Source organism: Gardnerella sp. DNF00038 (assembly GCF_049262855.1).
Lineage (GTDB): Bacteria > Actinomycetota > Actinomycetes > Actinomycetales > Bifidobacteriaceae > Bifidobacterium > Bifidobacterium vaginale.
Map to the genome: position 1 here is coordinate 519,043 of NZ_CP058407.1, position 115,343 is coordinate 634,385.

Consider the following 115,343-nt stretch of genomic DNA (forward strand, 5'->3'; position numbering starts at 1 on the left):
CTGCTGCGACTATTGTTATCGATGCTGATAATGATGTTTTACGAGCTAGTTCTGATAGTTATACGCTTGGTGTTGTTGTTGATGATTCTATTGTTCAACCGCGAGTTCTGGATTCTGTAAATCGTGTGCGCGAGTCTGGCGGTTTTGAGAGTTTTGATTTAGTTACTTTTACTCCTGAGCGGTATATAACTATTGGTGAAGATTCTGATTTTAATAGTAATTTTTCTGGTGACAGTGCTGTGTTATTAAAATCAGCTACGGTTGCTGGCGACTTTTCCTCGAATAAAACTGATAAATCGTCTGATGCTTCTACAGTTTCTAGACCTAATTGGCTTAATGTTACTGTTGGAAGTGTTGGAGCAGGCAAGGTTGTTGTTATTTTAAATGATACGAGTGCTGCGCATCGTTTTGAGCAGACTAGAGATGATTTTATAAGTAATGTTTCTCAACAACTTATTAGCTCTACTCGAATGATTTCTAGTCTTATAGAACTTTTGCAGGATAATAATGTTACTCTTAATCGTGTTAAGGAAGTGTCTTTAAAAGCTCAGAGGTCTTCTAAACGCTTGGAACATATGTTGGAAGATCTTCTGCTTCTTATGAGTGCTCAGAAGCCTATAGATGTGTCTAAGGCGAGTGCTGTGAACGTCTTGAGTGTGTTAAAAGATGTTCAGAATCAGGTTTCATATCTTGCTTTGAGCCGAAATGTGCGTCTTTGCGTTAAGTCTGATTCTTCGCTTAGTGTTTTAGGCAGTTTTTCACAAATCAGCGCTGCCGTGCGTAAACTTGTTGAGAATGCTATTATCTATTCTTCAGCAAATAACAGTGTGGCGATTTCAGCGTTAAAGTCTGATGACTCTCAGTTTGCAGTGATTCGTGTTGTTGATTGTGGCTCTGGTATTGCGTTGCGTGATCAGCCTCGTATTTTCGAGCGTTTTTATCGTTCGGATAACCAGAATGACGGCAGTCAGGATGGTGTTGGTTTAGGTCTTGCTATTGCTAAGCACGTGGCTCTTACTCATCACGGTAGCATTACATTGTGGAGTAGACCAGGGAAAGGTACTACGGTTAATTTTGCGATTCCGCTTTCAAGATCGGATGCAAAATAGTTCGCTTAATCGTATTAAGCGTTTTACTTTCCTAGTCTTCTATAATCCCAACGGTCAAAGTGTTCCCAGATTAAAAGCAAAATACCTATTACGAATCCGCTAAGGCAAACTATAGCAAAAAACCATAGTAGAAAGTGCAAGATTGCGAGCACAACAGTGATTATTGATGCTATAAGCCATAGAACTGTTCCAACCATAAATGCTTTGCACAGGTCTACGCGCAATGGCTTTGGTGCCTCTTTGCGCGCATCTGGGTTAATAATCGGTGCTAGCTTCATATGATTAACCATACATCTAGTGATGTCTAATATCAATTTTTGGTTATATTTTTTGATGATATACGTTTATGATATACGTTTAAATTTTACTATTTTCTTTTTCGACACTATTTTTATCACATCCGCACCACGTTGTAATCTTGAGCTTTGTAGGTGCCGTTTTGACGTGATACTTTAACAATTCGGGAGTGGTTTTTTATGAGACATGGTGCACATGGTGCTAAGAAAGCAAAGGGGCGTTTCGTTTCGCCTTTTATGCTTTTTTCCTCTTCTCATATTTCCAGTGCTACTTCTGAGCGTTCTACCGAAGCGGTTTGTGCGAATAATGGTGCAGTTGTGGGCTTGAGCGAATCTGTGGCTCAGAGTTTGCAAATGTCTTCTGCTCCTCGTACTCGTCGCGAGATTCGTTTAGCTCGCGAATCTAGAGAACGTAAGAATTGTATTATTGTTTCTACGTCTTTAGTAGCTATAGTTGGTGCCGCATTGACGTCTATGGCTTTGAGTAAGACTGATAGTTTGGGTTCTTTTGCTTCAAAGCAATATGCTTCTGAGATTAATTTTTCCAATGATTCTAATGATCAAGCTGCTTCTCGTTCTAGTCAGCGTGAAAAGTTAGATCGTGCTGATAAATATTTGAAGTTCAGCAGTGCTGTTGCTGGTCTCGAAGCTGATTTAAACGCTTTCTCTACTAGATCGTCTCATGAGTCTAAGTGGGATTTAGGTTCTAATTCAGATTTTAAAGTTTCTGAAATGTCTAAGTCTTCTGCGAATAATCCGCAGGTTGCTATTTTAATGGATTCAGACGTTAATTCTTTGCCTGCTGGATTTAATCCAAATCATAGTTCTGGTGATTCTGGGAATGCATATGAGTTTAGCCAGTGCACTTGGTGGGTTTATATTCGTAGGCATCAGCTTGGTCTTCCTGTTGGTTCCAATATGGGAGACGGCTGGATGTGGGCTTTGACTGCTCGAAAACTTGGATATTGGGTAGATCGTACGCCTCGTCACGTTGGCGATATTATGGTGTTTGGTCGCGGTCAGGCTGGCGTTAATCGTACTTATGGTCATGTTGCTGTTGTTGAAAAAATTAATCCTGATGGTTCTATTGAAACATCTGAGTCTAGTGCGGAGCTTCACGGTAGGACCTTCTCTAGGGTTGTAAATCCGAATGAAACTTCGGCTTTTGAATTTATCCATTACTAGATTATTTGGAATTTTAATATTTTGACATTTTAATATTGATATCTGTTACTACGTTTTGCGGTTTTCTAGTCTATTTTGGCTGTTATGCGTGTAGGTGTGCATTGTTGTGCTGTAAATAGTGCGTGCAAATTTTGTTTGTGGTCTTAGTTTGTAGTATTAACATGCTAACATCGCTAATGATGATTAAGCGAGATAAGATTTTTTCTTCTGTATTTGCAGGTTTTGTATCTGCAGCGCTGGTTGCTGCTATGATCCCGCTTGCTTGTGCTTCCGCTTCTGCTGAAGAATCAGCAGTTACATCTACACGTTCTTTCCCTAAGATTACTGATGTTAAGCGTGATTTGTTTACAGAATCCACTTCTACCGATGTTGATGCTAATTCTCATTGGGGCAGTATTGAGTCTTTGGATGTTCCGCAGACTAAGAGTGCTGCTGAACTTGCACTTGAACAGGCTCGCCAGCAACAACAGGCACAGAATAATTCTGCTGATGGCTTCGACGCTACTGCAAGTCGTTCTAGAGCGCGTAATGGCGTTGGACCTATGACGTACTTTGTTGCTCCTCCAGATAATCAGTCTGTTTCGGCGATGCTTAATTTTGCGGCTCAGTTTTTAGGTAAAGTGCCTTATCGTTCTGGTGGTACAAGTCCTGCTGGCTGGGATTGCTCTGGTTTTGTGCAGTACGTTTTTGCCAATATGGGTATTTCTTTACCTAGAACTTCTGGAGCTCAGGCCACTGTAGGTACGGCTGTTCCGAGTTTAGCTCAGGCCCAGCCTGGTGACATAATTGCCAATGGTGCTCATGCATCTATTTATGTTGGTAATGGAATGGTTATTAATTCTCAGTACGCTGGAACTCAGTATGATCCTATTAGATACGTTTTTTCGGGATCTTATTCTATTCGTAGAATCTTCTGACAATTTGATTTTGAGTGGTATTCATGATTTTATGGATACCACTTTTAGTTTTGTTAGTAGTTTTGATACGTTTTTAGGTTATTTTTAATTAATTTTGCCATTAATCCTTAGGTTTGTTGTGTCGCGATAGACGCGACTACCTTAAACGCGCTATTCTAGTATTTAAAGTATTTAAGAAAATAAAAAATCGCGCGATGCTAGGAGGATCTAGATGGCACAAGGTGTTATTACACAAGAAAAAGCTGTTCTTGTAGGTGTTGATGGTTCTCATGCGAGCTATAAGGCTGTATGGTGGGCATCTAATTATGCTAAGCATGCTGGATTACAGCTTCAAATAGTTTGTGCATATTCTTTACCTAGTTATGCAGCTGTATCTTTTGATGCGACTTATACTGCGATTGGTGATGATAATGTTGCTCATCAAGACGCTCAGGAAATTCTTTCTAAAGCAAAAGCTGTAGCTTTAGAACAGGGTGTGGATGCAACAACGTTAATCGTTACTGGCGATCCTTCTTCTGTGTTTGTAGAGCTTTCTAGGAACTATCAGCTTATTGTTATTGGTAACCGAGGTAAAGGTGGATTGGCTGAGCGTTTGCTTGGCACGACAAGTTCTTCGCTTCCAGCCTACGCTTATTGCCCAATTGTTGTTGTTCCATATACAGATGATGATGGTCAACGAATCCACTTGAATAATAAGATTTCTAAGATTGCTGTTGGCTCCGACGAGTCTAAGTGGGGATTAAAAGCTCTTGAGATTGCTGCAGATTTGGCTGATAGTTGGAACGCACAATTAGATGTGATTTCTGCTGTTCCTAGCGTTCAGGGTGCAGAAGGTGACACTGCTGTTATGGGATCTTATATGGAAGATCTTGATGAGAGAGTAAAGCCTATTTTGCAGCGTTTGCCAAATCTAAAGATTCATCGTTCTGTAGTTCCAGGCTCTGCTGTAAACGCTTTGACTCAAGCGAGCTTAAACAATGATTTGGTTGTTGTGGGTTCACGAGGACGTGGTGGTTTTACAGGATTGCTTCTTGGTTCTATTAGCCAAGGTTTGTTGCAGCATTCTTCTAGACCGGTGTATGTGGTTCCACGTAAGTATGTGGAGTTAAGCGCTGCTCAAGTAGCACAGCAGTCTAAGGTAAGTAATGATACTAGTGCTATTGATTCTATAAGTGGCGTTCATACAGTTGATGTTCCAAAAGCTGGTGTGGAAGCTGCTAAAGAAATCGAGCAAACTATTGATCCGCTTCACTAGTAGTTTGTAGTAGAGAAGTAGCTTGTAGTAGAAAATAGCGTCCAAAGCACTAAAACAGTGTTTTGGACGCTATTTTGTTGCAAAGCTAGCCCAGGCATGTACTATGTGCTTTTTATTTGTTTAAGTTTGATTTTTACTTGTTTTTAAGTAAAAAGCGTGCGCGTCTTGCTTCGCGAGCAGCGCGTTTTTTAGCAAGTTCGTTATTGTTCATTTCAATAGCAAGTTTATAAATTTTAATTAGCTCTTGAGCTTGCTTTTTAAAGTCATTGTTCTTTGAGTATTCGAGAACATTTGCTTTTAGTTGTGCTTGCTCTTCTTCACTCATGTTAAGAACGTGACTAAACACTTGCTTAAAGTCTTCTTTAGAATCCCACTGATAACCATTTTTGCCACTAATAATCTGATTCTCATTAGGGATATCGTGCTTTACGAGAGCAAATAATCCAGATGCCATGGCTTCAAGCATAGAAAGTGAATGCATTTCCGATAGGGAAGCGGTAGTGTAGTAGTCCATAGCGTGCAAATACTTAGGGATCTGCGTGTGTTCAATAGGGCCAAGTAGGTAGATTCTATCTTCAAATCCTTTGTTAGCTACTTTCTCACGCAAGTCTTCTAAATCAGGTCCTCCGCCAATAACAACGAGTCTAGCTAATTCGCGTGGAAAATCGCAATACATAAAGTTGTCAATAAGCTCAGAGATATTCTTTTCTGCTCCGATTCTTCCAACAAAAACGAAGAGTTTCGTGGAATCAGCAATACCGTATTTTTTACGGAATTCTTTTCTAAAAGCAATTCGCTCTGGTGTAGGCAAGAACTTTTTATATTCAACTGCATTGCTAAGAACAACAACTTTTTTATCGACTTTTTGACGATCAATATAAGCTTGAGCCTTAGCGGACATACTAGTAATAATTGTTGCATTTTTAGAAAATCGCGTAAAATATTTTGCTGAAATATTCCTAGAAAACTCTGTAAAATGCTTTAGACCAATATAAAACAGGAACTTATCGTATTCTGTATGAAGAGTATAAATAACAGGAACATGTTCTTTTTTAGCAACTTCTAGACCTATTTCACCAATACCAAACTCATTTTGTATATGAATAACATCTGGTTTAAAGTTGATAGGGAATTTTTTGCGCATGTTTCCAATCGGAATTGCAACTCTATACTTGTATAGCTTTTTAAGAAGTATTCCTGGAACGTATACAACTCCGTCTACAAGCTTAGTTTTTCGCTGTTTTTCGGATCCAACCGTAACAACAAGAACCTCGTGTCCAAGTTCCTCGTACATTTTTTTAAGCATGTATGATTGCGTTGCTACGCCATTTATGTATGGTGGATATGTTTCTGTAAAAATCGCGATTTTCAAAGTTTCCTCCAGTTACATAAATAGCTCTAACAACGTTAAAAGTGTAGCATTGTGTAAGTTATTGCGCCACAAATTGTGATTTTTAGCGTTTTTAGTGTCTTACATTTACTGTTACACGCACTTGCGCACCGCGTTCAAGAGTGTGCTTAACTGTGCAACCCTTGTTGATATGTCTTTCCATGCGTTCTTTTAGTTCTTTTGCATTTTCATCGTTTAAAGCAGGTTTTGCGCTTGTAGCATCAACTGTTACATCCTCTTGGAATCTTAAGTAAGTTCCTTCTTCTGGATCATAAGTTCCATTTACAAGAACTCGAGCGCCTTTTCCTTCTCCGAGCGCATGTTCAACAGCGTATTGGCTGCTTAAAGCTGTGCAACCAGCTAGAGCTATTTGCATTAGTTCCACAGGTGAAAATTGTCCTTCTCCTTTACCAAATTTTAGTGTTGCACCATCATCACTTTGTGCTTGCCAAGACCCGTCTTCTAAACGTTCAACCCATATTCTTCTAGTCATTTTTGCTCCTTTGCATTTTTATACATTAACACATTGTGATTATGTTTGTGCTTATGTCTATTTGTTTTTAACTTTTATTTTTTAAGACAAACCTATTATAACTAGCATGCTTTGATTTCAGTTTGATTCTTGTTCTTATATTTCTTATATTTACTTTTGGTGGTGTTGAATTTAGCTAATGATAAAATAATCTCATGGCTTTAACTCAAGAAGAACTTGCGGATATCCGCTCTCGCGTACCACAGAAACCTACTTCCGATATTCCTACACCTTATGAGGATTTGGTTAGAAAAATACTTATGGAAGGTACTTTAAAATCGGATCGCACTGGTACAGGAACAATATCTCTTTTTGGTCAACAAATTCGATTTGACTTAAGCAAGAGTTTTCCGCTTATAACCACAAAAACAGTGTTCTTTAAGGGGCTTGCGTACGAGCTTCTTTGGTTCCTTAAAGGTTCTAGTAATGTTCGCTGGTTGCAAGAAAATGGAGTGCATATTTGGGATGAGTGGGCAGATGAAAATGGCGATTTAGGTCCTGTTTATGGCGTTCAGTGGCGTAGTTGGCCAGCGCCTACTCAAGAAAATCCTAATCGCACAATCGACCAGATTTCTAATGTTCTTAATCTTATGAAAAATCATCCAGATTCTCGTCGAATGATTGTCAGTGCTTGGAATCCTGCAGAAGTTGAAAACATGGCTTTGCCTCCTTGTCACTCGCTTTTCCAGTTCTATGTTGCAGACGGCAAGCTTTCTTGCCAGCTTTACCAGCGTTCTTGCGACATGTTCCTTGGCGTGCCATTCAACATTGCTTCTTACTCGCTTTTAACAATGATGATGGCTCAGCAAGCAGGATTGGAACCAGGAGAGTTCGTGTGGACAGGTGGCGATTGCCATATTTACGATAATCACGTAGAGCAAGTGCTTGAGCAGCTTTCGCGTGAGCCGTACCCGTATCCGCAGCTTGAGATTCGTAAAGCTGATTCAATTTTTAGCTACGACTATAGTGATTTTAAGGTTGTTGATTATAAGCATCATCCTACGATTAAAGCTCCTGTAGCTGTGTGATCTTATTTATTAGTTGCTTATTAGTTTGAGTTTTTGACTAGGAGTTTTATGGCAAACGATATTCCTGTGCGTTTAATTTGGGGGCAAGCATACGATTTGGAAGGCCGCGTAGGCGCAATGGGTGTAAATGGTGGTATGCCATGGAGACTTTCCCCAGATTTGCGCTATTTTAAAGCCATGACAATTTCTTGCCCAGTAATAATGGGTAGGGGAACTTGGGATTCTATGCCAGAAAAGTTCCGTCCTCTTCCTGGGCGAGAAAATATCGTTGTTTCTAGGAATCCAGATTTTAATTCAGATGGTGCAAAAAGTTTTACAAGCATTGAAGAAGCAATATGTTACGCAAAAAAATGGATTGAAGATAATCCTATTGAGCATGTAGATTCTTCAGATTTGCCTAAAGATGGTAGCGCAGTTTGGATTATTGGTGGCGGAGCAATTTTTAGAGAAGTGATTGAGTCGCAAATTGTTGACGCTGCCTATGTAACTCAAATTGACACTAGAGTAGAAGCTGATACGTTTGCTCCTAACATTCAGAGACTTGTAGATGATGGATTGTGGAAAGTTGCACGTGATGGCGATTGGCAAGAATCAGCTATAAAAGTTGGTGCAAAACAATTCGACGTAAAATACAAGTTTATGGTATATAAGCCAATTAAAGCTAAAAAATAAGCTAGATTAAGGATATGTATGGAATCTTTAAACAAAATTCACGTAGATGCTAAGCATCCGTATGTTGTTATGACGGTTTGTACAGGGAATATTTGCAGATCTCCAATGGCAGAAATCGTTTTGCGTAACGAGTTTAAGCTTAGAGGATTAAGCGATGTTGTTGCTGTAAAATCATGCGGCGTAAGCGACGAAGAATACGGGAATCCGATTGATAGGCGTGCGCAAAGAGAGCTTAAAAGTAGGGGTTATTCTTTGCCGTTAAGCCATTTTGCGCATAGGATTGAGCGAGACGAAATAGAGGAAACAAATCTTTTTCTTCCAATGACTGCTTCGCATATGCAATCTTTGCTCAGGATTATTCCAGCGCAAAAACGTGGTCTTGTTCACATGTATAGATCGTTTGATCCGTCTTTAGAAAAACCACAAGCTGGTCGCGAAGCTGTTTTAGATTTGGCTGACCCATGGTACGGAGGTCCTAAAGAGTTTGAGATTGCAATGGACCAAGTGGAGGAGTGCGCTCCTTACATTGTGGATTGGGTAGAGTCGCAGATAACGCGCGAATAATAATTGCGTAAAGTCATATAAAGTTATATAAAGTCGCTTAAAATATATTAAAACCAGACGAACCGATTGGAACGTCTGGTTTATTTTTATGCTTTTTATTTAAAACCTATGATTTATTTTCCTCTTAAAGCTTTGCGACTTACTCGAGGAGCATGAGTTGGGTCAATTCCTTTTGGAATACCGAACCCAGATTTGCCCTGTAGTGTACGCAAACGATCATTCAAAATTGCAAGCTCAGTTTTAGTGAGGAAGAAGCGACGATTAGGGTGAATCATCTTAAGCAAAGCAAACTTGTGATTTGTAGGCATTAAAGTTTTAGATTTTAAAACCTTACTTCTTAGATCCCTAAGTTTAACTTGATTTTCACCATTACCGACGCAAATGCGGTAAACAGGAATATTAGATCCTGCTGTAACACTTTTAATCGCGTGCTCTTGGCGATTCATAGCTTGGCTTAAACGCTCATAGTTACCTTCGCCAACAAGGAAGATTCCGTTAAAACCAGTTCCTCTCCAAATAGCATCTTTTGTGCGAGGATCAACCCACACAGGTTGTTGAGGGAAAGTAAATCCGCCTTTGTTAATAGCAGATACAATGCCAGCCGCAGCTCCAGGCTTTCCTTCTAGTCTTGCATAGCCAACCTTATCTGCGCGTTTAGTGAGAACAACAGTAAACAGTAAAAGACCCAGCATAAGTGCTGTTATTACCATCATAATCCAAGTCAAAATGGACCATCTAAGAATAACACCAGCTACAATGCACAGCACAACAGGAGCTACAAAAGCTAAGCCAAGCCAAAGTGGAAGCTGCTTATCGTCTGTATGCGTGTACTTGTAGATACGCATAATTTGTGAAATCATGCCTGGCTTCTTAATGCCTTTTGGTTTATCGTTTGCCATTTGCGTTTATCCCCTAATACATAATATTAGCGTTTTATTGCTTTGTATTTTGTTGCTTTATTGCTTAGTAATCATACCCTAAACACGCTTATGCTATAAATCATAGCTTTGTTAGTATACTAGCGATTTATTTAGGCCAATTACCGCGCTTTGGTGTACTTGGCTTTGGGAGTCTCCATCTGCGCATTTGTATTGCTCGACTGCAAGCATACATAGCAGATCTAGAGCTTTTGCCAACAGAAACTTCGCCGTATCGCTTAACAAGCTCTTTACGAAGCTTGCGCCACATTATTATAACGTCAATAATTGCAGCAAAAAGATATGCGTAAAGAACAATCGCAAGAGCAAAATATAGAGCAATATACTTAGTGGATAAGAAGTTTTGAGTTAAGAATATGCAGAGCATAATAACGATTGCAAACGGCACAAAAAATTCGCCAATATTGAAACGCGCATCTACATAATCTCTAATATAAACTCTCCATGGAAGCTGCTCTGACTTTGGCATATGAGCTAAGTCTCCATTTTTCATCGCATCGTATTGAGCATTTTCTTTTTCGCGCAATCTGGCTCGCGCAGCCTTTGCGCTTGCTTTTCTATCCGTTGGAACTAACGGTCTAAGATTCTGCGCTGTAGCTTCGCTTTGCTTCGGCGTTGGAGCGTTTTTTGTGCGAGTCTTTGCCTTATCTTCTATTTTATTTTCACTATTTTCATTAGTCGCTGATTGATTGCCATTTTGTGCACCATTATCAGCAGATTTTTTTACGAATGGATTCCATGTCATGTTTGCAGATTACCCAACAGACTAGACGCGTTATGAGCAATTTCGTTGGTTATGAATAGTCTGATAGTAGTAATTCAACTAATGTTTTTACTAATCTACTGTTTTTTGGAGGACTTATGGCTAGTTTAGAGGTTGCTGATGTGCGTTCGCGCGTGCAAAACGCTTGGGAAGACGTTATTAGCGTATTAAATAAGAAGATCTCTTTAGGAGCTGTTTCTGCTAAAGGCATTACTGGAGATCATATGCGTGCTTCGGCTGAGTATGTGGCTGAAGTTTTGCGCGAAGTGGGTGTAGATGCTCGCGTTGAGCAGTCTCAGAATCCGGATGGTACTCCTGGAGCTTTTGAAGTAGTTGGATCTCGTATTGTGGATCCTAGCGCTCCAACTGTTTTGCTTTACGCTCATCACGATGTTCAGCCTGTTCCAGATGCAAGCGAATGGAATACTGATCCTTTCAAAGGAACTGAAGTAGATGGTCGCTTGTATGGCCGCGGTAGTGCTGATGATGGCGGCGGAATTGCAATTCACTACGGTGCTTTGCGCGCTTTAAGCGAAGATTTAGGCGTAAATATTAAGGTATTTATTGAAGGTGAAGAGGAAATGGGCTCTCCAAGTTTCATTCCATTCATCGAAGCTCATAAAGATGAGTTTGAATCAGACGTTATTATTGTTGCCGACTCTGGAAATTGGTCTGCGGATGTTCCAAGTCTTACGACTAGTTTGCGCGGAAACACTACTGTAGACGTTAAAGTGAAAGTTCTTGGACATCAGGTTCATTCTGGACAGTTTGGCGGACCAATTTTAGACGCATACACGCTTGCTTCAATGCTTATTGCTTCTCTTTATAACAAGGAAGGTGATTTGGCCGTTCCTGGAATTGAATCGCAAGAGCCTGTTGGCGGTTTGCAACGTGATTTGGATGAGGCTCAAGTTCGCGCAGATTCTTCAGTAGTGGATTCTTACAAGCTTGCTGGTACTGGTTCCCTTGCTGCTCGTATGTGGACTAAGCCTAGCTTGACTGTTATTGGTATGGATGCTCATCCAGTAGAGGAAAGCTTTAATGTGATTGCTCACGAAACGCGTTTGCGACTTTCGCTTAGAACTGCGCCTTGCCAGCGTCCAGAAGAAGCGCAAAAAGCTTTGAGCGACTTTTTGGCCGCAAACGCCCCATTCGGTGCGCAAGTTACTGTAGAGCCAGTTGACAATGGTATGGGTTGGGCTATGGATCCTGATGCTGTAGCAACTAAGGACGCTTTAGCTTCTATGAAGGATGCTTTTGGCGTGGATCCTATTAACAAGGGCGAAGGTGGTTCGATTCCATTTATTCCAGAATTGCAACGAATTTTCCCTAAAGCTCAGGTTTTGGTGACTGGACCTGAAGATCCAAAGTCTAATGCGCATAGTCCTAACGAGTCGATTTCTCTTTCTGGCTTGAAATCGAATATCGTAACTGAAGCTTTGCTTTTAGATCGTCTAACTAAGTAAACTTAACAACTCGTATACAATCGCTATATAAAATTTTAGCGTTTGTATACGAGTCTACGCAATGACGTAAAATCTTAACACGACACGGGTGCTTTGCATTAATTTGTAAAGCTGAGAGAAACCGCTTGAACGTGAATCCAGGTAATGCTGGCGCACGGAGATCTGTTTTTCCCGTGCCTTAATGGTGACCTACGATTTAAGCCAACGCATAAGTCGTAGTGAAAGAACAGTAAAGCACATATCTATGTCGAAAGAAAATGTCTTATTGCAATGCAATCAGCGATGTAAATCACTGATATGACGTTTTGTTATTAGGATAAGTCAAAAACGTGTTTGTAATAAAGACATTTTAGGATTTTTAGGTCGTTAAAAAGTCCGTAGCAGATCTAAATGATTCTAAAAGAAAAAATTAAAAAATAGATAGAAAATAATTAAATAAAAATCATTGCCATAAAGGATTTTGCTATGCCCGATGCATTTGAAACGCCAGTTTTGAACAAAACTAATACGCAGGATGCCGAAACATTCCTTCCATCGGCTAGCTGCAATGCTCAGCTACGTTTTGATAATTGGGGTTATCGTCATGCTTCTCGCAAACATTTTGCTGTACGCGGGTTGAACCTAACAATTGAAGCAGGGCAAAGAGTTTTGTTGCTTGGTGCATCGGGCATAGGCAAATCCACAATTCTTGAAGGTGCTGCTGGGCTGATTGGTAGTGATATTGTTAAATCTAGCTCAAATAATTCAAAGCCTGATTCGAAGAAGAATGTTTTAGTAGAAGATGAAGATGGCGGTGTAAGCGAAGGCTCAGTATTCGTAGATGATTTACCAGTTCATAAAGCGCGTGGGCGAGTAGGATTAGTGTTACAAGATCCAGAGGCTCAAGCTATTTTTCAGCGTTTAGGGGATAACGTCGCCTTCGGTCCTGAAAATATGAATGTTCCTCGTAAAGAAATATGGGATCTTGTTAATAAAAGTCTTGAAGAAGTAGGTTTAGAAGGATTACAGTTACACCGTTCTACCGCCCATTTAAGTGGTGGTCAAATGCAGCGTCTGGCATTGGCTGGAGCATTGGCTATGAAGCCAAGTGTGCTTCTTTTAGATGAGCCTACTGCGAATCTAGATCCAGATGGTGTTAATCAGATTGTAAAAGCTGTTGGTAAAGTTTTAGACGATACCAATGCAACAATGGTTCTTGTAGAACATCATGCGCAGCCTTGGATTGATTTGATTGATAGAGTAGTGGTTCTTGGTCTTGATAATTCTGTGAACAATACTGAAGAGAATAATTATGTTCACGATGATGATATTGCGCGAGACGAGTTTGCGCAAACAGTTATTGTTGCAGATGGAACTCCAGACGAAGTGTTCAGTAGAAGCGATCTTGATTTTGAAAACCTTGGGATTTGGCTTCCTGACAAGTATAAAGATCCGCAAGATCGCAGAATTGGTAGGATTTATGTTGAATGTGAACCAGATTGCGATCCAGCAAAAGGTGATGGAAGAGTAGTTCTATCAACAGAAAACCTTGCGATTAGTCATACGAGTACTCCAATAGCAAAAAATATAAATTTGAAATTTAATTCTGGACAAATCACAGCATTAGTTGGAGCAAACGGTGCTGGAAAATCCACTTTATCTCTAACTTTGGCAGGATTAATTCCAGCTTTAGAAGGTCAGGTTGTAGCTAGTGAGGATCTTTGCGAAGGCGCTGGTGGCACCGATCCTATGAAATGGAAGTCTACTGATCTTGCTAAAAGAATTTCATACGTTTTCCAGAATCCAGAACATCAGTTTGCGTGTGGAACTGTTCTTGAAGAAGTTATGCTAGGTCCTATTAGAACTGGAATGAGTGAAGAAGACGCTAAAACTAAAGCAGAGTCTTTATTAGATAGATTCCGCCTATCTAGATATTCTAACGCAAACCCATACACTTTATCTGGAGGTGAAAAGCGTAGACTTACTGTTGCCGCATCTTTGGCTGCAGCTCCAAGAGTTTTAATTTTAGATGAACCGACTTTTGGACAGGATCGTAAAACTTGGTTACAAATTATAAAACTCATTGCAAGCCTTCGCGCAGATGGCGTTAGTGTTATTGTTGTTACTCATGATAGAGAGTTAGTAGATGCGCTTGGAGCGCGTTTAGTGGAACTTAAAACTAATGTGGATTCCACTAATAACGAATCTTATGAGTCTGAAAATGTAGATAATTCACAAGAATATTTAGCATTATCTTCGTCAACAGATGCAACGAATATATCTCGAATAGAAGTTAGCGATGTGAACCATCGTGATGAGGCAGCTCGCGCATCAAGTTATTCTCCATTCTTGGCATCTTTGAATCCTGTGTATAGGATGCTTGGAGCTTTCCTACTTTCGGTTCCGCTTTTGTTTACTCTCGACTGGCTTTCTGCAACAATAGCTTTGGTTTTGGAGTTTGTGATTCTTTGGGTTGTTAAAATGAACCCTCTGCGAGTTATTAAACTTTCTTGGCCTGTATGGGTTGGTGCTCCTGGATCTGCATTAGCAGTGTGGTTGTATGGTAAATCAGGTGGAGCAACATGGTTTGATTGGGGAATTATTCATGTAAGTGATCATTCCACAACTCTTGCAATTGCAACATTCATCAGAATTTTAGCTATCGGTGTTCCAGCTATTGTTACTGTTATTGGCATTGATGCAACTGATTTAGCTGATGCCTTTAGTCAAGTTATGAAATTGCCAGATAGGTTTGTTTACGGTGGATTAGCTGGTATGCGATTGTTTAGCGTCCTTCAAGATGATTGGGCTGCTCTCAGCGCATCTAGGCGTTCTCGCGGACTTGGCGATGATAGTAAGATTAAGGCTTTTATGCCTCAAGCTTTTGCTCTTTTGGTGCTGTCTATTCGAAGATCTACAACTTTGGCTACGGCTATGGAAGCTCGTGGATTTGGCGGAGAAAACCCAAGATCTCATGCACGTATAAGCCATGTGAATAAACGCGATTATGTGTTTATGATTGGGTGCTTAATTATTCCTGCTATCGCTTTAATCGCTGCTGTATATTACGGTACTTTTGCTCTTCTTGGAGGGAATTAATACTAACATACAATGTGGGCTTAATGGGATTCGAACCCACGACCTTCTGCTCCGGAGGCAGACGCTCTATCCACTGAGCTACAAGCCCGCAACTTGTGAAAGTATACACGTTGCTAGGGATTGAAAGTATACGCTATTAGCCAATCTTTGTGACTTTAATGCATACTTTAGCGAGTTATTACGCTTTTAAGATCGCTTGCTACTTTTTTAGGATTTTCAGCGCACATGAGAGCAGATACAGTGCATACTCCATCAATGCTTAGGTCTTTGATTGGAAAAACGGTGTTTTCGTGTATTCCACCAATCGCTAGAGTTTTTACACCCATGCTGTGTGCTACTTTTGCTACTTCATTTACGCCTTCAACTCCAAGAGGAGGAACATCATGCGCCTTAGTATTTGTGGCAAATGCAGCTCCGATTCCTATAACATCAGGAAGTGGAGTATCGTTCTCTTTGCACTCTTTATATGCTTTTTCCATTAGGTCTACTCTTGCGCAAGAAAGTCCAATCATCCATTCGGCTGGCATGGATTTACGTGCTGTAACGAAAGGCGTATCTTTTTGACCAATATGCAGGTTGAATCCCAGTTTTGCTGCGGTGTCAACGTGATCGTCTATGAAAATCGGTATATCTCCATGTTTTGCTTTTATAAGTGTTTTGCGTAACTTTATGGCTTTTTCTGATATTTCAGTATCGTTGGAGTATTTATCTCGCAATTGAACTACTGTCACTCCGCCATCTATGGATTCTACTGCAACTTGTTCTTCGCTACGGTTTCCCATTCGTGGATCTGTGACTAGGTAAAGCGTCCAATCTGTTGGTTCTATGCTAAATTCAATGTTTGTTAGTTCAAACATGTTGTTTACACTTAATGTTTGCAATGCGTCGATCCACAGTGTTTTGAATGTTCCTGGTGCGGTTGTTTGTCTTGCTGCAAACGTTCCAGCTGCTGCAGCGTGCACGTGTGCAGCCACTGTTGCTGCCACTGGGCGCTCTGGGTTTGCACCCACATATGCCGCCACTAATGATCCAAGAGCGCACCCAGTTCCTACAACTTTTGTCATAGCCTTGTGTCCGCCAGTTATTCGCACTAGGCATCCGTGACCGTATACCGCGTCTTTTTCTCCAGATATTGATATTACAGATCCGTATTCTTTTGCCAGTTTTTTGGCTGCTTCTAGCGCGGAGTTTACTGGATCTTGCGCATCTACGCCTTTCATCTGACTGTTTTGCCCAACTAAAGCTAATATTTCGCTTGCGTTCGCTCGTATTACTGTTGGGTTTCGTTTTACTATTTCTCTTACAAATTTTGTTCTAGTGGTTAATTCGTCTACTCCAACTCCAACTGGATCTAGTACCCAAGGAGTTTGTGTTTCTTCGCAAGTTTCTATTGCTTTGCGTATGGCTTTGCCTTTTATCTCTTCGAATGTTCCAACATTTACTAGAACGCCTGACGCTATTTTTGCAATGCCTGCTGCTTCATCTGGGTCGCATACCATTATTGGCGTAGCTCCTGCGGAAAGTAGTACATTTGCTGTTATTTCTTGAACAATATTGTTTGTTATGCAATGAGTTAGTGGCTTCTTTGCTCTCACTCTTTCTATGCATGATCTAACGTCATTTAGAAACATTCGTCTTCTTGCGCGAACGCTAAAACTTGTATCTATATTTGTATCTATATTTGCATTTGATTCGTTTAATTCTTCCATGATTTTCCCTTCGCTAGCACTACCTAGATCAGGTTTAACGGGTGTAATCTCAGCGTTTTTACGCACCCCGAACCGACTTTGACTATATCGTTTGTGTATGACGTTTGGCTATGTAATATTTTATTTCGCGCGTTTTGCGTTGTTTCGCTTGAAATTTCGGGGATGATTGAAGATTATTGTTTTGGATTTTATAAAATTTTTCCATTAATTTTTTATTTTTGTTTGCATTTGTACTTTTATAGTGTTAGCATCAAACACAACACAAACGGATATCGTAAATTTTACGATTTACGATTTTGGATTTGTGATTGACCACATTAAGCGTTTAGCTTTGCAGCTAAGTATTAAGGAGGCGGCTATCATGCGTAACATGAATGCTCAAGCTCGCGATACTTTTGATGCTGCTCGTATGTGGTGGTGGCAGACTTCTCTTTGGCGTAGTTTACTCTAAAGCTTTAGAAGCTGCTTGTTTAGGCTTGTAAAAGACCTCTAGGGTAAACCTGGAGGTCTTTTTTATATCTCCAGAAAGCCAAATCTATTTGGATTAATTTTACGTCTAAAACAAATCTATAAACATAAAAAACAATTAAAAAATTGTTTAAAACAATCAACATAAAAATCTACATAAAAGGAGAAAATCATGGCTCAGGAAATTAATGAAACTAAGCAGGAAACCTCATTTACTTCTGCTGAATCTAGTGTTAATCAGGCTTCGGATTTACTTAAAGGTGTAAATGTTAAAAAGCATGCTTTAGATATTACGTCTTTGGTGTTGGTGGCTGTTCTTTTTGCAGCAGGATGTATTCTTGACTTTACAGTTGCAAAAGCGCTTTCGATTGGAAATATTCAGCCAGAGTTTGTAATTGCATCGTTCTGCCTTGCGATTTTGTTGGTTCGTCCAAATGTTATTCAGGGTGCGATTATTGGTGCTTTGGCTGCGACTTTAATTCAATTTAACACTTCAATTCCTGGTCTTGAATACGCTTGCGATATTCCAGCAGCAATTATTATGACTTTGATGTTGATGGGTTATTTAAAGGCTTTTCCTAAGGATGCTGCTAGAAAGTTCAGTATTTTCCCATTAATTTCTTCCTTTATTGCAACTGTTATTTCTGGAATGATTTTTGCAACAATCGCATCTTTCTTTATTCTTCACTCTCCAAACACTGTTCTTGTTATGCTTCCAATCATTTTGGGTACTGCTGTGTTTAATGCTGTTGTTGTTGAAGTTCTTTACACTCCAATTCGACTCGTTCTACACAAGTAAATCAGAATTGAAAAATAATTAAACAAATTAATTTAAATCAATATAAATAAATATCAAAACATATATAAATAACAAAAGTCGATAATTAAAACTTGATTATCGCAACTTAAAGGAGAAGATTATGAATCAGGAAATTAACGAACATGAAGGTAATATGCTTAATGCTGTAAGTATTAAAAAGCACGCTTTAGATATTACGTCTTTAGTGTTGGTGGCTGTTCTTTTTGCAGCAGGATGCATTCTTGACTTTACAGTTGCAAAAGCGCTTTCAATTGGAAATATTAAACCAAACTTCTTAATCGCATCATTCTGCCTTGCGATTTTGTTGGTTCGTCCAAATGTTATTCAGGGTGCGATTATTGGTGCTTTGGCTGCAACTTTAATGCAATTTAACGCATCTATTCCTGGTCTTAATTATGTTTGCGATATTCCAGCAGCAATTGTTATGACTTTGATGATTATGGCTTATGTCCGCGTTTTCCCTAAGGATGCTGCTAGAAAGTTCAGTATTTTCCCACTTATAGCAACTTTTATAACCACAGTTGTTTCTGGTTTAATATTTGCATCTACTGCATCTTTCTTTGTTCTTCATTCTCCTAAGACGATTCTTGTTATGCTTCCAATCATTTTGGGAACTGCTGTGTTTAATGCTGTTGTTGTTGAAGTTCTTTACACTCCAATTCGACTCGTTCTACACAAGTAAGTATTTGAATTTATTTTAGATGATATTCAGTAAGTCATATAATCGTCAGAGAGTAATCAATAAGTAATGTTCATAGTATTGTTGGGTTTTTAAGAGTTAGGAATTGTTGTGTCTTTGCTTGAGCTTAGGGAAGTATCTTTTAAATATTTGAATCATAATAAGGATGATTCTTTAGACTCTGCAAAGGCACAAGATTCCACTTTTGCCTTGAACAATATAAGCCTTAGTATTGAAGCTGGCGAATTTGTTGGAATTATTGGACCATCTGGATCTGGTAAAACAACTCTTGCCTCTATTTTCTCTGGTGCTATTCCTCATCATTATTCTGGAGAACTTTCTGGAATCGTTAAGATTGCAGGTCAAGAAACTAAAAATCTTGCTTTAACTAATATAGCCTGCTTAATTGGATCAGTTATCCAAGATATTGATGCGCAAATGGTGGCTGCAAACGTAGAAGATGAGATTCTTTTTGGTCTAGAAAACTTTGGTGTTGCACACAATGAAATACCGAATCGAATCGATGAAGCTTTACAAATTGTTGGCATTAGTGATTTGCGCAACCGCGATTTAGACACTCTTTCTGGAGGTCAAAAGCAGAAAGTTGCGATTGCTGCTATTCTTGCGCTAAAACCTAAAGTTATGGTGTTAGATGAGCCTACGTGCGCTTTAGACCCTGTTTCTTCTAAAATGATTTTTTCGATTCTTAAAGATTTGAATAAGAATTTTGGAATAACGGTTGTTGTAATTGAGCAGAAAGTGGCGCTTTTAAGCGAGTATTGCAAGCGTTTGGTTGTGCTTTCTAATGGCACTTTATCACTGGATTTGCCTGTTGGACAAGCGCTAAAAAATATGGATTTGCTTTATTCTATTGGAATAAATTATCCGCGCACTACACATTTGGTTAATGATTTACAGCGTGAGAGTGTTTGCTCTAAAAGCGATTTGCCTGTGTCTGTAGAAGATACAGTAAATACTATTCTTAATACGATTAATAGTGGAAATTCTTTAGTTTCACATGATGATTCACATAGTGAATGCGATGAAGATAAATGTGCGGCTGCTTTCGACTTTTCCAATGCATCGCAAAACTTAGCACAAAATTCTTCACCATGTCTTTCTTTGCAAAATGTTAGTTTTTCATATCCGAGTGGTGTTAGTGCTTTAGAAAACGTGTCTTTTGACGCTTATCCTGGGGAGCTTGTAACTCTTGTTGGAAGAAATGGTGCTGGAAAAACAACTGTTACTAAGATAATAAACGGTTTGCTTAAGCCAAATAGTGGAAGTATTTTTATTGATGGCAAAAATACTAGCAACATGAAAATAAGCCAAATTGCCCACTATGTTTCGACTCTTTTCCAGAATCCAGATCGTCAGCTTTGTAAAGATACTATTTTAGAAGAAGTAGCGTTTAGTTGTATTCTTTTAGGTGAGTCTGTTAAAGAAGCTAATGATCATGCTATGCAAGTGATTGAAAAGCTTAATTTAGATCCTAATTCTAGCCCTTTTATGCTTTCTAGAGGTCAGCGTCAGATGGTTGCTTTGGCTGCAACTGTTGTAACTAAACCTAAGATTCTTGTGTTAGATGAGCCTACTTGCGGACTGGATTACATGGAATGCTTGAGAATTATGCAAGTTGTAGAAGACCTTAGAGACCATGGTTGTTGCGTAATAATGGTTTGTCACGATATGGAAGTGGTTCTTGATTTTGCAACGCGTTTAATCGTAGTAAATGATGGACATATTCTTGAAGACGGAAGCATAAGCCATGTGTTTGAGAATAAGAGTATTTGCGATGAAGCTGCTTTATGTGCTCCTCTTTTGTGCGCTGTATCTCAGGGCTTAGTTAAAAATGGTTTTGCTAAGTGTAAAGGATTGTATAAGAGAGATATGTTGGTTAATGCTCTTAAAAAGAGTTGCAATTTGTAAAACAAATGGGTGATTTTTATGCAAACTAAGATTCTTACTTATAATGCTGGTTCAACTTTCTTGCACAAGGCAAATCCTATTGCAAAACTTATATTAGCTATAAGCGTTGTTGTGTCTGCTTTTATAGCTCAACAATTTAGCGTTCTTGTAACTATTGCAGTATTGATTCTTGTTGCTATGGCTATGGCTGGGATTCTTAAAACTCTGTTTCCTCTTGTGCGCGCAATGCTTATTCTCGGCGTTGTAATGTTCTTTTTGCAAACGATTATTGCTCAGGGTGGAAATTATATGTTCTTGTGGTTTACATCAAGAGGAATTTCTGTTGCTGCAAGAGCATCTTTGAGACTATTCTGTTTTGCTTTGCCTCTTGTTAGCGTTCTTAGCATTACAAAATTGAACGATTTAGCTAATGCTGTTGTTCAATATCTACATGTTCCTTACTGTTATGTTTTTACTATTACTACAGCTGTGCGTTTTGTTCCTATTTTTGCGTACGAAATGTCTCAGATTACGGAAGCTCAAATGGCAAGAGGAGTTGAGTTCGATACTAAGAATCCTTTTAAAAAGATTAAGCTGATGATGCCTTTGATTGTGCCTCTTTTGGTTTTGTCTGTTCGTAAAGCCGATAGTTGTGCTTTGGCTGCGGAAGAACGTGGATTCTATTTGCGCACTCGTAAGTCATCTTATAAAAAGTACACTTTTGGATGGCGTGGGCTTGTTCTTATTGTAATATCTGCGATTATGATTGCTTTGCCTATAGTTGTGTCTATATTAGCTCCACAAATTATTTAAAATAGTTTAAACTAATCTAGAATAAGTTAAAAAATTCTAGAATCTAGGCGATTTTTGATGAATAATTTAAAGGTTTGGCTTAAAGGTGCAAGACTTTATACTCTTCCAATCGGAATAGTGCCAGTTATTATGGCGATTTCGATTTTTGCAAGATATTTATTCAGTGGTCAAATACTTGTAAAACCTTATAATATTGAAAATTTTGTTATTCAATCACTATTGTGTATAGGTGTTGCTGCTTTTATGCAGATTTCAGTGAACTATGCGAATGATTATTGTGATGGTTTGCGCGGATTAGATGATCAAAGATCTAATAGAGATTTAGGCGATAAAACATTGTGTGATGTGTCTTGGAGACTTGCAGACGCTGGTATTAAACCAAAATCAGTTTTGTATGCTGTTTGCATATCTGCCTTAGTATCATGCGTTTTTGGGTTAATCATTACTGTTAGAAGTGGAATTTGGATATTTATTCTTCTTGGACTAGTTTGTCTTATGGGAGCGTGGTTTTATGCGGGAGGATCGCATCCTTACGGTTACCGTGGTTGGGGAGAATTTAGTGCGTTTTTGTTCTTTGGACCTGTTGCTTTTCTAGGAACATTGTGTGCTCTTAGTTTTGGAAGTGGTTTTCCTAAAGAATCAATAACAACGGCAAGCGTTCCACAAATTGTGTTTTGTGTGTTATTGTCCATCATTCCAGGCGGGTTCTCTGCTTGTCTTATGATGATTAACAATTTAAGGGATATAGAAAGTGATACAAAACACGCAAAATTTACAGCAATGTCAATTGTTGGGGAGAATATAGGGCGAATTATATTCGTTTCTGTTGTAATTATGTTTACACTTCTGCAGTGTGTTTATGTTTTTCTTAATATATTTTTTGCTAAGTTTATGACAATAATTTGGAATGTAGCCAGATTGAATAAAAATGCTTTCAGAATAAATTGCTTCTTGTTTAATCAGGGTGTGTTTATTGTTTGCTGCATTTTGTTATTATTGCTTACCTACATGTTTATTAAAAAAGCGTATTCGCTAGCATATGCGGTTATATGTGGGAATTATGCTAATGCTTTTCCAATATGCGTATCTTTAGCAATGCTTGGTTCTTTGACTTTTGTATTGTCAATATTTGCATGCTAGCTTTACCGCATTAAAAAGCGGTTTATAATGTATTTTATACATGCGTACTAGTAAAATCGTATGGCAACGCGCACGGTGTGCTTTTAGTGTTTGTGCAATGAATATGCATGATGCTGGTTCACGCAATGACCGCAAAGCTGGCGTGTATTAGAGTGTGCAAAATGTGTGTTGGTGGAATACATAGCGCTGTTGCCTTGTGTTTTAGGGTAAGGAAATGAGGTTGTAAAATGTCTGCTGTAACCAGCGATGAAGAGATGGGGAAGTCGCCAGTTGTGCTTACCGATGATGAGTTGCGAGATGCGGCTGAGTTGTCTACTCCTAAAAAAGACGATGATAACAGTGAAAGCAAAAAAGAAAATGCTGAAAAAACTGTTGTAGTTGCAGAAGACGAGGCAGTGAACCGTATGGATCTTGTAGCAATGTTGGAAGATAATGGCTACAAGGTTGTAGGACAAGCAGCTAATGGAGAAGAAGCGGTTAATCTTACTCGTCAATTCCATCCAGATGTTGTTTGCATGGACGTTAAGATGCCAGTAGTAGATGGTATTCAAGCGGCTGCCACTATTTGTGACGAGAATATTGCTCCAGTTGTTATGCTCACTGCTTTTTCTCAATCTGATTTAGTTAAGAGAGCTACTGGCGCTGGTGCTATGGCTTATGTTACAAAGCCGTATGAGGAGTCAAAACTTTTACCTGCTCTAGAAGTAGCTATGGGTAGGTTTAGTGAAATTAACGATTTATTAGATAGTGTTGAGCGTACTGAAAATAAGCTACAGGATGCGCAAGATCAGCTTCGTAAAGCAGAAGAGAAGCTTAGGAAGGCTGAAGATACTCTTGAAGAGCGTAAGCTTGTAGACAGGGCAAAAGGTTTGCTTATGGACAAGGCTGGATTCTCGGAACAGGGTGCTTTCCGCTGGATTCAAAAAACTTCTATGGATCAGCGTATTCCAAAGAAGCGTCTTGCTTTGGCTATTATTGCTAAGTATGGTGAAGAAAAACCATCTGCAGAAGCGTAAACAGTATTTCAAAGCATTATTTAAAAACAATATTTTGTAGTTGTTACAATTAATGGTTGTGACAGCTATGGTAAATAATTTCATAAAAAATTTATTTTACGAGAACGCAGGTGGGTAGTTAAGTGAATGCCAGCATCGTTGCAAACGAGGATTCTTTGAATAATGAGGATGAAAATGGAACGTTGTTGGTGGTAGATGGCCACTCACTTGCGTTTCGTGCTTTTTACGCAATATCTGCGGATAATTTTTCAACAAAATCTGGTTTTGCAACCAATGCAATATGGGGTTTTTCAACAATGCTTTCTCAGGTTATTGAAAAAGAAAAACCAGATAAGCTTGCTGTTGCTTTTGATGTTAAAGGCGGAACTTTTAGGAATAAACTTTTGCCGCAATATAAAGGAACTCGAGAAGCTGCACCAGAAGAGCTTCTAGCTCAACTTCCTGTTATACAAGAATTGCTCAATGCATTAGGTGTTAAATATATTACAAAACAGGGTTATGAAGGCGACGATATTATTGCAACCTTAGCCACAATGGGCGCTAAAGCTAAATATAAGACTCTTGTTCTTTCTGGAGATCGTGATGCGTTCCAACTTATTGATGAATATATAAATGTTTTGTATCCAGGCAGGCATTTTAAAGATTTAAAACAAATGGATACTGATGCGATTATTGAAAAATATAATGTTACGCCTAAGCAATATTCAGATTTAGCAGCGCTTAGAGGAGAAACTTCCGATAATATTCCAGGTGTTCCTGGCGTAGGCGATGGTTATGCAGCAAAGTGGATTAATCAATTCGGTGGATTAGAAGGCATTATAGAACACGCGGATCAGGTGACTGGCAAAAAAGGTGAGTCTTTGCGAGAAAGCATAGATCAGATTCGTCTGAATAAGAAAGTAAATACTCTTGTTAAAGATTTAGATCTTGGTGTTAGTATTAATGATCTTGAATTTGGAAATGTTGATGCCACGTCAGTTGGCGAATTATTTGAAAGACTCGAATTTGGTACTCGCAGTAGAAGGAAGATTTTAAAAGAATTTACGCGTGGAAGCAAAGAGCTTTTAGAAGAGAACATTAAGATGATGATTTCTGCTGGAAGCACTCATGCTGGCAGTGATGTTAGTTCTACAGAGTCTGATAATTCAGATGATTTAGAGGATTTCAAAACTATAGTAGATAAAATAAATATTCATAAAATTTATTCAGAATCTGATTTAGATAATTGGATTAATCTCGTTTCACCATGTATTGAGAAAAGTGAGTCAAATGGATCGTCAGAATTAGTTAAAGAGAATACGGAATATAAATCTAAAGCAACCGTAGATTTGTTTGAATTACTTGAGTCTCAAGAAAAACCTTCTTTAAATCTTATAAGAAATGATTTAGAGTGTGCAAAAACTATTAAAGATCACAAAGAACTAGTTATATATGCATTGCAAAAACCAAATAATAGTAGTCAGTTTGGTATTTATGCAGATGTGCTAGTAATGCTATCGCAAAATAATGCTGCAATTGTGTATTCTGATGTTCTTAATGGGGATTCTAGCGAAGATTGTAATAAAATCTGCCACAAGCTAAAAGATTTCATAAAAATGTATGAATCTTCAATTGTTTTGCATGACTACAAAAAACATATAGCTCTTCTTAAATCGCTGAAAATTGTAGATAATAATTACTCTTTTAATCCATTACTTGACACTCGTTTAGCATCTTATTTGATAGAACCAGATTTTCGCAATGAAAATATTGAAGATATGGCGGAACATGTTCTAAATATTCATGTAGAAAATGAAAAATCTAATGAAGAGCCTGCACAAGGAGAGCTTGATTTTGTTTTAGAAGATAGTGATAATTCTGAAGAGTTAAATCAAGAAGAGGATAAGCGTAAAAAGCAAGAAAAGCGTATTTTGGAAACTGCTATAACAATAAGATTGTTGGCAAAGCAATATGCTATAAAACTAGATGAACGTAAACAAACAGGATTAATGGTCGATGTCGAAATGCCTGTTTCTAGGGTCTTAAGAGGCATGGAAGATGCAGGTGCTGCCGTAGATATGAACAGGCTCGTATCTATGAGAGATAATTTTGCGGCAGAAGCTCAATTTGCGCAAAAAATGGCTTTGGATGTAGCAAACAAGCCGATAAATTTGCAAAGTCCTAAGCAGCTTCAACAATTGCTATTTGAGGATATGGGTTTAAAGCCTACAAGAAGAACGAAAAGTGGATCTTATACTACTAATGCAGAAGCATTGCAAGAATTATATGCAAAAATTGATCCGGATGAAAAAGCTAGTCAATTCTTAGGGGCTTTGCTAAAACATCGTGAGACAAACAAGTTAAAGCAGATTGTACAGAGTCTTATTGATTCTGCAAGATATGAAGATGGCAGGATTCATACCACTTTTGAACAAACTATTGCAGCTACTGGGCGTTTAAGTTCTTCGGACCCAAATTTGCAAAATATACCGAATAGGAATGTGGTCGGTAGGGAAATTAGAGCTGCTTTTATTCCAGGAAATCAATACGATCAGCTTATGAGTTGTGATTATTCTCAAGTAGAGCTTAGAATTATGGCTCATGCTTCTGCAGATGAAACACTTATTAAAGCTTTTAAGTCTGGTGTTGATTTTCATAAGTTTGTAGCAAGCTTGGTTTATAAGATTCCAGTTGAACAAGTTAGCCCAGATCAGAGATCGCATGTTAAAGCAATGAGTTACGGATTGGCATATGGGCTTAGTACTTATGGTTTAGCAAAACAGCTTTCTATTAGTCCTGCTGCTGCAGAAGTTCTTAAAGAAAAGTATTTCGATACTTTTGGTGGCGTGCATGACTATTTGGAGTCTTTAGTAGATAAAGCTAGAAAGCTTGGATATACTCAAACGATGTTTGGTCGTAGAAGGTATTTTCCTAAGCTAAATTCCACGAATAGAGCATCTCGTGAATCTGCAGAGCGAGCAGCTTTAAATGCTCCTATTCAAGGAAGTGCTGCAGATATTATGAAGCTTGCAATGATTCAAGTAGATAAGGATTTGCGAGAAGCTAAAGTAAAAAGTCGTGTGATTTTGCAAATTCACGATGAACTTGTTCTCGAAATAGCACATGGCGAAGCAGATATTGTAGAAAATATTGTTAAAAACGCTATGGAACATACTGTTGAGCTAGACGTTCCGCTTAATGTGTCTACTGGATTGGGAGCTGACTGGCAGCTTGCTGCTCACTGATTTTATTTGTGAGAATTATTGTAAAGCCCGCTGTAGGTTTATTGTAGGTTTATTATAAAGGTGTAAAATATGGCAACTTTAGTTGATGTTGTTAATGTTTTAGAAGACTTGTATCCTCTAAATCTTGCTGAATCTTGGGATAATCCTGGACTAATTGTTGGAAATCCTATGGATAATGTGAATAAGATAGTTTGTTTATCTGATCCAACTTTAGAAGCTGTTGAAGAATCATGCAAAATGGGTGCTAATTTGATTGTTTCTCATCATCCTTTATTCTTTAGGTCAGTTCATGAAGTTTCTGGTTTTTCTGTTCGAGGAAAAATAGTTCAGACACTTATTGAAAATCATTGTGGCTTGTGGGTTGGTCACACTAATGCGGACGCGGCTTTTAGGGGAGTGGCAGATGCTGCAGCTAATGCTTTTGGTCTTAAAGATTTGCATCCTCTTGTTCCAGCAAGTAATAATGACCTTTCTCTTGGTCTTGGTAGAGTTGGAGTGCTTGAACAAAAAATCACGCTTAAAGAGTTTGCTATGCGCGTTTTTAACGCTTTGCCTACTACTAAGCTAGGTGTTCAAGTGTGTGGAGATATTAATGCTATGGTTAGTAAAATAGCTGTTCTTCCAGGTTCAGGTGATTCTTTATTTGATGAAGTTCGCGCTTGCGGAGCAGATGTGTATGTAACAAGTGATTTAAGGCATCATCCTGCAACGGACGCGTACGAGCAAGCTGTGTATGAAGCGAAATTAGAAAATTCTAATATTATTAAGCCCATGCTTATAAACACTCCTCATAGTGCCATTGAGTCGTTGTGGTTTAAGTATGCTGTGCAAGATGTTCATGATTCTATATACAAGAATTTTGGTGAATCGTTGGATGTTTCTTGGATTGGTAGAGCTTTTGACCCTTGGAATTATGTGATTAATTAGAGTGATTGATCAGCGCGATTAGCGGATATTATGAATATGAAAAACAGAAAAGTCTTGCTGATTTCTCAGCAAGACTTCATTCCGTGTCCGGAGCGGGACTTGAACCCGCACGCCTGTACAAATAGGCACTAGCACCTCAAGCTAGCGCGTCTACCATTCCGCCACCCGGACGGGTGTTTTAGACAACAGATAGAACTATAACATCTTTTTTAACTCTTTGCTTCGGCGTGTTGAAAATTAATCTATTTTTGTCATAATTTTGTTAATTTCATCCTTATTTTGATGATTAATAGGCTTGTTTGGGTCAAAATCGACAATTATTACTGGAATATTTTGTACTTCACCGCTTGAATCCACTATAGAATGTTGTGGATTTTGATTGTTATTACGTTTTGGATAGTCCAATCTTGTGAATGCTCCACGAGATTCATGTCTTGCAAGTGATGCTTGCAGAACCGATTTTGCAAGCGTAATCATGTTTTGTAATTCCCAAATAGCAATTAGCTCTTGATTAAAAACAAGATTTTGTGAATGTAAAATAAGAATTTTAGCTTGCGGAATAATAATCGTATCGATTTTTTGCAAAGCATCTTTAAGGGTATTTTCACTGCACCTAACCGCTGCAGCATTTTCCATAATATTTTCTAGTTTTTCTAGTAGATTATATGGGTTTGTTGTGTTGCTAGATGTACTTGTATTTTGAATAAGACCGATTATCTCTTGTACACGATTTTCTGATAATTTGTCTAGATTTTCAAAAGTATTAGGAGTGCTATCGTATACATTTTTTGATGTATCTGCTGTATGTTCCTCGTGTTTTTCCTGACTTTTCTCCTGACTTTGTTCTTTTAATTCTTTTGCAATAGACTTACCAGCTAGTTTTCCGAACAGGCATGCATCAAGAAGAGAGTTTCCACCAAGGCGATTGGCTCCATGTACTCCCGAGCATGCGCATTCTCCTGCGGCATATAATCCTATTATTCTCTGTTTTTTATTATTAACCAGTTTATAAACCTGTCCGTTAAGTGATATGGGTATTCCCCCCATCGTGTAATGCGCTGTAGGTCTAATAGGTATAAGATCTTTTGATGGATCAAGATGAGCGTATTTTTCAATAGTTTCTACAACCTGTGGAAGAGCGCTCAGCATATGTTGCTTTTCTATACGAGTCATATCTAGCCATACGCAATCTTTTCTATCAATGTTGCTAGTAGTATCTTCAACGCCTCTTAAAGCATCTATCTCTGATACAATCGACCTGCTTACTACATCTCTTGGAGCTAAATCCGCATGCGTATCATCGTAGTTTTTCATAAATGCTTCATTCTTGCAATTCCTAAGAACTCCGCCTTCTCCTCGAGCTGCTTCCGAAAGCAATATTCCAGTATGAGCTAGACCAGTCGGATGGAATTGTATGAACTCTATGTCTTCTAGTTGCAATCCTGCGTTTAGTGCTAAAGACATTCCGTCCCCAGTTAAATCCCAGGAATTAGATGTTGTTGAAAATAGTCTTCCAGCTCCACCAGTTGCTATAAGAACATTTCTTGCACATATTTTTTCTACTTTTCCACTTTTTTCGTTTAGCGCGATTATGCCCTCTACGCTATTAGATTTGTGGTTTATAGCAAGGTCTGTTACATAAATATCTTCTTCAATTTTAATATTTTCCTCTATGCATTTTTGCCATAGGCTGTATAGAATTTGGTGTCCAATTCTGTCTGCAGCGTACGCAGCTCGTCTAATTGGCTGCTGACCGAAGTCGGCAGTATGCCCACCAAAAAATCTTTGATTAATATGACCATCTTCTGTTCTAGAAAAGGCAACTCCAAAGTGTTCTAGTTCAATAACTGTATCTCTAGCTTCTTTTGCTAGCATTTTTGCTGCGTCTTGATCGCTTAACCAGTCTCCACCGTGAACGGTGTCGTAATAGTGCCATTGCCAGAAATCTTTTTCTATGTTTCCTAATGATGCTGCGATTCCACCTTCGGCAGAACCTGTATGAGACCTTAACGCTTGAAGCTTGCAAATCACTAATATTTTAGGCTGTTTTCCTTGAGATTTTAGCGTTTTATATTCTTCAGATTTCACTAATCCCAGTGCTGCAGAAAGTCCTGCTGCTCCTGCGCCGATAATCACAACATCGTATGATGATTGCTCTACTTGTATTTGCACAGTTTTTTCTTTAACTGTAGTAGTATTTTCTTTTTGCTGACTCAAGTTTGACTGCATAACATTTATTTTCTCATATTTTCTGCTTTTTATTTAAGATTTTTCCTATTTAAACTAAAAACACCATTTTGGTTTTTGACTATTCCATTTAATTCAAGAATTGCTATTTCTCCAGAAATCTTAGATATTGAAAAATCATTATTTGAGTTTGTATGAAGCATGATTGCGTGTATATTGTCAATGTTTGCGCATATTTTTTTGCTCTTACACTCTTGAATTGCTTTCAATACAATTTTTTGAAAATCATTACACGTATCTGGAATAATATTGTTATTGCTTAAAGAGTGTGGCAAATAATGGTGGGAATTAGGATAGATACTATCTATATCATTTTGTGAACATATCATCATAGCTTTTCCATCGTGAATAAGCATATTGCATCCAGCATTACTCGGTGATGTTACATCTCCTGGAACAGAATAAATCTCGCGATTTAAGCTATTCGCCCAGTTTGCTGTGTTTAAAGCTCCAGATCGTAATCGTGCTTGAGATACTATTACCTTGCTAGCAATAGCCGCAATAAGGCGATTTCTGAGTAAGAATCTACGTGCAACAGGAGTAGTGTCTGGACATAGTTCACTAATACATGCTCCGCCGCTAGAAAGAATCGCATCAAAAAGTTGAGCATTGCTTGAAGGTCCCATTTTGTTCAAACCTCCAGCAAAAACAACAATTGTTTTGCCAACAGGATTAACATTTGCTACATGAGAGTCTAAAGCATCCAAGGTTCCCCAATGAGCTGCAGCGTCAATACCATAAGCTCCGCCAGAAATAACTGTGTGCCCCTTTTTAGCGCACGATTTAGCGAATGTAAAGCTAAGCTCGTATCCGTAGTCATTGCAACCTCTAGAGCCAACAATCGCAAGTGGCTGATTACATTGAATAAGCGCGTTGGGATCTCCAATTCCCCACAAACACAATGGGGGAGCTACTTGGCATTGGGTTGCTAAATCTTGTAGCTGTTTTGGCCAATATTTACTGTTTGGTGAAATAATCCATTGCGTTCCGTTAGAACTAAACCATCTTTTAAGTTGATTTGAATCCCAAGAAGGCAATTGTTTTAGTCTTAAACACCATTTTTTAATGGATCTGTGTAATATATCAAAATTGTTAATAGCAATTTTATTGTCAGCATTATTGCTTCCCCATATTTTAAGACCTTTCAGAAAATATTCTTCTAAAACAGAAACTTTTGAGTGATTTTTTATAATGTTAAGAATTTTTCCATTATTTTCTAAATCATCTAAATTCGATTTAGTCTGGTTTTCTAAAGATCCGTCTATGTAAAAATCATCTTGACAGCAGCCATTTTGCAGATTTAATTCTAGCTGCTTGTTTTTTGTTTTACCAATAGATTCACTTATAGATTCGCAAATAAGGTGAAGTGCTTCCACAATACTGCCAGTGTTTACTGACCCTATTACAAGTGTGTACATTATTGCATCTGCGCCATCAATACAAAATGTGAGTATTGCGCGCGATAAAGTATCGTTATCTATTCTGTAAGTATTGTTGTTGCCATTTATGCTACTAATATTGTTCATATTCTGGTCCTTAAACTAATTGCCTGAGCCATGTCAGTTAAATCTGGAGAAGTGTGCCCATAAAGATCAGCTAAAGTCCATGCAAGCCTTAAAGCTCGATCTGCTCCGCGTAAACTCAACTTGTGGTTTTCAAGTGATTTATTAATCAACTCAATAGCGTATTTAGATGTGTATTTTCTAAGCCATGTTCCAGACGCTTGAGCGTTACAACTCCATCCGAGTTTTCTAAAACGATTTTGAGCAACCAGCCTTGCGTTTTTTACGTTTTCTCGCATCATTGCACTAGTTAGAATTTTTTCTGACATTTGACTAGATCCATGTTCTGATTGCGCTTTTGAAGTAATAATTTTTTCTACAGGTGGAACATCCATTTGAATATCAATCCTGTCTAGAATTGGTCCAGAAAGTCTAGAAAAATAACGTATTCGTTCCTTCTCTTTGCATGTGCATCGTTCGCCATTGCCATAGGCGTATCCGCATGGGCATGGATTTGCTGCGATAACAAGTTGGAATTTAGCAGGATATAATGTTGTTCCTTTAGATCTTGAAACAGCTATATGACCAGATTCCAATGGTTCTCTAAGAGTTTGCAAAACTCTTGGTGAGAATTCTGGAGCTTCATCCATAAACAAAACTCCACAATGTGCACGAGTTATTATTCCAGGCTTGGCTAGACCTGCGCCTCCTCCTATAAGAGATGCTGCAGAAGATGTATGATGAGGTGCCTCAAAAGGCGGAACATCTGTTATTCCATAGTATGGTAGTGTTCCGCAAAGTGACCTAATAGATGCCACTTCAAGCTGTTCTTGTTCGTTTAGTGGGCACATGATGCTTGGCATTCTAGATGCCAGCATAGTTTTACCAGATCCTGGAGGTCCAATCATCATAACGTGGTGTCCGCCAGCTGCAGCTACTTGCAATGCCCACTTTGTGTGTTCTTGCCCTAATACTTCCGACATATCACCGATTTCTCCTAGCGGATTGGCGCTTTTTATTGGATCAACATTATCCGTATTATTCATGTTTGAAGTCGTATTATCGTTAAGTGCTGATTTGGAATAGAGTCTTGTATTATCGATTTCTTTAATATGAAGATGATCATAAGGGTTAATTGCTTTTAATGCTCGTTCTCTGTTCTTTTCGGCAATCGGTCTAGCCTTGTTTTCTAATTTCCCGTTTAGTTCGTCTACCAAATCTAAAATGTGTTTAATCCCAATTACTTCAATTCCATTTATCAGCTTGGCTTCTGAAAGATTTTCGTAGGGAATAATCATTTTTGTAATATTTTTTTGCTTGGCATATAAACAAATTGGTAGCATGCCTTGAATTGGTAGAACTGACCCATCTAAGTTAAGTTCTCCTAAAATAATCGTATTTTCTAGCTCGTTAAGTGGAATAATTCCTCTAGCACTAAGTATGCTTGCTGCAATTGCAAGATCGTAAGATGCTCCACTTTTTGGCATAGACGCAGGTGAAAGATTCACTGTTAACCTTGTTTCTGGCCATTCGCAGCGTAAAGACGTATATGCTGATTTAACTCGTTCTCTCGCCTCGCTTAAAGAGGTGTCAGGAAGACCAATAATAGAGAATCCTGGCAATCCACTAGATATGAATGCCTGCAATTGTATTGTAAAGGCTTTCAAACCCAGTAATCCTACAGATAATGCGTTTCCAATAACCATTAGAATGCTCCTAAAATGTGACGTAGTTGAATATTTTTATCTTTTGAAATTAGTATTGATACAACGTCGAATCGTATTTTTCTGTGTTTAAAAAAGTTGTGCTCGTCTAACCACTTAAATCCAGCTTTATGTGTTTTTAAGCATTTTTCGTTTGTTACTGCTTCTAGTGGAGTTCCAAATCTTACGCTTCGTCTCGTTTTTACTTCTATGAATACAATTCTTCCAAACGGATCCATCATCACAACATCAAGCTCTCCAAAACGACTATGCCAATTTCTGTCTAATAGAATCCAATTTTTAAGAATTAGTTTTAGAGATGTGTATTCTTCTCCAAGATTTCCTATTGTTTTATTAGGGATTGAAAAATCGCATAGTTCTACTTCAATTTCTGCTATGCGATTTAAAATTTCTTCTTTTAATCCCACGCCATCCGTGCAATATTCGTTTTGCTTATATGTCATATTGCTATTTCATCAACACTAAAAACGAATTACCAGATTTTTCAATCAATGTGGTTAAAGGATGTTTTTGGCGTGTTGCGTTGGTTTTAAAGGGAAATTAGCACATAAATATAATTCATATTTTTTTTTATTATGCGTTAATTGTGATTATTTTTAAATCTTTTTCATCTTTTATAAAGAATCGCCTACGGTATTAATGAAAACTATATAAATATATGCAATACTTGAATTATGCAAATTAGACCAGGTTCTATGTATCCGCTTGGAGCTACCTACGACGGTGCAGGCGTGAACTTCGCATTGTTCTCTGAGGTGGCAAAGCATGTTGAGCTATGCTTGTTCGATGAGCAAGACAATGAGACTCGCATCGATATGACCGAGCAGAATTCTTACGTTTGGCATACTTACATATCTGGAATACAGCCAGGGCAGAGATACGGTTATCGTGTGCATGGACCGTATGATCCAAATCATGGATTATGGTGTAATCCAAACAAACTTCTTTTGGACCCTTATGCAAAGGCAATAGAAGGCAATATTGACGGTGACGAAAGCCTATTTTCGTATTGGTTTGCTAATCCAGATGATTTAGCCGCAATGAACACTTTGGATTCTGCAGATCACACTATGAAAGCAGCTGTTATTAACCCATATTTTGATTGGGGTAACGACCAGCATCCAATGATTCCGTACCACGATAGCGTGATTTACGAGGCTCATGTTAGAGGAATGACGAATTTAAATCGTAATGTTCCTCCAGAAATTCGTGGAACATACGCAGGTTTAGCTCATCCAAGTGTAATATCTTACTTAAAAAAGCTTGGTATTACTGCTATTGAACTTATGCCTATCCACCAGTTTGTAAATGATTCTTTCTTGCAAAATAAGGGATTAAGCAATTATTGGGGATATAATACCATTGGATTCTTTGCTCCTCAGAATTCGTACTCGAGTTCTGGACAACGCGGCGAGCAAGTTAACGAATTCAAGGCAATGGTTAAGGCGTACCATGCTGCAGGAATGGAAGTTATTCTAGACGTTGTTTATAATCATACCGCTGAAGGAAACGATAGAGGTCCAACCTTAAGCTTCCGCGGAATCGACAATCGCGCATACTATCGTCTTGTAGATAACGATCAGAGACATTACTTCGATACTACTGGTACTGGAAATTCGCTTCTTATGCGTTCTCCTAAAGCATTGCGACTAATCACAGACAGCTTGCGCTATTGGGTAACTGAAATGCACGTAGACGGATTCCGATTTGACTTGGCAGCAACGCTTGCTCGTCAATTCCAAGAAGTAGATAAGCTTTCTGCATTCTTTGACATTATTGAGCAGGATCCTATTATTTCTAGCGTAAAACTTATTGCAGAGCCTTGGGATATTGGCGTAGGAGGATATCAAGTTGGAGGATTCCCTCCAAGCTGGTCCGAGTGGAATGGTCGCTACCGCGATTGCGTACGCGATTTTTGGCGCTCGCAGCCTTCAACTTTGCCTGAATTTGCAAGCCGACTTATGGGAAGCTCGGATTTGTATGAGCAAAATGGACGTAAGCCTGTAGCTTCTGTGAACTTTATTACCGCTCACGATGGTTTTACTATGAACGATTTGGTGAGCTATAACGAAAAGCATAATGAAGCGAATAAAGAAGGCAATAACGACGGTGCTAACGATAATCGTTCGTGGAATTGTGGAGTAGAAGGTCCTACTAATATTCACGATGTTAACGAACTTCGTCAACGTCAAATGCGAAACCTGTTCTCAACTTTGTTGATGAGCCAGGGCATTCCTATGATTTGCGCTGGTGACGAGATTATGCGTACTCAAAATGGAAACAACAACGCATATTGCCAAGATAATACTATTTCTTGGATTAATTGGGATTTTAATTCCACACAAAAAGATATGTTTGATTTTGTTTCTAAGCTTATTCATTTAAGACTAGATCATCCTGTTCTTCACAGGCGTAGATTCTTTACTGGTCGAGAACCAGGGGATGATGTTTCAGAGATTCCACAAGTAGAATGGTTTGATCATACTGGTTCTGTTATGGATATGGAGGCATGGAGTAATACTCATGCTCTTTCGGTAATGATTTATTTGAATGGTTCAGATATTCCAGAAACCGATTGGTATGGAAGCAGAATGGTAGATAATGACTTCCTTCTTATTTTCAATGCGCATTATGAGCCTATAACATTTACTTTGCCAGATAAGAATTATGGTGAAAAGTGGACTCTTGTTGTGGACACTCATAATCCAAAAGGACCGCAATTGCATTATGAATCAGGATTCAATATTGTTGCTCAATCGCGAAGTTTCCTTCTGCTTATGAGCGAAAATCAAGAAGAAAATAATCTAGCATAAAAATATTCATATATAAAACTAATTGAGGCTTAGATTCTAAAAACTAGATTCTAAGCCTCAACTTTTTTATTGATTAATCTATATCATATTGAATATTGTTTTTAGAATGTTCATTTATTTTAATTTGCAAACGGTCGCTTTGCATTGCAGCGACCTGTCTTGAAAATACTATTATCCATCCTAAAAAGAGTAAACAAGATAATGCTTCTACATTAGTTAATGTGTTATGACCCTGCACCCATTGGTTTCCAACCCATGCGGTAAGGACTACTGCTAAATCTGAAGCTACGTAGAATGTTTTAGAAAGTCTAGGAGCAAGCCAAGGAAGGCAAATAAGCATAGTGCAAATAAGACCAGTAACACCTCTTGCACATAAATCATGTATAACTGGGTGAGGAGTGTATCTAAATGTTCCTATGCCAATAAACGCAATTCCCCCCAAAATTAGTAATGTAGCCATAATGGTGGTTCTAGTTTTAAAGTGTTTTGTAATATTAGTGTCTTTATGTTGCAAAATTTCTTTCTGAGTGGCAACGAACTCTGTTATAGCAAAGTAGCTTGTAATAATAATGCATATTCCAGATAAAATCAGCGTAGCATTAAACATGCTTGCAGCAAATGTTGTTTTATCTCCTAGTTGAGAGAAGTTATTGTTGTACCAATATGGGTCGTCGGATGTCAATCCAGCTGTTGCTGCACCAGAAATCACAAATAGTGGTAGCAGTGATGCAACGGTTTTCGCCTCTAAGAGTTCCGCTTGAACCAGAGTTGCGTATCCAACAATTCCACTTAAAGCACAACAAAGTACAGGAAGATAACTGTTTACTGCGCTTCTTCCAATAATGCTATTGATTATAGAAAGCAGAGCGAAAGACATAAGCAGCATTGTTGCGCCATAAATCGTAGATAATGCGATTATTTCAAAAGCATGTTTTGCAATTTGTAGCCAATTCTTTTTAAGTATTTCTTTGTGTGTTCTTAAATATCCGACTACAAAAGTACACATGCTGCAAATAGCCACTATTCCAGATGCTACCGTAAATAATCGTTGCGTAACTTGCCAAATCGCTGGCATAGTTTTCATGTATACAGACATTACGACTATGCTGAATATTGCACAAGCTAAAAAAGCTATTAATCCAGCCGCTTCTGCACGCTGAAAACGCCCCATGCTAACCTCTAAAATCTATCGCCTATTTTCAATGCTATTTATATTCTATCGCGCGTGTTGCAAATTTGCGTTTGTCTGCGATGTGCGCTATTGTAGTTGATTGTGCTTGGAGCTGGTAGTCAGCTTGGAAGCCTCGGGGTGTAGCGCAGTTTGGTAGCGCGCCTGCTTTGGGAGCAGGATGTCGCAGGTTCGAATCCTGTCACCCCGACTTTTTTGTATTCGCTTGTATTTGCTTGTTTTTGTGTAATTTTTAATCAAACTGTGTACGTAGTTGTGTACTTATATAAATGTGCTTATACAAAATTGCGTATTTGCATTTTCAACACTTACTATACAAAAAAGTACTCTATGTGTATTCTTGAAAAGGTGAGTTTTTGATGCATTATTTGCGTTGGATTCTTACATTGTGATTATAAATATTTGACTCGGGAGCCGTTTCTGGCTGAGAGGAAGCGAAAGCTTCGACCGATTGAACGTGTGCTAAGTAATGTTAGCAACGGATGTCGCTCTTTTCCCGTGCCCAAATCTTTCAATATTGAAGAAAGGCACTTATTATGACTAATGTTTCAATGGAACATTCTAATCGCTGGCGTATTCTTGATATCGTCATAGCTGCTATTATCGCTGTTGCATCTGGCGTATTATTCTGGGCTTGGGATATTGTGTGCGCAGCTCCTACTAATCTTTTTGCAAGCCTGTTGCCTGGTGCTGAAGGTTTATCTAATGGTTTTTGGCTTTTTGCTGGACCTTTAGCTGCAATAATCGTGCGTAAGCCTGGTGCTGCATTGTTTGCTGAAACTCTTGCTGCTTTTGTGGAACTTATGTTAGGAAATCAATGGGGTGTTGGCGGATCGTTAATCGTCGGCATTATTCAAGGTGTTGGCGCTGAACTTGCATTCATTTTCTTTATGTATAAAACATGGAATTTGCTTTCCACTGCAATATCTGGATCGTTAGCAGGCGTAGCTTGCTTTATTTATAATTGGGTTAGCGGCGGTCAAGGCTGGAGTACTCAGTATATTGTTGCAAATCTAATTACTTCTATTATTTCTGGTTTTATTGTTGCAGGCGTTGTAGTGTGGTTTGTTCAAAAGGCATTAGCTGCAACGGGCGTGCTTGATCGTTTTGAATCAGGCCGTCCTCAAGCATTAGTGTGAGTTATATCTAAATACTCATTGCAACTTGTAAACTATCGTGTTTTGTGTAAAGAGTACAAAACACGGTAGTTTACTCGTATGACGCTTATATTTTGTATTTGTTTTACTCTATATTTTTGAAATTGTGTTATGCAATTTTTATATTTTAGATTTTGCTATGCAATGAAAATTTTGCTATGCAATGAAAGTTTGTTTGTATGCAATTTGTGAATAAAACTGAATGGACTCCAGCTAGTGTAGTTGCTAAAGACTGGGGTTGGAGACACGCTACTCGCAAAGATTTTGTGTTGAGGAATGTAAATATTGATATTAAGCCTGGTGAACATGTGTTGCTTTTAGGTGCTTCTGGCGCTGGAAAAAGCACATTTATGGCTGGTTTAGCAGGTGTTTTAGGCGATGAAACAGAAGGCATGGAAGAAGGTAGCCTTCTAATCGGTGGTGTTCATGCTAGGGATGCTCGTGGAAAAGTTGGACTTGTTATGCAAGATCCAGATTCACAAATCATTCTTGAAAGAGTAGGCGACGATGTAGCTTTTGGAAGTGAGAATCTTGGAGTTGATAGCGAAGAGACTTGGAATCGCGTAAAGCTTTCGCTAAAAGCTGTTGGTTTAGACAATATTACTCAAGGAAGTCAGGGTCTTAGACGCTCAACACAATCTTTATCTGGAGGCCAAAGGCAACGTCTTGCTTTAGCAGGAGTGCTTGCAATGCATCCTGGATTGCTGCTTTTAGATGAGCCTACAGCTAATCTTGATCCTGAAGGTGTTCAGCAAGTGCATGATGCTGTAGCGAATATTCTTAAAAAAACAGGTTCTACAATGATTGTAGTTGAACATCATATTGATGTGTGGCTGGATTTGATTGATAGAGTTATTGTTATTGGAAAAAATGAAAATAATAATGATTCAAATGTAGGATGCGTTATTGCAGACGGCAAACCTGAGGATGTTTTTGAAAAATATGGCGATATGCTTGCAAAAGGTGGTGCTTGGGTTCCAGGAAGAACAGTTAAATCTTTTGCTCCTAAACATTGCGATGGCAGAATTAATGGCGAAATCGATGGCAAAATCAAAGATACGGAAGAATCTGTTGCGCTCTATACTAATGATTGCTCTTTTGGAAGAACTTTGCCACTAGCGGAACATGTTAATGTAGCTTTTCGTTTTGGTGAAGTAACTGCTTTAATGGGACCTAATGGTGCTGGTAAAACTACGCTAGCGTTAACGCTTGCAGGCTTGTTAAAACCAATTGCTGGCAGTGTGTGCATGATGGAAAAGTATGTGCCAAAACGACGTAAAAATAATCTTTTTACTTGGAAAAGTCAAGAATTATTAGGGCGAGTTGGCATGGTGTTTCAGGAGCCAGAACATCAATTCATAACATCTTCTGTAAGAGATGAAGTTGCTGTAGGGCCTAAAAAGCAAGGAAAAAGCGAAAAGGAATCTTACGATATTGCCGATAGCATGCTTGAACGTATGGATTTGAAGCGTTTTGCTCTTGCTAATCCTTACACATTATCTGGAGGAGAAAAACGTAGACTTTCTGTAGCTACGCTTTTAGCTGCTGCTCCGCGTGTTGTTATTATGGATGAGCCTACTTTTGGACAAGATTTTAAAACTTGGACAGCAATGGTAAAACTTATTGCGCAAATCCGCGATAGTGGCTCAGCGGTGATTATGGTTACTCACGATGATGAGCTTGTAAAGTCTTTAGAGGCAAGAGTAATAAGAGTTGAGTACGAAAAAATCGTAGAGTCCGCTCATAACTATAGCGAAGGGAATGAGTAGAAGTGAATAAAACTAGTAGTGCAGAAGAATCGTCTAGTATTAAAGTTAAAGACTTTGAAAGTTTATTAAAAGTTTCGCATATTGATGTAACAGCGTCTTCTAAACGTTTAGAAAGTGAACGACTAGTTTCGCCTTCTTGGTTTATTCGTAAGCTTAATCCAATAAGTCGTTTTATTGGAGCGTTATTACTTTGCTTGCCTATGTTTGTTACATTAGATATTGTTTCTGCTTCTATTGCATTTGGTTTAGATATACTGTTATTTGCAATTGCTGGAGTAACTCCTTGGTATGTTTTACGCCATACTTGGCCAGTTTGGATTGCTGCTTCTGGTAGCTTTATATCTGTGCTTTTATATGGCCAAAGTTCTGGAGATGATATATTTAAGTTTGGCTGGATGCATATAAGCCAAGGATCATTGTATTTGGCAATTTGTACGTTTGTTCGTGTTGCATCTGTAGCAGTTCCAGGCGTTATATTAGCCATTGGATTAGATCCAACTGATTTAGCAGATGGATTAGTGCAGATTTTGCATTTTTCTCCACGATTTGTGTACGGAGCATTAGCCGGATTGAGAATGTTTAGTCTATTGCAAAATGATTGGCGTGCTTTTGGTTTAGCTCGCAGGTCTCGTGGTATATCGGATGGTAAAGCGTTACAGCGCATGCTTTCGCAATCTTTTGGTTTGCTCGTGTTATCTATTCGCAGAGGTACGAAACTTGCTACAGCTATGGAAGCTAGGGCTTTTGGCAGTAGTATTAAACGCGCTCCAGCACGAAAATCGAAGTTAACAGCATACGATTGGATATTTTATGTAATTTGCATTGCTGTTCCTGCTATTGCTTTATATGCTTCAATACAAACAGGATATTGGCATAATGCGTTTATTCATATGTAAAGCATTGTGAAAATTACAATGCGTACATATTTATAGATAGTATTCATAATATGAGCGGAATAATGAATTCTTATAATCATGATGATGTTTGGCAAGCTCCATCCTGCAATATGCCTTTGAATGCAACAGTGAATATTCCTGGAAGCAAATCATTGTCTAATCGTTATTTGATTTTGGCAGCTCTCGGTAAAAAGCCAGTTGTTCTAAAAGGATTGTTGCGATCAAGAGATACAGAACTTATGATTAACGCGCTAAGCGTATTTGGAGTTAAATGCGATTCGCTAAGCTGCGATGGTACAACAATTTGCGTTATTCCGCCCAAAAATGGCGTTTTTAGTGTAGATGATTGTGCGGTTGTTAATTGCGGCTTAGCTGGAACGGTTATGCGTTTTGTAACGGCTTTAGCGCTGTTTGCGAATAATTGTGTGAAATTTGATGGAGATGAGCAAGCATATGCTCGTCCAATGAAGCCTGTTCTAGATGGATTGGAACAATTGGGCGCAAAAATCGTATATCACGGAAAAGTCGGATTCTTACCATTTAGCGTTATTCCGCCTAAAAATCTTGAATCATATGGTATAAATGACGCGCAAAATTCTTGCAATAATCGCGTTATTCGTATCGACTCTTCGTCATCGTCTCAATTTATATCTGCACTTCTGCTAATTGCATCTCGTGTTCCAGGAGGGCTACAAATCGAGCATATTGGAAGCAAATTGCCTAGTATGCCGCATATTCAAATGACAATGGAAGATGTGCGCAAAGCTGGCGGAGTGGTAGATATGCCAGAAAGTGGAGTATGGCGTGTTAAAGAGCATGATTTGACTTTGCCGCATGAAGTTGTTGTAGAGCCAGATCTTTCTAACGCGGCGCCTTTTATTGGAGCAGCGTTGATTGCTGGCGGATGCGTTAAAATCCCTAATTGGCCGCTTAAAACAACTCAGCCTGGGGGGTTGTTGCCTGGGATTCTTGAGCAAATGGGCGCAAAAATTGTTTTTGAGCATTCTAGATCAGATTCTTCAACATTGTGCGTAACTGGTAGCGGAAAAATTCGTGCTATTAAGTCGCTTGATTTGGCTGCTGCTGGCGAGGTTGCGCCAAGTATTGCTGCGATTCTTGCGTTTGCAGACAGTGTAAGCGAGTTACGCGGTATTGCGCATCTAAGAGGCCACGAAACAAACCGCTTGAGTGCAATAGTTACGGAACTAAATCGCGTTGGAATAGGCGCAGAAGAGCTAGATGATGGAATTCGTATTATTCCTAGCAAAAATATGCATGGGGAAGTGATGGAGACTTATGCGGATCATCGCATGGCAACTTTTGCGGCAATGTTAGGGCTTCGTATATCTAATATAAGCGTAAAAAATATTGCCACTACGCGCAAAACGCTTCCTGATTTTCCAACAATGTGGAATAACATGCTTAAAGAGTGAGCCTAAATAGTGAGCTTAAATAATATGCTTAAATAACAAATAATCCCGAGTTTTTTTAACCCGGGATTATTTATGTGTTACGTTTTTACGTTACGTTGTTTTATACTACGATTTAGCGTTCAAACTTGTTGCCGTAAGAATCGACTCCATCTTCTGCAATTTGTGCAGACTTTCGAGCGATTGCCAACTCTTCGTTAGTTGGGATTACAGCAATAATTACAGAGCTATCTGGAGTGGAAATAATGCGTGGCTCCTTAGAACGAACCAAGTTCTTCTCTTTATCGAGCTTAACGCCGAATGGAGCAAGCTTTTCGCACACAAGAGCGCGAACAATCTCGTCGTTTTCGCCAACGCCAGCGGTGAATGTGATTACGTCCACGCCGCCCATTTGAGCAGTGTAGTTGCCAATATAGCCAACAATGCGGTGAACGTACACGCCGAGAGCAAGCTTAGCGTCTTCGTCGCCTTCTGCAATTAGCTTGTGAATGTCTCGCAAATCGCCGTGGCCAGTCATACCCATCATGCCAGAACGCTTGTTGAAGAGCGTATCAAGCTCGTCTACGTTCATGTGAGCGTTGCGAATAAGGTGGAACACTACAGCTGGGTCAATATCTCCAGTGCGGCCGCCCATCATTAAACCTTCGAGAGGCGTTAAGCCCATAGAAGTTTCAACTGGCTTGCCAGAAATCTGAGCGGAAGCAGAAGCGCCATTACCAATGTGCAAAACAATCTGCTTTAAGCCTTCTGCAGGCTTTCCAACAACGCTTGGAACTACAGAGCCAATGTATTCGTGGGAAGTGCCGTGAGCGCCATAGCGACGAATGTGGTACTGGTTTGCAATATCTTTGTTTAATGCGTAAGTTGCAGCAACTTGTGGCAAATCGTGGAAGAACGAAGAATCGAACACCATAATTTGTGGAACATCTGGCAAAAGTTCAGTCATGACTTCAGCGCCAACAGCCTCAGGACCGTTGTGAAGTGGAGCCAAAACAGCCAAATCCTTCACCTTATTAATGGTCTTTTTGTTTACTAATGCAGGCTTAGGGAATGTTAAGCCACCCTGAACAACGCGGTGTCCAACAGCTACGATTCCAGACTTGGAAAGATTTGGACCATATTCCTCGAAGAAGCCGAGTACGCGCTTTAAGCCTTGCTCGTGATCATGCACTGGCTCGTCAAACTCATGCTTTTCGCCATTGAATACGTGCTTGTAGTGTCCGTCAACTGGCTCGCCAATTTTTTCTACAATACCAGATGCAATACCTTCGCCGCTTTCCAAATCGACGAGCTGGTATTTAATCGAACTAGAACCAGAATTGATAACAAGAACGGTTTTTGCCATGAGGGAATCCTCCATAAAGTGTTGATAAGGCTAGTAAATTGCCACGTTTAAGTGTACAGGTAAGTTCCTACAATGAGTAGGTTTTATTAGTCAGAATCTCTGCAGGAACTTACCTATTTATTAAATTTGTTATTTATTGTTAGAATTGTGCTTCCAATGCTGTAAGAGCAACAGTGTTAATAATATCTTGAACCAACGCTCCTCTAGACAAGTCGTTAACAGGCTTGTTTAATCCTTGTAGGATTGGTCCAACAGCTAAAGCGCCGCTAGAACGCTGAACAGCCTTATATCCAATGTTTCCAGCGCATAAATCTGGGAACACAAACACATTTACGTGACCTGCTACATCATTTCCTTTAGCTTTGGACGCAGCAACAGTTTCAGACCATGCAGCGTCAAATTGAATAGATCCAACAACTTTCAAATCTGGGTCTTTTTCTTTTACAAGCCTTGTAGCTTCCTCAACTAAATCAACGTCTGGGCCTTTTCCAGATCCAAGAGTGGAATAAGATAGCATTCCAACTTTAGGATCTAATCCGAAAGCTTTAGCGGTTTGTGCAGATTGAAGAGCAATGTCAGCCAATTGTTCAGCGTCTGGGTTCAGATTAATAGCACAATCAGCAAATACTGCTACATGATCCTTAAAGCACATAATGAATGCGCCAGAAACAAGCTTAGATCCAGGCTTAGTTTTAATAACTTGAAGAGCAGGGCGCACAGTGTTTGCTGTTGAGTTAACAGAGCCAGAAACAAGTCCGTCTGCTAATCCAAGTACTACTAGCATTGTGCCAAAGTAGCTTGCGTCTTTAAGCTGTTCTCTAGCTTGCTCTTCGGTCATGCCTTTCTTTGCGCGCAATTCGCAAAGCTTGCTAATCATTTTGCTAAGAACCTCTTCGTCGCTCATAGACTGGAAGCTTGCTTTGCTAAGAGACTTTAATCCAAGCTCTTGTCCTCTTGCAAGAATAGATTCGCGTTCTCCAACAATAATAAGGTTTACAATGTCTCGTTCTAGCAAATAGTCAGCTGCTTTTAGAATGCGGTCTTCTTCGCCTTCTGGAAGCACAATTGTTTTCTTATTTGCTTTAGCTTTTCCAAGCAAGCTGTATTGGAAGGCGTACGGGGTAGTAGGTGCATTAAATGGCTGTTTCAAAGCGCTAATAATCTCTTCATCTGCTACATAGTCGTTGAATTTATCTGATTCTGATTCGCTTATAGAAGGCAAAGTCCAAAGTGGAGTGCCATTATTGTTTTGAGCGTAGTTTTCTTTTACTTCTTTTGCTAAGTCTTCTTTGCAATCAGTTACAAATACGCCGAATACTTTTGTGTATTCTTTGCTAACGCTTGCACATTGTGCTTCGATTGTTTGCAAGATTTGCTTGCTATCTCTGCCTTCTGCGCAAATGCTTAGGAACACTGGAGAAGCTAAGTCGGCTGCCACACTTGCATCAAATCGGAATAAATCTGGATCAAATACAGAAGTAGAATCGCTTGCTACAATAACGCATCCTTGAGCGTTCGTCACGCTAATCAGCTCGTTGAAGTGAGCTACAATGTCTCCTCTTAGTGTGTCTTTGTTTTTACGAACTGCGCATGGGCATGCTGCGATCACTTGTTCTAGAGTCGGTTTTGTATTACTTGATGCTATTAATTCGCTTGTAAACGCGTCATCATGCTTTGCGGATGGTCTAAAAACAGTTGTTGGATAATGACTTGAAAGAGCTTTTGTAACTCCTAGTGCTACGACATTGCGACTTTGTGCGCAATCTGCGCTGATAATAGTTACGTTAACTAACGACACGACTTTTCTCCTTTGATGCGTCTGTGTTTATTCTATTTTGCATTGCATTTTCGTTTTACTATTCTTCGTATTTCAACGTTGAAAAATTTACATATCAAACGAAGAATCCTCTAGTTATTCTAGAGCTATTTGCGGAACAACAAGCTGATTTTTTAATTTTTTGCATATTTTTTATTAATTTTTTAGGGAGCCAACCTTTCGATTGACTCCCTAAAAATCAACTAAGCAATTTTAGCATTGATAGCTTAAAACTACTCGTTATCGCCAGCGGTTGCAGCAGTAGCGGTGACAGCGCCTGGCTTGTCGGTCTTAACGCCTGGCCATACCCAATCGGTGTAGTCTGGGTGATCAAGACCCTTGTCGACTGCATACTGGAAGGCTTCGAGGCGGAAGTCCTCGAGCTTCTTGATTTCGTCGGCATACTTAGCGGCGTCAACCATGCGCAATGCTTCAGCAGTAAGCTCGTAACGATCCATGTCGTTAACGCGAACCATATCGTATGGCGTGGTGGTGGAGCCCTGCTCCTTGTAGCCATGAACGTTGAAGTTGTCGTGGTTTGGACGATCGTAAATCAAGCCGCGAACGTCATGTGCGTAGGAGTGATAAGCGAAGAGGACTGGCTTGTCAGCAGTGAAGAGATCAGTGAACTCTTCGTCAGTCAAAGCTTCGTTGTTTTCCTTAGCGGACTGCAACTTGAGCAAGTCAACAACGTTAACAACCTTGAACTTAACGCCAAGCTTGTTCAACTTGTCGGCAGCTGCCATCAATTCCTGCTGTGGAACATCGCCAACACCAGCGAGAACAACCTGAACTTCGTCATTGTTCTTAGCGTTGGAAGCCCACTTCCACTCAGCAGCACCCTTCTCGAGCTCTTCGCGAGCTTCGTCGAGAGTCAACCAAGTAGCAGCTGGCTGCTTACCAGCGAAGATGGCGTTAATCATGTTGGTGGACTTGTAAGCCTTTTCAGCAACAGCAAGCAACATGTTGGAATCTACTGGGAAGTAGATTCCAATTACGTGATCGTTGTTGAAGGTCTTGTTCAAGAGCACGGAAGTTACGCCTGGATCCTGATGTGAGAAGCCGTTGTGATCCTGACGCCACACGTGAGAGGATACCAACAAGTTCACAGAGGAGATTGGCTTACGCCATGGAATCTCACGAACGGTAGCTTCAAGCCACTTTGCGTGCTGGTTCAACATGGAATCGATGACGTGTACGAAGGACTCATAAGAGCTCCAGATGCCGTGACGACCAGTGAGCAAGTAGCCCTCGAGGAAGCCTTCCATCTGGTGCTCGGAAAGCTGTTCGGTGACCTGGCCGGTAACAGCCATGTGCTCATCGACTAAGCCAGAAAGGTAGCCAGCATCCCACTGCTTGTTGGTTACTTCGTAAGCAGCCTGCAAACGGTTGGAAGCGGTCTCATCTGGGCCGAAGATACGGAAGGAATCTGGGTTGTTCTTGATGATGTCGCGAGTGTAAACGCCAAGACGACGGGTAGCTTCGAGCTGACCCCAGCCGTGACCGAATTCCTTAACTTCCTTGACTTCGTAATCCTCAAGCTTTGGAAGCTTCAAATCTTCACGAATACGACCACCGTTGGCGTTTGGATTTTCACCAATACGGAGTTCGCCCTTTGGCATGAAGGAAAGAACGTCTTCCTTAACAGCACCCTTTTCGTCGAAGAGCTCTTCAGGCTTGTAGGACTTCATCCAGTTCTTCAAAACCTCGAAGTGAGCTTCGGTATCGCGAGCAGATGCCAGTGGCACCTGGTGTGCACGCCAAGAGCCTTCGGTCTTCTTGCCGTCGATGAACTTCGGGCAGGTCCAACCCTTTGGAGTGCGGAAGATGATCATTGGGTAGTAAGGACGAGTTACATCGTTAGTCTGAGCTTCAGCCTTAATATCGCAAATCTCATCGAAGATGGTTTCGAACATGTCAGCGAAGCGACGGTGGATGGAAAGATGATCCTCATCGTCGAAGCCAGCAACGAACTCGTATGGTTCGTAACCCATGCCGTGGAAGAACTCATGAAGCTCTTCGTCAGAAATACGGGAAAGAATAGTTGGGTTAGCAATCTTATAACCGTTCAAGTGCAAGATTGGAAGCACGATACCGTCGGTACGTGGGTTCACAAGCTTGTTGGACTGCCAACCAGTGGCCAAAGGACCAGTTTCAGCTTCGCCATCGCCGACGATTGCTGGAACGAACAAGCTTGGGTTGTTCATAACAGCGCCGTAAGCGTGAGAAAGTGCATAACCAAGCTCACCACCTTCGTGGATGGAACCTGGTGTTTCAGGAGCGAAGTGAGAAGGAATACCGCCTGGGTAAGAGAACTGACGGAAGAACTTCTGTAAGCCAGCTTCGTCCTTAGTGATCTTTGGATAATATTCAGTGTATGTGCCGTCGAGGTAGGACTGAGCAGTACCAGCTGGGCCGCCGTGGCCTGGACCCATGATGATTACAGTATTCTGCTGGTGATCAGCGATAAAGCGGTTGATGTGTCCAATAAGGAAGTTAAGGCCTGGAGTAGTGCCCCAGTGACCTACCAGACGATGCTTAACATCTTCGCGAGTAAATGGCTCCTTCATTAGAGGGTTGCTGCGAAGATAAATCTGACCGATTGCGAGATAGTTTGCTACGCGCCAATACTTGTCTACGCCTTCGATGGCCGCCTCAGAAACTGGAGCATTTAGCTTCTTCCAAGGGGTGCCAATAACAGGACTCGTCATGTGTACTCCTGTACTCAAGCACTTTTCAGTGCAATTTTAATCATTACCATTTGGTTATAGAGGCTGAAAAACGAATGTATTAGCCTCTTTTTCCATCATTCTCAGTATAGTAACAGCTTTTGACTTTTGTGCGTTTGATTACTCACTACGTGCGATTTTGTTGAAAAAATGTGTTAAAGTGTTCGCAAAAATTTTCTTAAAATTATCATTTATGTTATGTTTTATGTTCACTTTATTGCTATATAAAGCTTGATTGGTTTTAAAACTAGATAAGTCACGGCGTTTCGAAGCGCTGCAACGTCGCAAAGCGCCATTAGTATAAAATGAATCAGCCTTAAATATCACCTTTAAAACATTTGCAAAAAATAAAGTGATAAATAAGGAATATATAAGAAGCGTGTAAATAAGGAGAATCATGGCAAAAGGTCCGGTACTTGTAGTTGACTTCGGTGCCCAATATGCCCAGCTAATCGCTAGAAGAGTGAGGGAAGCAAACGTTTATTCGGAGCTTGTTCCGCACTCTATGCCAGTAGAAGAAATGCTGGCAAAAGATCCAAAAGCCATAATTCTCTCTGGCGGGCCTGCTTCTGTTTATGAACCAGGAGCGCCAAAAATTGACACAAAGATTTTTGAAGCAGGAGTTCCAGTGCTCGGAATTTGCTACGGATTCCAAGTTATGGCTCACGAGCTTGGCGGAGTCGTAGACAAAGCTGCATTGGGTGAATATGGAAAAACGCATGCAACCATTGATGAAGCAGAAGGATTGCTTGCTAATTCTCCATTAGATCAAAATACTTGGATGAGTCACGGAGTGGCAGTTAAGAGCGCGCCAGAAGGATTCGAGGTGCTTGCTCACACTCAAGGCGCTCCAGTTGCAGCTATGCAAGACAAAAGTCGCAAGCTTTACGGAGTGCAATGGCATCCAGAAGTCAAGCATACGCCTTTAGGTCAAAAGCTGATTTCCACATTTTTGCACGAGTGTGCAGGATTGGAAAATGATTGGAATCCTTCGAATATTATAGAAGATCAGGTTGCAAAGATTCGCGCTGAAGTTGGAGATGCACAAGTTATTTGCGGACTTTCTGGAGGAGTCGATTCCGCAGTTGCAGCAGCACTGGTACATAAAGCAATCGGAGATCAGCTCACTTGCGTTTTTGTAGACCATGGCCTTCTCCGTAAAGGCGAAGTTGAGCAAGTGAAGCACGATTTTGTTGAGGCCACTGGAATCAAGCTTATTGCAGTGGATGCAGAAGATGACTTTTTAGATGCGCTTAAAGGCGTGAGCGAGCCAGAGCGCAAGCGCAAGATTATTGGCGAAAAGTTTATTCGCACATTTGAAAAAGCACAGCGCCAAGTTATTGAAGAAGCTGGAAAATCTGGAGCAGAAGTTAAGTTCCTTGTACAAGGCACACTTTACCCAGATGTTGTGGAATCTGGTGGCGGAGATGGTGCTGCAAACATTAAGTCGCATCACAATGTTGGCGGCTTGCCAAAGGACTTAAAGTTTAAGCTTATTGAGCCTTTACGCACTTTGTTTAAGGATGAGGTTCGCGCAATTGGTACGGAGCTTGGGCTTCCAGACGCTATTGTGTGGCGCCAGCCGTTCCCAGGCCCAGGATTGGGAATTCGCATTGTTGGCGAGATTACTCGCGAGCGTTTAGCTGTTCTTAGAGAAGCAGATGCGATTGCGCGCGAAGAGCTTTCGGCAGCTGGATTAGATCGCGATATTTGGCAATGCCCAGTTGTTCTTTTGGCAGATGTTCACTCTGTTGGAGTTCAAGGAGACGAGCGCACATATGGATCTCCAATTGTGCTTCGACCAGTAAGTTCTGAGGATGCTATGACTGCTGATTGGTCGCGAGTTCCTTACGATGTATTGGCAAAGATTTCTACTCGAATCACAAACGAATGTCGCCAGATTAATCGCGTTGTGCTTGATGTTACATCTAAGCCGCCTGCCACAATCGAGTGGGAATAGATGGTTCTAATATAGTGAGGTAGAATCTAGCTCTAAAAAGAATAAAGTAAGAACAAAGCAAAGCCGCAATTCTTGCAGGAAGGAACAATGATGATCCACGGCATAGAAGTATTTACGAGCTTCAATAAAAAGGCGCTTGTAAAGTTAAAGTTTGTGTTGGCAAGAGTTGCGGCTATAACATCTTGCGTCGCTATGATTTTGGCGGGAGCAGTAGTCGCAAGCAGCCCAGCGATTGCAGATGAGGGTGCAAAATCATCTCAAAAAACTACACAAAAAGGTGTAATCGTAACAGCGTTCCAACAAAATTGGAGAAGTATAGCTAAGGAATGCAAAAAAACGTACGGCCCAGAAGGCGTAAAGTACGTACAAGTATCACCTCCGCAAGATCATATTAAAGGTGACCAATGGTGGACAAGCTATCAACCTGTAAGCTATAAGCTAAATTCAAAACTTGGCACAGAAGACGAGTTTAAAAAGATGATTACAACGTGCAAAGCTTCAGGTATTGGAATTATTGCAGATGCGGTAATAAACCACACAACTGGTTTTGCAAACAAAGACACTGTTGGCGTTGGTGGAAGCAAGTATGATGCTGCAAATCAATCGTTCCCAGATGCTGGATATACAAAAGACGATTTTCATAAGTCAACAGAAAATATCAACACGTATCGAAAAGCAGAAATCGTTTGGACGCATCGACTTGTTGGACTATTGGATTTGGACACTTCTAATCCTCATGTGCAAAAAACTTTGGGAGAGTACTTTGCGCATATGCTAAAGCTTGGAGTTGATGGGTTTAGAGTTGATGCTGCAAAACACATGTCTCCGCAAGATGTAAAGGGCATAAAAGATGCAGCTGCAGAGGCTGCTGGAACAACGCCAGATAAGATTTGGTGGATGCAAGAAACAATAGGGTTTTCTGAGCAAGACCCTAGAATTCAGCCAGACCAATATTTGCAAACTGGTGAAGTGAATGAATTTGAGTACTCTTATAGGCTTAGAAACTATTTTTATGGGTCTATTGAGAATCTTAAACATATCACAGATAAGTTAATTCCAAGCAAAAAAGCTGCGATTTTCGTTACAAATTGGGATACTGAGCGAGATAATGCAAGCAGAGTTTTGACGTATAAAGATGGTAAAAAATACGAGCTTGCAAACACGTTTATGTTGGCGTATCCATATGGAACTCCAAATGTGTTTTCTGGTTATGAGTTTACAAAACGAGATGAGGGAGCACCTGGAGCTACGCAAACTTCAATTCCTGATGTGAGTTGTGCAAAGGATTCTAAGTGGCAATGCACGCAAAGGCTAACTTCGATTCGCGGAATGATTGGGTTCTACAACGCCGTTAGGGGCACTAAGGTTACTAATTGGCAAGATGATGACGATAATAACGTTGCATTTAGCCGAGGAAACAAGGGTTTTCTTGCGATTAATAATACGGAAGAGCCGCAAAAAGTGAGTTATAAGACTGACTTGCCAGATGGTGAATATTGCAATGTTTATGAGTCTAAAGATTGTACTAAAACTGTGAGCGTTAGTGGCGGAAAAGTAAAGACCACTGTTGATGCGGAATCTGCTGTTGCTCTTCATGTTAATGCTGTAAAAAGTCTTGGAAATGCTAGAGCTAGAAACGTTACAATATTTATTTGCGTGTTTGTTGCGTCAATTTGTACGTTTGTTGTTAATAGAAGATTTGTTGAAAAATCGAAGAAGCTTGCCAAAGGCAATAGTGATGGTGTTAAAACAGGTGAGACTAAAGGTAAGTGATTCTGGAATAAATCTTTAGGTGAGCTTTAGTTGAGCTTTAAGTGATTCTGAAATAAATCAATATTCTAAAACAGGTTGACTCTGTTAAAACGTTTATTTATAATGATTATTCTGGCTTTATGCCAGTATCTAATTGATAGTTTGATAAATCAAAAGGGGTCGATCGGTTTCGACGGTGATCTGTTCGCCGCGGGGAAGCGTGCCGAGAATGCGAAAGTCCACTCGTAAACGTCCTTTCGCAAAAGAATAAGTGCTAAATCTAATCGCACTGAGTTCGCTCTTGCTGCCTGAGCTTCGCGCCAGGATTAACCAGTGAGCAGCTGCTCCGTTTACCCACTCACGTCTTCGGAGTGGTGCTAAACGTCATTAGAAGACTTGCTTGAATTGCCGAGCTGCAGGGTAGTTCAGGGACTTTTACTGTAGATATGCTCGCCATGAATTGTCTGCGATAACATGGGGGCAGAAAAACTGCCGAATGGCCAGCAGGCTACGCACGTAGAAGACCGAGGGTACGGTTTCCGGACCGGGGTTCAATTCCCCGCGGCTCCACAAACGCAATAACGCCACTGCTCAAACAGTGGCGTTTTTTGTAGCAAATCCCAATGTTTTCAACGCCTTTAGCATAGAACAGTGGGCGTTGTTTACCGCTTGCACACAAGTATGTACGATATGTGATATAGCACATACAACAGACGGAAATAATCAGAGCAAAAGCTCTAGGTATAAGATCTAGAGCTTTTTGATTTTCCTATGCATACTTATTTGCGCCGTATGTTTTGACCTATACCACTTATTTATTTTTATTTTTATCATTAATATCATTGTTTATGTAGTCAACAAAATGTCGTGCTGTAATACGAACAATGTTTTCATCAAAATAAATTTTATTATTTTTAAGCCCATTCAATATGCTTAATTTTTCTCTTAAAATTTTTTCAGCCCGTCTTATTCTTCTAACTTTTTCATCTTGATTATATTGATTAAATTTTTCAATTTGTTCAGAAATTATATCTTGTATGTCTTTTTGTAGTTCTTCATCATCTTTTCTAAATTCTTTGCTTCGTGTTGTTCGTGAATTCGTATTAATTACTGGATGTTTTACGTAATAATCATGAATAATTTTCTTAGATATTTCTACTTCATTAGCCTTATTTGGTAATATCCCTCTGCGTGCATCAATCCATGGCATCTCACTGCGGGCGCGATTTTCTAGTTCTTCAATACTAAAATCAATTAAAGCGTCGCAAACGTTATAGATAGTGAGTAAATTAGAATAAGTAAGATGATTTTTAAGTTCATAAGGTCCTAGAACAATATCTTTACATTCTATAAAAACATCATTAATTCTGTGCATCTTAAATAAATCTAGGCATACTGGACCGTTGCGCCAAGCCTGAAAATTGTTATAGAACAAAGGAGAATTAGTGGATGCTAGGTTATAAGCTTGGCAATAGTAAGAAAGTAATTGTAAGCGATTAATATTCATTTTCCCATAACGTTTTAAAATCGCATATGCTACATGAGAAATAGTAATCATATCTATTCTCCATCGGTGCAGAAAAGACAACAAAATGATTAACGTAAAACCAAATAGAATCCTTTTATAAATCACGTTGAACGAATAATTTTAGTTGTAAAATGCACGAACACGTGTAAACAATAAAAATCATTCGGTTTTAAGTTAGCGAAAACGGTACCATATAAAATAAAACACATCAACAATAGCGCGTGTCGTCCTCAATGGGGATTGTAATACAGTGTGGTAATCAACTACTGCTTTGGTGTCGAAGCAAAATCTCCTACTACTTTTATTGACTTTTATGTATGTTTGATTGTGTAAATTTGTAGAAAAGATTCTTCTTTAAGGTTGATTTTAGTTCGTTTAATATGATTATTAGGAGCGCATTGTGTGCAAACCGCCGAAAGTGATTTCGATTGTAGGTCCAACAGCATCTGGCAAAACGAGTCTTGGTATTGCAATTGCAAAGAAATTTGCTGAACGTGGTGTAAAAGCGGAGATTATAAACGCAGACGCATATCAAATGTACCGTTATATGGATATTGGTACAGCAAAAGCCACTAAAGAAGAGCAAAGCGAGATTAAGCATCATTTAATAGATATTATTGATCCAGAAGAATCCATGAGCGTTGCAAAATTTCAAACGCTTGCTAGGCAATGCATACGCGATTTGCAAGAAAAAGGTATTCGCCCAATTCTTGTTGGAGGCTCTGGTCTATATGCACGTGCGGCTGTAGATGATATAACTTTTCCAGGTACAGATCCTAATATTCGCAAAGCTTTGGAAGATCGTGAAAAGTCGCAAGGAGCAATGGCTCTTTTTGAAGAGTTACAAAAACTGGACCCTGTGGCGGCTAAAAATATGGATCCAAGAAATTCGCGCAGAACAATTCGCGCTCTAGAAGTTATTGAGTTAACAGGAAAGCCGTATTCTGCTACTCTGCCAAAATACAAGTATTTGATTGATTGTGTGCAAATAGGATTGGACTTAAACAGAGAAGATTTGGATGCGCGAGTGGAGCTTCGCACAAAAATGATGCGCGAGCAGGGTTTTGTAAACGAAGTTAAAGAGATTCGCTCAAGGCTTGGTGTTACTGCGAGTAGAGCTTTGGGATACAAGCAAATAATGGACTATTTAGATGGCTTATGCAGCGAAGATGATGCTTTTTCTGATATTGCTCAGAAAACTAAACGTCTTGCTAGAAAACAAATGGGTTGGTTTGGAAGAGATTCGCGTATTCATTGGGTTAATGCTTTGCAGCCAGATGTGGTTGATGTCTCAATGAAGATAATTAATGCTGCTGATAATGGCGATTTTAAAGATGATTTGATTGCCGAATCAACTTCCCATCATCTCGGCGCGTTAATTGACGAATAGTAATAATAGAATAAGTTTTTAGATAATTAATCTTTAGATGTTTATGCGTGAACCCTAGCTTAGGCTGGGGTTCATTGCGTATAAGGCATATTGGGAATGATATTGAGAAACGATATCGAGATACTTATTTGTATGAACATAGGAGATTTGTGTGAATAATCATCATTTGTCAAACTCTTCCAGTGAAATCTTAGAGAAGAATGATTTAAGTACTTCTGGAACTAATGCCGCTTCTTTGCAAGATGCTATTAAAGCAAGTCATGCGCATCAGCATAAGCTAACTATCACTTTGGCTTTAACGTCTATTGTATTCTTGGCAGAAGTAATTGGATCTGTTTTAACAAATTCACTTTCTTTGTTAATTGACGCAGGACATATGTTAACAGATATTTCTGTTTTAGCTGCATCTACGGTTACTGCGATTTTGATGCGCAAAAGACCTAATGCAAAGCGCACTTGGGGTTGGGCTAGGCTAGAGGTAATTACTGCTGCTGCTGGTGCTCTTGTTCTACTTTTTGTTGGCATTTATGCGATTGTGGAATCTTGTATGCGTCTTTTTGGTGTAAATCATAATGGAATACATGATGTAAATCAGCTTCTTTTCTTTGGTATTCTTGGTTTGCTTGCAAATCTTGCTTCTCTTGTAATTCTTGTTTCTCAATCTAAAGACAACATGAATATGCGAGCAGCCTTTTTAGAAGTAATGAACGATGCTTTGGGATCTGTTGCTGTTGTAGTGTCTGCTGTAGTAATGATGAGTACTAGTTGGAATGGATTTGATGCTTTAGCTGGCGGGATTATTGCAATTTTGATGATTCCTAGAGCGTTACATTTGCTTAAAAATGCTGTAAAAGTTTTGCTTGAGCAAACGCCAGAAGGATTGGATATAGAAAAAGTTCGCGATCATCTTGAACACGTTCCTCATGTTCTTGCTGTTCACGATTTGCATGCAAGTACTGTTTCTACAGGAATGCCTATTTTTATGGCACATGTTGTTGTAGAGCGCGATTTAACAATGGATCAGTGTGCTGATATTTTAAGCCAGCTTCAAGATTGTTTGCGTGAGCATTTTCCAGTTTCTGTTTCGCACACCACATTCCAACTAGAACCTGAAGGATATACCACTCAAAGTTCGTCGGAACATCATGAGTAGTTTCGTTGAGTAGTTTTGTATTGCAACATTTACGCGTGTTGTAACTATATGTAAAGTAGAGTGATATTATGCCGTTAAAAGAGTTAATAGACAACGCGCATAGCGATCGCGTTAAGCGTATTTGCGCAATAAGTCGTGCAAAATCGCGAGTGGATGGGCGCTTTTTAGTAGAAGGTCCGCAAAGCGTTAGGGAAGCGGTAAGGTACGCGCATAAGTCGATTCTAGACATTTACGTTTTGCAAGATGCTGTTAATAGTGACTACATTGATGTCAATTCTTTTAAAAATCTTAAAAATGGCATTTTGCAAAATGGATCTTTAGAAACGATAAGCAAAATTGTTGACGAATCCTTAAAAAATCAGTGCTATGTGCACCCTGCAACAGCAGAAGTTATGCATAAGATCAGTACGGATTGTCAAGGGATTGTTGCCGTTTGTGATTCTACTATTTTAGATAAAGAATTTATAAAAGAATTTAATAGTATTGGGGTAGAAAGCAAATATAAGTCTGGTTTTGCTTATGATCCTATATTGATTGCAGCCTGCTGGCAGGTAAGAGACCCTGGCAACGCTGGTGCGATTATTCGCGTTGCAGATGTAGCTGGTTGTAGTGCCGTTGTTTTTGTTGACGATTGCGTGAATCGTTTTAATTCCAAGCTTGTTCGTTCTACTGCAGGCTCATTATTCCATTTGCCAGTAGTGACAATGAGTGAGGATGATTGGTTTGATTGGACAAAGTCATTAAAAATAAGGGTTATTGCAGCTGATATTTATGGAACGGAAAATAAAAAACCAAAGTCTTTTGCAAATCTTCTAAAACCACTAAGTGATGATTTAAATAAAGGATATAACGAAGGATCTAATGCAATATTATTTGGAAACGAAGCCAGAGGATTGCCAGAAGAAATATTAAATAAAGTAGACGAAATATCGGTAATACCTATTTACGGAAAAGCAGAATCAATGAACTTGGCAACCAGCGCTGCAGTAATGCTAATGGGCTTGGCTATGTCTAGTCATGAGCGAAAAATGTAGATTTGAGACGTTTTTTGAATGCTTCACAAAAGTACACATAACACGGATAGGAAGGGTGCTGTGGCAAGTAGTAAGCCGTTCGACGCGAAGGCAATTACAAAGGTAGTAAAAGAGGGTATAGCTTGTGTTCAAGCCGCTAAAACAATGGAAGAGTTGAAAGCGGCAAAAACTAAGTATGCAGGAGCTCAGTCTGCAATGACCCTTGCCAGCAAGTCTATTGGAAGTCTTCAAGTAGAAGAAAAGAAAGAAGCTGGCAAGATAATGTCGGCTTTACGCGCTGATTTTGGTCGTGAATTTGCAGCAGCCCAAGAGCGTATTAAGGCTATTGAAGAAGCTAATATGCTTCAAAAAGAAACAGTCGATATGACCTTGCCAATAAATCGTAAGCCGCTTGGCGCTCGCCATCCGATTGCGCGTATTATTGAAGACTTTGAAGACTTCTTTGTGTCTATGGGTTGGCAGATTTCTGCAGGACCAGAGGTAGAAACAGAGTGGTTCGATTTTGACGCGTTGAATTTTGGTCCAGATCATCCTGCTCGTCAAATGCAAGATACTTTTTATGTGCAAGGTAATCAGGCAAAGGATGCTGCAGGATTTGTTGGATCTAACATGGTTTTGCGTACGCAAACTTCTTCCGATCAGGTTCGTGCGTTAATTGAGCGAGGAGTACCTCTGTATATTGCGTCCCCAGGCCGAGTATTCCGCACGGATGAGCTTGATGCAACGCATACTCCAGTTTTCCATCAGTGTGAAGCTTTGGCAGTAGATAAACATTTGAGCATGGCTGATTTAAAGGGTGTTCTTGATCGCCTTGCTGTTGCAATGTTTGGTCCAGATGCAAAAAGCCGTTTGCGCCCAAGCTACTTCCCGTTCACGGAGCCTAGTGCGGAGTTGGATCTTTGGTTCCCAGATAAGAAGGGTGGCCCAGGTTGGATTGAATGGGGCGGATGCGGAATGGTGAATCCGAATGTTCTTAAGTCTGCAGGCTTAGACCCAGATGTTTATACGGGATTTGCTTTCGGTGTTGGCTTGGAGCGCACTTTGCTGCTTCGTCACGATATTAACGATATGCACGATTTGGTTGAAGGCGATAAGCGCTTCAGTGAACAGTTTGTGATGGGAGAGTAGTACTCATGCCAATGGTAGATATTGACTGGCTTAAAGATCATGTTGAAGTGCCAGAAGGTTTGACTTACGAGCAGCTTGCTAAAGATTTGGTGCGAGTTGGCTTAGAAGAAGAAGAGATTCACGACTCTCAAGTTACAGGTCCTATTGTTGTAGGATACGTCGTTGATGCTACTCCTGAGCCGCAAAAAAATGGCAAAATTATTAATTGGTGCCATGTTGATGTTGGAGATAAATACAACGAGGTAGACGAAAATGGTAATAAGGTTCCTCGTGGAATTATTTGCGGTGCTCCAAACATGGCTGCTGGAGAAAAAGTTGTTGTAACTCTTCCTGGGGCAGTTTTGCCTGGCGATTTTAAGATTGAGCCTCGCAAAACTTACGGCCACATTTCTAATGGAATGTGCGCATCCGAGCGCGAGCTTGGTTTGGGAGATAGCCACGATGGCATTATTTTGCTTCGCGAATACGGTTTCTCTAAAGCTGAATATGATGCTTTGAAACCTGGAGACGACGCAATGTCGCTTCTTCACTTAAACAAGCCTTTGCTGGAAATTAACATCACTCCTGATCGTGGATACGCGTTTTCTTATAGGGGTGTTGCGCGCGAATATCACCATTCAACTGGTGCAACTTACACTGATCCAGTAATTGAACTTAATAATAAAGCTGATCAAGTAGTTTCTATGTCTGATGGAGCTTCTAAAGATATAGAAGTTAGTATTGAAGATAATAATCCTATTCATGGTGTTGTTGGATGCGACCGTTACTACGCTCGCGTTGTTAGAAACTTTAATCCAGATTCTTCTAGCCCTAATTGGATGCGTAGGCGTTTAACTCGTGCTGGAATGCGTGGTATATCTCTTGCAGTAGACGTTACAAATTACGTAATGCTCGACTTAGGTCAGCCTCTTCACGCTTATGATTTAGATAAGATTGAAGGTCCTATTGTTGTTCGCCGCGCTAAAGCTGGAGAGCGTTTAACAACTTTAGATGGCAAAGACAGAGAGCTTAACGTTGAGGACTTGCTTATTTGCGATTCTCCAAAGGGAAATCACGGTTCGCGTGTTCTTGGACTTGCTGGCGTAATGGGCGGAATGTATGGAGAAGTAACGAGCGAAACGAAGAATATTCTTGTTGAAGCTGCACACTTTGACCCCGTTTCTATTGCACGTACAGCTCGTAGACATAAGCTTCCAACTGAGGCATCTCGCAGGTTTGAGCGTGGCGTTGATACTGCTTTGCAGCCAGCAGCTGCGCAAATGGCTGTTACAATGCTCAGCGATTTTGGTTCTGGAGAGCCTTCTAATACGCCTACAGACGTAAACAATACTGTTGATAGAAGTGTTATTGTTTTCAAAGCTAGCGAAGTAGAGCGTGTTTCTGGCTTAAGCATTGATTTGAATCGTATTAGCGATATTCTTACGGATATTGGTTGCTCTGTTGCTGGCGGCGGAAACGGATCCTTCTCTGTTTTGCCTCCAACTTGGCGCCCAGACTTAAATGAGCCATGCGATTTGGTCGAAGAAATCGCGCGCTTGGTTGGCTACGATGAGATTCCTGTTAAGGTTCCAGCTGTTCCTGTTACTGGCAAAACTGGTTTAACGCAAGATCAAGCAACTCGTAGAGCTATTGCATATGAACTTGCTGAAATGGGCTTGATTGAATCTTTGAGCTACCCGTTTGTTGGTCAGGAAGATTTTAAAGCTTTCCGTGAAGACGTTGATTCTGTTGCTAAAGTCAGCGTAAAAATCGCAAATCCTTTGGCTGGCGATCGTCCTTGGCTTCGAAGGAATGTTCTTACCACTTTAGCTGGAACGGTTCGCAGAAATATTCGTCGTGGCTTAAGTGATGTTTCTCTTTATGAGCTTGGTCACGTGTATTTTGCGGATCCTAATGCTCCAGCTATTCCTGCTTTGCCTGGTTCGGTTCGTCCTACGGATGCTCAGCTTGCTGCGTTGGATGCAGGTTTGCCTGAGCAGCCTTTGCATGTTGCAGCTCTTTTAACTGGTAATGCTGAAGAAACAGGTTGGCTTGGAACTCATAGAGAAGTTGATTGGAGTGATGCTGTAGAAGCTGTTAATCGTTTAGGAAAGCGAATCGGCGTTGCTTTTGACGTTCGTCAGATTAATTCTGATGATGTTCCTGCTTCTTGGCATCCAGGTCGTACCGCGAAGGTGTATATTCCTGTTGATGGTGCCGACGATGTTGAAATTGGTATTGTTGGAGAGCTTCATCCTCAGGTTGATGAGAATTTGGGTTTGCCAAAGCACTCTGCAGCATTCGAGCTTGATTTGAGCGCATTGTTTGATGCTATGCAAGTTAAGCCTGTTCAGGCAAAACCTGTTTCTACATTCCCTCCTGTTAAGCAGGACTTCGCGTTTGTTGCTCCTTCTTCTTTGACTGCTCACGATTTAAAGGAAGCTATTGTTAAAGCTTCTGGTGATTTGCTTGAGTCTGTAGAGTTGTTCGATGTTTATGAAGGCGAACAACTTGGAGAAGGGCTAAGATCTCTTGCTTATTCTGTAACATTTAGGGCTGCTGATAGAACGCTTTCTAGCGATGATATGGAAGCGGTTCGAGAGGCTATTACAAAGTCTGCTCAAAAATTGCATGCAACATTGCGAGTATAAGTTCGAGTATAAGTTACAGAGTCGCGTTTTTTAAATTAATACGGCTGAATGATTAGTATTATCTGGTTGTTCAGCCGTATTTTTTAGTAAATAAAATAGTATTTATGGCTTTGTTAAAATGTATATATTCATGAATATATTTATGTATTCATGTATATTAGATTGGAGTGCTCTTTAGAAAGGTATTGCCAATTATGGTTGAGTCTAATAGGAAGTCAAATAATTTTAGTAGCGATGATGCGCTTAATCATAGTTATGTGAATGAAGATAATAATTTTGACGATGCTTTTGATGATAATGACGATTTTGGTTCTATTGAATCCGCTGGAAAGCAGCGTCCTACGACTAAAGCTGCACGTTTAAATGCGATTGAACAGGCGCTTTTAAGTGAGGTTATTACTTCACAGTCTCAGCTTGCTAAAGTTTTGGCTCGTCATGGTTTTGAGGTTACTCAAGCAACTTTGAGTAGAGATTTGGATGAAATAAATGCGGTTAAAATTCGTCTTACAGACGGCAGAATTGCTTATGTTCTAGGAGATGGAACTGGTAATCGTCACGCAATGGATACCGTTAGGATTGATCAACAGGTTGCTAGGACTCTTTCTGGTCTTATTACAGAAGTTGGATTTGCTAATAATATTGTTGTGATTCACACTCCTTCGGGCGCTGCTCAATATGTTGCAAGTGTTATTGATAGGCAGCCTTTAAAAGGTATTTTAGGTTCGGTTGCTGGCGATGATACAGTGCTTATGGTTTGTGTTTCTAACGAAGAAGCAGAAGATAGAGCTAATTGGATGCTTTCAGTTGCATCTAGGTGATTTTGTATTAGTTTATTCATTTTATAGTTATATTTGTGTCTAATATGCATCGATAGATGTTGAATTTATAATACTTGCTGCAAAGACCACAGTGTTGTGGTTTTGCACTTTGTTATAGTGTAATCAATTGCATAAGTATTATTTTTATTGTCTTATTTTTTTAAATATTATTTTTCGGAATGTAATAAAAACGTTGTATTTCTAAGCGTGTTGAGATTTTATCTATGGTTGTATAATATACTATATATCGTTTATTTATTCAATATATGACCTTGGGAGGTCACTATGACTAGTAAGAAACGTATTGTATTGGCGTATTCGGGTGGCCTCGATACATCTGTAGCTATTCCGTACCTTAAAGAGCAAACAGGTCAAGACGTTGTAGCTGTGTCACTAAACGTTGGTCAAGGTGGAGAAGCGCTCGAAGTTATTAAAAATCGTGCTTTGGCTTGTGGTGCTGTTGAATCGTATGTAGTTGATGCTCGTGAAGAATTTGCGGATAACTATTGCATGCTCGCATTAAAAGCAAATGCAATGTACGAAGACGTGTATCCTTTAGTTTCCGCGCTTTCTAGGCCGCTTATCACTCGTCACTTAGTTCACGCAGCGCACGAATTTGATGCTGATACAATCGCACACGGTTGCACTGGCAAAGGAAACGATCAGGTTCGTTTTGAAGTTGCAATCCAGTCTTTGGATCCAGATTTAAAGGCAATTAGCCCAATTCGCGATTTGTCGCTTACTCGCGATGTGGAAATCGCTTTTGCAAACGAGCACAAGCTTCCGATTACTCAAAGCAAGAAAAGCCCATATTCTATAGACCAAAATGTTTGGGGAAGGGCTATTGAAACAGGCTTCTTGGAAGATCCGTGGAATGCTCCAACCGAAGAATGCTACTCTTACACAAAGAATCCTTTGGAATCTACAACTCCAGACGAAGTTACAATCACGTTTGAAAAAGGTATTCCAGTTGCAATTGACGGTCATAGCGTAACTCCATTGCAAGCAATCGAAGAAATGAACAAGAGAGCTGGGGCACAAGGAATCGGCAGAATCGACATTATTGAAGATCGTTTAGTTGGCATTAAGTCTCGCGAATTGTACGAAGTTCCAGGCGCGCAAGCTTTGATTACGGCTCATCAAGAGCTTGAGAATTGCTGCTTGGAGCGCGAACAGCATAGGCTTAAGCGTGCTCTTGATAAAAAGTGGGCGGAATTTGTGTATGACGGCCAGTGGTTCTCGCCAGTTGTGCGTTCTTTGAACGCGTTCATAAACGAAACGCAAGAGCATGTTTCTGGCGATATTCGCATGACTTTATACGCTGGAAAGGCTGTTGTAACAGGCAGAAAGTCGGATGAGTCTTTGTATGACTTTAACTTGGCTACTTACGATTCTTCCGATACTTTCGACCAGCGCGCTTCCAACGGATTTATTGAAATCTACGGATTGTCTAGCAAGGTTGCAGCGGCTCGAGATATGCGCGTTGCAAAGAACAACTAACAAGAGGAAAGCAGAAAGAAGAATATAACTATGCACGATGCAAATGCCAATGCAAATGCCAACGCAAATGCCAACGCAAATGCCAACGCAAACCATCCAATAGCCTTGTGGGGCGGACGTTTTAGCTCAGGACCTTCCGCAGAGCTTGCAAAGCTTAGCAAATCAACTCAATTTGACTGGCGATTAGCGGATGACGATATTGCAGGATCTCGCGCTCATGCGCATGCGTTGCATCGTGCAGGTTTATTAACAAATCAAGAATACGAGGATCTTCAAAAAGCTCTAGACGAGTTGCAAAATCGCGTGGATAATGGCACTTTTACGCCAATTGAAGAAGACGAGGATGAGGCAACTGCATTAGAGCGCGGTTTGCTTGAGATTGCAGGAAACGAACTTGGAGGAAAGCTTAGAGCCGGACGCTCTAGAAACGACCAAATCGCAGCTTTAATACGCATGTTTTTGCGCAGACACTCGCGCGTTTTGGCTGCTCTCGTGTTAGATGTTTGTAATGCTTTAGTTGCTCAATCTTTAGAAGCAAAAGACGCTGTAATGCCTGGTCGTACTCACATGCAGCATGCTCAACCTATTTTGCTTGCACACCAGCTAATGGCTCATGTTTGGCCGCTTTTGCGAGACGTAAATCGCCTTGCGGACTGGGATTTGCGCGCAAACGAAAGCCCATACGGAGCAGGGGCATTGGCTGGCAACACTCTTGGGCTAGATCCCGAAGAAGTTTCTAAAGAACTTGGTTTTTCTGCTGTCTGCGCGAATTCTATTGATGCTACAGCAAGTAGAGATATTGTTGCGGAGTTTTCATTTATTGCAGCCATGATTGGCGTTGATATTTCTCGTTTAAGCGAAGAGATTATTATATGGAATACTCAAGAATTTGCGTTCGTAACTTTAGACGATGCTTATTCTACTGGATCTTCTATTATGCCTCAAAAGAAGAATCCAGATATTGCGGAGCTTGCTAGAGGTAAAGCAGGACGATTAATCGGAGATTTAACTGGATTAATGGCCACTCTTAAAGGTCTTCCTACTGCTTATGCAAGAGATTTGCAAGAAGATAAAGAGGCAGTTTTTGACCAAATTGACACTCTAGAAGTTCTGCTTCCAGCATTCGCAGGGATGGTTAGAACAATGCAATTTAATATTGCTAGGTTGCGTGAACAGTCTGCTACTGGTTTTGCCTTAGCTACAGATATTGCAGAATGGCTTGTAAAACAAGGTGTTCCATTTAGAAATGCGCATAAGTTATCAGGATTATGCGTAAAACGTGCTGAAGAACTTGGTGGGGATTTAGACGTTTTAAGTGATGATGATTTTGATAATATTCTGAATGATTTTGTAGATCGAGCCGATATTGAGAATCTTAAACTTGTTCTTTCTAGTGATGGATCAGTAGCTTCTAGATGTGGAAAAGGTGGAACGGCTTTTGTTCGCGTAAAAGAACAAATTACTCAAGCTCAGCTTGCGATTGATGAGTATAAGAAATTTTCTGAATCTGTAAGTGATGGAACTGCTTATAAGAGTGTCGCCCTGTGCTGCCAAAATTGAAAGGCTTGGATTGCGCTTTTAGCGCCCGATGCCTAGGTAAGTTTTGGCAATAATAAGGAGATACGAATGGCTCAGGTCAGGAATTACAAGGAAGCTGGATTTGCTTCCTTGTTTGAAGAGCTAAAGTGGCGTGGATTAATTTCACAATCTACTGATGAGCAGCAGCTTGCTCAAGCGCTTGACGGAGAACCATTAACGTATTATTGCGGTTACGATCCTACTGCTGCTTCATTGCATATTGGTAATCTTGTTCAGCTTATTAATATGCGTCATTTGCAAGCTGCAGGTCATCATCCTATTGCGTTAGTTGGTGGTGCTACTGGTTTGATTGGTGATCCTCGTCAAAGTGGAGAACGCACGCTTAATTCTAAAGATATTGTGGCTGGTTGGGCAGAGCGCTTACGCAAGCAGATTGGCAGAATTTTGCCTCTTGATGGTGAAAATCCTGTTCGTTTTGTTAGCAATTACGACTGGGTTTCTAAGATGTCTGCTATTGACTTTTTGCGTGATGTTGGTAAGAATTTCCGTGTTGGCACAATGCTTTCTAAGGATATTGTGGCTCGCCGCTTAAACTCCGACGAAGGAATTTCTTTTGCTGAGTTCAGCTATCAGGTTTTGCAAGGAAACGACTTCTTGTACTTGTTTGATAATTACAATGTTACTTTGCAACTTGGCGGATCTGATCAGTGGGGTAATTTGACTTCTGGCATGGACTTGATTCGTAAGGTTCGCGGAGCTTCTGTGCACGTGTTTACAAGCCCGATTATTACGGATAATCAAGGTCGTAAGTTTGGCAAGTCGGAGGGTAACGCAATGTGGCTTGATCCTACAATGCTTAGCCCTTATCGCTTCTATCAGTTCTGGTTTAATCAGCCAGACGATGAAGTTGTTAAGCTTCTTAAAGCTTTTACGTTCTTGCCTAAGAGCGAGATTGAGCGTTTGAACAAGCAAATTCAAGAAGACCCAGGAAGTCGTGAAGCTCAGCGTGTTCTCGCTTGGGAAGTTACAAGCTTTGTTCATGGTGAAGATGTTACGAATCAGGCTATTGCTGCTTCTTCGGCATTGTTTGGTAAGGGTGATTTAGACGCTATTGATGCGCAAACTCTTGAAGCTGCCTTGGATGGTGTTAAGGTTAAGGCGCAGGATGGTAGTTTAGAATTTGCTAAAGCAAATAGTGGTGATCGCGTTGTTGAAGCTGCTGTTGCTGCTGGATTGTTCCGCACAATTTCTGAAGCTCGTCGTGCTATTGAAGCCGGTGGTTTGTACGTTAACAATAATCGAGTAGACAGTGTCGATGACATTTTGAATGATAATTCATTCTTGCATGGTCGTTTTGCTTTGATTCGTAGGGGCAAGAAGGCTATTGGCGCTGTTGAGCGTGCTTAGTTTTTTAAGCGTGTTTGATTTGTTTTTAATATTAGATTTTTAGTATAATTTTATATTTTTAGAATTTGAAAGGTATGCCAATAATGGGCGAAGAACGCGGATCGCGTAGTGGTAAGTCGTTTGGTAATCGTGGCCATTTTAGCCGTCAAAATGGCGGTAAAAATGGTGGAAACGGCGAGCATCGTGGCGGATTCCATAAGGGTGGATTCCACAAAGATGGTGGCAGAAAGTTTAATCACCGTGATGGCGAACGTAGATTTGAGCACAATGATCGCAGATATGATGATCATAAGAACGGTCGTCGTGACGATTTTGAGCGTGATTCTGGTAGTTCAGAAGGTTTAAGACGCAATGGATTCCACAAAGGTGGATTCAATAAGAGCGGTTTTAAGAAGGATAACGATCGTAGGTTTAACCATCGTGATAATGATCATAGGTTCAACCGTGATGATCGTGATAACCGCAGTGATCGCAGATTCGATAGAAAAGATAATCACGAAACTCGCAGAAATCGTGGTTTTGATGCCAAGTCGGAAGAAAATGGCAATCCAAGGTACAAGAAGTTTGATCGTGATAATCGTGGCGAGCGCAATGATCGCCGCTTTGAAGATAATCGCGGTGGCTTCCACAAGGGTGATTTTAAGAAGAATGATTCTAGAAAGCGCGATTCAAAGTCGTCTTTCCGCTTTGAAAATGGTCCTCGTAGAAACTCGGATGGAACTGTTTCTTACCCATCTCAAAACCCTTATACTGATAGGCGTCCAGGCGAACCTAAGATGCCTAAGGGCTTAGAATATTCCATGCTTTCTAAAGAATCTCGTGAGCGTTTGCGCGGTCTTTCTAAGGAACATTCTGAAAATATTGGTTTGCATATTCTCGCAGCTTATGCTTTGCAAGAAGAAGATCCAGAGCTTGCATTGGAACATGCAAAGTGGGCTGCAAAGCAGGCATCGCGTATTGATTTTTCGCGCGAAACATTAGGATTTATTGCATACCGTCAGGGTGATTACAAGCTTGCTGCGCGCGAGTTTAGAACAGCTATGCGAATGAATGGCTACATGGATTATCTTCCATTTATTGCCGATTGTGAGCGCGGTATGGGCAACCTTGATAAGGCTTTGGAAATCTGCATGTCGGATGAAGCTAGAAGGGTTACTGGCGAAGTCAAGGCAGAAATGTTCCTTGTGTACGCAGGTGTTTTGGCAGATACAAACCATTCGGATAAGGCTATTGAGCTTGTTCACGCAATGGGTAGGTCTAAGGGTTTGCCTGGCGAGTATAGAATGCGTGCAGTTCAGGCGGAACAGTACTTCCTAGAGGAGGCTGGGCGAAGTGATGAGGCTATTGAGCTTGACTCTTTGCTTGACCGTTTAGAAGAGCAATACGCAGATATTGAAGACGAAGAAAATCCAGAAGATGTTGTGATTGATTACGATTTGGAACATCTTAATGACGCGATTATGGACGAAGTTGGCATTAGTGAAGATGATGCGCAATTTGCTCCAGATGATGATTTGGAAGATGATTCGGATGATTCGTATGATTCGGATGATTCAGACGATGATTCACAAATCGCAGACAATACTGAAACTATAGAGATGAGTGCAGTTAAGTCTGAAGAGGAATAGTACAACCATATTTTCTAAGCCCGGCTTCTGTATTATGAGAGTATAGTAAGCCGGGCGTTTGCTACTTTGATATTTTTAAAATCATGTGGGGATATTCTATGCAACTTGATGAACGAACGAATTTTTCAAATAGTAAATCTGCGTTAAGCAAGAATTTTCGCTTAGCTTTGCTTGACTTAGACGGCGTAGTGTATAGAGGCGGAAAATCCGTTGAATATGCTGCTGAATCAATTGAAAATGCTCAAAAAAATGGCATGTTTATTGAATATACGACTAATAATTCTTCTCGTTTTCAAGAAGTTGTAGCAAGTCAACTAGAAAGTTTCGGCTTAAAAGTAGAGCCGTGGCAGATTATAACTTCTTCTGTTGTTGCAGCAAGAATGGTTGCTCGCTACGTTCCGAGAAATTCTAATGTTTTAGTGCTTGGAGCCGATCATCTCGTACAAGAGGTTCGTAGTGCTGGTCTTAATCCAGTAAAGTCTTGTAAAGACAATCCAAAAGCTGTTATCCAAGGCTGGTATCCGCAAATGACTTGGCAAGAAATGGCACAAGTCGCTTTCGCAGTAGAGCATGGAGCTAAGTATTTTGTTACTAATCGCGATTTAACAATTCCACGTGAGTTCGGTATAGCTCCTGGATGCGGTTCTATGATTCAAGCTGTAGTAAATGCAACTGGAGTTGAGCCTATTGCTTCTGCTGGAAAACCCGAGTGCGCAATGTATGACGAAGCGAGATTGTTGGTTGCTGCAAATGCAAATCACAATGATGAAGATGTTAAAGAATATGCAGAAAAAGATGAGTTTGGGAATCCTGTAATAAGTATTTCGCGTTCGCTAGCCGTAGGAGACCGATTGGATACAGACATCGAAGCTGGTACCAGAGGGGGATATGAGTCTCTTCTAGTGCTTACTGGTGTCACCAATCCGCGTATGTTGCTTGAGGCTCCAAAACACTTGCGACCAAGCTTTGTTTCTAAGGATTTAAGAGGACTAAACGAGGCTCATGAGTCTCCAAAGCGTGTTGACGACGTTACATTTGTATGCGGAACTTCTAGAGCACAAATTGTTTGTAATTCTATTGAAGTAAACAATCCTAATGATTGCAACGCTTTGCGTGCTGCTTGTGTGCTCGCTTGGTGTTTAAAGGATAGTGGAAAATCGCTTGAAGACTACATTCTTCCAGAGTTTTCTTTATGAATATATGAGTTTGCATATGTGTGTATGAGGATTTTTCAATGTCTGACGGAGATGATTTAGTTCAGCGATTAGATTGTGAACTTGTAAATCGCGGATTAGTGAAAAGTAGAACTACAGCTCAGCGTTTAATTAAGTCTGGGTTAGTAAAAGTAGATAATCGAATTGTTTATAAATCATCATTTTTAGTGGAAAAAGCGCAAGAAATAAGTTTTGATGAATCAAAAAAAGAAAATTCTTGTCTTAAATATGTTTCTAGAGGAGCACTCAAATTAGAAGGTGCGTTCTCTTTATTTGAAGATTTAGGATTAAAAGTTTATTCAAATACTAAAGCGCTAGATATTGGTGCTTCAACTGGCGGTTTTTGCGATTATTTGTTGCAAAATGGCGTTAATCGCGTTATTGCTTTAGACGTTGGACACGGTCAATTGCACCCAAAGATCGCAAGCGATCCGCGCGTTATCGAAATGAGTGGCGTAAATATTAGAAATGTTTACGCGCAAGATCTGCCTTACAAGCCTAATCTTATAGTCTCAGATGTTTCTTTTATATCTCTTACTTTTGTTATTCCAGTAATCGCGCGTATTGCGCAAAACAACGCGAATATTGTTCTTCTTGTAAAGCCACAATTTGAAGTTGGTAAAGGAAATCTTGGAAAAGGCGGAATTGTAACAGATAAAGACCTAAGACTTAAAGCATTAGAAAATATTAAAGAATGCGCTAAAAATAGTGGTTTAAAAGTTGTTTCAACTCATGAATCTCCTATAGAAGGAACTCATGGAAATATTGAATATCTTCTTTATGCGCAATTTAATAGTTAAAAATAATTATTTGATAAATATTTTTTACATAAGCAGTACAATGCGCAATATGTAGTGCAACAATTACAATATTTATTGTTATTTGCAAAACCACAAAGGGGCTGTGTTATGCCAGAACTTTTAGTAGATGATGATGCTTCTTATGCTCGTCGCGCTCTGGTAGTTACGCATGCGCGTCTTGATAGTCACAGTGCCGTTGTAAATCAAGTTACCACGCAGCTTAGTAGTGCTGGTTTTCATGTAGATGTGTTTCATAGTGCTGCCGTATCTGATTTTGCGCAAAAAACAGCACATGTTATTGATGAAAACACAGAGATTGTTGTTGTGCTTGGTGGAGATGGCACAATGCTTCAAGCTGCAGAATTGGTGCATTGCACTCCTGTTCCAATCATAGGTATAAATCTTGGTCATGTTGGATTTTTGGCGGAATTTGAAAGCTTCCAAATAGATGAGGCTATTAGAAGAATTGCTCAAAAAGATTACTTTTTAGAGCATAGGATGGAAGCTCATGTAGATGTTTGGCTTCCTGGAGCGAGTGAGCCTTTAAGTGATTGGGCGCTTAACGATATTACTTTAGATAGGGCAGATCGCGGTAGAATGGTGGAGCTTTCGATTCGCGTTGATAATGTTGAAATGTCGTCTTTTGGCTGCGATGGTGTTATTGTTTCTACTCCTACTGGTTCTACTGCGTACGCATTTTCGGCAGGAGGTCCAATCATGTGGCCAAACGTTGAGGCTTTGCAACTGGTTCCTTTGGCTGCACACGCGCTTTTTTCTAGACCATTGATTATCGGAGCAGGTTCAACTTTTACTATTGATATTTTGGAAGATTCAGCTTCTGGTGGTTGGATTTGTTGTGATGGTAGGCGTCAAAGGGCTTTACCGCAAGGCTCTAGGATTCAAATTCGTCAGTCCAAAGATGAGCTGTTTTTAGCGCGTCTTTCTGGTGTTCCATTTACGCAAAGATTAGTTACTAAGTTTGATTTGCCTGTAGTTGGTTGGCGCGAAAATCGTCGTAAAAAGTCTTCCAAACCTAAGGAATATGAGGCTAATCTGCATAATGAAACCGATAGGAATTATGAAGATGTTCCAAATGTCTCAAATAACTACCATAACCCTAATAGCTTAAACTCGTAGGGGGCATCCTTGCTTGAAGAATTAGAAATTCGTAATTTAGGACCAATCTCTCACGCGGTTATTACTCCCTCATATGGAATGACTGCTATTACTGGAGAAACAGGGGCTGGAAAATCTATGCTTCTAAGCGCTATAAGACTTATATCTGGAGGAAAAGCTGATTCTTCTAGAATTGCATCTTTTGCGTCAGAATCATGGGCGCAAGGCGTTTTTTCTGTTTCAAAGTCAGGAATTGTTTCTAATCTTTTGCAAGAATCTGGGATAGATGTTGAAGAATCTGAAGGCGATGATTCTAAAATAGATGTTTATGTATCTCGTACTGTTCCAAAATCTGGTAGGTCTAGGGCGGTAGTATCTGGTTGTTCTGTTCCTAAGACTTTGCTGGATAAAATTTGTTCGCAAACAATAACAATTCATGGGCAAAGTGATCAGTTGCGTATAGCAACAAGTGCAAAACAGCGTGAGTTCTTGGACTCAATTTCTTGTGATTCAAAAGAATTACAAGAATATTCTGTGGCATTTAAAGAATGGCAGGATTCTGTTGAATCTTATAACAGGCTTATAAATCAAGAATCTTCTTCTAGGCAGCGTGCAGATTATTTGCGAGAATCGCTAGAAAAAATTCGCCAAATCGATCCAAAACGGAATGAAGATGAAGAGCTTAAAGCTAAAAGAGATCGCATAGAAAACGCTGCTCAAATCGTTGGAGCTATTAGCGAAGCAATTTCTTCGTTAGACGCAAGTCAAATTGACTACGGCGCAATAGATTCCGTTGACGCATTACATTTGGTTGACAATGCATCTAAGGCAATTCGCTCGATTCGAGTTGATGGAGATTATAGCGCGATTGCAAATCAACTTGACGATATTTCTTCCCAAATTTCCGACATTGTTATGCAGCTCGCTCAGCAATTAGATGTTGATGAGAGTCAGGAAGATTTAGACGCTATTAACAATCGTATTCACGATTTAAGCGATTTAACACGCAGATGGGGTCCACAGATCGACGATGTTTTAGAGTGGGCTAAAAAGGCACAATTTGAGCTTGAAGATTTAGATGATTCACCTGAGGCTATTGATCGCGCTAAAAAAGCCTGTGATAAGTATTATTCTAATGCCAAAAATTTAGCGGATAAACTTTATGATTTGCGCAAAAGTGCAGCAGAAAAGTTTAGTTTTGAAGTTAGTAAAGAGCTTGAATCTTTGGCTATGCAAGATGCTCAGCTTTTAATCAAAGTTAATAGGCGTAAAGTAGATGAAACTGGAGTAGTTGACTTAGATTCTCATGGTTTAGACAACGTTGAGTTTCTTTTTAAGCCTTTCCCGTCGTCTGATTATTTGCCAATGGGTAGCAGTGCTTCAGGTGGAGAGTTAAGTAGACTTATGTTAGCTATGGAGTTGGTTGCGGCAAAATTCAATAACAGCGACTCTCATTCTATGACTTTTATTTTCGACGAGGTTGATGCGGGAGTTGGAGGAGTTGCAGCAGTGGAATTAGGCAAACGCTTAGCTCAACTTGCTAAAAGTTCTCAGGTGATTGTTGTAACGCATTTGGCTCAAGTTGCTTCTTTTGCTGATGTTCAATTTGTGGTTAGAAAAAGTTTTAGTGATTCATCGGTTTCTGGTGATTCTTCTAATGATTTTAACTCTTCATTAGTCGTAGATACTACTGTTACTAAGTTGGATGATTCACAGCGTGAGCAGGAAATAGCCAGAATGCTTTCTGGAAGTCAGTCGCAAGCTTCTTTAGAGCATGCTAGAGAATTGTTAAAAACAAGCAAAATTTAATCTAAAATCTGAATCTAATTCAAAGTAATTTTTATAAAACAGGATTAATATCAGGATTAATAATATGAGCGAAAATGTGTTAGTTGATAATTCAAATTGTGCAGCAATTTTTGATTTTGATGGTACTTTGCTTGACTCTTTACATGTTTGGGATGATATAGACGAAAAGAGTTTTGCTAAACGCGGTATTAAAGTGCCTGATGATTTTGCTGATTCCACTGCAACAATGACTCCTCGAGAAGTGGCTGATTATGTTATTGCACGTTTTGGTTTTACGGATTCTCCCGAAGATTTAATGCAGGAATGGAATGATATGGCTAATGAAGCTTATTCTAATCAACTGCTTCTTAGAAAAGGTGCAAAAATTTACGTGGATTATTTGCATAAAACAGGTGCAAAATTAGTTCTTATGACTACTCTTTCTAAATCTTTATGCGAAGCATCTTTAAAGCGAACAGAATTATGGCAATATTTTGATTTGATGATTTTTGGTGAAGATTTACAATCAGATGGGAAAAATAGTCCTCAAACTTATTTAGATTTGTCCAATAGAATAGGTGTAAAACCAGAGTATTGCACTGTTTTTGAGGATTCAGCTATAGCTTTAAAGTCGGCTCGTTTGGCTGGAATGAAAACTTGTGGGGTAGCGGATTTAGATAATAGTGATTTAAATAATAGTGATTTAAATCCAGAATTTAATAATTGTTGCACAGTTTTTTGTGATTTTGATTTCGCTCCAAAAGTGTTATGCAAAAAACTAAGTGAAAATCAAAATTAAGTTGAGGTTTCACATACCCCGGGTTTTGTCGCGTGCAAATATGCACACGGATGACCATCCATCTCGATTTGACGTTACCGCCAAACTCTAGCAGTCTACCCGAAGACTTAGGCGAGCAGCCCTTAAACACCTTCTGCTTGACCTTGCTCCCAATGAGGCTTGCCATGCGGCTAACTGTTACCAGAAGCCCGGTGGTCTCTTACACCGCCGTTTCACCCTTACCTAAACAAAAGTTTAGGCGGTCTATTCTCTGTTGCGCTATCTCTCAGGTTGCCCTGGGCGGACGTTATCCGCCATTGTGCTCTACGGAGCCCGGAAGTTCCTCAGCTACTCCGAATGAACATTGCAGCCGCGGTCATCGTGAAACCTCAACCTTCCTAATTATAGCAGACGTCTTAATTTTGCGCATATTTTGCGACTCGCTAGAAAATGGCGACTTTTAGCGGATATAATGGATATATCAGCGGCGCTGGTGCCGTTGACGTGTACACAAACCGATTTATATCGGATTACTTAAGGAGGTTCGCATGGAAATCGTCATCACCGGACGTCATACGCAGATTAAGCAAAGATTCCGTGACGTTGTGGAAAGCAAGATGAATCGTGTGACCGCCATTGCTCCAGATGCGCAGCGCATTCAGATTGTGCTTAACACTGAGGGCAATCCAAGGCAGGCAGATACTGCAAAGAGAGTTGAAATTACTGTAGTTGCAGGAAGTACGGTTATTCGCGCAGAAGCATCTAGCACAGACCAATACAGTGCATTGGATATGGCTCTTGATAAGTTGACGCTTCGTTTGCGTCGTACTCGCGATCGTCGTAAGGACCATCGTCGTGGATATGAGCAGATGGTTCCAGTTGACTTGGGTGTTGTAGAGCCAGAAGTTGAAACAACTGTTGAAGAAGTTGTTCAAGTTGATGGAACAAATAGTGCAGATGCTGCGGTTGCTTCTGACTTGGGTCCTGGTGAATCAGTAGAGGTGAGTGTTGGAGATACTCCTATTGTGATTCGTCGCAAGCTTCATATTGCTGAGCCAATGAGCATTGACGAAGCGTTGTATGAAATGGAACTTATTGGTCATGATTTCTTCCTGTTCGTAAATAAGGAAACAATGAGACCTTCGGTTGTGTATCGTAGGCATGGATGGAGTTATGGTGTGTTTGAAATTGATACTCCAGAAAACGTTTCTAAAAAGAAGTAATAAAGAAGTAATAAAGCAAATAAGGGTAAAACATTATTAAATAGAAATTAACTCATATGAGTCAATGCCCGTCTAGTAAAAGTCTAGGCGGGCATTTTATGCGTAGTGTCAGACTCGCTATCTTATAAAAATCGCAACCGTCGCGTAATATAGGCACAGTTTACGTCTATATTGGCTAGCCGAATAATAGACACGACCTAAGGGAGCTAAACGTGGTAGATATCGTCGATAAAGCCTTGCGCATGGGTGAAGGCCGTCAATTGAAGCGCCTTGAGAATGTTGCAAAGGCTGTGAATGCGCTAGAAGATGAGATTTCTGCGCTTTCCGATGAAGAGCTTAAAGGGCAAACGGCAAAATTCAAGCAGAAGTTAGACAATGGTGCAAAACTTGATGATTTAATGCCAGAAGCATTTGCTACAGTAAGAGAGGTTTCAAGGCGTACTCTTGGTCAGCGTCATTTTGACGTTCAGCTCATGGGTGGTGCAGCATTGCATTGGGGCAATATTGCAGAAATGAAGACTGGTGAAGGTAAAACACTTGTTGCAACACTGCCTAGCTATTTGAACGCTTTGGAAGGTAAGGGCGTTCATGTTGTTACTGTTAACGACTATCTTGCTAGCTATCAAAGTGAGCTTATGGGTCGTATTTACAGGTTCCTTGGCATGAGCGTTGGATGCATTATTACAGATCAGCAGCCTCCAGAGCGCAGGAAGCAATACAACGCAGATATTACTTACGGCACAAACAACGAGTTTGGTTTCGACTATTTGCGAGACAACATGGCTTGGGAAAAGGGCGATCTTGTTCAGCGTGGTCATCACTATGCAATCGTCGATGAGGTTGATTCCATTCTTATTGATGAGGCTCGTACGCCACTTATTATTTCGGGACCTGCCGAAGGTGATGTTACGCGTTGGTATCGCGAGTTTGCAAAGCTTGTTCTAAAGCTTGATCGCGATGTTGATTACAAAATTGATGAGAAGCGCAAGACTGCTGGTATTTTGGATCCAGGCATTGCAAAGATTGAAGATTATTTAGGTATTGATAATCTTTACGAGCCAAGCAACACTGCTTTGATTGGCTACTTGAACAATGCTTTGAAAGCTAAGGAATTGTTCCTTCTTGATCGCGATTATGTTGTTACTAATGGCGAAGTTTTGATTGTTGACGAGCACACTGGCCGTGTTCTTCCAGGTCGTCGTTATAGCGAAGGCTTGCATCAGGCGATTGAAGCTAAAGAGAATGTTGAAGTAAAAGCAGAAAATCAGACTTTTGCAACTATTACTTTGCAAAATTACTTCCGCATGTACGACAAGCTTGCTGGCATGACTGGTACTGCAGAAACGGAAGCTGCCGAGTTTATGGGAACATACAAGCTTGGCGTTCTTCCAATTCCTTCTAACCGTCCAGTTATTCGTATGGATAAGGATGATTTGATCTTCCGCACTAAGAAGGAAAAGCTTGCTGCGATTGTTCGAGACGTAGCTCAGCGTCATGCAAAGGGTCAGCCTGTTTTGCTTGGTACTGCATCGGTTGAATCTTCCGAAATCGTTTCTTCGCTTTTGGATGTTGCTCGTATTCCTCATCAAGTGTTGAATGCTAAGCAAAACGCTAAGGAAGCAGCTGTTGTTGCTGTTGCAGGTCGTAAGGGTGCTGTGACTGTTGCTACAAACATGGCAGGTCGTGGTACAGATATTATGCTTGGCGGAAACGTTGAGTTTTTGGCAGATGCAAAGCTTAAAGCAGAAGGCTATTCTCCAGACGATACTCCAGAGGAGTACGAGAAGCGTTGGCCAGGTGTTTTGGCAGAAGTTAAGGAACAAGTTAAAGACGAGCACGAAGAAGTTAAGAAGCTTGGTGGCTTATATGTTTTAGGCACTGAGCGCCACGAATCTCGTCGTATTGATAATCAGCTTAGAGGTCGTTCTGGCCGTCAGGGTGATCCTGGCGAATCGCGCTTCTACTTAAGCTTGGAAGATGACTTAATGCGTTTGTTCAACACTCAGCTTGTTGCGCGTGTTATGGCTAAGGGCTTGCCAGAAGGTGAGCCAATCGAATCTAAGTATGTTTCTAATGGCGTGCGCACGGCTCAAAAGACTGTTGAGGCGCGTAACTTTGAAATGCGTAAGAACGTTTTGAAGTACGATGATGTTATGAATAAGCAGCGTACTGTTATTTATTCAGAACGTCAGATTGTTCTTAAAGGTGAAGATATTCATGAAAATATCTTGAAGTTTATTAAAGATACTGCCGATAGCTATGTTCGCGGAGCTATGAACGGTTCTGATAAGCCAAAGAACTGGGATTGGGAAGGTCTTAAAGACGCTGTTAATGCTGTTATGCCAATTATTTTGGATTGGGATCAGCTTCGCCTGCAGATTGAGTCTCTTAAGGGAGAAAAAGCTGTTGAAGCTTTGCGAGACACTATAGTAGATGGCGTTACTACTATTTACGCTGTGTTTGAAGAAAGAATGGGTTCTGATAACTTGCGCCAGTTTGAGCGTAGAGTTGTTCTTGCTGTTCTTGATCGAAAGTGGCGTGAACATCTTTATGAGATGGATTATTTGAAGGATGGTATTGGTTTGCGCGGTATGGGTCAGCGTGACCCTCTGGTTGAATATCAGCGCGAAGGTTTCCAGATGTATAACTCAATGATTGAGGCAATTAAGGAAGAGTCTATTCAGCTTCTATTCCGTATGAATCTCGAGCAGATTGTTGCGGAAACTGAAAACCAAGATGATTCTTATGTTGATGCCGATATTCAGCAAGCAGAACAAGAAGAAGATGAGCATTCTGGAATCGTTGGTCCTGCTCCTATGAGCCATGCTGATGGTGAAGTGCCATTGAGTAAGCGTCCAAAGGTTGAAGAATGGAAGACTCCTTGGGCTGATGGTCGTACCTTCCCAGGAACGAACAAGAATGATGAGTGCCCATGTGGCTCTGGCAGGAAGTACAAGTTATGCCATGGTCAGAATGAGGATTAAAATAATTTTAGTTTAAACGAAGATTAAATTTTAAATTGTAATCTTTAAAGAATGAGGCTGGTGCTTTAACATCAGCCTCATTCTTTTGTATAAATTCACTTAAACTCGTGCGCCTTTGCCGTAGTCGTTGTAATCTTCACTAGAAGTATAATTTTTCTTTCTGCTCATAAGTAAGCCTGCAGATCCAACAAGAAACAGAAAAGCGCTTATAGTACCTGAGTATGCTGCGAAATATGGCACTAAGACGCTAAGAATTACGCCCAAAATACCCAGAATAAGAATAGTCCATAAAACTATGAGGGTAATAGAAATATTCTTAAAATGTGGGTTTGGTGGAACAAAATCGTCTCCGTAAGAATCCATTGTTTCATCAACATCTAACCAACTGGTCTTAACGTTATCTCTTGGACCAGCATTATTGTATGACGCTATTTTAGTAAGTGGTTTTGTCGCCTGACTAATACGTTTTTTAAAGATTTTCGCACTTTTGGATTTCTCTATTTCTTTAAAATCTTCTGCATGATCTCTAATAAAATCAGACCAATTCTCATTAAAAGAATTATCGCCAAAAGAATCGTCATTATTGTTATTTGAGTTTTTGTCCTCAGGGTGAGGGGAGTTGGTATTCTTAGAAGAAGTCATAGATTATACTGTAGCAAGTCTGCTTGATTGCGTAATGATTAGCTTTTAGTAACTCTTGCTAGAAGGGGTTTTTAGAATGTTGTATTGGTTCTTTGTAAAGGGGTTTGGATTTATTGCGCGTTTACGGATTAATCCTACTGCTCAAGGCGTTAACAACATTCCTAAAAAAGGTGGGGCTATTATTGCCGCAAATCATCTTGCCGTGATTGACGATGCACTTTTACCTCTCACATGCCCTAGGATGATTCATTTTATGGGTAAAGCTGAGTATTTTGAAGGCAAAGGATTAAAGGGTCGCTTTAAAAAATGGTGGTTTACGTCCGTTGGTGTATTCCCAGTGGATCGTTCTGGAGGTTCTAAATCTCTTGGGGCATTGAATCATGCTCGTGAGATATTAGAAAATGGACAGCTTTTTGGAATTCATATTGAAGGAACTAGAAGTCCTGATGGAAGATTATATAAGGGACATACTGGTGCAGCTCGCTTAGCTTTGGAAACAGGATGCCCGATTATTCCAGTTGCGATTATTGGTACTAGGGAATTGCAAAGGCATGGTCAGGTTATGCCTGCAAAGGGCTATACAAAGGCTATTTATGGTGAGCCTATTGAAGTTGAAAAAATGAATCCAGAAGATATTACGCACGATATTCTTCGTGAGCTTACCGATAGAGTAACCAAGGCAATTCAAAAAATGAGCGGTCAAGAATATGTTGACGAATATGCTCAAACCGTTAAAAAACGTATTATGGCAGAATCGGCGAAATAAGCTGATAAATTGTTTGTTGTAGATTATTTGAGTAAAAATATTTTGATTCAAACAGCCTACAACATAACTCACAACATTTCATACAACATTTCATACAATGTGTGTGTAGCATTACCTACGTTATTTGTATAAATCAAATAACGGTTAATGTAACAACTGTTGGGTTTCCTCTTTCATCAAGAACACGAACTTGCGTACCAGGAGCTACAGACTGGAATCTTACCGTGTGCATAAAGTCTCCAAGCGGAGCGGAAACATTTACTTTTAGTCCTAGGGTTTCAAGAGCTTTTCGAGCGTCGTTAGCATTTTTATTGCGAACATCTGGCATAGTAACAGTTCTTGGACCTTTGGAAACAACGACATTGAGTTTATCTCCCCAATGAAGTTGCGCTCCTTTTTCTACAGATGTGCTAATAATTTTGCCTTTTTCAACGGTATCATTGAACTCTTCACTGTATGTTGGAACAAGTTTTGCGTCGTTAAATGCTTTATCCGCATCTTCTTTTGTTCGGTTAACAACATCTGGCATAGAAACAGGCATAGGACCTTTAGATAATACAACAGTAATGTTCTTATTGTGATTCATTTGCATTCCTGGTGTTGGAGAAATTTCTACAACACAGCCTTTAGGAACATCTAATGAATAAACGTCGTTGCTTTCTTTGTGATTAATAGAAGTAAAACCAGCTTTGCGTAAAGCTTTTATAGGATTCTTACCAGTTGTTGATGTTGGATCGATAATATCTTCAGGAATTGTAGATTGTCGTATTCCTTTTGACACAATAACATGAACTTTATTATTTCCGTGTTTAGATACATGACCGCCACTGAAATCAGGATTAGTGGAAATAATGTTTCCAGAAGGTATATTATCGCTAAATTCTTTTTGAACAGAATAAGGAATATTGGATATTTTAAGAGTTTGCTCGTAATCAAACCATGGAATATTTGTGATTTTGCAAGCTTCTTGTGTTTTGCATGACTGCGTATTTGGTTTCGGCAAAGACCAGTAGCTTCCAGGTCCTAGATAATACCAGTAAGAACCAAATGCGATTGCTGCTGCAACAACTGCCGCGCTGCTAACAGCTATAATAACAACTTTATTGTGTAATTTTTTATGATTAGAGTTTTGACTTTTACCGTCAGTGCTTAAATCATTCTTATTAAATTGAGGAGCACGCATAGCAATAGTTAGCATATTGCTATCATTAAAATCTTCAAGTTGATTCACACTGTTTGAAGAATTTTGACTATTGGAATAGTTAAAATCAGTGTTACTGTTTTTTTGAACTATTGTCATAGTTGCATCAATATCAGTTGTTTTATCAATATCAGTTGTTTTATCAATGTCTTTAGTTTTAGACAATACCTCATTTCCAATATTGTTAGGATTAGAACTACTCTGATTTACATTCTCTTTACTAACTTTATCAGCATTATTCGCATCGTTCGCATTAGGAGGAAGAGGTATGTTAGAGTAATTTCTTTTATCGAATTTATCTGAATCAGACATTCTATTTTCAGTTTTGATTGCGTCTAAAGTCGTATTTAAAAGTTGATCTTCATTATCGTAATTTGGATTAAACTTATATTGCCAATCTTCTTTAGGCATATTAGCGCAAATTTGTCTAAGCATACTAAGTGCTTTAGAAGCGTCACTCGGTCTTTTTTCCATTTCTCGAGCAGTAATAGATGCAAGAAAATCAGCTATAGAAGAGTTGATGTCGCTACAAATTGTTTTTATAGATGGAGTGTCTTCATGAACGTGCTTAAAAACAAGCGTAACAGGATTATCTGCGCTAAATGGAACACGTCCAGCAAGCATTTCCCAAGCCATCATTCCAGCAGAGTATAAGTCTCCTTGAGGAGTGGCAAGATTTTTTTCAATCATTTCTGGAGCTAGGTATGCGGCGGTTCCAAGAAGAAGACCAGTAGAAGAAAGTGTAGCTTGCGATATAGCGCGAGCAAGACCAAAATCAGTTATTTGCACGTGACCGCGGTCGTTAATAAGAATATTTTCTGGTTTAATATCCCTGTGTACAACACCAGCAAGGTGTGCGGATGCAAGACCATCTAAAGTTTCCGCGAGAACTCGAAGAGTGTCTTTTAGGCTAAATGTGCCATATTTGTTCATTTCGTATCTAAGATTTACTCCATGAACATATTCCATCACCAAGTAGTCAAGCCCTTCAAATTCGCCAGTATCGTAAACCTGAACAATATGAGGATTCGCTATTGCAGCGGCAGATGTAGCTTCACGCCTAAATCTTGCAATAAATTGCTCTCTATGCACTCCTTGAGCTAGTTGAGTATGCATGATTTTAAGCGCAACTGGGCGATTAAGACGCTCATCTTGCGCTTGATAAACGGTAGCCATGCCGCCTTCTGCTATCTTCCGCATTATGCGATAGCGATTCTCAATACACATTCCTGGTTGCGCTTGAACTTCACTCATGTAGTAAATCCCTTATACGCGTATTAAACCAACTACCTAAAAGTGTACAGGCAATACAGTATCCACTAAATATTTAGTATATCAGTGATTTTACTGCCATTCTCTAGGAATGAATTTGCTAGAAACCTCGTTCAATATGGATTTTCCAAATTCAGATAATGTACTGTTATCTATTTTTTCTTGCGATTCAACCCAAAGATTGTGAATGCGCTTTTTAGATTTACTTATAGCACCACTCTGATTGAAAATGTTAATAATCCTATTAACATCATCTTCATTGCGATTATTAGAGTTATAAGCATCTATCAAAAATAGACGGTCTTCGCTTGAAGAAAGATCTAGAGCATCAGCCAAAAGGACAGTGCGTTTACCTTCTCGAATATCGCCTCCAATAGGCTTTCCAGTGTGAGCAGAATCTGAAACAATATCAATAAGATCATCTGCAATCTGAAAAGCAATTCCCAATGGTTCACCAATATCATTCGCCAACTTAATAGCGTAATTTTTATTAAGTCCAGCAGATAAAAATCCGAGCGCAAGTGGAGCTATAGTTGTGTAACTTGCAGTTTTCCAACGAAAAACATTTATTGAGGATTCTGCTAGTTTCTTTGGATTTTTAAGGCTCATCATTTCTATGGAAAGATCTAAAACTTGACCAATACCAACATTTCTTTGCATATTTGCAAACTCGCCTAAAACTTCTTGAGGATTGCGCAAATTAGTACATGCTTTTCTAGTTATGTCAAAGCTTTGAGTTGCTAAAATATCTCCAAGCATTAATCCAAGTCCAATGCCGATATGCTTGCTATTGCATGCTTTGCTCAATGCGCAATATGCGCTTGGTCTTCCTCGTCTTAAAGCAGATTCGTCGATTATATCGTCATGTACAAGTGCTGCAGTTTGAAAGACTTCTAAAGCACATGCAACATCTAGCATTGCGCAATATGCAGTGTCTTTAGAGCAGTTACCGCGTACTGCATCGAAAGCTTCTAAAGCTAAGTAAGCTCTGAGTCTTTTGCCGCCTTCACTAGAAGAAATTGCTTGTTTCACTACATCTTTAAGTGTTTTATCACAACTAGAAATAAGGTTTTTACAAGCTAAAGAATTAAATTGGTCATAAATTAATTCGCTTATACGCGTCTCTATACATGACTTTTGCGAATCTAAACTCATATTAAGAGTTATCCACATGCCTTAGACATTACAAAATGAGTATTTTTCTAGTATTTTCTAGGATTTTATAGCCTTTAACCACATTGAGTTATTTTTATTGCACTAATTTGTTTCTGCTGCAAAACTCTTATTACCAAGTTAAAAACAGTATAAAAACACAACAAAATAAGGAGGAATTATGCAAATAAAAAGTGAATTGAAAAACAAGCAAGTTTTTGAAGATAATGATCATGAATATTCAACTTTGAAAGAATTAACAAATTTATATGCTGCAGGTACGTTTTGCGGAATATCTGAAGAGTACTTTGCTATGACTTGTGTTGCTGGAAATAGTATAGAAAAAGTGAATATCAGTAATGTTCCAAAAGAATGTATGACAGTTTTAGATATTCCTAAAGATTATATTAACAAACATCATAATTATGAAGATTATTGGATTAAATGTCTTAGAGATTTAACGCCAGATCTTTTTGAAAAATACATAGGCATAGATTATATGAGCAAAAATTTGAATGTTAAAAAAGAGGAAGCTGTATTTTCAAGTTATGATATTTTTGTTACACAATCTATACGAAACTGGCATAACATGGTTTCTAAAAAAGACGGCAATATTGTGGGTTATGACTTAATAATGTTGCCGATTGCAATGCTAAATAACATTAATGTTCGAGATACTCTGCTTGTGTCTTTACTAGACAGTAAAGGCGAGTATTACAACATAAATGATCTACTCGTGCTAGCTTTAGCTCCACGAGAAAAAGAAAGATCTAAGGAATTAAGAGATTTTCTAGAAGAAAAATTTAACGAAGAATATGAGTTGCCTGATATTTGTAAAGCGCTAGACGTTGTTAACTTGCTAAAAGCTATGACTTATGTTGTAGATAATAATCCTAAATTAAAAGTACAAGTTTACGCATTGATGTCTTATATAAGCTGGTGGTTTAAGCTAGGAGATGTTGAAAGATACGTTTCAATGGCGCTAGAAATTGATCCTGATTGTTCTATGGCTATGATTGTGGATAATGCATACAAAAGTCATGTTGAGCCAGCATGGTGTAGAAAATTCGCCACGCCGCAAGTAGGGAAGCAGAAAAAATCGTCCTTAGAAGATGATTTACTTCTTAAGTAAAAGTTGCCCTTGCCATAACTATGCCTTTGTGGTATAGTGAGATGCCTTTAAAGGGCATAGCAAGGTATGATGAATGCCTTAATATGGCGGATTACTTTGCACATAGCAGGGAATCTACAGGAGGAAAAGTTTGGCGAGCGAAGATACATCTATTGTCGATTCCAAGATGGGCAAGGAAGAAAATCAGGAATTTAAAATGTCAGAAGATGTTGATGATCAAGATGTAGATGTTGACGTTGATGCAGACATGGATACAGATGAAGAACATATGGATTTAGAAGATTTTGATGAAATCCATGATGATCTTGATGTAGACGATGTTGACAATTTAGATGACGTTGACGATATGAATAATCTGGATGACATTCCAGATGATGAAGATTCCGAAGATTCTGACGATAATAAAGAAGAAGCGCCACAAGTTCCACAAGCAAAAGGTGCTTTTATTGTTCGAGATGATGATGACGACGATAATCTTACACCTTCTGGAAATCCTAAGCGTCGAGTAATCGCCACTGGCGCTACAGCGGATCCTGTTAAGGATTATTTAAAGCAGATTGGTCGCGTGAGCCTGCTTAACGCAGAGCAGGAAGTTGATTTGTCAGAGCGTATTGAGGCTGGTTTGTATGCTCAGCATTTGCTTGATACGCAAATTGACCAAATGGAGTTTAAGCGTAAGCGTGAGCTTAAGTGGGCTGCAGCAGACGGTAAGAAAGCTAAAGATCATCTTCTCGAAGCAAACTTGCGTCTTGTGGTTTCTCTTGCAAAGCGTTATACAGGTAGAGGCATGCTTTTCCTTGATTTGATTCAGGAAGGTAATCTTGGTTTAATTCGCGCAGTAGAAAAGTTCGATTGGAAGAAGGGCTTTAAGTTCTCAACCTATGCTACTTGGTGGATTCGCCAGGCTATTACTCGTGCTATGGCAGATCAGGCTCGTACTATTCGAGTTCCAGTGCATATGGTTGAAGTTATTAATAAGCTTTCTAGAGTTCAGCGCCAGATGCTTCAAGATTTGGGTCGCGAACCTACACCAGATGAGCTTGCGCGCGAGCTTGATATGCCTGTTGAAAAGGTGCAAGAAGTACAGAAGTATGGTCGTGAGCCAATTTCTTTGCACACTCCTTTGGGCGAAGATGGTGATTCTGAGTTTGGCGATTTGATTGAAGATACTGATGCAATCGCTCCATCGGACGCTGTAGCATTCTCGCTTCTTCAGGAACAATTTAGACAAGTTCTTGAAACTTTGTCTCCTAGGGAAGCTGGCGTTATTAAAATGCGCTACGGTTTGGAAGATGGTCAGCCAAAGACTTTAGACGATATTGGTCGAGTCTATGGTGTTACTCGTGAGCGTATTCGTCAGATTGAGTCTAAGACAATGTCTAAGTTGCGTCATCCTTCCAGATCGCAAACTTTGCGTGACTTCTTAGATCAGTGATTTTAGAATAATTAACAAGTAAAGTGTCGTATTGTTGCTTTGTTTAGCAGGGATGCGACACTTATTGCTTAGTGGTTGCTTAATATTCGTGTTGTACAAGGGGTAGAAGTGGTCTCTAATAAAGATCGAGAACAGTATGATGCCGACAGTTTGACTGTGCTTGAAGGCTTGGATGCTGTACGAAAGCGCCCAGGCATGTATATTGGCACCACTGATAGTCAAGGTTTAATGCATTGCCTTTGGGAAATCATTGATAATGCTGTTGATGAGGCTTTAGCTGGGGCTTGTGACCATATTATCGTCACTCTTCACGACGATGGTTCTATTGAAGTTGCAGATAATGGACGTGGTATTCCAGTAGATGTAGAGCCTAAAACAAAACTTACAGGTGTTGAAGTTGTTTTAACTAAGCTTCACGCTGGAGCTAAGTTTGGTAATGCTTCGTACAATGCTGCAGGTGGCTTGCATGGCGTTGGATCTTCTGTTGTAAATGCGTTGAGCTTGCGATTGGATGTTGAAGTTGATCGTGATGGTAAAACGCATCACATGGCTTTCCATCAGGGTCATCCTGGAGTTTATAGTGACGCAGATTCAATGCATCCGTCTCCAGCTTCTCCGTTTAAGCGCACTCGCAAGAACAAGCCTACTGAGCTTGAGATTATTGGTACTGTTTCGCCAAAAACTACAGGTACTCGAGTTCGCTATTGGGCTGATCCTGAGATTTTTAACTCAACAGCTCGCTTTAGTTATGAACAGTTAATTGATCGAGTTCGTCAAACTAGTTTTTTGGTTCCAGGCTTGCGCATTACTGTTATTGACGAACACGTGCCAGAAGGCGAATTTAGCGATATTCAAGAGATTGATGTTAGCGCTAGTGATGATGCGAATGCTAATACTAGTGATTTAACAGATGATTTGGCTTTTAAGGATGAATCGCAAGCAACCGTAGATAATGAATCTAATGAGCTAAATCAATCTGAATATGAATCAGAAGAATCTGAATCTGATGGCGAATCAGAAGAAACCACTGCGCAATCTGTTGCAAATAGTGAGTCTTCTAGAGAATTGCAAAATAAGCATCATCCTCGAGTGGTTGAATTTTTGCATAACGGCGGAGTAAGAGATTTCGTTGATTTTCTTTCAAAGGGTCAAGCAGTCTCAGATATTTGGCGTATTTCTGGCGAAGATACGTATGTAGAGGAGACACAAGCTGTTGATTCTGCTGGAGATTTACATGCTCAGCAAGTGACGCGTAAATGTGGCGTTGACATTGCAATGCGCTGGGTAAATGGCTACGATTCAACGATTATTAGTTTCGTAAACGTTGTTGAAACTCCTGGCGGAGGCATGCACGTAGACGGATTCTTGCAAGGATTGACTAAGCAAATTCGTAAAGCTGTTGAAGATAATGCTCGCAAGCTAAAAGTAAATCTTAAAGATTCAAACACTAAGATTGAGCGAGACGATATTCTAGCTGGAATGGTGGCTGTTGTAACAGTTCGCATTGCTGAACCTCAATTCCAAGGTCAAACTAAAGATGTTCTTGGAACTGCTCAAGTTAAGCCAATCGTTACTAAAATGACGGATGCTCAATTTGGGGAGATGATTAGCGGGTCCAAGAGAGGATTCAAAGAACAGTCTGCCAGAGTTTTAGAAAAAATTGTTTCCGAAATGCATGCGCGTATTCAAGCGCGTAAAACTAAAGAAGTTACTCGTAGAAAGAATGCACTTGAGTCTGCTTCAATGCCACCAAAGCTTTCTGATTGCCAGCCTGGAAATGACGATGTTGCAGAACTTTTCATCGTCGAGGGCGATTCTGCACTTGGAACTGCAAAAGCTGCTAGAAACTCTGCTTTCCAAGCGCTTTTGCCAATACGCGGTAAGATTTTGAACGTTCAAAAAGCAAGTCTTGCGCAAATGCTTTCCAACAAGGAGTGCGCTGCAATCATTCAAGTTGTTGGAGCAGGGTCGGGCGCAAGTTTTGATATTTCGCAAGCGCGTTATAACAAGATTGTTATGATGACCGATGCAGATGTTGATGGCGCGCATATTCGTATTTTGTTGCTAACGCTGTTCTACCGTTATATGCGTCCGCTTATTGAGTATGGTCACGTTTATGCTGCAGTGCCTCCGCTTCACAGGATTGCGCTCGCTGGAAAGCACAAAGGCGAGTATATTTACACGTATTCCGATGACGAATTGGCTGGAAAGCTTGATGATTTGCAAGCTAAGGGCATTGATTTTAACAGCGATATTCAGCGCTACAAGGGCTTGGGTGAGATGGATGCGGATCAGCTTGCAGACACCACTATGGACCCTAGAACGCGAATGCTAAGAAGGATTCGTATGGAAGATGCTCAGCAGGCGAGCGAAGTATTCGATTTGCTTATGGGTGATGATGTTCCTCCGCGCAAGCAGTTTATTGTTGATAACGCTGACGACTTCGATCGTTCCAAAATCGATACCTGATTTTGTTTTACTTGTGCGTTAAGTTACTTAATTTGTAATTTTCTTCGCATTATATAATGTGTATTACAAATTTTGAATTGTAATTACATTATGACATTTAGTTAAGTTATAATGATTTTATGATATAATTGCGAATGCAGGTTTGCTTCAATAGTGGAAGTGAATCTGGGATTTTGCATTTATTGATTTTCTTAGAATTTGTTTTATAAGAGGGAAAAATGAACAAGAAAACTGTGATTTTATTATCGACTACGATGATGAGTATTGCTACTGCTGCTTGCGCTTTTTGCATGGCTCAAACTGCAAATGCTGCTGATACTTACGTGGATTCTGGCACTTCCACTGCAAAAGTTACTACCCCCCCCCCAATTGAAAATAGCTCTTCTCAAAAAACCAATTCTTCTGAGACAAATGGCATAAAGTCTTCTGATCCTTCTGATTCTTCTGATAAAGATAATATAAAACCTGAAACGAATTCGAAACCAAATTCTAATACAAAAACTGAATCCAAGCTTGAAGCTAAGAGCGATGTAAAGTCTGATGCAAAGCTTGATACAAAGACTAATGTAAACACTGGCGTTAAGACTACTGCTAAATCTAATGCAGATTCTGTTGTAAATACTGATACAAAGACTGAATTAAATATTGATTCAAAGTCTAAGAGTGAGGAAGCTCCAGTTTCACCAACAATTTTTAATCAAGCGCTTTTTGCTAGTGGTAAGCCAGGTCCTAATCAAACTCCTAAACCTCAAACACAAACAACTGAGCTTAAGGTAAGTCTTTGCTGGGAAACCATGAACAAAGATAATAAAAATGCATTTATTAAGGGTGATAGCGATTTTGGTCAATTGAATTTTGAGAATTGGGACTTTGGTTCCACGCTAGATTCTTCTAGACAAGACGTAAAGGATGCGTTTAAGAATATACAGTTTCAGATAAAAGATACAACTGATAACAAGGTAGTAGCAACAACTACTGGCACCTATGATCCTGATACTGCTACTAGTGCAACCAAAAGCTTGGGTAGTTATGATTCAAACCATACATATGAAGTGTCAGTGGTGAATAGCACAGTTCCAAGCCCGTATTATGTGACATACAATAATGTTTCTGTAGATGAAGGTGATGAATTTACACCTAGTGTTAGCAACTTTACGTGGAACCCATCTAAAGGGTCTAATAAAAAGTCTCAAAACAAATATTTCCGTTTAAATGTATTGGAAATTGTTTATGCGAAGGATGAGTCTGTGGCAGACAAGTGCTTCTCGTATGAGCAGCCAAAAAAGGATGACGGAAACTATCGATCTGATGGTAACTGGAATTTCAAGTATAACAAGGATAATATTTTTGAGCGTATTCGTGTAAAAGATAATGCTATTCAGTTCCCAACGGATGAAAATGGCAAACCTAAGGTTCCTGTTAAAGCTGGTTACAAGTTTGTTGGTTGGCAGTTCTATGTTGCTAAAAAAACAGATAATCGTCCATACACGTCGTTTGACCGTATGAGTGATGACGATAAAAAGATCATTAATAGTACAACTGTTGCGTATTCGGATTTTGGTACTAAGCCATTTATTGATTATCCGTATATTTTTGCGCTGATAAGGGATAACAAGGGCGTTAATACATTTGGTAGTAAACTCGGTACGCAGTATTGCTCTACAAATCACACATTTGTTGTATTCCCTAAGTGGGAGGTTGCTGGTCATACAGTTACTTTTATGGATGGAGATACTCAATATGCACAAGTAAAAGTGCAAGACAATAAGTCTATTAGTGGTGATGAATGGACTGACCAGTCTATGCCTGCTAATCCTACTAAAGCTGGTTTTACTTTTAATGGTTGGTATCAGGATAAAAATGGAACTGGTGATGCGTTTACTGGTGATACTGTTGTAGCTAATAGTGATATGACTGTATATGCGTCGTATGTAAAAGAAACATCTCCTACACCATCTCCTACACCGTCTCCAACTCCTGAACCAACACCAACGCCGACTCCTATGCCTGAGCCAGATGTGACTCCTGAACCTGAGCCAATACCAGTTCCTGACGTTCCTGATGTTCCTGATGTTCCTTATGTGCCTGATGATCCGTGGATTCCTGTTCCTGAGATTGTTCCTGAGAATCCAGAGTATTCTGTTGTTGAGCAGCCTGTGTTGAATCCTGTTCGTACTGCAGATAAGCCAGTGGAGCATTCTGTTGAGCAGCGTTTTAAGGCTGTTGATGCTGGTGAGGCTTATAATGTTAAGGCTCCTGCTAAGCATTTGCCTGATACTGGTGTTTCACTGGTTATGTCTATAAGTGCTTTGTTTGTGTCTTTGTTTGCTGGCTTTGGTTTGTCTATGTTCAAGTCTCGCCGCAAGCATTAAATATGCATGTAGTAGGTTGATTTTATGTAAGAATCTAGTTATGTTGTGTTGATATTGTGATTCAAGAATTCCCCCTGTTGTGTAACTTGTATGGTTGTTTGCAGGGGGAATTTGATTTTATTGTGTTTTGTTTCTGTTTCGCTTTATTTACTGGCAAACATATCTTTCGCATACTGGCGAATATCATCTGGATTTATCATATTGTATTTTTCTTTTATTTTTGTGAAGTATTCGCCAATTATCTTTTTGCTGATTATTTTATTTGATGAATCATTAGTTTTTAGATTTCCGCGAGTAAGTATCCAAGGCTCCTCATGATGCGTAAATCGTTCAAGTTCTTTACCGCTGTAGCAGCAAAGATTATCAATAACGCTATCGCATACTGCTTTTTCGGTAGCTGATAGTGTGGTTGTTAGTTCTGATGTAAATAATGTCACATCACTTTTTTGAACATGTTTGTAATCCGCTAATTTTTCTGATGATTTAATTCCTGATATTTCTGTTGTCGGTGAATCTATTGGAGTAAAAGTGTAGTCTTTATAACGCAAATAGACGTCTTTATATACAGGTCCATGAATCCATGCTTGACAATCATCGGTAAATATGAATGATTTATAAAAAGCGAAATAAAAACCCTGAATGTAGTATAAGGATTTTTGCAAGGCTAGGGTAGTTATATCCTCACACTTTATAAGCAAGTATTGTATTACATTGTTTATTTTGTCACTCGACTTATTGCCATCAAAGTTATTGTTTGCAAAGTTATTTTGTAATTCGCGTATTAGTTTTTGTGTTGCTTTATAACTTTTTTCGTAACTAATTGCAGATTTCAGATTATCCTTATTGCTGATTAATAATTGCAAGTAATATTCCGGATCATTATAAATGCGTAGCAAAATATCAGAATATTGTTTTGAAGGAATGTCTCCGTCTGCAAATCTAGAAAACGTTTGTTCACCCCAACCGAGAAGCAGTGAAAGTGGACGCTTGCCTATTGAGTATTTAGCAGGTATTTCGTTGATTTTGTCAAGCGGAATAATATTGTTTTCTTTACGATACTCGTCATACAATGCTCGAAGATTCGCGTCAATAATTTCGGGTACATATACAGCAGAGCCGCATTCTTTGCAGTGTGCTTCTGTGCCAGTGTAGGAATATTGTTTTCCTTTGATAGATGCAGTCATTGGAACGGATTTTGTTGAGTACTCAACGTCATTCCTGCATTCTTCACAAAATGTCTTATTATCTTTCATTATGAGCCTTTTATTGAAAATTAGCAGATTTATTATCTTTTTGAGTTGTTTATTAGATTATTTAAATAAATAATCTATCTGTTTATTTGCTTTATGGAATGAAATAACAACTGTTCTATTTTGCTGAGAAATAGTAATGATATTAAACTTCGTGTAAATGTTTACCATCTCACATTTACCTACGTGTGATAGTTTTACGCGTGGTGCGAATACGTAAAGCGTTTCATATTCATAGCCTCTTTTTTTGTTTTTTAACGAATGACAAAAATCTTCCACTTCTATGTTGAGAAGTATATTTTTCTGAATATCTGATCGTATGTTGTATTCTCGAATGAAGTTTATGTTTTCTTGACGATTTTCGTTTAATGAGATGGTAAAACGGTCATTCCTTATGCAGTCTTTTATCTTTGCAAGTATTGCTGAAATTTCTTCTTTTGTGTAATTCTGATTATAGTTCTTGTTCATACATCACCTCTAGTCGTATGATACAAAAAATAGGTGCATTTATCAAGAAAAATGCATCTATTGATGCATAAATAATTTCTAAGCATTCTAGAATAAAATTTATTAGCCTTATTAATGTATTTGGCTTGTTTTTATCCTTTAAGATTATCTTCAATAAAATGTAAATTTGAAACTTTTATTTAGTTTAAATAAGACGTTGAACTCATTTGGTCACTTACAGTATTGCTTATGCTGTTGAATATTGTATCATTTTTATTGTTGCTAATTTTTGTCTTTCCTAGTAACACATATTTGCAGTAGGAGTGTTGCATGACTGATTTAGATGCTATTTTTGATCTCTCTACAACAGATTGTGCTCTTTGCAAGAAATATAATATTCCCAATTCTGATACGCTTGCTGCATTTGAAGAAGCTAAGCAAATGAAATATGATCCTAATGCGAAAACTTATAACTAGTTTTATGAATTAATATGTGAATATGATTAATCTTCTTCTTGCAATTATTTATCTAGCATTTATCAGTTTGGGTTTGCCTGATGCTCTTTTAGGATCTGCTTGGCCGACTATGAGTCACGATATTGGCGCGCAAATTTCTTGGGCTGGCGGAATATCAATGGTTATTTCTGCAGGAACTATTGTTTCTGCTCTACTGAGTGACAGGATGACTAAGCGTTTTGGTGCAGGCAAAGTTACGTTTGTGTCTGTTGCTTTAACTGCATTGGCATTGTTGGGTTTTTCTTTTGCGCCGAATTATATTGTGCTTATTTTGTTAGCAATCCCGTACGGGCTAGGTGCTGGAGGGGTAGACGCTGCTCTTAATAATTATGTTGCTTTGCACTACGAAAGCCGTCATATGAGCTGGCTTCACTGCATGTGGGGTATTGGAGCTTCAGCTGGACCTTACGTTATGGGTTTTGCGCTTTCTCACGGATTTGGATGGTCTGCAGGATATCAGTATATTGCGATTGTTCAAGTGATATTAACTGTAATATTGTTTATAAGTTTGCCATTGTGGAATAATCGTAAAGCACATGAATTACAGAAATCTATTCAGATATCTAAAGAATATTCTAAAACGCTATCTTTTGCGGAAGTTTTGCGCATTCCTGGAGCTAAAAATATTCTTATAATGTTCTTCTGCTACTGTGCTATTGAACAGACTGCAGGATTATGGGCTAGTAGTTACATGGTTTTGTATGGGTCCGTTAGTCGTGTTGTTGCAGCGGGATGGGCAAGTTTATTTTATGTTGGTATTACAGCAGGACGATTTATAAGCGGATTTTTGACAATGCGTTTTAATGACGAAAACATGATTCGTCTTGGACAACTAGTGATGATTCTAGGCATTCTTGTGTTGTTATTGCCATTGCCAAATCATATAGCATTAGTTGCAGGATTTGTGATTATTGGTTTAGGGTGTGCGCCTATTTATCCATGTGTTATTCACTCTACACCGCATTATTTTGGAGCTGATAAATCACAAGCGATTGTTGGCATGCAAATGGCTAGCGCGTATATTGGATCAATGTTGATGCCTGCAATCTTTGGGTTTATTGGTCAAAACGTGTCTATGTCTTTGCTTCCAGCATATTTGATTATTTTGCTATCTATAATGGCGTTTATGCATATGCAATTGCTTCGGACTTGCAAAAGTTGAGTATGAGAATGTTTTTGTGTGATTGTTGGCTTAATGGTTGTTTGTTTAAGATTTATTAAGCTTATTGTGAGTTTGGCTACATTTTGTTGAGATTGAAGTTGTAAGTTGTAGAATGTCTGAAGATTCAATGCTGTTAAATGCCTGTATTATACTTGTTTTGGTGTTGATTCCGTTATTTTGGTAATTATTCTAGAAAATTTGGTTTTGCGGGAGGAAAAATGAGTAAGAGAACTAACATAATTTTGACTAGCACTATGATGGGTATTGCTACTGCTGCGTGTGCTTTTTGTGTAGCACAAAGTGCAAATGCTGCCGATACCTCAGTGAGTGATGGTATTAATACAACTGTAAATTCTTCTAACGCAAACTCTTATGCTGCAAATCCTAGTAAAAATCAGCATGGGGGGGGGGGGGCTGCTTCCGATAGCACTTCCGTAAAATCCTCTGAAAATATCAATTCCTCCAATTCTAATGAAGCTGCAAAAACTGATAATGATGTTGTTAAATCTTCTAAACCTGTAGACGCTACTGAAAATTTTGAAACTACTAAACTTACTCAAACTCTTATTGATGTAAGCAATACTAATCTTCAAACAAATAATCGTGAAGATAGAAGCGTAACTGCATCTGAAGAATCCAGAGCAGCTTCAACTGATTCGGGTACTATAGATGATGCATCTTTAACTTGGACTCGTGAGGATTTTAATATTACCAAAGATGGGAAGCAGATTGGATATAGACAAGACATTAGTACTCCTACTGGTACTGTTAATGAAGTTGTTCCAGGTCTTAACGAAAAAGGACTTGCCAAGCTTAAGAAAAATCCACATATTGTAATTCCAGAAGGTATAGAAGTAATTGGAGAAGTTGCTTTTACAGGTAAAGCGAAACAAGTTGGCAAAAATCATGAGCATATCGAGGGTGAACATTATATAGAAAGTGTCACTCTTCCGCAATCTCTTAAAATCATCGAATACGGTGCGTTCGGCTGGAACAAAATTAAGGGAACTGTTACTATTCCGAAAAGTGTAATTTCAATACATAATGGTGCTTTTGTAGCTAATGAAATTGAAAAAGTTGTGTTTGAAGGCGTAATTGATGACAAGGGCAAAGAGCACGATTCAGACTCTAAGCCGTATTATCTTTCTGGAATTGGTAGCGATGCTTTCCAAGGTAATAAAATTACTGAAATTGATGTAAAAGATAATTTGGCTAAGTATCAATTATTCCCATCTAATAATCCGCAGAAGGGCGATTCTGTGTTCGATAACCAGAATCCTGGAACTTTCACTATTGAAGTAGGAGACGAATATAAAAGTCCTATTAAAATTACGAAAGAAGGTGTCAATCAGAGTATTAATGTAGTGGAAGGATTCAAAGAAGATGGTACTCCAGTACAGATTGAAAATTCATCTTATTTTAAGAAGAATAAAGAAGGCAAATATATAGCAGTAAAATCTGGCAAGCTTGAAGGTCAGTGCCTGTTTTACGATATTATCAACAAACAATTTAGGATAATTGGTATTTCGCACTTTACATACAACATTGTTCCTAAACCTAAGATCTACAAAGTTACTTTTGTGAATGATAGCAATGAAAATTATGCTTCTGTGCAAGTTAAGGAAAACAAAAGCGTAAGTGAAAACAGTGTTGCAGGTCAGATGATGCCATCGGCACCATCTAAAGAAGGTTATACTTTTGTAGAGTGGAATGCTGATTCTACAGGTAAGGATAAAAGCAAAGTATTTACTGCTCAAACTCCAGTAAAAAGTGACATGACGGTTTATGCTATTTATACACCTACGCCATCTCCAACTCCTGAACCAACACCAACACCAACACCAACACCAACACCGACTCCAACACCGACTCCAGCGCCTGAGCCAGATGTAACTCCTGAACCTGAGCCAATACCAGATCCTGACGTTCCTGATGTTCCTGGTGGTTTGTGGATTCCTCTTCCTGAGATTGTTCCTGAGAATCCAGAGTATTCTGTTGTTGAGCAGCCTGTGTTGAATCCTGTTCATTCTTCGGATAAGCCTGTGGAGCATTCTGTTGAGCAGCATTTTAAAGCTGTTGATGCTGGTGAAGCTTATAATGCTAAGGCTCCTGCTAAGCATTTGCCTGATACTGGTGTTTCAGCAACTTCAACATTTGTGATTTCAATCATATCCCTTTTCGCTGGTTTTTCTAGTTTGCTTGCTGGAATAGCTAAACGCAAAAATTAGTATTGCATTTATGAATGTTTTGAGCGAATGCTGATAATTTCCCTCTGATGTTTTATATATCAGGGGGAAATTCGTTACTATCGTATTGTCTACTTTCAAGCAAATATTGTGTGCATCTACTTATATTTAATGTTTATTTATTGTATAATCAAAAGTGTTTATAAGTTTTGTGGATTTAAGCTTTGCTTAATGGTTGTTTGTACAATTTATGTAATTTTATGAGTTTTTAGTGAAGAGGCTAAAATGAATAAAAAAACTGCAATCGTGTTGTCAACGACGATGATGAGTATTGCTACTGCGGCTTGCGCTTTTTGCATGGCTCAAACTGCGAATGCGTCTGAAAATAATTCTGCATCAGATGTGAAGCAGAATGTCACTAGTGTTGATTTTTCTAATGGGGGGGGGCTTTCCCTGGTGATTTAGCAAAGTCACAAAAATCTGTAAAATCACAAGAAAATGTGCAGAATGATATATCTGCAAAGTCGCGCGATTTGGCGCAGTCACATGCTTCTAAACAGTCACAAGAAATTATTAGAAAACAGAAGTCTGATTCTGAAGATCATGAATCTAACTTTGCTAATGCTGATCCTTCCAGTAGTGAAACTAGGTTGACATCTTCCTCTGACTATAGTGGTTCTGTTGCCGATAACAAAGCTGATAAAAGAAATGATCCTACTGATGCGGATAAACCAAAAAACGATGAAGTAAGTACACAAAAATCAGTTAAAGCAGCAAAAGATGATAGGGCGTCAACAGATTCTACAAATAATGGCGAGAAGAAAAGCGAAGTTAAGCCTAATAAAGATGGCATATATGATTTTAGTAATGACAAGAATGTAACCAATCCGTTCCCGAATGTTATTACACCTGCTGAAGTCAAAGAGCTGCAGGATAAAACAACATCTGTTAGACCTCTGCCTTCTATTCAAAAGATTTTTTATACGCCTTATGGCAAGAAATTTTCTGTAGAGAATGGTCAAGCATCTGGCGATACTAGAAGTATTAATGAGATTATCAATACATATAATGGCAGGCTTGGAAGAGTTGATACATTCATATTTTTCCCGCGGGTTGATAAAGAAAGTGTATATACTGCCGATGGTCAATTTTACCCATACAGATCATCCCGCGAGCTAAAAAATCCAGATGGATCAGCAGATTTTGACTTTAATAAAGCTCCCGACAATAAGATCTCATACAGGCTCGAGGTAAATGGGAAGCTTATTGGATCCAATTTGGCTGATAAGACAAATATCACAGTATATATGAGAAAGAACCAAACGTTTATTCATGTTGTTATGGAGGGTGACAACACTCATGAAGCTATTTTTGGCTATGAAGGATTTAATCATGAAGACTCATCTGGAATTTTTGGATATGTCGCCTTTTTACCTGAATGTGGCGCGCAATTTCACTTTGTAGATGATTTGCAATATCGCAAGGCAGCAAACATTAAAGGGAATGATGATCTTCCACAACGTAGTTCTGGTGAAGCTGATAGGTTCTCTACTAAACCGTTTACCAAGTTGGATTTATCCGATTTGTCTGACGCGAAAAATATTTCCAAAGTTAGGTTTGGTAATAATCAGGTTGTCAGAAATATGTATACGCCTCTTCTAAGCTACGAAGGCGATCCCAAGAAAGATTCTATTAAGCGCCCAACTATGGAAGAGCTTAAAAACACGCAAATCACTGGTTATTTGTATTACAGTAATGATATAGACACGCCAAAAGACGGTACTTTTACTACTAAAAATGCTGACAAAAAACCTGGAAATTTCAATTACGGTATTGTTCGAGATAAAGATGACAATCAACTAAATACAAAGCATTATTATGTGACATTTAGACCAATTCCTACTCAGCTTGTTGTGCGATACAAAGATTTGCAAAACAAGATCGAGAGTGGTAAGAAATTTGGACTTTACGTTGGCGATAAGCAAATTGCTGGTGATTTCAAGTCATCTGAGTCTAGCGCAGCTCCAGAGTTAAACGCATTACAATCAATGATAACAAATAAAAATACGGCTTTGCTTAGTGAAGCTGCTGGTTATCTTTCCAATGGTTTTGCTTATTTGTCTCCTGGAAACTACATCGTAAAGTCTGCTGCTGAAGCGCCTACAAACTATGAGTGGGTTGTTGAACCAGAAAATTCAGCAGATATTAATAGCGCTACAATTGATGCAAAATTTAATATTGCGATTCATAAGGATAACTCAATTTCTACTCAAAAAGTTGTTACTTTTGTGTTGAGAAGAAAGATTGCTACCGTCAAATTTATAAATGATGATGACAAGAAACCGTATGCTACTGTGAAAGTTCAGCAAGGTCTCTCTATTAGTGGTGATGGTTTAACTGATCAGTCTATGCCTGATAAGCCTACTAAAGCTGGTTTTACTTTTAATGGTTGGTATAAGGATAAAAATGGAACTGGGGATGCGTTTATTGCGTCCACAATTGTAAGCGAGGATACTACTGTTTACGCTATTTATACGCAAATACCTCCTGCACCTACACCTGAGCCAACTCCTGAACCAACGCCAACGCCAACTCCTGAACCAACGCCAACGCCGACTCCTATGCCTGAGCCAGATGTGACTCCTGAACCTGAGCCGAAGCCTGTTCCTGATGTTCCTGACGATTCGTGGATTCCTGTTCCTGAGATTGTTCCTGAGAATCCAGAGTATTCTGTTGTTGAGCAGCCTGTGTTGAATCCTGTTCATTCTTCGGATAAGCCAGTTGGGCATTCTGTTGAGCAGAGTTTTAAAGCTGTTGATGCTGGTGAAGCTTATAATGCTAAGGCTCCTGCTAAGCATTTGCCTGATACTGGTGTTTCACTGGTTATGTCTATAAGTGCTTTGTTTGTGTCTTTGTTTGCTGGTTTTGGTTTGTCTATGTTCAAGTCTCGCCGCAAGCATTAAATATTTGTGTAGTAGGTTGATTTTATGTAAGAATCTAGTTATGTTGTGTTGATATTGTGATTCAAGAATTCCCCCTGTTGTGTAACTCGTATGGTTGTTTGCAGGGGGAATTTGATTTTATTGTGTTTTTGCTGATTATTTTATTTGATGAATCATTAGTTTTTAGATTGCCGAGAGTAAGTATCCAAGGCTCCTCATGATGCGTAAATCGTTCAAGTTCTTTACCACTGTAGCAACAAAATCGCAACTATAGCAGTAAAGAGATTACCCAATATGCGCAATTGGGGAAACTAACTCGGTTCCTGAAGCGTCTCTTCGCATATCTGGCTTAGGTAGCTCTACGTTCGCTCCACGTTGTGTAGTCGCGTAAAGCGGATAGTTTCCAACGTATGCTGCCAAAATCGTGTTTTGCCCCTTAAGGAATCGCTGTGATCGCACGCCTCCGGTGCCGCGACCCTTTGTAGGGTACATTTCTAGCGGCGTAATCTTTGCAGCTCCGTTTTCTGTTCCAGCAAGCGCGTCGCTATCTCCAGCAAGAGTGAATACTACGCTTCCAGAAGCAGAAAATAGACCATTTTCGCCCTCTTCGTAATTCCATTCAACATCATTTTTAGCAACTACAGCAAAAGCAGAAACAGTGCATCCTTCATTAAGCCTAATTCCTGCCATTCCTGCAGAGCTTCGCCCCTGCGCACGCACTTGCTTTGCATCGAATGTAAGTAGGGAAGAATCGCTGCTTATAAACACAAGCCTATCTTCATCATTAGCAAGTGCTGCATTAATTACTGAATCGTTGTCTTTTAAGTCAATAATGCTCCAAGAATCCATTGTTGTTGGTGATTCAAAATTCCATCGTTTTACAACGCCATTCTTTGTTCCGATTGCGAGAGGAGTTTTAGAATCAGATTCGCTCAACGCAATAGCAGCTACGACTTTCTCTCCTCTAATTGGGTCTGTGCTTTGAGTAGAAGTTAATAATTCGCTTGCTTTAACACCATTGGAAAGAGATTCCGAAACGTTTTCATCTCCTTGATTTAAATGTGGCAAGTCTGCAACATGCGCTATTACTAATCGCCCTGCGGATGTTATTAAAGCGTATGTTGCTCGCGTAGTAGTAGTAAACACGTTTAAGCATGGAGTGTCAAAGATATTTGAAGAATGTGATTGCCATCTATTGAATGTTTCAACACTAGTTCTTGCTATAAGCCCAGATGTGCTCAAAGCTACGGCACACGGTTCGTCGCTTAATTGCAAAGCCGCTGAGGTTGCGTCAGTGTCTCCAGACTTACGAGCGGCGCTTGCGGCTGCTGCAACATCTGCCTGGGCATTTGTCAATTGATTTGCTGCAATAACTGCGTCCATAGCTGAATCAGAATTAACTTCTTTACTGTTTTTAGTGCAAACAGGCGTAAAGCTGCCGTCTTCTTGTTCGTCTAAAAGAATAGTTCTGCGCGGAGTATCCCACTGTTTTACAGCGTAATCCATTTCTGCAATCACAACTTTGTCTAGCTGGCTTGCGGAGCTTAGAATCTCGTTAAGTTCATCTATTTTTTGCAATAAGTCGTTTTTTTCGCCTTCTAGCTCGATTCGACTCATTTTTGTAAGTCTTCTAAGTCTTAAGTCAAGAATGTATTGCGCTTGAATCTCGTCTAAATCAAATACGCTAATAAGCTTTGATTTTGCGGTTTCTGCATCTTCGGAAGACCTAATTACTTGAATTACTTCGTCAATGTCTAGCATTGCAAGAAGCAATCCTTCTACAAGGTGCAGTCTCTCTTTGGCTTTGTTTAGTCTAAATTCGCTGCGCCTTCTAATAACGGTTCTTCTGTGCAAAATCCACACGTCTAGAAGCTCTCGAAGACCCATTGTGTGAGGTCTTCCATCAACTAGTGCAACGTTGTTAATCGTAAAGCTTTCTTGCAGCGGAGTGTGCTTAAAAAGTTGCGCAAGAACCGCGTTTGGGTCGAATCCTGTTTTTATTTCGATTACGATTCGCGTTCCGTTATGTCTATCTGTTAAGTCTATTGCTCCAGATATTCCGTCTAGTTTGCGCGCTTTTATGCCTTGAGATATGCGTTCGAGCACGCGCTCTGGTCCAACCATAAATGGTAATTCGGTAACAATAATCGCCTTTTTGCGCGCTGTAACGTTTTCAATATGCGTTTTCGATCTAGTTGTAAAAGCGCCTCTTCCAGTTTCGTACGCTTCGCGGATTCCACTTCGCCCAATAATTATGCCGCCGCCAGGCCAGTCTGGTCCTGGAACTATTTGCATTAAATCGTCTAGAGTAGCATTTGGATGCTTCATAACGTATTTTGCTGCAGCTACGACTTCGCCAAGATTGTGAGTAGCCATATTTGTGGCCATTCCAACTGCGATTCCAGAAGCTCCGTTTACAAGCAAGTTTGGTATAGCGGCAGGCAGAACAGTTGGTTCTTTTAGCTTATTGTCATAGTTTGGAGCAAAGTCAACAGTGTCTTCGTTTATATCTGCATTCATTCCAAGTGCTGCTGGAGCTAGTCGCGCTTCCGTGTACCTAGATGCTGCAGGACCGTCGTCTAAGGAACCAAAGTTTCCATGACCGTCAACCAGAGGGAGTCTAAGAGAAAATGGCTGAGCCAAACGCACCATTGCCTCGTAAATTGCGGAATCTCCATGCGGATGCAGTTTTCCCATAACTTCGCCTACAACGCGAGCAGACTTCATGTATGCGTGTTCTGGGGTAAGGTTCATGTTTCCCATTTGATACACGATTCGGCGCTGTACAGGCTTCATTCCGTCTCTAGCGTCTGGCAATGCGCGCGCGTAAATCACCGAGTATGCGTATTCGAGGAATGATTTGCTCATTTCTTCGTTAAGCGGCGTTTCAACAATGTTTTCCTTAACCTTTCTAGGGTCGAAGGTTTGTTTTGCTGATTTGCTGCGTGAAGGCATGGTTTTGAACTCCTTGAAGTGATTTACAAGCCTTTATAATACCAATTTATGTGCACAAAACTTTATTAAATGCTTATTTTATGCTTATTTTACTCATAGTCTGTTATGCATTATTCATGATTTTGTATAGTTTGTGTTTTGACTACAATGTTGCTTATGAGTATTGAGATTCCGTCTGTGGATGATTTGCTGAATTTTGTTGATGATTCGTGTAACTCCAATCTTCGTTTGTCTGCGATTCTTCCAGCAGTAAGCTCTTCGATTGATGCTTCGATTAGTACAGCTGTTTATAATGATCCTGATACTGCGCGCATTAGTCTTGGATTTCCGAAGTCACAGAGTGCTGTTGTTGTGCTTGTAGACGGACTTGGCTATTGGAATCTTGCTATTAGAAAAGGTCATGCTCCTTATTTGCGCTATCTTCTTAACGATTGCGCAAATCAGCGTCCAATAAAGACTTGTATTCCGAGTACTACGGTTGCAGCAATGGCAACTTTTGGCACTGGAACATGCCCTGGTCTTACTGCAATGACGGGATACACGCAAAAAAATCCTAAAACGGGGGCATTATGTCAATTAATCCAATTTAGGGATGCTCCAGATCCATTAGATTTGCAACGCCAGCCTACAATATTTGAGTCGCTTTCTAATTTAGGTGTTAGAGCGAATCATGTAAGTCTTTCAAAATTTGAGGATTCTCCTCTAACTCAAGCAGCTTTTAGGGGAGCTAAATTCATAAGTGGATCAACTCCTAGAGCAAGAATTATGAATGCTGCCAATAGTACTAAAACGCCTGGTTTAACATATTTGTACCTTAGAGATATTGATAAAGTTGGTCACAATTATGGTTGGAAATCTGAGAATTGGGTTTCAGCTTTTGAGCAGATAGACGCGCAACTGAGTCTTTTAAAAAAGAATTGTCAAAAAGGCACTTTGATTGTTATTACTGCAGACCATGGAATGATTGAATCAAATCCAGATTTGAAAATAGATATTGCAAAAGATAGTCGTCTTACTAAAGGAGTTAAGCTTGTTGGGGGAGAGCCTAGGTCTGTTATGCTTTACGCGGAAGATGGCGAAAATCCAGATGACATTGCGTTAAGATGGTCTAACGTTTTGCAAGATAAAGCGCGTGTAAGAACTAAAGAGCAAGCTGTTAAAGATGGTGTTTTTGGGAAAGTCAGCCCGTTAGCATTAAGCGTCATAGGTGATGTTCTTGTTCAAGCAAAGTCATCTGTAACTGTAGTGGATTCCAGGATAGAAACAGAAAAAGCCATGAACTTACCAAGCGTTCATGGCTCTATGAGTCACATGGAAATGGATATTCCATGTTTAGTTGATATAGCTTGATTTATGATAAATTAAGCCTCTCCAAAAAGAATCTCATCCCAACTAGGAACAGCAGCTCTCGTGCTCTTCTTAGCCCTAGTATGCTCGTTCATATGCTGTTTTGGTTCAGTTTTTGGAGTTTCTATAGCAACTGTTTTATCTGCTTGAACATACGCATCTTCAGAATCTGATCCAAAAGTGTTTGATTTAGAATTTGCATATTTGCTTTTTGCAGAAGCAGATTTGGAAGAATCGACTACCGCATTTTCACTAGAATTATCTTGTGAAATGTTTGCGCTCGTATTTTCGCTACTATCTTCATTTTCTGAATTTTCTTTAGACTTATAGATTCCAGAATTAGAAGAAGAGTTTGCAATATTTGCAGCAGTTTCTGCGGCTTCTATGTTTTTTACGTTTGCAGAAGACTGTTCTGTATTATCTGGATTGTTAGATGGAGTAGAGTTTGATACCAAATCGCTTAGAATTGGATTTTCTGTATAACCATCTAAAGAATTATTAGTATTGTTGCTGTTTTGTTCTTTTTGTGCAGCCTCTGTTTGAATAGCAACATTTGCAAGATTAACGCTATTCCTTGATTCCCACTGACTCACAGCACGTTCTATTCTTGCAGAACGAATCGAATTTCCTGGAAGCTCATCATTTGCGAATGGGAAGTTTATGCTTACTGTGTCTCTATAAGCTCCTCCAAACTGTGATTTTTTAGAAGAAGAATCATTGTTCATGATTTCTTCGCCAAGCAACAATCTAGATGAAGGGTTTGCGCACGTAATAGAGTTGTCGTGCATATTCCAAGTCCACTCTGCTTTTATTGTTCGAGTAGCAGTGTTGAACTCTGCTGTTATAAGCCATGGTTCAAGTCCGCGTCTTGTGGCACGCCATTTTACAGTTTCCATTCCAATATGTGCTTTTGCGAGAGTTCGTTCGATCAAATCTGAAATAGTTCTCATATTGCTTTGTTTTGGAGCTGGAACTGTTAAGAATTGCTCAATAGCGTACTGTTTTTCTGTTTCAACGCCACTAGAGAATCTTTTAACTTGAGATTCGCTTACGTTATATCGCTTTGCAACATGTTCTGGATCGACGCCAGCACGTATCAGTGCTTGTATCTGAGATATAGGTAGTGTTGCCGTGGTAGCAGCTGGCGAATCATCAGATTTACCAATAGAATTAACTGTGTTTTGATTATCGCCACCAACATTTGTTAGTTTTTTTGATTCGGCAATCGCGCGCTCCAGCGTGTCGTCAACATGAATTTTTAACGGCGTGTTTTCAAAAATAAAAATTAAATCGCCATTATTATCCACATGATCGAAACTCGCCTCTTTTGGCGGATTTTCAAGCATTGTGCACCACTTTCCTCGCTTTTAACGCTACTTATAACATACTTTAGTCCATAGTCTGCCTTCTTTGCCATTTTCTATGAATAAAAAAGCGAGTATTCTATGCGGGGTAGCTTTCATGTATGCTATGCGCGTAGGTAGCTTTTATTAGATAGCTAAAAGTATAAAAGTAGATTTAGTAAGTAGTTTTAAAAACGAAAGGACCATAATGGCACAGGATTATGATTCTCCTCGTAGTAAAGACGAAGACGAGGAGTCATTGGAAGCGTTGAGTAAGGGTTCACAAAGCTCTGCTAACGATATAGACGATGATGAGAATGCTATTGCAGAAGATTACGAGTTGCCAGGTGCAGATTTAAGCAATGAAGATGCGTCTGTTACAGTAATACCAATGCAGGGTGATGAATTTATTTGCTCAGAGTGTTTCCTCGTAAAGCATCGTAGTCAGCTTGCACAAATGTCTCAAGATGGTCAGCCAGTTTGTAAGGAGTGCGCAGCCTAATGTCTTATGACGAGACCTACACTGGTCCAGAACAGGTAGAAGTTCTTATCAAGTATTTGGATAATTTGAATGATACTGATAGTAATCAGCCTGCTATGGAACATATTTCTTACGCTCATGCTGGAGATGCTGGGGCGGATTTACGAACTACGCAAGATGTGACTTTGCTCCCATTTGAACGTGCTCTGGTTCCAACTGGTGTTGCTATAGCTTTGCCAGCTGGATACGTTGCTCTAGTTCATCCGCGTTCTGGTCTCGCTGTAAAACAAGGTGTTACAGTTCTTAACGCGCCAGGAACCGTGGATGCTGGGTATCGCGGTGAAATTAAGGTTCCGTTGATAAATATGGATCCGAACAATACTGTGCAGTTCCATCGTGGAGATCGTATAGCTCAACTAGTTATTCAACGTTATGTTGAAGCTAATTTTATTGAAGCAAATAAGCTTCCAGGATCAGATAGATCTACAAAAGGATTTGGATCTACTGGAGTGCAATAAATTACATAAATCCGGCCAGAGCTAAGTTTATTAGACTGAGTCGGATTTATTGTATTTAATGTTAAGTTTATTGTGTTTAATATTAGACATGTAGATTATTGTATGATTTAGCTTGTTTTACAAGGTAGGATAGTAACTATAGATCGGGAGGTGATATTCGATGGGTGAAAATCAAGACGACATTAAGGGCGCTAACATGCTCGGATGTGAAATTAGCGAAGATATGCGAGACCCATTGTGCCCAATATTGCGAATGTGTAAGTGGCATCATCCCGATGAGAATATGGAGATTTTGCACAAAGCTTATGCTAGAGCCGTAAAACAGCATACTGGTCAAAGGCGTAAATCCGGCGAACCATATATTATTCATCCTCTTGCTGTTGCTCAGATTTTAGCTGACCTAGGAATGGGTCCTATAGTTGTTGCTGCAGGATTATTGCACGATACTGTTGAAGATACTGATTATACGCTAGAAGAGTGTAGGGCTGATTTTGGTGATACTGTTGCAGGATTAGTAGACGGTGTTACAAAAATATCAAACATGGAATATGGAGAAAGCGCTCAGGCAGAAACAATCAGAAAAATGGTTGTTGCAATGAGCCGAGATGTGCGAGTGTTGGTAGTAAAACTTGCAGATCGTTTGCATAACGCTCGTACATGGAGATACGTTAAGCCATCTAGCTCGCATAAAAAGGCTCGTGAAACTCTAGATGTTTACGCTCCTCTTGCAAATCGACTCGGTATGAACGCAATTAAGACAGAGCTTGAAGAGCTAAGCTTTAAAGTTTTATATCCAAAAATTTATAACGAAATAGTAGTTTTAGTTGCTCGAAGAGCTGGTCAACGTGAAGTTTATTTGCGTCAAATTCTAGAAGAAATCAATGAAGATTTAAACCAGCAACATGTAAAAGCTTCTGTTAAGGGGCGTCCAAAAGATTATTTTTCAATCTATCAAAAGATGATTGTTCGAGGACATGATTTTGAAAATATTTACGATCTTGTAGGTGTGCGAATAATCGTTGATTCTATTCGGGACTGTTATGCTGCATTAGGTGCAGTTCATGCGCGCTGGAGTCCTGTTCCTGGACGTTTTAAGGACTATATAGCAACGCCTAAGCTAAATATGTATCAAAGCTTGCACACTACTGTTGTAGGTCCTGGTGGAAAGCCTGTGGAGATTCAGATTCGCACATGGGACATGCATAGGCGTGCTGAATTTGGTATTGCTGCTCACTGGAAGTATAAGGCAAACGGACAAGCTGGTCGCGCTTTAAGTAAGCCAGATAAAGGTGATGTTAAGCGTGAACAAGAAGAAAACAAAGAGCTTAGCGAATTAGATAATTTAAAGTGGATTCAGCAGCTTGCAGATTGGACCAGTGAAACGCCAGATTCTGACGAATTCTTGGGTTCCTTAAAGCAAGATCTTGGAGCTTCGGAAGTCTACGTGTTTACTCCAAAGGGAAGTATTGTTGCTCTTCCGCAAGATGCAACTCCAGTTGACTTTGCTTATTCTGTGCATACTGAGGTTGGTCACAGAATGATGGGCGCTCGCGTAAATGGAAAGCTTGTGCCACTTGACACTAAGCTTAACAATGGCGATACTGTAGAAGTTCTTACATCAAAGTCTGATACTGCTGGTCCTTCAAGAGATTGGCTCAGCTTTGTAAAAAGCCCTAGAGCTAGAAATAAGATTCGTCAATGGTTTAGCAAGGAACGCCGTTCGGAGGCGATTGAAGAGGGTAAAGACGAGCTTACGCGAGCTATGCGTAAACGTAATTTGCCTTTATCTACTTTACTTACTCCACAAGCGTTAATAGGTGTTGCAGAAGAGCTTAATATAACTGCTAATGTAGAAGCTGTTTACGCTGCAATTGGCGAAGGTCAAGTTTCCACTCAAAACGTTATTTCTCGTCTTGTTAAAGATGCTGGTAGTGAAGAAGTAGCTGAAGAAGCTCAGGAAGAAGCACTTCCGCTTAGGAGAGTTGAGCGTAATCGCAAATCTAATGGTGTTCTTGGTGTTTCCGTAAAGGGCGTTGGAGATGTGTGGGTTAAACTTGCTCGCTGTTGCATGCCTGTTCCTGGAGATGACATTGTTGGTTTTATAACTAGAAATCAGGGTGTTTCTGTTCATAGAACGGATTGCCAGAATATGATTGATTTGCAAAAGTCACAGTCGGAGCGTGTTATTCCTGTTCAATGGACTAGCGATAAAGGCTTGTTCCTTGTTAAAGTTCAAGTAGAAGCTTTGGATCGTCAGCATTTGCTTTCGGATGTTACGCGAGTTCTTTCGGATCATGGTGTAAATATTCTTTCGGGAACGATTGCTACTGGAGATGACCGCGTTGCTACAAGTCAATTTACGTTTGAAATGGCAGATCCTCAGCATTTGAACACTCTTCTTGCTGCAATTCGTAAGATTGATGGCGTTTTTGACGTTTATAGAATTACGGGCGCAAAAGATAGTGCGGAACCGCGACTTAGAAAAATGGAACGCGACTAAACAATAAAACCTAAACAATAAAACTTCCAGTCAAATAATGTTTTGGCTGGAAGTTTTGTTATTGCAATTTTATATTATTTATGCTTTATTTTAGTTAATGTTATTACTTAATAACCTCAATAGATATAATTCCAACTGGCTCTAGTGGGGCATCAGACCTATCTGTTGGAACAGATTCGAGCTTATCTACAACAGCTTTAGATTCATCATCTACTACTTCTCCAAAAATAGTGTGATGACCATCAAGCCAAGGAGTTGGTACGGTAGTTATAAAGAACTGAGATCCATTCGTGCCATGTAAGCGTCCGTCCCGTCCTCGCTGTTTTCCAGCATTTGCCATTGCAAGAAGATACGGTTTATCAAACTTTAAAGATGGGTCAATCTCATCATCAAATTCGTAGCCAGGACCACCCATTCCGTTTCCGAGAGGGCATCCGCCTTGAATCATAAAGTCTTTGATAATACGATGGAATGTTAAGCCGTCATAGAATGGTTCGCTGGATTTTTCTCCCGTAAAAGGATTCATCCACTCTTTTGAGCCAGTTGCCAAGTCAACGAAATTTTTTACTGTAATAGGCGCTTTATCGTCAAAAAGATTAATCTTTATATCGCCTTCGGACGTATGCATATTGATAAGTGTCATAATGCGATTTTCCCATATATTAAAGACTGTTCAAAACTGTTGCAAATAAAACTGTTGCAAATAAAAAATAAGGCGAGTTAATGCAAGATTAATCCTACTCAAACTCGCCTTATTTTCGTAATATCAAAGCTTTAAAAACATAGATACTCTACGCTTTAGCGCTTTGATACAACGTTGAACCAGATTCCTGGAACTTTTTACTCATCTCTTTCATACCCTCGGCAATAGCCTGACTGCGGGCTTCTTCAACAAGTTGTTCTTGTTGAGCTGCGCCACCGAAACGCTTGCGAATATTCTGAGAAATAGCCATTGAGCAGAATTTTGGTCCACACATGGAACAGAAGTGAGCCATTTTTGCTGGCTCTGCTGGAAGCGTTTCGTCATGGAAAGCGATAGCGGTATCTGGATCGTAGCTTAAATTAAACTGATCCAGCCAGCGAAACTCGAAACGAGCCTTGCTTATAGCGTTATCTCTATCCATGGCATGCGGATGATGCTTAGCAAGATCCGCAGCGTGACAAGCAATCTTATAAGCAATAACACCTTGCTTAACGTCGTCCTTATTAGGAAGTCCTAAATGCTCTTTAGGAGTGACGTAGCAAAGCATTGCTGTGCCATAACGAGCGATTTCAACGCCGCCGATAGCGGAAGTAATGTGATCATATCCTGGTGCAGTATCGGTTGTTAAAGGACCAAGAGTATAGAATGGAGCATTCTGGCAAATCGCTTTCTCCATTTCAATATTCATGCGTACCGTATCAAATGGTACGTGTCCTGGGCCTTCAATCATAACCTGAACATCGTGTTGCCAAGCAATCTTAGTAAGTTCACCAAGCGTCATAAGCTCGGAAAGCTGAGCAGCATCGTTTGCATCAGCCAAGCTTCCTGGACGCAAGCCGTCACCCAAAGAGAATGCGACATCGTACTTGGCAAAAATCTCACATAATTCTTCGAAGTGAGTGTATAAGAAGCTTTCTTGATGGTGTTGTAAGCACCATTCAGCCATAATTGAGCCGCCTCGAGAAACAATACCAGTTACGCGGTTTGCAGTAAGAGGCACGTAGCGAAGAAGTACGCCTGCGTGAATAGTCATGTAGTCAACGCCTTGCTCGCACTGTTCAATAACAGTGTCGCGGAAAAGCTCCCAGCTGAGCTTAGAAGCATCATCCTCAACTTTTTCCAAAGCTTGATACATTGGCACGGTACCAATCGGAACAGGGGAGTTACGCAAAATCCACTCGCGAGTTGTGTGAATATCGTTACCTGTGGAAAGATCCATAACGGTATCCGCGCCCCACTTAGTAGCCCACGTAAGTTTTTCTACTTCTTCGTCAATAGAAGATGTTACAGCAGAATTACCCATGTTTGCGTTTAGCTTAGTTAAGAAGCGAGAACCAATAATCATAGGTTCTGCTTCAGGGTGGTTGATATTGCAAGGAATCACAGCGCGACCAAATGCAACTTCAGAGCGAACAAGTTCCACATCGCAATTTTCGCGAGTAGCAACATACTGCATTTCTGGAGTGACAATTCCATGACGCGCGTACCACATTTGGGTAATAGGATGATCTGCAGCCTTCATTGGCTTATGAGTGCGACCACGCCACTCTTTTGAAGCTTTACCGCGCTTAATAGCTCGCTTGCCGTCATCTTGAAGATTTCGACTACGACCTTCATATTCAACAACATCGCCACGATCTCTAATCCAATCAAGACGAAGAGGAGCCAAGCCTTCCTTAGGATCGCACTTAGGTCCCTCTGTGTTGTAATCCTTAAATGGTGGGTTAGGACCAACGCCTGGAGTATCAGAAAGCTTAATTTCTGTATACGGCACTTCCAAATCGTAAGAACCATATTCATATTCAAAGTGAACTGGCGTAGTTTTACGAATATGAGCTTTGTCCCTCTGAGTACATCCGCGAGAAGCAATATCAACGCGCTGTTGCTTTGCTAATTTTGCAGCATCTTTTGCTTCTTTAGCATTAATGAACTTTGGCGTATTGTTAGCTTTCTCATCAGCTTTTTCCTGAACTATAACGCGTTTTGCATAACCGTGCTTTTGATTGCCGCGAATGTGCGTAAAGCGTTCCACGAATTCACTCATAGTGGATTCTGGTGTTTCGCTTGCGTACAATGCTTCAGATACAAACAATCCTGCAGCCTTACTGCGAGCAATCATGTCAACATCTTCTAAAGATGTTCTTCCTCCAACAAGTACTGGAAAATCGCTTGCTGAGCAAATAGTATTAATCTTTGCTCCATCTAAAATAGTGTGATTTGGTTCTAATTCATAAGTTGGAGTAATGTTTTCGCAACCATCTTCTGGATTATGCATTGCCGTTACACAAATATAATCAATGCAGCCATCAGGAAGTTCATTAATAACCTTAACAAGACTTTCTGTTTCTACGGACAAGCCTATTATTGCGTCTTCTCCCAAAAGTGCTCGTGTTTCTTTAGGTTCCATGTCGCTTTGCGCAAGATGAACTCCATCGACTTTAATTCCTTGATTTCTTGCCTGCCAGACAACGTCAACTCTTCCGTCTATTACGAAAGTTACTGAATCACATTTATCGTTATCTTCTATGATTTGTGCAATATCTCGTGCGATTGATGTGATTTCTTTTGCGCTTTCATCCGCACAATTAAGCCTTATAAATGTTGATCCTGCGCGTAAAGAGTCGTCAACTATATCCGTGAGTGCGCGACTTTTGCATAGTTTAGGATTTGCAATAAAACATGTGTTTAGGTTGAACTGGTCACGCATTGATGCGTATGGATAGTTTGAGGTCATACTTAATCGTTGCTCCCTACGTTGTATTAACTAACAGGTTCGAAGGGTCAGGTTTTTCACCTATCTCAGCCTTCTTTAAAAAGAAAGCACCCCTGCAAAATGTTGTGACTCAGACATTCTACATTATTTGGTATCTTTTCAATAAATCGTAGGCATGTTGAATGGTTGATCATTTGATAAATAGAAAATCCTAGAAGCGATTAATAGATTTTACTGTATCTTACGCTACTAGGATTTTATTTGTGACTTTTTTATTTGTGACTTTTTATTGGATATTATCGACGTTCATGATGGTTGATTTTATTGGATATTAAATCTCCAACAGTTTGTACTACTTGCACAAGAAGAATACAGAAAATAACAGCAACACTCATAACATCGTATTGGTAACGCTGATATCCGTAGCGAATTGCAATATCTCCTAGACCGCCTGCGCCAACAGTTCCAGCCATTGCAGAGAATCCAAAAAGTGTAATGAAAGTCAATGCCGCTCCACGAATTAATGAAGGCAAGCTTTCAAAAAGCAATACTTTGAATACTATTTGCGTATTGCTTGCGCCAAAACTTTGTGCAGCTTCTATAAGACTTCCATCAACTTCTGCAAGAGATTGCTCAACAATTCGCGCTACGAATGGTGCAGCTGTTAAAACAAGAGGAACAATAGCGCCAGAAACTCCCAAAGACGTTCCAACAATAAGTCTAGTAAGTGGAATTATTGCAACAAGTAGGATTATAAACGGTATTGAGCGAACAATATTTACAATCCAACCTAAAACCGCATTCAAATATGAGTTAGGACGTATTCCTTGTTTTGCGCTTGTTATAAGAAGAACTCCTATTGGTAATCCTATTACGTATGCGAATAGTGTAGATATTGAAGTCATAGATATTGTATCTTTTGTGCCTTCAATAAGTAGTTCTCCATATTCGTCTATAAATTGTGAAATATTTTCTGGCATTTTTATTTCACCCCATTGTTTGTTGCGCTATTAGTGGTTATTTCATTTTCGGAATTACTATTATTGGATTTAGTTCCCCTATGGTTTTCAACATGTTCGTCTGCAATAAGCGTTTTTAAAATATTGCTTTGAGGATTTTTGAAAAGTGTTGAAGTGTCGCCGATCTCTACGATTTTTCCGCCGTCAATCATAGCAACCCTATCGCAAATATTTCTTGCTACTGCTAACGAGTGAGTAATAATAACCAGTGTTACGTTAAGATCTCGGTTGATTCTTCTAAGCAAGTCAAGTATTTGTGCTGTAGTTGTTGAATCCAAGGCGCTTGTTGCTTCGTCACAAAGCATTATAGAAGGATTATTAGCAAGTGCTCTCGCTATTGCAACTCTTTGCTGTTGTCCGCCAGAAAGCTGAACAGGGTAACGGTTTGCTAAATCTTTTAATCCAACTAAATCGAGTAAATACTTTGCTCGTTCTTCTCTTTTTTCTTTAGGAGTGTTGTTTAGTTCCAAAGGAAAAGTCACATTTTGTAACACAGTTCGCTGTTGAAAAAGACTAAAGTTTTGGAAAATCATTCCAATATTCGATCTTATTTTAGATAAATCTCTATTTTTGGCGTCCGTAATATCTTTTCCGTCTATTAGCACTCTTCCAGATGTTGGACGTTCTAACAAGTTCATGCATCTGACTAATGATGATTTTCCAGCTCCAGAAGATCCCAAAATACCAAATACTTCGCCTGATTCAATAGTTAAATTAATATCGTTAAGTGCTTCGTGCGATTGCTTACCACTTGAGTAAGTTTTATAAAGATGCTCAATTTGAATCATATTATCTCTCACTGATTTTGGAAAACAAATATGAGGCACGTGCCTCTATGCTTTTGTGAGGCACATGTCTCATATTTGCTTAAGGTTAGAACAATGCAATCATCTTAGAAAACTGGCAAAACAGCGCCGTTGTAGTTTTTCTTTATAAAGTCACGAACTGCATCTGTTTTTAACGCTTTTACAAGAGCCTTGATCTTAGCAAGCTTTTCGGATCCTTTCTTAACAGCAATAATGTTTTCGTATGTCTTAGCAGCTACGCCTCCAACTTTTTCGCTTGTAAGAGGATCTTTAGTTGGGTTAAATCCAGCTTGAATAGCGTAGTTTCCGTTTAGAGCAGCTAAATCAACGTCCTTAACAACTGTTGGAACCAAAGCAGCGTCTATTTCCTTAAACTTTAGATTCTTTGGATTAGAAACAATATCTTTCTTTGTTGCGTTAACATCCTTTGGATTCTTTAGCTTAAGAAGACCTGCATCTTGCAAAAGAAGAAGTGCGCGAGCTTCGTTGGTTGGGTCGCTAGGAACCGCAACTGTTGCGCCATCTTTTAAGTCCTTAATTGTTTTAGTCTTTCCTGGGTAAAGTCCAAATGGTTCAAAGTGGATTCCAGCAATAGAAATAATATGCGTTCCTCTTTCTTTATTAAAGTTATCTAAGTATGGCAAATGCTGATGGTAGTTTGCGTCTGCTTCGCCTTCTTCTACAGCAGTATTTGGTTGCACGTAGTCAGTAAATTCCTTAACAACCAACTTATAGCCTTGTTTTTGCAAAATTGGCTTAACTACTTTGTTCAAAATATCGCTGTGAGGAGTTGGGGAAGCTGCAACCTTAATCACCTTATCGTCTTTAGTTGCTCCATTTGCAGAAGATCCGCATGCGCTTAGTGAAAGCCCCAAAATCGCAGTTAGTGCTGTAAAAGCTGCAATAATCTTTGTGTTCTTCTTTGTGATTTTCATATTTTTCCCCTTGTCCTTTAATGTTTTTTGTTCGTTGATGTTTTGTTTCTTAGCAACGGAATATCAATATATGCGATTTTGTATCTTCTTCGCTACCTATTTTCTATTTGTATAATTTATGACGAGTTAGCAATACTAATGAAATCAGGCAGATATGTGACAATTAATTTTTTATACTTGCGATTGATTTTTTGTTTTTCGCTTGTTTTTTATGATTGGCGTTTTGCGATTTTTCTGTTTAGTGGATGCTTTTATTGCAATATGACTTTATACAATGCGGCTTATGCAACATGGATTATAATAAAAACATGACTTCTTTGCGTTTAGCTTTAGCTCAAATTGACACTTGCGTTGGAAACATAAGCAAAAATACGGATGAAATATTGCGATTTTGCAAAGATGCAAGTAGTGGAAACGCTGATATTGTTGTGTTTCCAGAAATGACACTAACAGGGTATCCAATCGAAGACCTTGCTTTGCGTGCAACATTTAGAAAAGCAGCTAGCGACGCTGCTTACAGTCTTGCAAAAATCTTAAAAGATAGCGGATTAGCTGACTTATACGTTGTTGTTGGAACAGTTGGTGTAGACGATGAATTAGGTAAGCCAAGAAATCGTTTACTTGTTATTCATGATGGAAAAGTGGAGCTTGTTTATGACAAGCATTTCTTACCAAATTATGGCGTTTTTGACGAATTTAGAATTTTCTCTTCTGGAGATGATTGCGGAATTCTAAACGTTAAAGGCGCAAAATTAGGATTTGCGATTTGCGAAGACATTTGGCAAGATGGCGGCCCAGTTGCGCGTCTTTCTAAAGAGGGGATTGATGTTTTAGTAACAATCAACGGTTCTCCGTACGAAGAAGGCAAAACGGATATTCGCTTAAAGCTGGCGCAAAAGCGTGCAAAAGAGCTTAATGCTCCTCTTGTTTACGTAAATCAAGTTGGTGCTCAAGATGATCTTGTTTTTGATGGCGGCAGTTTTGTAGTAAACGCAGATGGATCCCTGATCGAGCGTTCTAAAATGTTTGATCAAGACTTAAGTTTTGTTGATTTTAATACAGATTTAGATGCACAAAAGTGCTCAACGATTGCTCAAAAATTAGACCCAGACGAAGAAGTTTATTGCGCATGTGTTTTGGGACTTAGAGATTACATGCGCAAAAACGGATTTAAGGGAGTTTGCTTAGGACTTTC

General features: G+C 39.7%; 83 protein-coding genes, 3 tRNA genes, 2 other RNA genes and 2 riboswitches (2 of these 90 only partly in view). Of the genes, 58 read left to right on the forward strand and 30 right to left on the reverse strand.

Annotation, left to right across the window (positions count from 1 at the left end; translation table 11 throughout):
- Nucleotides 1–1,109: the 3' portion of a sensor histidine kinase gene (locus tag HXT19_RS01955; RefSeq protein WP_174142754.1), read on the forward strand. 319 nt of this gene lie to the left of the window's left edge; 1,109 of the gene's 1,428 nt are visible here — the last part of the coding sequence; its start codon lies off the left edge, out of view; it ends in the stop codon at nucleotides 1,107–1,109.
- Between the two features lie 23 nt (nucleotides 1,110–1,132).
- Here the strand turns inward: HXT19_RS01955 and HXT19_RS01960 are convergent, their stop codons facing one another.
- The gene (locus HXT19_RS01960; RefSeq protein ID WP_013399512.1) at nucleotides 1,133–1,399 is read right to left on the reverse strand and encodes a hypothetical protein; all 267 of its coding nucleotides are present in this window, start codon (nucleotides 1,397–1,399) and stop codon (nucleotides 1,133–1,135) included.
- Between the two features lie 186 nt (nucleotides 1,400–1,585).
- Here HXT19_RS01960 and HXT19_RS01965 point away from each other — a divergent pair, with 186 nt between their 5' ends.
- From HXT19_RS01965 to HXT19_RS01975, 3 genes are all read left to right on the forward strand, one after another.
- On the forward strand, nucleotides 1,586–2,590 hold the full coding sequence (locus HXT19_RS01965) for a CHAP domain-containing protein (RefSeq protein ID WP_004115584.1): 1,005 nt from the start codon (nucleotides 1,586–1,588) through the stop codon (nucleotides 2,588–2,590).
- A gap of 161 nt (nucleotides 2,591–2,751) precedes the next feature.
- Entirely contained in the window at nucleotides 2,752–3,507 is a 756-nt protein-coding gene (locus HXT19_RS01970) for a C40 family peptidase (RefSeq protein ID WP_041160651.1), read from the forward strand.
- Between the two features lie 211 nt (nucleotides 3,508–3,718).
- Complete coding sequence (locus HXT19_RS01975) at nucleotides 3,719–4,762, forward strand: universal stress protein (protein WP_004115580.1); 1,044 nt, start codon at nucleotides 3,719–3,721, stop codon at nucleotides 4,760–4,762.
- A gap of 133 nt (nucleotides 4,763–4,895) precedes the next feature.
- On the opposite strand, the gene HXT19_RS01980 is transcribed toward HXT19_RS01975, so the two are convergent.
- Together HXT19_RS01980 and HXT19_RS01985 are read right to left on the reverse strand one after the other, a co-directional pair.
- Nucleotides 4,896–6,134: a glycosyltransferase gene (locus HXT19_RS01980; protein WP_421780521.1), complete on the reverse strand. Its 1,239-nt coding sequence runs from the start codon at nucleotides 6,132–6,134 to the stop codon at nucleotides 4,896–4,898.
- A 91-nt stretch (nucleotides 6,135–6,225) separates the two neighbouring features.
- Complete coding sequence (locus HXT19_RS01985) at nucleotides 6,226–6,645, reverse strand: OsmC family protein (RefSeq protein ID WP_004116790.1); 420 nt, start codon at nucleotides 6,643–6,645, stop codon at nucleotides 6,226–6,228.
- 194 nt (nucleotides 6,646–6,839) lie between these two features.
- Between HXT19_RS01985 and HXT19_RS01990 the strand changes: the two genes are divergently transcribed.
- Genes HXT19_RS01990 through HXT19_RS02000 form a run of 3 tightly spaced genes read left to right on the forward strand, consistent with a single transcriptional unit; the run spans nucleotide 6,840 to nucleotide 8,948 of the window.
- The gene (locus HXT19_RS01990) at nucleotides 6,840–7,712 is read left to right on the forward strand and encodes a thymidylate synthase (RefSeq protein ID WP_004112483.1); all 873 of its coding nucleotides are present in this window, start codon (nucleotides 6,840–6,842) and stop codon (nucleotides 7,710–7,712) included.
- A gap of 48 nt (nucleotides 7,713–7,760) precedes the next feature.
- Entirely contained in the window at nucleotides 7,761–8,384 is a 624-nt protein-coding gene (locus HXT19_RS01995; protein WP_285067411.1) for a dihydrofolate reductase, read from the forward strand.
- Nucleotides 8,385–8,402: 18 nt separating this feature from the next.
- Nucleotides 8,403–8,948: a low molecular weight protein-tyrosine-phosphatase gene (locus tag HXT19_RS02000; protein WP_004124893.1), complete on the forward strand. Its 546-nt coding sequence runs from the start codon at nucleotides 8,403–8,405 to the stop codon at nucleotides 8,946–8,948.
- Nucleotides 8,949–9,061: 113 nt separating this feature from the next.
- Here HXT19_RS02000 and HXT19_RS02005 read toward each other — a convergent pair whose 3' ends face one another.
- Both HXT19_RS02005 and HXT19_RS02010 read right to left on the reverse strand, forming a co-directional pair.
- Nucleotides 9,062–9,847 carry a DUF4191 domain-containing protein gene (locus HXT19_RS02005; protein WP_285067413.1) on the reverse strand — a complete coding sequence of 262 codons (786 nt, stop codon included), beginning with the start codon at nucleotides 9,845–9,847 and terminating at the stop codon, nucleotides 9,062–9,064.
- Nucleotides 9,848–9,974: 127 nt separating this feature from the next.
- Nucleotides 9,975–10,541, reverse strand: a complete 567-nt coding sequence (locus tag HXT19_RS02010) for a DUF3043 domain-containing protein (RefSeq protein ID WP_373271523.1) — start codon at nucleotides 10,539–10,541, stop codon at nucleotides 9,975–9,977.
- A gap of 206 nt (nucleotides 10,542–10,747) precedes the next feature.
- Here HXT19_RS02010 and HXT19_RS02015 point away from each other — a divergent pair, with 206 nt between their 5' ends.
- Nucleotides 10,748–12,115 (forward strand): dipeptidase, encoded by a 1,368-nt coding sequence (locus tag HXT19_RS02015; RefSeq protein WP_004574952.1) that lies wholly within the window; start codon nucleotides 10,748–10,750, stop codon nucleotides 12,113–12,115.
- A 465-nt stretch (nucleotides 12,116–12,580) separates the two neighbouring features.
- Nucleotides 12,581–15,193, forward strand: coding sequence for an ATP-binding cassette domain-containing protein (locus HXT19_RS02020; protein WP_004115570.1), 2,613 nt, complete (start codon nucleotides 12,581–12,583; stop codon nucleotides 15,191–15,193).
- A 15-nt stretch (nucleotides 15,194–15,208) separates the two neighbouring features.
- On the opposite strand, the gene HXT19_RS02025 is transcribed toward HXT19_RS02020, so the two are convergent.
- Together HXT19_RS02025 and thiM are read right to left on the reverse strand one after the other, a co-directional pair.
- Nucleotides 15,209–15,281 (reverse strand) — tRNA-Arg (locus HXT19_RS02025).
- A gap of 79 nt (nucleotides 15,282–15,360) precedes the next feature.
- Nucleotides 15,361–16,902, reverse strand: a complete 1,542-nt coding sequence (gene thiM / locus HXT19_RS02030; RefSeq protein WP_248898667.1) for a hydroxyethylthiazole kinase — start codon at nucleotides 16,900–16,902, stop codon at nucleotides 15,361–15,363.
- A riboswitch (TPP riboswitch) is annotated at nucleotides 16,890–16,982 on the reverse strand. (Overlaps the previous gene by 13 nt.)
- Nucleotides 16,983–17,542: 560 nt before the next feature.
- Here thiM and HXT19_RS02035 point away from each other — a divergent pair.
- The 8 genes from HXT19_RS02035 to HXT19_RS02070 all read left to right on the forward strand — a co-directional run bounded on the left by HXT19_RS02035 (nucleotide 17,543) and on the right by HXT19_RS02070 (nucleotide 27,897).
- Complete coding sequence (locus HXT19_RS02035) at nucleotides 17,543–18,169, forward strand: hypothetical protein (protein ID WP_103013111.1); 627 nt, start codon at nucleotides 17,543–17,545, stop codon at nucleotides 18,167–18,169.
- Nucleotides 18,170–18,290: 121 nt separating this feature from the next.
- A complete protein-coding gene (locus HXT19_RS02040; RefSeq protein ID WP_004115564.1) occupies nucleotides 18,291–18,872 on the forward strand; it encodes a tryptophan transporter in 582 nt (193 codons plus the stop codon).
- A 108-nt stretch (nucleotides 18,873–18,980) separates the two neighbouring features.
- A complete protein-coding gene (locus tag HXT19_RS02045) occupies nucleotides 18,981–20,798 on the forward strand; it encodes an ABC transporter ATP-binding protein (protein ID WP_248898668.1) in 1,818 nt (605 codons plus the stop codon).
- An 18-nt stretch (nucleotides 20,799–20,816) separates the two neighbouring features.
- Nucleotides 20,817–21,590, forward strand: coding sequence for an energy-coupling factor transporter transmembrane component T family protein (locus tag HXT19_RS02050; protein ID WP_004112504.1), 774 nt, complete (start codon nucleotides 20,817–20,819; stop codon nucleotides 21,588–21,590).
- 57 nt (nucleotides 21,591–21,647) lie between these two features.
- Nucleotides 21,648–22,730, forward strand: coding sequence for a 1,4-dihydroxy-2-naphthoate octaprenyltransferase (gene menA / locus HXT19_RS02055; RefSeq protein WP_004575089.1), 1,083 nt, complete (start codon nucleotides 21,648–21,650; stop codon nucleotides 22,728–22,730).
- Between the two features lie 227 nt (nucleotides 22,731–22,957).
- Entirely contained in the window at nucleotides 22,958–23,746 is a 789-nt protein-coding gene (locus HXT19_RS02060) for an ANTAR domain-containing response regulator (protein ID WP_004112506.1), read from the forward strand.
- Between the two features lie 122 nt (nucleotides 23,747–23,868).
- A complete protein-coding gene (gene polA / locus HXT19_RS02065) occupies nucleotides 23,869–26,970 on the forward strand; it encodes a DNA polymerase I (protein ID WP_422119729.1) in 3,102 nt (1,033 codons plus the stop codon).
- Between the two features lie 69 nt (nucleotides 26,971–27,039).
- Nucleotides 27,040–27,897, forward strand: coding sequence for a Nif3-like dinuclear metal center hexameric protein (locus HXT19_RS02070; protein WP_422119730.1), 858 nt, complete (start codon nucleotides 27,040–27,042; stop codon nucleotides 27,895–27,897).
- Nucleotides 27,898–27,981: 84 nt separating this feature from the next.
- On the opposite strand, the gene HXT19_RS02075 is transcribed toward HXT19_RS02070, so the two are convergent.
- From HXT19_RS02075 to HXT19_RS02095, 5 genes are all read right to left on the reverse strand, one after another.
- Nucleotides 27,982–28,068: transfer RNA gene (locus HXT19_RS02075), tRNA-Leu, on the reverse strand.
- Between the two features lie 66 nt (nucleotides 28,069–28,134).
- Nucleotides 28,135–30,126 (reverse strand): FAD-binding protein, encoded by a 1,992-nt coding sequence (locus tag HXT19_RS02080; RefSeq protein WP_422119731.1) that lies wholly within the window; start codon nucleotides 30,124–30,126, stop codon nucleotides 28,135–28,137.
- 29 nt (nucleotides 30,127–30,155) lie between these two features.
- Nucleotides 30,156–31,670 carry a DNA-processing protein DprA gene (dprA, locus tag HXT19_RS02085; RefSeq protein ID WP_014554687.1) on the reverse strand — a complete coding sequence of 505 codons (1,515 nt, stop codon included), beginning with the start codon at nucleotides 31,668–31,670 and terminating at the stop codon, nucleotides 30,156–30,158.
- Nucleotides 31,667–33,352, reverse strand: a complete 1,686-nt coding sequence (locus tag HXT19_RS02090) for a YifB family Mg chelatase-like AAA ATPase (RefSeq protein WP_004574938.1) — start codon at nucleotides 33,350–33,352, stop codon at nucleotides 31,667–31,669. The genes dprA and HXT19_RS02090 overlap by 4 nt, the downstream gene beginning before the upstream one ends.
- Nucleotides 33,352–33,813 carry a YraN family protein gene (locus tag HXT19_RS02095; protein ID WP_285064437.1) on the reverse strand — a complete coding sequence of 154 codons (462 nt, stop codon included), beginning with the start codon at nucleotides 33,811–33,813 and terminating at the stop codon, nucleotides 33,352–33,354. The genes HXT19_RS02090 and HXT19_RS02095 overlap by 1 nt, the downstream gene beginning before the upstream one ends.
- Nucleotides 33,814–34,044: 231 nt before the next feature.
- Here HXT19_RS02095 and glgX point away from each other — a divergent pair, with 231 nt between their 5' ends.
- The gene (gene glgX, locus HXT19_RS02100) at nucleotides 34,045–36,183 is read left to right on the forward strand and encodes a glycogen debranching protein GlgX (RefSeq protein WP_415682107.1); all 2,139 of its coding nucleotides are present in this window, start codon (nucleotides 34,045–34,047) and stop codon (nucleotides 36,181–36,183) included.
- Between the two features lie 73 nt (nucleotides 36,184–36,256).
- Here the strand turns inward: glgX and HXT19_RS02105 are convergent, their stop codons facing one another.
- Nucleotides 36,257–37,354 carry an ABC transporter permease gene (locus tag HXT19_RS02105; RefSeq protein WP_101887863.1) on the reverse strand — a complete coding sequence of 366 codons (1,098 nt, stop codon included), beginning with the start codon at nucleotides 37,352–37,354 and terminating at the stop codon, nucleotides 36,257–36,259.
- 134 nt (nucleotides 37,355–37,488) lie between these two features.
- Between HXT19_RS02105 and HXT19_RS02110 the strand changes: the two genes are divergently transcribed.
- From HXT19_RS02110 to aroA, 5 genes are all read left to right on the forward strand, one after another.
- Nucleotides 37,489–37,562, forward strand: a tRNA-Pro gene (locus HXT19_RS02110).
- A gap of 346 nt (nucleotides 37,563–37,908) precedes the next feature.
- The gene (locus HXT19_RS02115; RefSeq protein ID WP_004112516.1) at nucleotides 37,909–38,511 is read left to right on the forward strand and encodes an ECF transporter S component; all 603 of its coding nucleotides are present in this window, start codon (nucleotides 37,909–37,911) and stop codon (nucleotides 38,509–38,511) included.
- 197 nt (nucleotides 38,512–38,708) lie between these two features.
- Nucleotides 38,709–40,298, forward strand: coding sequence for an ABC transporter ATP-binding protein (locus HXT19_RS02120; RefSeq protein WP_116437194.1), 1,590 nt, complete (start codon nucleotides 38,709–38,711; stop codon nucleotides 40,296–40,298).
- A gap of 2 nt (nucleotides 40,299–40,300) precedes the next feature.
- Nucleotides 40,301–41,194 carry an energy-coupling factor transporter transmembrane component T family protein gene (locus HXT19_RS02125; RefSeq protein WP_004121849.1) on the forward strand — a complete coding sequence of 298 codons (894 nt, stop codon included), beginning with the start codon at nucleotides 40,301–40,303 and terminating at the stop codon, nucleotides 41,192–41,194.
- 50 nt (nucleotides 41,195–41,244) lie between these two features.
- Complete coding sequence (gene aroA / locus HXT19_RS02130; RefSeq protein WP_415697108.1) at nucleotides 41,245–42,627, forward strand: 3-phosphoshikimate 1-carboxyvinyltransferase; 1,383 nt, start codon at nucleotides 41,245–41,247, stop codon at nucleotides 42,625–42,627.
- 112 nt (nucleotides 42,628–42,739) lie between these two features.
- Here aroA and HXT19_RS02135 read toward each other — a convergent pair whose 3' ends face one another.
- The 3 genes from HXT19_RS02135 to HXT19_RS02145 all read right to left on the reverse strand — a co-directional run bounded on the left by HXT19_RS02135 (nucleotide 42,740) and on the right by HXT19_RS02145 (nucleotide 48,496).
- Nucleotides 42,740–43,969 (reverse strand): acetate/propionate family kinase, encoded by a 1,230-nt coding sequence (locus tag HXT19_RS02135; protein WP_004115525.1) that lies wholly within the window; start codon nucleotides 43,967–43,969, stop codon nucleotides 42,740–42,742.
- Between the two features lie 139 nt (nucleotides 43,970–44,108).
- On the reverse strand, nucleotides 44,109–45,767 hold the full coding sequence (pta, locus tag HXT19_RS02140; RefSeq protein WP_075038544.1) for a phosphate acetyltransferase: 1,659 nt from the start codon (nucleotides 45,765–45,767) through the stop codon (nucleotides 44,109–44,111).
- Nucleotides 45,768–46,018: 251 nt separating this feature from the next.
- Nucleotides 46,019–48,496 (reverse strand): phosphoketolase, encoded by a 2,478-nt coding sequence (locus HXT19_RS02145; RefSeq protein WP_004112522.1) that lies wholly within the window; start codon nucleotides 48,494–48,496, stop codon nucleotides 46,019–46,021.
- Between the two features lie 415 nt (nucleotides 48,497–48,911).
- Between HXT19_RS02145 and guaA the strand changes: the two genes are divergently transcribed.
- The 3 genes from guaA (at nucleotide 48,912) to ssrA (ending at nucleotide 52,799) form a co-directional block, all read left to right on the forward strand.
- Complete coding sequence (gene guaA, locus HXT19_RS02150; RefSeq protein ID WP_004112523.1) at nucleotides 48,912–50,474, forward strand: glutamine-hydrolyzing GMP synthase; 1,563 nt, start codon at nucleotides 48,912–48,914, stop codon at nucleotides 50,472–50,474.
- A gap of 90 nt (nucleotides 50,475–50,564) precedes the next feature.
- Nucleotides 50,565–52,247, forward strand: a complete 1,683-nt coding sequence (locus HXT19_RS02155) for an alpha-amylase (RefSeq protein ID WP_014554681.1) — start codon at nucleotides 50,565–50,567, stop codon at nucleotides 52,245–52,247.
- Nucleotides 52,248–52,402: 155 nt separating this feature from the next.
- Nucleotides 52,403–52,799, forward strand: a transfer-messenger RNA (tmRNA) gene (gene ssrA / locus HXT19_RS02160).
- A 238-nt stretch (nucleotides 52,800–53,037) separates the two neighbouring features.
- On the opposite strand, the gene HXT19_RS02165 is transcribed toward ssrA, so the two are convergent.
- The gene (locus HXT19_RS02165) at nucleotides 53,038–53,784 is read right to left on the reverse strand and encodes a Panacea domain-containing protein (protein WP_004112525.1); all 747 of its coding nucleotides are present in this window, start codon (nucleotides 53,782–53,784) and stop codon (nucleotides 53,038–53,040) included.
- 370 nt (nucleotides 53,785–54,154) lie between these two features.
- On the opposite strand from HXT19_RS02165, the gene miaA reads away from it, so the two are divergent.
- From miaA to HXT19_RS02240, 15 genes are all read left to right on the forward strand, one after another.
- Nucleotides 54,155–55,144 carry a tRNA (adenosine(37)-N6)-dimethylallyltransferase MiaA gene (gene miaA, locus HXT19_RS02170; RefSeq protein ID WP_014554680.1) on the forward strand — a complete coding sequence of 330 codons (990 nt, stop codon included), beginning with the start codon at nucleotides 54,155–54,157 and terminating at the stop codon, nucleotides 55,142–55,144.
- A gap of 151 nt (nucleotides 55,145–55,295) precedes the next feature.
- A complete protein-coding gene (locus HXT19_RS02175) occupies nucleotides 55,296–56,297 on the forward strand; it encodes a cation diffusion facilitator family transporter (protein WP_004115518.1) in 1,002 nt (333 codons plus the stop codon).
- Between the two features lie 68 nt (nucleotides 56,298–56,365).
- Nucleotides 56,366–57,331: a TrmH family RNA methyltransferase gene (locus tag HXT19_RS02180; protein ID WP_014554679.1), complete on the forward strand. Its 966-nt coding sequence runs from the start codon at nucleotides 56,366–56,368 to the stop codon at nucleotides 57,329–57,331.
- 60 nt (nucleotides 57,332–57,391) lie between these two features.
- Nucleotides 57,392–58,459 carry a phenylalanine--tRNA ligase subunit alpha gene (gene pheS, locus HXT19_RS02185; protein ID WP_004121821.1) on the forward strand — a complete coding sequence of 356 codons (1,068 nt, stop codon included), beginning with the start codon at nucleotides 57,392–57,394 and terminating at the stop codon, nucleotides 58,457–58,459.
- 5 nt (nucleotides 58,460–58,464) lie between these two features.
- Nucleotides 58,465–61,089, forward strand: a complete 2,625-nt coding sequence (gene pheT / locus HXT19_RS02190; protein ID WP_009994812.1) for a phenylalanine--tRNA ligase subunit beta — start codon at nucleotides 58,465–58,467, stop codon at nucleotides 61,087–61,089.
- Nucleotides 61,090–61,283: 194 nt separating this feature from the next.
- The gene (locus HXT19_RS02195) at nucleotides 61,284–61,907 is read left to right on the forward strand and encodes an arginine repressor (RefSeq protein ID WP_004115512.1); all 624 of its coding nucleotides are present in this window, start codon (nucleotides 61,284–61,286) and stop codon (nucleotides 61,905–61,907) included.
- Nucleotides 61,908–62,192: 285 nt separating this feature from the next.
- Nucleotides 62,193–63,407 (forward strand): argininosuccinate synthase, encoded by a 1,215-nt coding sequence (locus tag HXT19_RS02200; RefSeq protein WP_415697106.1) that lies wholly within the window; start codon nucleotides 62,193–62,195, stop codon nucleotides 63,405–63,407.
- A gap of 30 nt (nucleotides 63,408–63,437) precedes the next feature.
- The gene (gene argH, locus HXT19_RS02205; RefSeq protein WP_075038584.1) at nucleotides 63,438–64,967 is read left to right on the forward strand and encodes an argininosuccinate lyase; all 1,530 of its coding nucleotides are present in this window, start codon (nucleotides 63,438–63,440) and stop codon (nucleotides 64,965–64,967) included.
- 66 nt (nucleotides 64,968–65,033) lie between these two features.
- A complete protein-coding gene (gene tyrS, locus HXT19_RS02210) occupies nucleotides 65,034–66,353 on the forward strand; it encodes a tyrosine--tRNA ligase (protein ID WP_004112539.1) in 1,320 nt (439 codons plus the stop codon).
- An 83-nt stretch (nucleotides 66,354–66,436) separates the two neighbouring features.
- The gene (locus HXT19_RS02215) at nucleotides 66,437–67,981 is read left to right on the forward strand and encodes a tetratricopeptide repeat protein (RefSeq protein ID WP_248903165.1); all 1,545 of its coding nucleotides are present in this window, start codon (nucleotides 66,437–66,439) and stop codon (nucleotides 67,979–67,981) included.
- 98 nt (nucleotides 67,982–68,079) lie between these two features.
- Nucleotides 68,080–69,177, forward strand: coding sequence for an HAD-IIA family hydrolase (locus HXT19_RS02220; RefSeq protein ID WP_116437188.1), 1,098 nt, complete (start codon nucleotides 68,080–68,082; stop codon nucleotides 69,175–69,177).
- A 38-nt stretch (nucleotides 69,178–69,215) separates the two neighbouring features.
- The gene (locus tag HXT19_RS02225) at nucleotides 69,216–69,995 is read left to right on the forward strand and encodes a TlyA family RNA methyltransferase (RefSeq protein WP_004112542.1); all 780 of its coding nucleotides are present in this window, start codon (nucleotides 69,216–69,218) and stop codon (nucleotides 69,993–69,995) included.
- A gap of 108 nt (nucleotides 69,996–70,103) precedes the next feature.
- On the forward strand, nucleotides 70,104–71,132 hold the full coding sequence (locus tag HXT19_RS02230) for an NAD kinase (RefSeq protein WP_004112543.1): 1,029 nt from the start codon (nucleotides 70,104–70,106) through the stop codon (nucleotides 71,130–71,132).
- 9 nt (nucleotides 71,133–71,141) lie between these two features.
- Nucleotides 71,142–72,920 carry a DNA repair protein RecN gene (gene recN, locus HXT19_RS02235; RefSeq protein WP_004112544.1) on the forward strand — a complete coding sequence of 593 codons (1,779 nt, stop codon included), beginning with the start codon at nucleotides 71,142–71,144 and terminating at the stop codon, nucleotides 72,918–72,920.
- A gap of 64 nt (nucleotides 72,921–72,984) precedes the next feature.
- Nucleotides 72,985–73,698 (forward strand): HAD family hydrolase, encoded by a 714-nt coding sequence (locus tag HXT19_RS02240; RefSeq protein ID WP_422119732.1) that lies wholly within the window; start codon nucleotides 72,985–72,987, stop codon nucleotides 73,696–73,698.
- Here HXT19_RS02240 and rnpB read toward each other — a convergent pair.
- Nucleotides 73,697–74,069: RNase P RNA component class A (gene rnpB, locus HXT19_RS02245), an RNA gene on the reverse strand. The two genes, HXT19_RS02240 and rnpB, sit on opposite strands and share 2 nt — an antisense overlap.
- Nucleotides 74,070–74,225: 156 nt before the next feature.
- Between rnpB and hpf the strand changes: the two genes are divergently transcribed.
- Entirely contained in the window at nucleotides 74,226–74,900 is a 675-nt protein-coding gene (gene hpf, locus HXT19_RS02250; protein WP_004125011.1) for a ribosome hibernation-promoting factor, HPF/YfiA family, read from the forward strand.
- A 212-nt stretch (nucleotides 74,901–75,112) separates the two neighbouring features.
- On the forward strand, nucleotides 75,113–77,884 hold the full coding sequence (gene secA / locus HXT19_RS02255; protein WP_248912204.1) for a preprotein translocase subunit SecA: 2,772 nt from the start codon (nucleotides 75,113–75,115) through the stop codon (nucleotides 77,882–77,884).
- A gap of 99 nt (nucleotides 77,885–77,983) precedes the next feature.
- Here secA and HXT19_RS02260 read toward each other — a convergent pair whose 3' ends face one another.
- Nucleotides 77,984–78,526, reverse strand: coding sequence for a hypothetical protein (locus HXT19_RS02260; protein WP_004112548.1), 543 nt, complete (start codon nucleotides 78,524–78,526; stop codon nucleotides 77,984–77,986).
- Nucleotides 78,527–78,602: 76 nt separating this feature from the next.
- Between HXT19_RS02260 and HXT19_RS02265 the strand changes: the two genes are divergently transcribed.
- Nucleotides 78,603–79,292 carry a lysophospholipid acyltransferase family protein gene (locus HXT19_RS02265; RefSeq protein ID WP_285064429.1) on the forward strand — a complete coding sequence of 230 codons (690 nt, stop codon included), beginning with the start codon at nucleotides 78,603–78,605 and terminating at the stop codon, nucleotides 79,290–79,292.
- Nucleotides 79,293–79,425: 133 nt separating this feature from the next.
- Here HXT19_RS02265 and HXT19_RS02270 read toward each other — a convergent pair whose 3' ends face one another.
- Both HXT19_RS02270 and HXT19_RS02275 read right to left on the reverse strand, forming a co-directional pair.
- On the reverse strand, nucleotides 79,426–81,747 hold the full coding sequence (locus HXT19_RS02270; RefSeq protein WP_422119733.1) for a protein kinase domain-containing protein: 2,322 nt from the start codon (nucleotides 81,745–81,747) through the stop codon (nucleotides 79,426–79,428).
- A gap of 90 nt (nucleotides 81,748–81,837) precedes the next feature.
- Entirely contained in the window at nucleotides 81,838–82,920 is a 1,083-nt protein-coding gene (locus tag HXT19_RS02275) for a polyprenyl synthetase family protein (RefSeq protein ID WP_004112551.1), read from the reverse strand.
- Nucleotides 82,921–83,098: 178 nt separating this feature from the next.
- Here HXT19_RS02275 and HXT19_RS02280 point away from each other — a divergent pair, with 178 nt between their 5' ends.
- From HXT19_RS02280 to HXT19_RS02295, 4 genes are all read left to right on the forward strand, one after another.
- Nucleotides 83,099–84,049, forward strand: a complete 951-nt coding sequence (locus HXT19_RS02280) for a hypothetical protein (RefSeq protein ID WP_004112552.1) — start codon at nucleotides 83,099–83,101, stop codon at nucleotides 84,047–84,049.
- A 130-nt stretch (nucleotides 84,050–84,179) separates the two neighbouring features.
- Nucleotides 84,180–85,484 (forward strand): RNA polymerase sigma factor, encoded by a 1,305-nt coding sequence (locus tag HXT19_RS02285; protein WP_004112553.1) that lies wholly within the window; start codon nucleotides 84,180–84,182, stop codon nucleotides 85,482–85,484.
- A 108-nt stretch (nucleotides 85,485–85,592) separates the two neighbouring features.
- The gene (locus HXT19_RS02290) at nucleotides 85,593–87,953 is read left to right on the forward strand and encodes a DNA gyrase/topoisomerase IV subunit B (RefSeq protein ID WP_048730339.1); all 2,361 of its coding nucleotides are present in this window, start codon (nucleotides 85,593–85,595) and stop codon (nucleotides 87,951–87,953) included.
- A 218-nt stretch (nucleotides 87,954–88,171) separates the two neighbouring features.
- Nucleotides 88,172–90,325 (forward strand): InlB B-repeat-containing protein, encoded by a 2,154-nt coding sequence (locus HXT19_RS02295; RefSeq protein ID WP_422119734.1) that lies wholly within the window; start codon nucleotides 88,172–88,174, stop codon nucleotides 90,323–90,325.
- A 143-nt stretch (nucleotides 90,326–90,468) separates the two neighbouring features.
- On the opposite strand, the gene HXT19_RS02300 is transcribed toward HXT19_RS02295, so the two are convergent.
- Nucleotides 90,469–91,578 (reverse strand): type II TA system antitoxin MqsA family protein, encoded by a 1,110-nt coding sequence (locus HXT19_RS02300; RefSeq protein ID WP_101890158.1) that lies wholly within the window; start codon nucleotides 91,576–91,578, stop codon nucleotides 90,469–90,471.
- A 57-nt stretch (nucleotides 91,579–91,635) separates the two neighbouring features.
- The gene (locus HXT19_RS02305; RefSeq protein ID WP_004112566.1) at nucleotides 91,636–92,043 is read right to left on the reverse strand and encodes a hypothetical protein; all 408 of its coding nucleotides are present in this window, start codon (nucleotides 92,041–92,043) and stop codon (nucleotides 91,636–91,638) included.
- A 309-nt stretch (nucleotides 92,044–92,352) separates the two neighbouring features.
- Here HXT19_RS02305 and HXT19_RS02310 point away from each other — a divergent pair, with 309 nt between their 5' ends.
- From HXT19_RS02310 to HXT19_RS02330, 5 genes are all read left to right on the forward strand, one after another.
- The gene (locus tag HXT19_RS02310) at nucleotides 92,353–92,499 is read left to right on the forward strand and encodes a hypothetical protein (RefSeq protein ID WP_101891890.1); all 147 of its coding nucleotides are present in this window, start codon (nucleotides 92,353–92,355) and stop codon (nucleotides 92,497–92,499) included.
- Between the two features lie 22 nt (nucleotides 92,500–92,521).
- Nucleotides 92,522–93,700, forward strand: a complete 1,179-nt coding sequence (locus HXT19_RS02315; RefSeq protein WP_101891891.1) for an MFS transporter — start codon at nucleotides 92,522–92,524, stop codon at nucleotides 93,698–93,700.
- A gap of 218 nt (nucleotides 93,701–93,918) precedes the next feature.
- Complete coding sequence (locus tag HXT19_RS02320; protein ID WP_422119735.1) at nucleotides 93,919–95,928, forward strand: InlB B-repeat-containing protein; 2,010 nt, start codon at nucleotides 93,919–93,921, stop codon at nucleotides 95,926–95,928.
- 243 nt (nucleotides 95,929–96,171) lie between these two features.
- Nucleotides 96,172–96,351 carry a hypothetical protein gene (locus tag HXT19_RS02325; protein WP_009993705.1) on the forward strand — a complete coding sequence of 60 codons (180 nt, stop codon included), beginning with the start codon at nucleotides 96,172–96,174 and terminating at the stop codon, nucleotides 96,349–96,351.
- Between the two features lie 35 nt (nucleotides 96,352–96,386).
- Entirely contained in the window at nucleotides 96,387–98,849 is a 2,463-nt protein-coding gene (locus HXT19_RS02330) for an InlB B-repeat-containing protein (protein WP_422119736.1), read from the forward strand.
- A gap of 264 nt (nucleotides 98,850–99,113) precedes the next feature.
- Here the strand turns inward: HXT19_RS02330 and HXT19_RS02335 are convergent, their stop codons facing one another.
- The gene (locus tag HXT19_RS02335) at nucleotides 99,114–101,783 is read right to left on the reverse strand and encodes a DNA gyrase/topoisomerase IV subunit A (protein ID WP_004118080.1); all 2,670 of its coding nucleotides are present in this window, start codon (nucleotides 101,781–101,783) and stop codon (nucleotides 99,114–99,116) included.
- 156 nt (nucleotides 101,784–101,939) lie between these two features.
- Between HXT19_RS02335 and HXT19_RS02340 the strand changes: the two genes are divergently transcribed.
- Nucleotides 101,940–103,133, forward strand: coding sequence for an alkaline phosphatase family protein (locus HXT19_RS02340; RefSeq protein ID WP_422119751.1), 1,194 nt, complete (start codon nucleotides 101,940–101,942; stop codon nucleotides 103,131–103,133).
- An 11-nt stretch (nucleotides 103,134–103,144) separates the two neighbouring features.
- Here the strand turns inward: HXT19_RS02340 and sepH are convergent, their stop codons facing one another.
- The gene (sepH, locus tag HXT19_RS02345) at nucleotides 103,145–104,476 is read right to left on the reverse strand and encodes a septation protein SepH (RefSeq protein WP_422119737.1); all 1,332 of its coding nucleotides are present in this window, start codon (nucleotides 104,474–104,476) and stop codon (nucleotides 103,145–103,147) included.
- Nucleotides 104,477–104,681: 205 nt separating this feature from the next.
- Between sepH and HXT19_RS02350 the strand changes: the two genes are divergently transcribed.
- From HXT19_RS02350 to HXT19_RS02360, 3 genes are all read left to right on the forward strand, one after another.
- Nucleotides 104,682–104,975: a DUF4193 domain-containing protein gene (locus HXT19_RS02350; protein ID WP_004112589.1), complete on the forward strand. Its 294-nt coding sequence runs from the start codon at nucleotides 104,682–104,684 to the stop codon at nucleotides 104,973–104,975.
- Nucleotides 104,975–105,472: a dUTP diphosphatase gene (dut, locus tag HXT19_RS02355; protein ID WP_048730324.1), complete on the forward strand. Its 498-nt coding sequence runs from the start codon at nucleotides 104,975–104,977 to the stop codon at nucleotides 105,470–105,472. Before HXT19_RS02350 ends, dut begins: the two co-directional genes overlap by 1 nt.
- Before the next feature lie 160 nt (nucleotides 105,473–105,632).
- Nucleotides 105,633–107,972: a RelA/SpoT family protein gene (locus tag HXT19_RS02360; RefSeq protein ID WP_004138463.1), complete on the forward strand. Its 2,340-nt coding sequence runs from the start codon at nucleotides 105,633–105,635 to the stop codon at nucleotides 107,970–107,972.
- Between the two features lie 103 nt (nucleotides 107,973–108,075).
- On the opposite strand, the gene HXT19_RS02365 is transcribed toward HXT19_RS02360, so the two are convergent.
- From HXT19_RS02365 to HXT19_RS02385, 5 genes are all read right to left on the reverse strand, one after another.
- Complete coding sequence (locus HXT19_RS02365) at nucleotides 108,076–108,615, reverse strand: peptidylprolyl isomerase (protein ID WP_020760232.1); 540 nt, start codon at nucleotides 108,613–108,615, stop codon at nucleotides 108,076–108,078.
- 148 nt (nucleotides 108,616–108,763) lie between these two features.
- Nucleotides 108,764–111,409, reverse strand: a complete 2,646-nt coding sequence (thiC, locus tag HXT19_RS02370; RefSeq protein WP_422119738.1) for a phosphomethylpyrimidine synthase ThiC — start codon at nucleotides 111,407–111,409, stop codon at nucleotides 108,764–108,766.
- Nucleotides 111,406–111,513: riboswitch (TPP riboswitch) on the reverse strand. Its footprint overlaps the gene before it by 4 nt.
- A 171-nt stretch (nucleotides 111,514–111,684) precedes the next feature.
- On the reverse strand, nucleotides 111,685–112,368 hold the full coding sequence (locus HXT19_RS02375; RefSeq protein WP_004112597.1) for a methionine ABC transporter permease: 684 nt from the start codon (nucleotides 112,366–112,368) through the stop codon (nucleotides 111,685–111,687).
- Nucleotides 112,369–112,370: 2 nt separating this feature from the next.
- The gene (locus HXT19_RS02380) at nucleotides 112,371–113,195 is read right to left on the reverse strand and encodes a methionine ABC transporter ATP-binding protein (protein ID WP_014554658.1); all 825 of its coding nucleotides are present in this window, start codon (nucleotides 113,193–113,195) and stop codon (nucleotides 112,371–112,373) included.
- Nucleotides 113,196–113,299: 104 nt separating this feature from the next.
- On the reverse strand, nucleotides 113,300–114,148 hold the full coding sequence (locus HXT19_RS02385; RefSeq protein WP_004112601.1) for a MetQ/NlpA family ABC transporter substrate-binding protein: 849 nt from the start codon (nucleotides 114,146–114,148) through the stop codon (nucleotides 113,300–113,302).
- A gap of 308 nt (nucleotides 114,149–114,456) precedes the next feature.
- Between HXT19_RS02385 and HXT19_RS02390 the strand changes: the two genes are divergently transcribed.
- Nucleotides 114,457–115,343: the 5' portion of an NAD+ synthase gene (locus tag HXT19_RS02390; protein WP_032836417.1), read on the forward strand. 811 nt of this gene lie beyond the right edge of the window; 887 of the gene's 1,698 nt are visible here — the first part of the coding sequence; it begins with the start codon at nucleotides 114,457–114,459; its stop codon lies beyond the right edge, outside the window.

Bases quoted from the DNA above. Each gene is read 5' to 3' on its own strand.
- argH (WP_075038584.1), top strand. From the start codon at position 63,438: ATGCACGATGCAAATGCCAATGCAAATGCCAACGCAAATGCCAACGCA.
- HXT19_RS02005 (WP_285067413.1), bottom strand. From the start codon at position 9,847: ATGGCAAACGATAAACCAAAAGGCATTAAGAAGCCAGGCATGATTTCA.
- HXT19_RS02260 (WP_004112548.1), bottom strand. From the start codon at position 78,526: ATGACTTCTTCTAAGAATACCAACTCCCCTCACCCTGAGGACAAAAAC.
- HXT19_RS02325 (WP_009993705.1), top strand. From the start codon at position 96,172: ATGAATAAAAAAACTGCAATCGTGTTGTCAACGACGATGATGAGTATT.
- HXT19_RS02015 (WP_004574952.1), top strand. From the start codon at position 10,748: ATGGCTAGTTTAGAGGTTGCTGATGTGCGTTCGCGCGTGCAAAACGCT.
- HXT19_RS02035 (WP_103013111.1), top strand. From the start codon at position 17,543: ATGGCTCAGGAAATTAATGAAACTAAGCAGGAAACCTCATTTACTTCT.
- HXT19_RS02070 (WP_422119730.1), top strand. From the start codon at position 27,040: ATGGCAACTTTAGTTGATGTTGTTAATGTTTTAGAAGACTTGTATCCT.
- HXT19_RS02155 (WP_014554681.1), top strand. From the start codon at position 50,565: ATGATCCACGGCATAGAAGTATTTACGAGCTTCAATAAAAAGGCGCTT.
- HXT19_RS01970 (WP_041160651.1), top strand. From the start codon at position 2,752: ATGCTAACATCGCTAATGATGATTAAGCGAGATAAGATTTTTTCTTCT.
- HXT19_RS02315 (WP_101891891.1), top strand. From the start codon at position 92,522: ATGATTAATCTTCTTCTTGCAATTATTTATCTAGCATTTATCAGTTTG.
- HXT19_RS02080 (WP_422119731.1), bottom strand. From the start codon at position 30,126: ATGCAGTCAAACTTGAGTCAGCAAAAAGAAAATACTACTACAGTTAAA.
- HXT19_RS02310 (WP_101891890.1), top strand. From the start codon at position 92,353: ATGACTGATTTAGATGCTATTTTTGATCTCTCTACAACAGATTGTGCT.
- HXT19_RS02365 (WP_020760232.1), bottom strand. From the start codon at position 108,615: ATGACACTTATCAATATGCATACGTCCGAAGGCGATATAAAGATTAAT.
- HXT19_RS02090 (WP_004574938.1), bottom strand. From the start codon at position 33,352: ATGGTTATTGGAAACGCATTATCTGTAGGATTACTGGGTTTGAAAGCC.
- HXT19_RS02265 (WP_285064429.1), top strand. From the start codon at position 78,603: ATGTTGTATTGGTTCTTTGTAAAGGGGTTTGGATTTATTGCGCGTTTA.
- HXT19_RS02340 (WP_422119751.1), top strand. From the start codon at position 101,940: ATGAGTATTGAGATTCCGTCTGTGGATGATTTGCTGAATTTTGTTGAT.
- guaA (WP_004112523.1), top strand. From the start codon at position 48,912: ATGGCAAAAGGTCCGGTACTTGTAGTTGACTTCGGTGCCCAATATGCC.
- HXT19_RS02040 (WP_004115564.1), top strand. From the start codon at position 18,291: ATGAATCAGGAAATTAACGAACATGAAGGTAATATGCTTAATGCTGTA.
- dprA (WP_014554687.1), bottom strand. From the start codon at position 31,670: ATGAACAATATTAGTAGCATAAATGGCAACAACAATACTTACAGAATA.
- HXT19_RS01985 (WP_004116790.1), bottom strand. From the start codon at position 6,645: ATGACTAGAAGAATATGGGTTGAACGTTTAGAAGACGGGTCTTGGCAA.
- HXT19_RS02095 (WP_285064437.1), bottom strand. From the start codon at position 33,813: ATGACATATAAGCAAAACGAATATTGCACGGATGGCGTGGGATTAAAA.
- HXT19_RS02320 (WP_422119735.1), top strand. From the start codon at position 93,919: ATGAGTAAGAGAACTAACATAATTTTGACTAGCACTATGATGGGTATT.
- HXT19_RS02060 (WP_004112506.1), top strand. From the start codon at position 22,958: ATGTCTGCTGTAACCAGCGATGAAGAGATGGGGAAGTCGCCAGTTGTG.
- dut (WP_048730324.1), top strand. From the start codon at position 104,975: ATGTCTTATGACGAGACCTACACTGGTCCAGAACAGGTAGAAGTTCTT.
- HXT19_RS02000 (WP_004124893.1), top strand. From the start codon at position 8,403: ATGGAATCTTTAAACAAAATTCACGTAGATGCTAAGCATCCGTATGTT.
- hpf (WP_004125011.1), top strand. From the start codon at position 74,226: ATGGAAATCGTCATCACCGGACGTCATACGCAGATTAAGCAAAGATTC.
- glgX (WP_415682107.1), top strand. From the start codon at position 34,045: ATGCAAATTAGACCAGGTTCTATGTATCCGCTTGGAGCTACCTACGAC.
- HXT19_RS02230 (WP_004112543.1), top strand. From the start codon at position 70,104: ATGCCAGAACTTTTAGTAGATGATGATGCTTCTTATGCTCGTCGCGCT.
- HXT19_RS02020 (WP_004115570.1), top strand. From the start codon at position 12,581: ATGCCCGATGCATTTGAAACGCCAGTTTTGAACAAAACTAATACGCAG.
- HXT19_RS02135 (WP_004115525.1), bottom strand. From the start codon at position 43,969: ATGGCAAAAACCGTTCTTGTTATCAATTCTGGTTCTAGTTCGATTAAA.
- HXT19_RS02115 (WP_004112516.1), top strand. From the start codon at position 37,909: ATGACTAATGTTTCAATGGAACATTCTAATCGCTGGCGTATTCTTGAT.
- HXT19_RS02240 (WP_422119732.1), top strand. From the start codon at position 72,985: ATGAGCGAAAATGTGTTAGTTGATAATTCAAATTGTGCAGCAATTTTT.
- HXT19_RS02145 (WP_004112522.1), bottom strand. From the start codon at position 48,496: ATGACGAGTCCTGTTATTGGCACCCCTTGGAAGAAGCTAAATGCTCCA.
- HXT19_RS02385 (WP_004112601.1), bottom strand. From the start codon at position 114,148: ATGAAAATCACAAAGAAGAACACAAAGATTATTGCAGCTTTTACAGCA.
- HXT19_RS01975 (WP_004115580.1), top strand. From the start codon at position 3,719: ATGGCACAAGGTGTTATTACACAAGAAAAAGCTGTTCTTGTAGGTGTT.
- HXT19_RS02305 (WP_004112566.1), bottom strand. From the start codon at position 92,043: ATGAACAAGAACTATAATCAGAATTACACAAAAGAAGAAATTTCAGCA.
- HXT19_RS02050 (WP_004112504.1), top strand. From the start codon at position 20,817: ATGCAAACTAAGATTCTTACTTATAATGCTGGTTCAACTTTCTTGCAC.
- thiM (WP_248898667.1), bottom strand. From the start codon at position 16,902: ATGGAAGAATTAAACGAATCAAATGCAAATATAGATACAAATATAGAT.
- HXT19_RS02225 (WP_004112542.1), top strand. From the start codon at position 69,216: ATGTCTGACGGAGATGATTTAGTTCAGCGATTAGATTGTGAACTTGTA.
- HXT19_RS02380 (WP_014554658.1), bottom strand. From the start codon at position 113,195: ATGATTCAAATTGAGCATCTTTATAAAACTTACTCAAGTGGTAAGCAA.
- HXT19_RS02295 (WP_422119734.1), top strand. From the start codon at position 88,172: ATGAACAAGAAAACTGTGATTTTATTATCGACTACGATGATGAGTATT.
- HXT19_RS01965 (WP_004115584.1), top strand. From the start codon at position 1,586: ATGAGACATGGTGCACATGGTGCTAAGAAAGCAAAGGGGCGTTTCGTT.
- HXT19_RS02220 (WP_116437188.1), top strand. From the start codon at position 68,080: ATGCAACTTGATGAACGAACGAATTTTTCAAATAGTAAATCTGCGTTA.
- HXT19_RS02375 (WP_004112597.1), bottom strand. From the start codon at position 112,368: ATGCCAGAAAATATTTCACAATTTATAGACGAATATGGAGAACTACTT.
- pheT (WP_009994812.1), top strand. From the start codon at position 58,465: ATGCCAATGGTAGATATTGACTGGCTTAAAGATCATGTTGAAGTGCCA.
- thiC (WP_422119738.1), bottom strand. From the start codon at position 111,409: ATGACCTCAAACTATCCATACGCATCAATGCGTGACCAGTTCAACCTA.
- HXT19_RS02275 (WP_004112551.1), bottom strand. From the start codon at position 82,920: ATGAGTTTAGATTCGCAAAAGTCATGTATAGAGACGCGTATAAGCGAA.
- HXT19_RS02105 (WP_101887863.1), bottom strand. From the start codon at position 37,354: ATGGGGCGTTTTCAGCGTGCAGAAGCGGCTGGATTAATAGCTTTTTTA.
- HXT19_RS02360 (WP_004138463.1), top strand. From the start codon at position 105,633: ATGGGTGAAAATCAAGACGACATTAAGGGCGCTAACATGCTCGGATGT.
- tyrS (WP_004112539.1), top strand. From the start codon at position 65,034: ATGGCTCAGGTCAGGAATTACAAGGAAGCTGGATTTGCTTCCTTGTTT.
- HXT19_RS02200 (WP_415697106.1), top strand. From the start codon at position 62,193: ATGACTAGTAAGAAACGTATTGTATTGGCGTATTCGGGTGGCCTCGAT.
- HXT19_RS02120 (WP_116437194.1), top strand. From the start codon at position 38,709: ATGCAATTTGTGAATAAAACTGAATGGACTCCAGCTAGTGTAGTTGCT.
- HXT19_RS01960 (WP_013399512.1), bottom strand. From the start codon at position 1,399: ATGGTTAATCATATGAAGCTAGCACCGATTATTAACCCAGATGCGCGC.
- HXT19_RS01990 (WP_004112483.1), top strand. From the start codon at position 6,840: ATGGCTTTAACTCAAGAAGAACTTGCGGATATCCGCTCTCGCGTACCA.
- aroA (WP_415697108.1), top strand. From the start codon at position 41,245: ATGAGCGGAATAATGAATTCTTATAATCATGATGATGTTTGGCAAGCT.
- HXT19_RS02195 (WP_004115512.1), top strand. From the start codon at position 61,284: ATGGTTGAGTCTAATAGGAAGTCAAATAATTTTAGTAGCGATGATGCG.
- sepH (WP_422119737.1), bottom strand. From the start codon at position 104,476: ATGCTTGAAAATCCGCCAAAAGAGGCGAGTTTCGATCATGTGGATAAT.
- HXT19_RS02165 (WP_004112525.1), bottom strand. From the start codon at position 53,784: ATGATTACTATTTCTCATGTAGCATATGCGATTTTAAAACGTTATGGG.
- HXT19_RS02280 (WP_004112552.1), top strand. From the start codon at position 83,099: ATGCAAATAAAAAGTGAATTGAAAAACAAGCAAGTTTTTGAAGATAAT.
- HXT19_RS02350 (WP_004112589.1), top strand. From the start codon at position 104,682: ATGGCACAGGATTATGATTCTCCTCGTAGTAAAGACGAAGACGAGGAG.
- menA (WP_004575089.1), top strand. From the start codon at position 21,648: ATGAATAATTTAAAGGTTTGGCTTAAAGGTGCAAGACTTTATACTCTT.
- HXT19_RS01995 (WP_285067411.1), top strand. From the start codon at position 7,761: ATGGCAAACGATATTCCTGTGCGTTTAATTTGGGGGCAAGCATACGAT.
- HXT19_RS02300 (WP_101890158.1), bottom strand. From the start codon at position 91,578: ATGAAAGATAATAAGACATTTTGTGAAGAATGCAGGAATGACGTTGAG.
- HXT19_RS02215 (WP_248903165.1), top strand. From the start codon at position 66,437: ATGGGCGAAGAACGCGGATCGCGTAGTGGTAAGTCGTTTGGTAATCGT.
- HXT19_RS02180 (WP_014554679.1), top strand. From the start codon at position 56,366: ATGCCGTTAAAAGAGTTAATAGACAACGCGCATAGCGATCGCGTTAAG.
- HXT19_RS02270 (WP_422119733.1), bottom strand. From the start codon at position 81,747: ATGAGTGAAGTTCAAGCGCAACCAGGAATGTGTATTGAGAATCGCTAT.
- HXT19_RS02335 (WP_004118080.1), bottom strand. From the start codon at position 101,783: ATGCCTTCACGCAGCAAATCAGCAAAACAAACCTTCGACCCTAGAAAG.